At 51.5% G+C, this 115343-nt stretch carries 93 protein-coding genes and 1 tRNA gene (1 of these 94 running past the window's edge); 51 read left to right on the forward strand and 43 right to left on the reverse strand.

Going from position 1 to position 115343, the window contains the following annotated elements; genetic code table 11:
• Together NATSA_RS05205 and NATSA_RS05210 are read right to left on the reverse strand one after the other, a co-directional pair.
• Positions 1-135, reverse strand: partial view of a toxin-antitoxin system HicB family antitoxin gene (locus NATSA_RS05205; RefSeq protein WP_210510947.1) — the 5' portion only. It extends 102 nt beyond the left edge of the window; 135 of the gene's 237 nt are visible here — the first part of the coding sequence; its start codon is at positions 133-135; the stop codon falls past the left edge of the window.
• A complete protein-coding gene (locus tag NATSA_RS05210) occupies positions 132-554 on the reverse strand; it encodes a putative toxin-antitoxin system toxin component, PIN family (RefSeq protein ID WP_210510948.1) in 423 nt (140 codons plus the stop codon). The genes NATSA_RS05205 and NATSA_RS05210 overlap by 4 nt, the downstream gene beginning before the upstream one ends.
• 272 nt (positions 555-826) lie before the next feature.
• On the opposite strand from NATSA_RS05210, the gene NATSA_RS05215 reads away from it, so the two are divergent.
• The 4 genes from NATSA_RS05215 (at position 827) to NATSA_RS05230 (ending at position 5520) form a co-directional block, all read left to right on the forward strand.
• Positions 827-1084, forward strand: coding sequence for a hypothetical protein (locus NATSA_RS05215; protein WP_210510949.1), 258 nt, complete (start codon positions 827-829; stop codon positions 1082-1084).
• A 344-nt stretch (positions 1085-1428) separates the two neighbouring features.
• On the forward strand, positions 1429-1656 hold the full coding sequence (locus NATSA_RS15735) for a Fic family protein (RefSeq protein ID WP_419539845.1): 228 nt from the start codon (positions 1429-1431) through the stop codon (positions 1654-1656).
• Positions 1653-4802, forward strand: coding sequence for a type I restriction endonuclease subunit R (locus NATSA_RS05225; protein ID WP_210510950.1), 3150 nt, complete (start codon positions 1653-1655; stop codon positions 4800-4802). The genes NATSA_RS15735 and NATSA_RS05225 overlap by 4 nt, the downstream gene beginning before the upstream one ends.
• Positions 4792-5520 carry a M48 family metallopeptidase gene (locus NATSA_RS05230; RefSeq protein WP_210510951.1) on the forward strand — a complete coding sequence of 243 codons (729 nt, stop codon included), beginning with the start codon at positions 4792-4794 and terminating at the stop codon, positions 5518-5520. Before NATSA_RS05225 ends, NATSA_RS05230 begins: the two co-directional genes overlap by 11 nt.
• Before the next feature lie 370 nt (positions 5521-5890).
• On the opposite strand, the gene NATSA_RS05235 is transcribed toward NATSA_RS05230, so the two are convergent.
• A complete protein-coding gene (locus NATSA_RS05235; RefSeq protein ID WP_210510952.1) occupies positions 5891-8500 on the reverse strand; it encodes a M14 family zinc carboxypeptidase in 2610 nt (869 codons plus the stop codon).
• Positions 8501-8920: 420 nt separating this feature from the next.
• Between NATSA_RS05235 and NATSA_RS05240 the strand changes: the two genes are divergently transcribed.
• The gene (locus NATSA_RS05240) at positions 8921-12475 is read left to right on the forward strand and encodes a T9SS type A sorting domain-containing protein (protein ID WP_210510953.1); all 3555 of its coding nucleotides are present in this window, start codon (positions 8921-8923) and stop codon (positions 12473-12475) included.
• A gap of 6 nt (positions 12476-12481) precedes the next feature.
• On the opposite strand, the gene NATSA_RS05245 is transcribed toward NATSA_RS05240, so the two are convergent.
• The 7 genes from NATSA_RS05245 to NATSA_RS05275 all read right to left on the reverse strand — a co-directional run bounded on the left by NATSA_RS05245 (position 12482) and on the right by NATSA_RS05275 (position 17673).
• Positions 12482-13183: a DNA alkylation repair protein gene (locus NATSA_RS05245; RefSeq protein ID WP_210510954.1), complete on the reverse strand. Its 702-nt coding sequence runs from the start codon at positions 13181-13183 to the stop codon at positions 12482-12484.
• Positions 13184-13404: 221 nt separating this feature from the next.
• Positions 13405-13581 (reverse strand): hypothetical protein, encoded by a 177-nt coding sequence (locus NATSA_RS05250; RefSeq protein WP_210510955.1) that lies wholly within the window; start codon positions 13579-13581, stop codon positions 13405-13407.
• 6 nt (positions 13582-13587) lie between these two features.
• Entirely contained in the window at positions 13588-13767 is a 180-nt protein-coding gene (locus NATSA_RS05255) for a hypothetical protein (RefSeq protein ID WP_210510956.1), read from the reverse strand.
• 9 nt (positions 13768-13776) lie between these two features.
• Positions 13777-14097 (reverse strand): type II toxin-antitoxin system HicB family antitoxin, encoded by a 321-nt coding sequence (locus NATSA_RS05260; protein ID WP_210510957.1) that lies wholly within the window; start codon positions 14095-14097, stop codon positions 13777-13779.
• Between the two features lie 11 nt (positions 14098-14108).
• Complete coding sequence (locus NATSA_RS05265; RefSeq protein WP_210510958.1) at positions 14109-15623, reverse strand: hypothetical protein; 1515 nt, start codon at positions 15621-15623, stop codon at positions 14109-14111.
• A gap of 595 nt (positions 15624-16218) precedes the next feature.
• A tRNA-Leu gene (locus tag NATSA_RS05270) sits at positions 16219-16302 on the reverse strand.
• Between the two features lie 78 nt (positions 16303-16380).
• Entirely contained in the window at positions 16381-17673 is a 1293-nt protein-coding gene (locus NATSA_RS05275; RefSeq protein ID WP_210510959.1) for a putative sugar nucleotidyl transferase, read from the reverse strand.
• A 188-nt stretch (positions 17674-17861) separates the two neighbouring features.
• On the opposite strand from NATSA_RS05275, the gene glmS reads away from it, so the two are divergent.
• From glmS to NATSA_RS05360, 17 genes are all read left to right on the forward strand, one after another.
• The gene (gene glmS / locus NATSA_RS05280) at positions 17862-19697 is read left to right on the forward strand and encodes a glutamine--fructose-6-phosphate transaminase (isomerizing) (protein ID WP_210510960.1); all 1836 of its coding nucleotides are present in this window, start codon (positions 17862-17864) and stop codon (positions 19695-19697) included.
• 68 nt (positions 19698-19765) lie between these two features.
• Positions 19766-20443 carry a helix-turn-helix domain-containing protein gene (locus NATSA_RS05285; protein ID WP_210510961.1) on the forward strand — a complete coding sequence of 226 codons (678 nt, stop codon included), beginning with the start codon at positions 19766-19768 and terminating at the stop codon, positions 20441-20443.
• Positions 20444-20622: 179 nt separating this feature from the next.
• Entirely contained in the window at positions 20623-23073 is a 2451-nt protein-coding gene (locus NATSA_RS05290) for a heavy metal translocating P-type ATPase (RefSeq protein WP_210510962.1), read from the forward strand.
• A gap of 215 nt (positions 23074-23288) precedes the next feature.
• On the forward strand, positions 23289-23504 hold the full coding sequence (locus NATSA_RS05295; RefSeq protein ID WP_210510963.1) for a heavy-metal-associated domain-containing protein: 216 nt from the start codon (positions 23289-23291) through the stop codon (positions 23502-23504).
• Between the two features lie 80 nt (positions 23505-23584).
• Positions 23585-24040 carry a hypothetical protein gene (locus NATSA_RS05300; protein WP_210510964.1) on the forward strand — a complete coding sequence of 152 codons (456 nt, stop codon included), beginning with the start codon at positions 23585-23587 and terminating at the stop codon, positions 24038-24040.
• A gap of 299 nt (positions 24041-24339) precedes the next feature.
• Positions 24340-28110 (forward strand): efflux RND transporter permease subunit, encoded by a 3771-nt coding sequence (locus tag NATSA_RS05305; protein WP_210510965.1) that lies wholly within the window; start codon positions 24340-24342, stop codon positions 28108-28110.
• Complete coding sequence (locus tag NATSA_RS05310; protein ID WP_210510966.1) at positions 28103-29473, forward strand: TolC family protein; 1371 nt, start codon at positions 28103-28105, stop codon at positions 29471-29473. Before NATSA_RS05305 ends, NATSA_RS05310 begins: the two co-directional genes overlap by 8 nt.
• A gap of 50 nt (positions 29474-29523) precedes the next feature.
• Entirely contained in the window at positions 29524-31359 is a 1836-nt protein-coding gene (locus tag NATSA_RS05315; protein ID WP_210510967.1) for an efflux RND transporter periplasmic adaptor subunit, read from the forward strand.
• 98 nt (positions 31360-31457) lie between these two features.
• Positions 31458-32015, forward strand: a complete 558-nt coding sequence (locus NATSA_RS05320) for a DUF3347 domain-containing protein (protein ID WP_210510968.1) — start codon at positions 31458-31460, stop codon at positions 32013-32015.
• Positions 32016-32035: 20 nt separating this feature from the next.
• A complete protein-coding gene (locus tag NATSA_RS05325) occupies positions 32036-32374 on the forward strand; it encodes a P-II family nitrogen regulator (protein ID WP_210510969.1) in 339 nt (112 codons plus the stop codon).
• Positions 32375-32478: 104 nt separating this feature from the next.
• Positions 32479-33540, forward strand: coding sequence for a DUF2231 domain-containing protein (locus NATSA_RS05330; protein ID WP_210510970.1), 1062 nt, complete (start codon positions 32479-32481; stop codon positions 33538-33540).
• A gap of 62 nt (positions 33541-33602) precedes the next feature.
• Positions 33603-35735, forward strand: a complete 2133-nt coding sequence (locus NATSA_RS05335; protein WP_210510971.1) for a copper-translocating P-type ATPase — start codon at positions 33603-33605, stop codon at positions 35733-35735.
• Between the two features lie 153 nt (positions 35736-35888).
• The gene (locus NATSA_RS05340) at positions 35889-36302 is read left to right on the forward strand and encodes a hypothetical protein (RefSeq protein WP_210510972.1); all 414 of its coding nucleotides are present in this window, start codon (positions 35889-35891) and stop codon (positions 36300-36302) included.
• Between the two features lie 133 nt (positions 36303-36435).
• Positions 36436-36663, forward strand: coding sequence for a hypothetical protein (locus NATSA_RS05345; RefSeq protein ID WP_210510973.1), 228 nt, complete (start codon positions 36436-36438; stop codon positions 36661-36663).
• Between the two features lie 31 nt (positions 36664-36694).
• Entirely contained in the window at positions 36695-36841 is a 147-nt protein-coding gene (locus NATSA_RS05350) for a DUF5676 family membrane protein (protein ID WP_210510974.1), read from the forward strand.
• Entirely contained in the window at positions 36838-37146 is a 309-nt protein-coding gene (locus tag NATSA_RS05355; RefSeq protein ID WP_210510975.1) for a glutaredoxin family protein, read from the forward strand. Before NATSA_RS05350 ends, NATSA_RS05355 begins: the two co-directional genes overlap by 4 nt.
• Before the next feature lie 69 nt (positions 37147-37215).
• The gene (locus NATSA_RS05360) at positions 37216-38358 is read left to right on the forward strand and encodes a saccharopine dehydrogenase family protein (protein WP_210510976.1); all 1143 of its coding nucleotides are present in this window, start codon (positions 37216-37218) and stop codon (positions 38356-38358) included.
• Here the strand turns inward: NATSA_RS05360 and NATSA_RS15740 are convergent.
• Positions 38282-38458, reverse strand: coding sequence for a DUF433 domain-containing protein (locus NATSA_RS15740; RefSeq protein WP_210510977.1), 177 nt, complete (start codon positions 38456-38458; stop codon positions 38282-38284). The genes NATSA_RS05360 and NATSA_RS15740 overlap by 77 nt on opposite strands.
• 76 nt (positions 38459-38534) lie before the next feature.
• Between NATSA_RS15740 and NATSA_RS05370 the strand changes: the two genes are divergently transcribed.
• The 6 genes from NATSA_RS05370 to NATSA_RS05395 all read left to right on the forward strand — a co-directional run bounded on the left by NATSA_RS05370 (position 38535) and on the right by NATSA_RS05395 (position 42098).
• Positions 38535-39092 carry a hypothetical protein gene (locus NATSA_RS05370; RefSeq protein ID WP_210510978.1) on the forward strand — a complete coding sequence of 186 codons (558 nt, stop codon included), beginning with the start codon at positions 38535-38537 and terminating at the stop codon, positions 39090-39092.
• A gap of 104 nt (positions 39093-39196) precedes the next feature.
• Complete coding sequence (locus tag NATSA_RS05375; protein WP_210510979.1) at positions 39197-39427, forward strand: hypothetical protein; 231 nt, start codon at positions 39197-39199, stop codon at positions 39425-39427.
• Positions 39427-39819 carry a type II toxin-antitoxin system VapC family toxin gene (locus tag NATSA_RS05380; RefSeq protein WP_210510980.1) on the forward strand — a complete coding sequence of 131 codons (393 nt, stop codon included), beginning with the start codon at positions 39427-39429 and terminating at the stop codon, positions 39817-39819. Before NATSA_RS05375 ends, NATSA_RS05380 begins: the two co-directional genes overlap by 1 nt.
• A 46-nt stretch (positions 39820-39865) precedes the next feature.
• Complete coding sequence (locus NATSA_RS05385) at positions 39866-40639, forward strand: helix-turn-helix domain-containing protein (RefSeq protein WP_210510981.1); 774 nt, start codon at positions 39866-39868, stop codon at positions 40637-40639.
• Positions 40640-40681: 42 nt separating this feature from the next.
• Entirely contained in the window at positions 40682-41344 is a 663-nt protein-coding gene (locus tag NATSA_RS05390) for a class I SAM-dependent methyltransferase (protein ID WP_210510982.1), read from the forward strand.
• A gap of 34 nt (positions 41345-41378) precedes the next feature.
• A complete protein-coding gene (locus NATSA_RS05395; RefSeq protein WP_272491746.1) occupies positions 41379-42098 on the forward strand; it encodes a DJ-1/PfpI family protein in 720 nt (239 codons plus the stop codon).
• A 436-nt stretch (positions 42099-42534) separates the two neighbouring features.
• Here NATSA_RS05395 and NATSA_RS05400 read toward each other — a convergent pair whose 3' ends face one another.
• From NATSA_RS05400 to NATSA_RS05430, 7 genes are all read right to left on the reverse strand, one after another.
• Entirely contained in the window at positions 42535-43467 is a 933-nt protein-coding gene (locus NATSA_RS05400; protein ID WP_210510984.1) for a serine hydrolase domain-containing protein, read from the reverse strand.
• The gene (locus tag NATSA_RS05405) at positions 43460-44542 is read right to left on the reverse strand and encodes an alpha/beta fold hydrolase (RefSeq protein WP_210510985.1); all 1083 of its coding nucleotides are present in this window, start codon (positions 44540-44542) and stop codon (positions 43460-43462) included. The genes NATSA_RS05400 and NATSA_RS05405 overlap by 8 nt, the downstream gene beginning before the upstream one ends.
• Positions 44542-45738, reverse strand: a complete 1197-nt coding sequence (locus NATSA_RS05410; RefSeq protein WP_210510986.1) for a BamA/TamA family outer membrane protein — start codon at positions 45736-45738, stop codon at positions 44542-44544. The genes NATSA_RS05405 and NATSA_RS05410 overlap by 1 nt, the downstream gene beginning before the upstream one ends.
• Before the next feature lie 30 nt (positions 45739-45768).
• Positions 45769-46962, reverse strand: a complete 1194-nt coding sequence (locus NATSA_RS05415) for a hypothetical protein (protein ID WP_210510987.1) — start codon at positions 46960-46962, stop codon at positions 45769-45771.
• Complete coding sequence (locus NATSA_RS05420; protein ID WP_210510988.1) at positions 46925-47632, reverse strand: ABC transporter ATP-binding protein; 708 nt, start codon at positions 47630-47632, stop codon at positions 46925-46927. Before NATSA_RS05420 ends, NATSA_RS05415 begins: the two co-directional genes overlap by 38 nt.
• Before the next feature lie 310 nt (positions 47633-47942).
• Positions 47943-49169 (reverse strand): ABC transporter permease, encoded by a 1227-nt coding sequence (locus NATSA_RS05425; RefSeq protein WP_210510989.1) that lies wholly within the window; start codon positions 49167-49169, stop codon positions 47943-47945.
• A 49-nt stretch (positions 49170-49218) separates the two neighbouring features.
• On the reverse strand, positions 49219-50439 hold the full coding sequence (locus tag NATSA_RS05430; protein ID WP_210510990.1) for an ABC transporter permease: 1221 nt from the start codon (positions 50437-50439) through the stop codon (positions 49219-49221).
• Between the two features lie 192 nt (positions 50440-50631).
• Here NATSA_RS05430 and NATSA_RS05435 point away from each other — a divergent pair, with 192 nt between their 5' ends.
• Positions 50632-50985, forward strand: coding sequence for a four helix bundle protein (locus tag NATSA_RS05435; protein ID WP_210510991.1), 354 nt, complete (start codon positions 50632-50634; stop codon positions 50983-50985).
• Positions 50986-51087: 102 nt separating this feature from the next.
• Here the strand turns inward: NATSA_RS05435 and NATSA_RS05440 are convergent, their stop codons facing one another.
• Positions 51088-51846 (reverse strand): outer membrane lipoprotein-sorting protein, encoded by a 759-nt coding sequence (locus NATSA_RS05440; protein WP_246481713.1) that lies wholly within the window; start codon positions 51844-51846, stop codon positions 51088-51090.
• A 243-nt stretch (positions 51847-52089) separates the two neighbouring features.
• The gene (locus tag NATSA_RS05445; protein WP_210510992.1) at positions 52090-52767 is read right to left on the reverse strand and encodes a TetR/AcrR family transcriptional regulator; all 678 of its coding nucleotides are present in this window, start codon (positions 52765-52767) and stop codon (positions 52090-52092) included.
• Between the two features lie 487 nt (positions 52768-53254).
• On the opposite strand from NATSA_RS05445, the gene NATSA_RS05450 reads away from it, so the two are divergent.
• Complete coding sequence (locus NATSA_RS05450; protein WP_210510993.1) at positions 53255-53845, forward strand: DUF3347 domain-containing protein; 591 nt, start codon at positions 53255-53257, stop codon at positions 53843-53845.
• Positions 53846-53941: 96 nt separating this feature from the next.
• Here NATSA_RS05450 and NATSA_RS05455 read toward each other — a convergent pair whose 3' ends face one another.
• Together NATSA_RS05455 and NATSA_RS05460 are read right to left on the reverse strand one after the other, a co-directional pair.
• Positions 53942-54754, reverse strand: a complete 813-nt coding sequence (locus NATSA_RS05455; RefSeq protein WP_210510994.1) for a tetratricopeptide repeat protein — start codon at positions 54752-54754, stop codon at positions 53942-53944.
• 269 nt (positions 54755-55023) lie between these two features.
• Entirely contained in the window at positions 55024-55731 is a 708-nt protein-coding gene (locus NATSA_RS05460) for a DUF4412 domain-containing protein (RefSeq protein ID WP_210510995.1), read from the reverse strand.
• 208 nt (positions 55732-55939) lie between these two features.
• Between NATSA_RS05460 and NATSA_RS05465 the strand changes: the two genes are divergently transcribed.
• Together NATSA_RS05465 and NATSA_RS05470 are read left to right on the forward strand one after the other, a co-directional pair.
• On the forward strand, positions 55940-56851 hold the full coding sequence (locus NATSA_RS05465; RefSeq protein WP_210510996.1) for a ketopantoate reductase family protein: 912 nt from the start codon (positions 55940-55942) through the stop codon (positions 56849-56851).
• Between the two features lie 284 nt (positions 56852-57135).
• Positions 57136-57621 (forward strand): metallophosphoesterase, encoded by a 486-nt coding sequence (locus NATSA_RS05470; protein WP_210510997.1) that lies wholly within the window; start codon positions 57136-57138, stop codon positions 57619-57621.
• Here the strand turns inward: NATSA_RS05470 and NATSA_RS05475 are convergent.
• Positions 57605-58627, reverse strand: a complete 1023-nt coding sequence (locus tag NATSA_RS05475; RefSeq protein WP_210510998.1) for an isocitrate/isopropylmalate dehydrogenase family protein — start codon at positions 58625-58627, stop codon at positions 57605-57607. The two genes, NATSA_RS05470 and NATSA_RS05475, sit on opposite strands and share 17 nt — an antisense overlap.
• A gap of 232 nt (positions 58628-58859) precedes the next feature.
• Here NATSA_RS05475 and NATSA_RS05480 point away from each other — a divergent pair, with 232 nt between their 5' ends.
• Positions 58860-59363, forward strand: coding sequence for a fasciclin domain-containing protein (locus NATSA_RS05480; RefSeq protein ID WP_210510999.1), 504 nt, complete (start codon positions 58860-58862; stop codon positions 59361-59363).
• 92 nt (positions 59364-59455) lie between these two features.
• Here NATSA_RS05480 and NATSA_RS05485 read toward each other — a convergent pair whose 3' ends face one another.
• A complete protein-coding gene (locus NATSA_RS05485) occupies positions 59456-61906 on the reverse strand; it encodes a PP2C family protein-serine/threonine phosphatase (protein WP_210511000.1) in 2451 nt (816 codons plus the stop codon).
• A gap of 239 nt (positions 61907-62145) precedes the next feature.
• On the opposite strand from NATSA_RS05485, the gene NATSA_RS05490 reads away from it, so the two are divergent.
• The gene (locus tag NATSA_RS05490; protein WP_210511001.1) at positions 62146-64200 is read left to right on the forward strand and encodes a hybrid sensor histidine kinase/response regulator; all 2055 of its coding nucleotides are present in this window, start codon (positions 62146-62148) and stop codon (positions 64198-64200) included.
• A 45-nt stretch (positions 64201-64245) separates the two neighbouring features.
• Here NATSA_RS05490 and mgtE read toward each other — a convergent pair whose 3' ends face one another.
• The 4 genes from mgtE to NATSA_RS05510 all read right to left on the reverse strand — a co-directional run bounded on the left by mgtE (position 64246) and on the right by NATSA_RS05510 (position 67830).
• The gene (gene mgtE, locus NATSA_RS05495; protein ID WP_210511002.1) at positions 64246-65598 is read right to left on the reverse strand and encodes a magnesium transporter; all 1353 of its coding nucleotides are present in this window, start codon (positions 65596-65598) and stop codon (positions 64246-64248) included.
• A 91-nt stretch (positions 65599-65689) separates the two neighbouring features.
• The gene (locus tag NATSA_RS05500) at positions 65690-66436 is read right to left on the reverse strand and encodes an SDR family NAD(P)-dependent oxidoreductase (RefSeq protein WP_210511003.1); all 747 of its coding nucleotides are present in this window, start codon (positions 66434-66436) and stop codon (positions 65690-65692) included.
• 12 nt (positions 66437-66448) lie between these two features.
• Positions 66449-66979 (reverse strand): DUF6580 family putative transport protein, encoded by a 531-nt coding sequence (locus NATSA_RS05505; RefSeq protein WP_210511004.1) that lies wholly within the window; start codon positions 66977-66979, stop codon positions 66449-66451.
• A 176-nt stretch (positions 66980-67155) separates the two neighbouring features.
• Positions 67156-67830, reverse strand: coding sequence for a hypothetical protein (locus NATSA_RS05510; RefSeq protein ID WP_210511005.1), 675 nt, complete (start codon positions 67828-67830; stop codon positions 67156-67158).
• A 194-nt stretch (positions 67831-68024) separates the two neighbouring features.
• On the opposite strand from NATSA_RS05510, the gene NATSA_RS05515 reads away from it, so the two are divergent.
• Positions 68025-68549, forward strand: a complete 525-nt coding sequence (locus tag NATSA_RS05515; RefSeq protein WP_210511006.1) for a DUF4168 domain-containing protein — start codon at positions 68025-68027, stop codon at positions 68547-68549.
• 222 nt (positions 68550-68771) lie between these two features.
• Here NATSA_RS05515 and NATSA_RS05520 read toward each other — a convergent pair whose 3' ends face one another.
• A complete protein-coding gene (locus tag NATSA_RS05520) occupies positions 68772-69398 on the reverse strand; it encodes a DNA-3-methyladenine glycosylase (protein WP_210511007.1) in 627 nt (208 codons plus the stop codon).
• 150 nt (positions 69399-69548) lie between these two features.
• Between NATSA_RS05520 and mutS the strand changes: the two genes are divergently transcribed.
• The 3 genes from mutS to NATSA_RS05535 all read left to right on the forward strand — a co-directional run bounded on the left by mutS (position 69549) and on the right by NATSA_RS05535 (position 74137).
• Positions 69549-72266: a DNA mismatch repair protein MutS gene (gene mutS / locus NATSA_RS05525; protein ID WP_246481714.1), complete on the forward strand. Its 2718-nt coding sequence runs from the start codon at positions 69549-69551 to the stop codon at positions 72264-72266.
• 76 nt (positions 72267-72342) lie between these two features.
• Entirely contained in the window at positions 72343-73164 is an 822-nt protein-coding gene (locus NATSA_RS05530) for a hypothetical protein (protein WP_210511008.1), read from the forward strand.
• Positions 73165-73174: 10 nt separating this feature from the next.
• Positions 73175-74137 (forward strand): hypothetical protein, encoded by a 963-nt coding sequence (locus tag NATSA_RS05535; RefSeq protein ID WP_210511009.1) that lies wholly within the window; start codon positions 73175-73177, stop codon positions 74135-74137.
• A gap of 42 nt (positions 74138-74179) precedes the next feature.
• Here the strand turns inward: NATSA_RS05535 and NATSA_RS05540 are convergent, their stop codons facing one another.
• A complete protein-coding gene (locus NATSA_RS05540; RefSeq protein WP_210511010.1) occupies positions 74180-77287 on the reverse strand; it encodes a DUF748 domain-containing protein in 3108 nt (1035 codons plus the stop codon).
• Positions 77288-77441: 154 nt separating this feature from the next.
• On the reverse strand, positions 77442-78791 hold the full coding sequence (locus NATSA_RS05545; RefSeq protein ID WP_210511011.1) for a cyclic 2,3-diphosphoglycerate synthase: 1350 nt from the start codon (positions 78789-78791) through the stop codon (positions 77442-77444).
• Between the two features lie 219 nt (positions 78792-79010).
• On the opposite strand from NATSA_RS05545, the gene NATSA_RS05550 reads away from it, so the two are divergent.
• Positions 79011-80399, forward strand: a complete 1389-nt coding sequence (locus tag NATSA_RS05550) for a tyrosine phenol-lyase (protein ID WP_210511012.1) — start codon at positions 79011-79013, stop codon at positions 80397-80399.
• A gap of 288 nt (positions 80400-80687) precedes the next feature.
• Here the strand turns inward: NATSA_RS05550 and NATSA_RS05555 are convergent, their stop codons facing one another.
• Positions 80688-83255, reverse strand: a complete 2568-nt coding sequence (locus tag NATSA_RS05555) for an NACHT domain-containing protein (RefSeq protein WP_210511013.1) — start codon at positions 83253-83255, stop codon at positions 80688-80690.
• A gap of 306 nt (positions 83256-83561) precedes the next feature.
• Here NATSA_RS05555 and NATSA_RS05560 point away from each other — a divergent pair, with 306 nt between their 5' ends.
• The 3 genes from NATSA_RS05560 to wrbA all read left to right on the forward strand — a co-directional run bounded on the left by NATSA_RS05560 (position 83562) and on the right by wrbA (position 85701).
• On the forward strand, positions 83562-84494 hold the full coding sequence (locus NATSA_RS05560) for a carboxylesterase family protein (RefSeq protein ID WP_210511014.1): 933 nt from the start codon (positions 83562-83564) through the stop codon (positions 84492-84494).
• A 40-nt stretch (positions 84495-84534) separates the two neighbouring features.
• Positions 84535-84999 (forward strand): MarR family winged helix-turn-helix transcriptional regulator, encoded by a 465-nt coding sequence (locus tag NATSA_RS05565; RefSeq protein WP_210511015.1) that lies wholly within the window; start codon positions 84535-84537, stop codon positions 84997-84999.
• Positions 85000-85089: 90 nt separating this feature from the next.
• Entirely contained in the window at positions 85090-85701 is a 612-nt protein-coding gene (wrbA, locus tag NATSA_RS05570) for an NAD(P)H:quinone oxidoreductase (protein ID WP_210511016.1), read from the forward strand.
• A 33-nt stretch (positions 85702-85734) separates the two neighbouring features.
• On the opposite strand, the gene NATSA_RS05575 is transcribed toward wrbA, so the two are convergent.
• Positions 85735-86889, reverse strand: coding sequence for a KamA family radical SAM protein (locus NATSA_RS05575; RefSeq protein ID WP_210511017.1), 1155 nt, complete (start codon positions 86887-86889; stop codon positions 85735-85737).
• 143 nt (positions 86890-87032) lie between these two features.
• On the reverse strand, positions 87033-88256 hold the full coding sequence (locus tag NATSA_RS05580; protein WP_210511018.1) for a D-alanine--D-alanine ligase family protein: 1224 nt from the start codon (positions 88254-88256) through the stop codon (positions 87033-87035).
• Positions 88257-88385: 129 nt separating this feature from the next.
• On the opposite strand from NATSA_RS05580, the gene NATSA_RS05585 reads away from it, so the two are divergent.
• Both NATSA_RS05585 and NATSA_RS05590 read left to right on the forward strand, forming a co-directional pair.
• The gene (locus NATSA_RS05585) at positions 88386-89276 is read left to right on the forward strand and encodes a GntR family transcriptional regulator (RefSeq protein ID WP_210511019.1); all 891 of its coding nucleotides are present in this window, start codon (positions 88386-88388) and stop codon (positions 89274-89276) included.
• Between the two features lie 71 nt (positions 89277-89347).
• Positions 89348-91453, forward strand: a complete 2106-nt coding sequence (locus NATSA_RS05590) for a DEAD/DEAH box helicase (protein ID WP_210511020.1) — start codon at positions 89348-89350, stop codon at positions 91451-91453.
• Here the strand turns inward: NATSA_RS05590 and NATSA_RS05595 are convergent.
• From NATSA_RS05595 to NATSA_RS05605, 3 genes are read right to left on the reverse strand one after another with little or no spacing between them, the layout of a single operon-like run.
• Complete coding sequence (locus NATSA_RS05595; RefSeq protein WP_210511021.1) at positions 91432-92448, reverse strand: tRNA (5-methylaminomethyl-2-thiouridine)(34)-methyltransferase MnmD; 1017 nt, start codon at positions 92446-92448, stop codon at positions 91432-91434. The two genes, NATSA_RS05590 and NATSA_RS05595, sit on opposite strands and share 22 nt — an antisense overlap.
• A complete protein-coding gene (locus tag NATSA_RS05600; protein WP_210511022.1) occupies positions 92445-93110 on the reverse strand; it encodes an NUDIX hydrolase in 666 nt (221 codons plus the stop codon). The genes NATSA_RS05595 and NATSA_RS05600 overlap by 4 nt, the downstream gene beginning before the upstream one ends.
• 45 nt (positions 93111-93155) lie before the next feature.
• Positions 93156-93479: a transcriptional regulator gene (locus tag NATSA_RS05605; RefSeq protein WP_210511023.1), complete on the reverse strand. Its 324-nt coding sequence runs from the start codon at positions 93477-93479 to the stop codon at positions 93156-93158.
• 115 nt (positions 93480-93594) lie between these two features.
• Here NATSA_RS05605 and NATSA_RS05610 point away from each other — a divergent pair, with 115 nt between their 5' ends.
• Both NATSA_RS05610 and rdgB read left to right on the forward strand, forming a co-directional pair.
• Positions 93595-94512 carry a PfkB family carbohydrate kinase gene (locus tag NATSA_RS05610; protein ID WP_210511024.1) on the forward strand — a complete coding sequence of 306 codons (918 nt, stop codon included), beginning with the start codon at positions 93595-93597 and terminating at the stop codon, positions 94510-94512.
• Between the two features lie 2 nt (positions 94513-94514).
• Positions 94515-95126 carry an RdgB/HAM1 family non-canonical purine NTP pyrophosphatase gene (gene rdgB, locus NATSA_RS05615; RefSeq protein ID WP_210511025.1) on the forward strand — a complete coding sequence of 204 codons (612 nt, stop codon included), beginning with the start codon at positions 94515-94517 and terminating at the stop codon, positions 95124-95126.
• Here rdgB and nagB read toward each other — a convergent pair.
• On the reverse strand, positions 95110-97047 hold the full coding sequence (gene nagB / locus NATSA_RS05620; RefSeq protein ID WP_210511026.1) for a glucosamine-6-phosphate deaminase: 1938 nt from the start codon (positions 97045-97047) through the stop codon (positions 95110-95112). The two genes, rdgB and nagB, sit on opposite strands and share 17 nt — an antisense overlap.
• Before the next feature lie 197 nt (positions 97048-97244).
• On the opposite strand from nagB, the gene NATSA_RS05625 reads away from it, so the two are divergent.
• The 4 genes from NATSA_RS05625 (at position 97245) to NATSA_RS05640 (ending at position 102268) form a co-directional block, all read left to right on the forward strand.
• A complete protein-coding gene (locus tag NATSA_RS05625; protein WP_210511027.1) occupies positions 97245-97433 on the forward strand; it encodes a hypothetical protein in 189 nt (62 codons plus the stop codon).
• Positions 97430-98344: a DUF4434 domain-containing protein gene (locus NATSA_RS05630; protein WP_210511028.1), complete on the forward strand. Its 915-nt coding sequence runs from the start codon at positions 97430-97432 to the stop codon at positions 98342-98344. Before NATSA_RS05625 ends, NATSA_RS05630 begins: the two co-directional genes overlap by 4 nt.
• An 82-nt stretch (positions 98345-98426) precedes the next feature.
• Entirely contained in the window at positions 98427-99605 is a 1179-nt protein-coding gene (locus NATSA_RS05635; protein ID WP_210511029.1) for an AGE family epimerase/isomerase, read from the forward strand.
• Positions 99606-99748: 143 nt separating this feature from the next.
• Positions 99749-102268 carry a S49 family peptidase gene (locus NATSA_RS05640; RefSeq protein ID WP_210511030.1) on the forward strand — a complete coding sequence of 840 codons (2520 nt, stop codon included), beginning with the start codon at positions 99749-99751 and terminating at the stop codon, positions 102266-102268.
• A gap of 263 nt (positions 102269-102531) precedes the next feature.
• Here the strand turns inward: NATSA_RS05640 and NATSA_RS05645 are convergent, their stop codons facing one another.
• From NATSA_RS05645 to NATSA_RS05665, 5 genes are all read right to left on the reverse strand, one after another.
• On the reverse strand, positions 102532-103884 hold the full coding sequence (locus tag NATSA_RS05645; protein WP_210511031.1) for a T9SS type A sorting domain-containing protein: 1353 nt from the start codon (positions 103882-103884) through the stop codon (positions 102532-102534).
• Between the two features lie 35 nt (positions 103885-103919).
• The gene (locus NATSA_RS05650) at positions 103920-105503 is read right to left on the reverse strand and encodes a SusD/RagB family nutrient-binding outer membrane lipoprotein (RefSeq protein WP_210511032.1); all 1584 of its coding nucleotides are present in this window, start codon (positions 105501-105503) and stop codon (positions 103920-103922) included.
• Between the two features lie 35 nt (positions 105504-105538).
• Positions 105539-108751, reverse strand: coding sequence for a SusC/RagA family TonB-linked outer membrane protein (locus NATSA_RS05655; protein ID WP_210511033.1), 3213 nt, complete (start codon positions 108749-108751; stop codon positions 105539-105541).
• A gap of 497 nt (positions 108752-109248) precedes the next feature.
• A complete protein-coding gene (locus tag NATSA_RS05660; RefSeq protein ID WP_210511034.1) occupies positions 109249-112104 on the reverse strand; it encodes an alpha-mannosidase in 2856 nt (951 codons plus the stop codon).
• A 39-nt stretch (positions 112105-112143) separates the two neighbouring features.
• Positions 112144-113448 carry an HAD family hydrolase gene (locus NATSA_RS05665; protein WP_210511035.1) on the reverse strand — a complete coding sequence of 435 codons (1305 nt, stop codon included), beginning with the start codon at positions 113446-113448 and terminating at the stop codon, positions 112144-112146.
• Between the two features lie 261 nt (positions 113449-113709).
• Between NATSA_RS05665 and NATSA_RS05670 the strand changes: the two genes are divergently transcribed.
• Complete coding sequence (locus tag NATSA_RS05670; protein WP_210511036.1) at positions 113710-115149, forward strand: DUF5009 domain-containing protein; 1440 nt, start codon at positions 113710-113712, stop codon at positions 115147-115149.
• Positions 115150-115343 lie beyond the last annotated feature (194 nt).

The raw sequence follows: 115343 nt of genomic DNA on the forward strand, positions 1-115343 counted from the left end.
AACCGTCAGTAAGACTGATAACTTTTCCGATACCGCCAAACTGATAAATTGATTCATCGAAACTCCTTCTTTTTTGGCCAGTTCCTTTAGTTTTTTGTGGACCGACTCCGGAAGTCTTACACTTAGTGTACTCATGGCAGTTCCTCGATTATTTTTAAATGCTCCCTGGCTGTAACGGGCTGAATTCCAAATTCATTAACGCCTGCAAAATCAGCCTTGTTATAGGTCACGATGTATTTACAACCAGCTCGTACGGCTAATTCCAAAATCAAATCGTCTCCTGGATCTCGCAAAATAGGTCGCCACAAGTAGTAAACGTCATGGCAGTTACCAACCTTACACAAGTAGTCCATAAATTTATCTATTTGCTCATTCGAAATGGACAATGTCGGCTGTTTTCTCTTTAGTACATCCTCATACTCCAGGACCAATGGAACAGAAAGGTTAATTTCAAATTTTCCAGAATGAAGCAAAGAGAACAAGCGAAAAGAAGCTCCTTTTCGGGATCTTAGTGCAGAATAGAGGACATTTGTATCAATGATAATTTGATTCATACTGGTATTATATATAATACCATAATTAAAATCAAGCCAATAGCCTTTCGGCAGGCCAACATACGCATCAACCGGGCGTGTGGGGCGTTAGAGAGCCTCTCACAGCCATAGCCATTATATCCTCCAAATGAATTGTTTTCTTGATCTTTATTACAGAAATTGTTGTTTAATGAACCTTACTATTGCAATTATGGTCAATCGTACCTATGTGGAATTAAGACTATACACAATTACAGGTGTTTGGGCAAGTTTATCCTCTCAATCGTACCTATGTGGAATTAAGACCGCCGGAAGCACATCGGTATGTTAACTTCCCCTATGATGCGTTGGAAGAAGCTCTGGCCAATGCGGTTTATCACAAAAGCTACGAAGAACCCAAACCGATCGAGGTTCAGATCTGGCCGCATCAAATTGAAATCCTGAGCTTTCCCGGTCCGGTGCCGCCGGTAGATGCGCAAATTCTGGCTGAAAACCGGCGAATTGTGGCACGTGACTACCGCAACCGCCGGGTGGGAGATTTTCTGAAATAGCTCCACCTGACCGAAGGACGGGGCACGGGCATCCCCACCATGCGAAAAGCCATGCTGAACAACGGCTCGCCCGAACCGGTGCTGGAAACCGATGAGCAGTGTACGTATTTCCTTACTATTCTCCCTGTTCATCCTGAATGGTTGGATGAAGCATCAGGGAGTGACCAAGCACCGACCAAGTACCGACCAAGTGGTGAACATGTAGTGAACAAGCACCGACCAGGTAGCGACCAGGATTCTGAGGGTAAGCGGACAAGTACCGGGCAAGTGGTGAACAAGTACCGACTAAGTACCGACTAAGTGCCGACCAGGTACCGACTAAGTATAGGTCATATGTCAAAGAAATAGAGACGCTTATATCAGTTATTAAAGGAGAAATGCAGTTTAGTGAAATAATGGAAACATTACAGCTCAGACATAAACCTCACTTTAGGGACAATTACTTGCAGCCTACACTTAAATCAGGCTTCATAGAAATGACCATCCCCGATAAGCCTAAAAGCAGTAAGCAAAAGTACCGGCTCACGGAAAAAGGACGGGAACTGCGGGAACAGCTAAAAAAAGAATTATGACTACCGTCGGCCAAAAGGAAAAAATAACGCAGCAAAAAGTTACCGGCTTTTTTCAACAGGCTCTGGGTTATCGGTATCTTGGGCATTGGAAGGAACGATCTGGCAATGCCAATGTAGAAGAAGCTGTGCTCCGGCAATGGCTGCATGCTCAGGGACATGATGAAAAGATCATCACAAAAGTTCTGCGGGAGATAGATCAGGCCAAAACCATTTCAGGAACGAAGACTCTGTATGACGCAAACCGACGCTTTTACAGCCTCCTGCGCTACGGAGTAAAGGTAAAGCCGGATATCAGCGAACAAACGGTAACCGTCTGGTTGATCGACTGGCAAACACCCGGCAATAACGACTTTGCCATTGCTGAAGAGGTAACCGTTGAAGGGCAACATGCCAAACGCCCGGATGTGGTGCTGTATGTAAACGGTATTGCTTTGGGAATACTTGAGCTCAAACGTTCAAAGGTATCGGTAACCGAGGGCATCCAGCAAAATCTCGGAAGCCAGAAAAAGGAATTTATTGAATCATTCTACAGTACCGTCCAGTATGTCATGGCCGGCAACGAAACCGAAGGACTGCGATATGGGGTTATCGAAACGCCGCAAAAATACTGGCTTCGGTGGAAAGAATCAGAAGCCCTGCCGGAAGCAGGTGATAATCCGCTGCTTCGTGAGTTACGTCAAATCTGCTCCAAAGACCGGTTTTTGGAACTGATCCATGATTTCATCGTCTTCGACTCCGGGGTTAAAAAAGCTTGCCGGCATAATCAGTACTTTGGGGTAAAAGCTGCCCAGGAACATGTCAGAAGCAGAGAAAACGGCATTATCTGGCATACACAGGGCAGCGGCAAGTCCCTCACCATGGTATGGCTGGCCAAATGGATTCGTGAATATGTGAAAGATGCCCGCGTCTTGATGATTACCGACCGCAAGGAGTTGGATGAGCAGATTGAAAGCGTGTTCAAAGGCGTGGATGAAGACATCTACCGAACCCAAAGCGGTATGGATTTGGTCAATGCACTGAATGAGCATCAGGAATGGCTGATGTGCTCGCTCATACACAAGTTTGGATCCGGTGAAGATCTCTCCGAAAAGGATATAGATGCCTTTATTGAGGAAATTCAGAAGAATCTGCGGCACGATTTCAAACCCAAGGGAAATATTTTCGTGTTTGTGGATGAATGCCATCGCACGCAATCGGGTAAGCTTCACCGGGCCATGAAGAAACTGCTTCCGGACGCGGTGTTCTTTGGCTTCACGGGTACACCCCTCCTGAAAAAGGATAAACAGACCAGTATTGAGGTATTCGGACCTTATATCCACACCTATAAATTCGATGAAGGAGTTAGTGATGGCGTAATTCTCGACCTCCGGTATGAAGCGCGGGATATCGATCAGAACCTGACTTCACAGGATAAAATCGACCAATGGTTTGATGCCAAAACCCGGGGACTTTCGGATTTGGGCAGAGCGCAAATCAAGAAGCGCTGGGGAACGCTGCAGAAAGTGCTCAGTTCGCAGGATCGCCTGAATAAAATCGTTTCGGATCTCCTCATGGATATGGAAACCCGGGATCGGTTGCGAAGCGGGATGGGCAATGCTATGCTGGTCACGGAGGATATTTATGCGGCCTGCCGGGTATATGAAATGTTTCAAAAAACCGATTTAGCCGGTAAATGTGCGATTATTACTTCCTACAGTCCGCATCACAGCGATATCAAGGGGGAAGAAACCGGTGAGGGACAAACCGAAAATATCCGCAAGTATGAAATCTACCGGAAGATGCTGGCCGAATTCTTCGATGAGCCGGAAGATACGGCCATTAATAAAACCGATCAGTTTGAGAAGGAGGTAAAGCGGCGTTTCACCGAAGAACCCGGCAGGATGAAACTGTTAATTGTCGTGGATAAGCTGCTCACCGGCTTTGATGCTCCGCCCGCCACCTATCTGTATATTGATAAAAAAATGCGGGATCACGGGCTGTTTCAGGCCATCTGCCGGGTGAACCGTCTGCACTCTCCTGATAAAGAGTACGGTTACATCATCGACTATAAAGATTTATTTAAATCGTTGAAACAGTCGATTGAAGACTATACCGGTGAGGCACTGGATGGCTACGACAAAGAGGATGTAGAGGGACTGCTTAAAGATCGCCTTAAAGATGCCCAAGAAAAGCTGGAACAAGTGCGGGAGTCCATTAAGGCATTGTGTGAGCCGGTAGAGCCCCCGTATGATACGGCAGCGTATGTCGCGTATTTTGTAGGCCCGAGTGACCGGCCGGATATTCAAAAAGACAATGAGCCGAAGCGGTTGGAGCTGTATAAGCTCACTTCTTCTTATCTGAGGGCGTATGCCGAATTGGCCAATGAAATGGCCGATGCCGGGTATTCCGGGGAAGAAGCTAAAACCATCAAAGAAGAAGTAACCCACTATGAAAGTGTCCGGGAAGAAGTGAAGCTGGCCAGCGGCGATTATGTGGATATGAAAATGTACGAACCTGCCATGCGCCACCTTCTGGATACCTATATTCGTGCGGATGAGAGCGAAGTTATTTCCAGCTTCGACGATTTATCTTTGGTTGAGCTTGTTGTGGAACAGGGCGAAAAAGGGCTGGACAATCTTCCGGAAAACATCAAAAATAACCCGGAGGCGATGGCTGAGACCATTGAAAACAACGTCCGCAAACTCATTATCGATGAGATGCCGGTTAATCCTAAATACTACGAAAACATGTCGCAGCTGCTTGATGAGTTAATTGAGCAGCGCAGGCGGGAGGCCATTGAATACCGGGAATATCTGAAAAAAATTGTGGAATTAACCAAAAAGGTAAGCAAGCCGGAATCCGGTGGAACGTACCCGCCAGAGCTAAAAACACCGGCGCTTCGGGCTTTGTATGATAACCTCGATGAGATCCAAAACGATGATGGAAGAAAAGCTGCTGAACCCCCTGTGGGTTATGGAGACAAGGAAGATTTAAAAGTCCGGACCGCCCTGCAATTAGATCAGGCAATTAAAAACGTTAAAAAAGCGGGATGGCGAGGCAATCACTTTAAAGAACGTGAAATCAAGATAGCCATTCGTTCGGTAGTAAAAGACAACGAGGCAGTTGAAAAGCTTTTTGATCTTGTAAAAAATCACCATGAATACTGAGCAGCTTAGCATTAGGGTTCGTGATATTGATGTAGAAGTGATCAGAAAAGACATCAAAAACCTCCACATCGGAGTTTACCCCCCGGATGGCAAAGTGCGGGCTGCTTCCCCGAGACATCTGGATTATGAAGCCATTCGACTTGCGGTCGTTTCAAGGTTGCCCTGGATTCGCAAGCAGCAAAAAGCGTTTGCGCAACAGGAGCGCCAATCCCGCCGCGATATGGTAACCGGAGAAACGCACTTCTATCTGGGCAGCAAATTCAGATTGGATGTTGTTGAAGAAAACGGGAGAAATAAGATCAAGCTGATTAACAATGACAAACTTCAGATGAAGATCCGTCCGGGTACCGGTATTGAAAAGCGGAGAGCATTGCTTCAAAATTGGTATCGCAACCGCCTCAAAGAACAAATCCCCGATTTAAAGAAAAAGTGGGAAAAGCAGCTTGAAGTTGAGGCTTCTGAAGTCAGGATACGAGCTATGAAAACCAGGTGGGGTTCCTGCAACACCGAAGCCCGGCGGATTTGGCTGAATCTGGAGTTGATCAAAAAGCCGGTCGACTGTATTGAATATATACTGGTTCACGAAATGATCCATTTCTTTGAACGCCACCACACTGATCGCTTTCGTAAGCTTATGGATCATTATATACCGGATTGGCGAACACGCAGGGATCGGTTAAATCAGGCACCTTTGGCTCATGAGGACTGGAAGTATTGAAGATTCTTTTTTTTATAAAAAGGGGTACGTCCTCTTTCAGACACTGTGCATTTTTTTCGGTATCTAAAAGTCAATACTTATAGCATAATAGACCTACAAGTTCAAATGGCATGATGGAACAACAAGAGAAACAGCAGTTTGCAGAGAAGTTTATTGAAGTATATCTTGTTCACGGATTTGGCTTGCACAGAAGTTTACACGCTTGCGTCGTGAGGTGTTTAGTGTAGATAATATAATGGCGCTTATCGGTGCAGAGGCCGGAGCACTATAACAATGCACTAGTGTGGATACAAACGAGCAACAGCAATATTTGCGCTGCAAATCACAATCGTTCAAAGCTCAATAAGCTATCCTGAAAACCACCCAGCACTCACTCCGTACTCGCCGCGCTGATGGTGTTTCCGAAGAACAGCGCATTGGCGAAAAGCTTGTTGGTCCCCAGCCAGAATGCCCTGAAGTTCGGATTGTCGGGCATGAGTATCACGCGTCCGGATCCATGTGAACCGACCACCAAGCCGGCGATCCCTTCGAGCAGTTCATGATTTTTATCGGATACGTACCCGCTGAGCTGAGGCGCTGATGAAACATACCGTACCGGACTGGCATACGGGTTTTCGGTTGGCTCTATCATGATGCGGTTGTCCCGGAACACCGGCAGTTTTTCCCGGGTGTATCCGTACAGCAGCGGATGCGTGAGATCGACCCTGGTCTCAAAAATGGTGCCGCCGATTACTTCGGATCCCCGGTCGGCCGTTTCGTCGGTATATTTCGGGAAGTCACCTTTTTCGGCACTGCGCCTGTGGGTTTCCCGGAATGAAACATCGACAAGCTCGTTTTCGACCGGCCACCGAACGCCGCTGCCAATCGCGGTGAGCGTCCCGCCGTCCCGCACCCATTCTTTGAGGTCCGCAACCTCATCGTCGCTCAGGTCGTCATAATTGCCGCTGACCATCACGATGTTGTTGTAGCGGTCCAGATCGGCGCCGGACAGGTTGTTTTTATCCACCAGGGTGTGGTTCATCCGGTAGCGCTGATCCAGCAGATGCCACACCTGACCGGATTCGTACATGCTGGTCCCGCGTCCCGCAATGATCATGGTCGACGGCTTTTCGACGGAATTGAAACTGCCGCTGCCCAGATCAATGCCTTCCGGAGTCAGTCCGGTCTCAACGGTATGCACCTCAATGCCATCCTCCCGGGCGATGGTTTCCATGATCTCGTGGATCTCTTCCGGACTTGCTTCGTCCTGGATGCCCGAATTGACCATCATCGTACCGTAATCGAAATCGACGCTGCCGCTTTCGGTTTCCGCGGTGAATGTCCGCGAGGCCGTTTTAATCCGCACACCTGCATCCAGCAGTCGAAAAGCGGCTCTGGGCGCATAAAATTCGTGCCATTCGAACAGATAGGCATACGGCTCTTTTTCCCCGTGCAGGCGGCCCTCGGGGAACGGCGGCTCACCGACCCTGTCCCCCAGAAAATCCTCGTCAAAGTCCCTGCTGAAACGTCCGCCTTCCCGGAGTTCGGCATAGTCCAGGTTGAAGGTGTGCGGCAGTGTCCAGGTGGACACATCGTAGAACAGGCTGTCGGTAAATTCGTGATGCTCCATGAACAGTCCCTTCAGGTAGGTGTATTGCGGCTGTTCCGTGGGCACGATGTAGGCCCAGGACGGATCATAGGTCACCCCGCCGCGCTCAATCTCTTCGGCAAGCTCATAGACATCGATGTTGTGATGATCGAGGATATCGAGCAGGTGATAGGTCCTGCCCTGATCTTTTTCATTGCCGAAGACATACGCTTTGATGTCATCATCCCGCGCGTTCTCCATCGCATCGAGGTAAAAGTCGCGCATATGCTCCAGAAACTCCGTGCGCATCTCGTGGGTGCCTTCCATGGTGGACAATGACGTGGCAAACTGGTTGCGAATGGCGAACGGGAAGCTCACCTTGCCGTGCCGGCTGTCATGCAGGTGTCCCCGGGCGCTGGCCTGTTCGAACAAAATTCCGATGGTTCCCTGCAGGTCGGGATAGGTGGATCCCTTGCCGATGTAGTAATCATCGAAGCCTTCGCGGGTCCAGTAAAGCTGGTTGAACTCGTCCAGGAAGGCGGCATGATATTCGGCCAGGTCCGCGGTCAGTTCGATGGTGCGGTCGGGGATCAGCGGGTTGTCGCGCGATGGCACTCCGGGCTGGAAAAAGTAGGTGGCCTGCGTGCCCATTTCGTGATGATCGGTGAGCACGTTGGGTTTCCATTTCTGATACATGTCGATGCGGCCGCGGCTTTCGGGATGCACCACGGGCATCCAGTCCCGGTTGAGGTCGAACCAGTAGTGGTTGGTCCGCGAGCCGGGCCACACTTCGTTGTGCTCGCGATGGTCGGAATTGCCGTCCATGACCGCGCTTCTGTGCGAATTCACCCAGCTTGAAAACCGGTTCAGGCCGTCCGGGTTGTAGACCGGATCGATCAGGATCACGCTTTCATCCAGCAGCAGGTCGATTTTTTCCCCTTCGGCGGCCGCGAGGTAATAGACCAGGAGCATCGATACGCTGGCGCCGCTCGGCTCGTTCCCGTGGACGGAATAGCCCAGCCAGGTGACGACCGGCATGTCGTCGATATTCACGCCCTCCGATTGTCCGGGATCACTCAGCCTGAGGTGGTTTTCGCGGATTTCATCGATATTGCCGAGATTTTCGGGCGATGTGGCCGTGAGCAGCAGCAGCGGCCGGTGCTGGTACGTCCTGGCGTACTCCTTGATTTCGAACCGGTCCGACGCCTCGGCAACCTTGTACATGTACTGCACGATGAGGGCGTGGTCGGGATGCTGTTCGCCGATTTCAAATCCGAGCACTTCGGAAGGTTTGGGGATGCCGGGGTTGTAGGAGACGTCATCCGGCAGGTAGTCCTCCAGTTCCTTGGCCCGTAGCGTAAACGAGCCGGCGAAGATGATCAGGGCCAGTACGGCAGCAGCTTTATACTTCATACGAATTGCGGTTCAGATTTTTGGGATGGTTACACCAACAAGGGAAAGGGAGTAATATCACAGATTGAGATGTAAAAATCCTCATGGATTTGAACCGCGAATTCGGGTGTCCGGTCAGCCATGCCGTGATCGCAGGCCCTTCAACAGGTTACAAATATTAAAAAGTTTAAAATTCATGCCCGGTTTTATTATACTATAAAGACAGCTGTGAAGTGGGATACAGGGTACGGCTGAGTTAGCAGCACTGCTTGAAAGAACTCGTTATAGAGCAGATTAAAGAGTATGTCCGCAACGGACAGAAAAAATGTGCGCATTACAAAATTTTTTGCGCAGTGTGACAAGACGCGGCAATGATTGTGCGACGGGTGATATCAAAGAGGCATTCAGATATAATGATCAAAGTAAGAGGGGGGCGAGCTTATGAAAAAGCAATTATTCGGAATTACGATTTTTCTGCTGCTGCCGGTATTCGCAGCCGCACAGAATGACGAATGGCAGTTTGAAAGCCGGGTGCCATCCGACGGCAGTATTTACAATACCCACGGACTGGTCTTTGACGGTGAGGATAAACTCTGGAATGCCGGTTATTATCCTGCCACCGACGAGGACGGCAATCCGGCCCGTGTCCTGCAATGCCTGGAGGTGGATATGGAGACCCCCTGTGCATTTTCGCCGGTCTACAAAATTGAGCACGGGGACTCTACCTTCCGTTTCGGAAAGATGACCGGCGCGGCCAGGGATCAAAACGGTGACATACTGGTGTCCATGAACGGGTTCATCTACAATTCCGGCACCGAAGAAAGTCCCGATTATACATTTAATACCTCCCGTTCTTTCATTGTCCGGGTAGACCATCAGACCGGCGAGGGGATGGATGTCAGGGACATAACGGTTCCGCGCTTCGGCGATAACTCCCACACGTACCAACTGGCGGTTGACGGGAATGGGTACGTCTACTATTCCGCAGTGTTCCCGGGAAAACCCATCCGGGTGCTGGATCCCGAACTGAACGAAATCGGCAAGGTGACGGATTCCCGGGATGGATTTGCCCGCGCCATCGCAGTCAATCACGACGGGACCAGGGTCTATCAGCCCACCGATAACGTGTATATTGAGATCTATGAAAGCAAGGACGGTCCGCATGGCTCGTATGAACTTGTTGATACCACCTCCATCGACGGTATGGATTCGGGCGCGATCACCATTCATCCGAAAACCGGTGTGATATATGCAACGGCATCGGGTAGCGGCTCGTCTGCGTTAACGGACATCACCCGATGGGATGCCATGGGGATCTACGGATTTGATCCGGATGCCGGTTACGATGTAGTGGATGAGCTCAAATGGCACTTCGAAGATGATGAATTTGTGCATCCGTATCGCGGCCTGGCAATCAACTCGGATGGTTCGGCCCTGGTTGCCGGATCCTTTTCCGGATTTGGGCTGCAGCGGTTTGTCCGCGGGGAGCCCGACGTGCCGGCGCCCCCGCCTCCGTCCGGACCACCACCGGTAACAGATTCAAACTGGAACTTTAAGAAGAGCATCGGCTCCGACAAGCCTTTTAACCGTTCACATGGCGTTGCCTTTGATGCGGCAGGCAATGTTTGGTCCGGACTGTACTTCCACTTTTTTGAGGATGGAGAGAACATCAACCCGGTATATTGCCTTACGCCCGAAGGTGAATTTTGTGACGGTATTGGTCCCGTATACAGTGTTGAAACCGGTGACTCCACATTCCGGTTTGGAGCAATAACAGGGGTGGAAAGGGATCACAACGGAGATATTCTTATCAGTGTCCACGGCTACCGCGAAAACGACAGCACCATCCGATGGAACAGATCCCGCGCCTTTCTGGTCCGCCTGGCTCACAGGACCGGCGAAGCAATCGGGGTTGCCGAAGTTACGCGCATGAGGGAGGATGACATAGCACACGCCACGCACCATGCGGTGGATGATGCCGGATACATATACTATTCGACGGTCTGGCCCGGCGAGCCGATTCGCGTGCTGGACAAGAATTTCAATCCGGTCGCGATAGTGAGGGACAACCGGCCGGGATTTGCGCGGGACATAGCGGTGAGCCCGGAAGGCGATCGTGTCTATCAGCCATCCCGGTATGAAAGCAAAATTGCGGAAAACGGCGATACCGTTACTGTAACCGGGCGTCTTGCGGTTTACGAAGGAAGTGTATCCGACGGATTCGAGCCTCTGGATACCCTGTCATTCATCGGTATGGATCCGGGTGCGGTTGCCGTGGATCCGCAAACCGGTGTCATATATGCCGCGGCGTCGGGTACCGCCAATGACCCGAGGGGAGATCCGGACATGTGGGAGACCAGGACCATTTACGGTATAAAGGTTCACGGCCAGGCCGACTATGAGATTGTCGATCAGGTGGCCTGGAAGAGTCAGTCATCCGGGGATCTGTATCACCTTGTCTACCGCGGACTGGATATTTCTCCGGACGGGATGAATCTGGCGATCGGCAATTTTGGCGGTCCGGACCATGCTGTGCAGCTGTTTCGGCATCGCGATGCGCCGGAACCTGTTGCCGACCCCGAACTTGCGATCCGGGCCGAATATCCGGTCATCTACAAGGACAGTCTGTTTGCCATCACTATTGTTATTGGCTCGGATGCCGCGCCGGTCCGGGATCTGCATGGTATCGGATTCCAGGTGCATCAATCCGAACCCAACCTTGAGATTGAGGATGTGATCTGGGGCGATTTTTTCCCGGGTGACGAAGAGGATCTGATTCTGTTCAAGAAGATTTCCGATGACAGCCTTTCGGTTGATTTGTCGCTTACGCGCAAAGCCAATGACGGCATCAGCGGGCATGGCGAGCTGGCCACGGTGATATATCGTGCCACCCGTGAATTCAAAGGGATCCTCACCATCAGCCTGGAAGAGGTCCTGGCACTGGATTCCGGAGGGGATAAGCTGGTCCTTTCAAACGAGCCGCTTTCGGTTGCATACTCATCACTGCTGGTCTGGCCCGGTGACACCAACAACGACGGGATTGTGGATATGCACGACATCCTGCCGGTTGGTCAGTATTATGATATGAGCGGTCCGGCGCGGGATGGATTTGATGTGAGCTGGGAGGCCAGGCCGGCGGCTTCCTGGGAAAATGTGGAGGCCACTTATGCCGATGCCATCGGCGACGGCAGTATCAACCAGAATGATATTCTGCCCGTTGGCCTGAACTTCGGAAAAACCCGTCCGGGCAAAACCGGCAAGAACGTGCTGGCCCGGGATGAGCCCGATTCCGACGGGCAAACACCTTATGTGGATGTCGGAGAAATGGTGCCCGGCGAAGTTTTGCGGGTGGAGATCAGGGCTGATGCCGATGTGATGCCGGAGTCCGGAATACTGGGGATTTCGGGTCTGATGCGGGCTTATTCCGGTGTCTTGCCGGAACCGGTCATCAAGCCCGTTTCCGGATTTGGTGAGAGCGATGAGCTGCTCATGTTCATGCATGAACTTGAAGATCACGCCGGCGTGGCCATGGCCGTATCACGAACCAGCAAGCACGGGACCACCAGTCAGGCTGGCATTGCCGAGATAGATCTGGCTGCCACCGAACATACGGCGCCGTTCCGTCTGTACTTCGAGGACTTCAAAGCCAGCTCACTTGACAGCGTTTTTGCGGCTGATTTTCTGGAAATCAGCGCATCGGTAATTACATCCTCTGAGCCGGATCAGGTTGTCACCGAATACGCTCTGGAGCAAAACTATCCGAATCCGTTCAATCCGGCTACGCAGATCCGATTTGCCCTGCCGGAGCGGGGACATGTGAACCTGATGGTTTACGACCTGCTTGGCCGGAGGGTTGCTACCCTGGTTAACGAAAACCTGTCACCCGGCTGGCACGAGGTGACCTTCGATGCCGCCCGGCTGTCCAGCGGAGTGTACATTTATCGTATTGAGGCTGATAATTATGTGGAGACCCGGCAGATGATGTTCGTGAAGTAGGGCGGATCAGCTGCCGTGCAGATACCATTGCCGGAGATCCTCCGGGAATTTTTCGATTGCATATCGCAGCATGGTTCGCGGCATGCGGAGGCGGTGCTTTTTCAGGAACTCCTCCTCTGCAGGCCGGTCCCGCTTGCCCGTTTCCCGCAGCATCCATCCCACGGCTTTATGGATCAGAACTTCGGTATCGGCAACGAGCATTTCAGCGATCTTCAGCGTATCTCCGAATTCGTTTTTCTTTATGAAATGGAACGTGGCCATTATGGCAATGCGGCGATCCCACAGGCTGTCCGATGCTGCCAGTTCATACAGCGGCTGCCGCGGCCGGTTGTAAAGATGTGCGCCCACTATGTGTTCGGCCGAGGTGTCTACCAGATCCCAGTTGTTGATGTATCGGGTGTGGTTCAGGTACATCGCATAAATCGATTCCCGGATGTGCTCCGGCGCGCCGTTGTACTTGTGAATGAGGATGATCAGTGCCAGCAGCCGCTCCTCGTGGACAGGAGAGGTGAGCAGCTCCTGTACATCGGAAAGGGAAGCGGATTTTTGATACTTCCGGGCAATCTTCCGGACAACCGGTACGCGCACCCCGATGAACCGGTCCCCCTCGCCATATTCTCCGGGACCGGTTTTGAAATAGCAGCTGAGCTGCCGGGTATCGGATTCACTGGCATGTTCCCGCAAGGCCAATTGAAGTGACTTCAGCATGGTTACGCCGCATTTGTTTGCATTTGTTTCGCCAATAATACGGCTTTGAAAACTAAGGTACTTGTAAAACCTCTCTGTTAGAAACCTTAGCTAAAAGGAAAGATCGCAGCAAACGCATAACAGGCTTGTCTGTTAAATCAATAAAGGTAGAAGCATTTCACAATCCCGCTTGATGCGTAACACTAATTGGTGGAAAGAAATGTAGAAGAAGGGGTTAAAAACTATGACTGAGACTGATATAGTTTTTCTACGCGCTTTTTCAAAGCTTTACGTTTTTCGTCAGAGAGCTGTGATTTCTGCTTTTTCATTAAACCACGGAACTCCTTAAGCTCTTTTTCAGACCAAGGCTCCGATTTGACGATGAAATCAATTCCTTTTGGTTCTTTAATCCTTCCCATGAAAAATTATTGCTTAAAATATTTGGTGATCAGCATCACGGCATTAACGGTTTCGATAAACATTCGTTGTCCGCGGAAATGCGATGCACCCAGTTTTTCCTTGTAGTGTTCACTTAATGCAGACTTGGAGTCAAAAGCAACATAACCCTCATATCCTTTTTCAAAAGAAAGCTTGCCGGATCGCAAAGAAGCGTGTTAATTAGTCTGGGATAGTTTTTCAGTTATGTACTCGTTCAGGCTTTTCCCCTCCCTTTTTGCCCGAACATAGACACTGCGATGAACCTCAGTTGGAAGACGAAGCATCAGGCGCCCCGTAAACGGTTTGTCCGGATCCTCACCCCGCTGCTGGCAGAAATCCAGATAGTCATCAACAGAATCGTGAAAAGCCTGTTGCAGTTCGTCAACACTTTTCCCTTGAAACGTAATCACATCGCGTAAATCCACGACTTCTCCATGAAAAAGACCAGCTTCTTCGTCAAACGCTACGTTTCCGTGATATCCTTTATACCTTAACATTATGCCTGTTTTTAGGGTGGTATTACTCCGGCTTCTTTTAAAAATCGTCGAACTGATTTCAGTGCACCTTTATCTGTTTCCTTCTGTGGGCGCGGACTATTTAAATTACGCAGATAAACCGAATAAAGTTGCTTTGTCTGTCCGGGTTGAAGTTTCGTCCAGCGGGCTTCTTCCGGCTGACCCGTCGGGTAGATCACAAAATGGACAGTGCCTTCGTCTTCTATGTCAATAATATAGAAGCGATAACCGGACAGTATCGTCATTTGCCACGGCCAGAGCGGCCCGGACCGGTTATGGCGGGTGTCAAAATCCCCCTCTCCCCCAACTAGCCTTAACGGCGCATTGCCTGCCGCTTCCGGAAGCTCCGGCATTTCTTCATTGTCAAAGATCTGAATAGTAACGGAAACGTCAGGTACCGGCACATGCTGCTTGAAATGGAATGCTCCATCGACACTGTCAGCTGCAACCGTGACAGAGTGGCCGGGCATATCGAGCCGAACCGACTCAAGATCGTTGAACAGTCTGACTGCCCGTCTTGCACAAATACTGGCCCATCGCCAGTCATGGATAATATCCGGTACTATCAATGGATCATGGCGGGTTTCCAGGGGGTTTTCCGGTTTGCCGGTCCACCGCAGAACCAGGGTTGTTCCGTCAAGTGCTGCCTCGAGGTTTTTCGGCCGTGAGATGGCATGAATCACGTCGGGCAGCAAATCCAGATCACCGGGTTCCGGGAGGCTGCTCAGGCCGGTGCCGCTGTAATTGATGCGGAGGCGGTCGGTGGGACGATCTGTTTCCGGATCGGGCGAGGACATAGCAGCCAGTTCCGCTGCATTGCGGCGAATTCGAAGTTTCAGACTGTCGGTATCATGGCGCCGCGTGAGGCGGGATGCCTGACCGGCAATCGCTCTGATGCGCTGCAGGCTGTGAATGTTTGGCTCTGTGAAGGAAGAATCAAAAATCACATCCAGGTGAAGGACGGATTTCTCATGCTTGAAATTGATCCGATGGTTTCCGTCCGGAAGCTGCCGTTCCACATGTACCAGGGCGTCTTCCAAAGGGACCCGGTCGATTCTGTCCCTGAGTATTTCACTGGCTGCCAGCCCAATGAGACCGGCTGCCACCGCTACAAGAAGGCGGATCAGGATGACGCTGCGTTTTCCGGGAATCCAGCTTTCACCTTCCGACCTGTATAGTATTGCGAAAAGAGCGGCGGGGATCCAGAAGAAAAAGGTTTTCAAAATCCTGATTGTAAGCCCCATCTCCATCCCATAACTGCCGGCCGTGATGCGAAACCAGAATATCCCGGTCAGCACTACGCCCGCAATCCCGATAATCCAGCAGCTCAGGGCATGATGAGGATCTGTGGAGGTTTTGTCGGCGACAATCAGGTGCAGGGGAATCAGAATCAGCACAGCAATCAGAATTCCGTCAAGAACAGGCGTACGCATCGTCCCGGGATCCGGCAGCGTGAACAGGAGCAGGAGCGCAAGGAAAAGCAGGCCGGGGCGGAGGTATTTTTTCATGAGAAGGCTTTACTCATATCCAAAAAAACAGATCTCACAGATTATGATTCCGGAAATAGCTATGATGATTTGAAGCCAAAACTAATTTACGATCATTTTCGATCAGGTCAATCGCTTGTTGCTTAAGCTTTTGATAAACATCGTCGGGAATTCCTTTAATAGTGATATTCGTGGGCATAATGAACTGGTTAAACCGTGGTTCCATTATGAGACCAAAAAGGTTCCGGATTTACTGCAAAAAATCTGCACTATAACGGCCTTGCGCTTGATTCCCGGTTTACCTTAATCGTACCGGCAAAATTCACAAGAATTGTGATGGCAGGGTGATTATTTTAGTAACATTACTTTGAAAACTTTTCCCCGGCATTTTAAAAATATCCCATGGAGCTATTTGTCATCCTCTTGATAGTAGTGATTATTATTGGTGCTTTTTTAGGTGGAAGAAACTTAGGTGATACAGTCAGAAAAGGATGCGGGTGTCTGGTACTAATTTTAATTGTTATTGCTTTGTTATTGCTTTCAAACGCATAAATATCATGCGGTGAATTCTTGCAAAAAAAAAGCCTTGCAAGTCAGTAGCTTACAAGGCTTTTTGTGCCGAAGGCGGGACTCGAACCCGCACGGGATTGCTCCCACACGCCCCTGAAACGTGCGCGTCTACCAATTCCGCCACTTCGGCATCGTTTTTCAGTAGATTTTAAATATAAGGAGTCTTTTTGAAATTTCAATAATACAAATGCGGACGGATGCCGAATTTTCAAACGACCGGCGGATGCGTTGCCGCCAGCCCCGGCTGCGCAGTACCGGAATGTCCTTTTGCGTCAACGGTTCCGCTGGTCCCCGTCTGCCTGTGGTCATAAATATGTCTCATCATGCGGATGTAGTTCTCTTCCAGCGGGATACCGCGCCGGGCCATCATGATCTCCGCCGTCACCATCGCTTTCTCGAATTCGTAGGGTTCGGTTGCTTCGGGACTCACCCAGCTGAAGGAGGGGATGTGTTTCGGAGGGAAGCCATAGGTGAAAATATTGCAGAATACCCCGCACAGGGTTCCGGCGGATAACGTCGTGTTGATCGCGGTCTTGCCGTGGTCTCCCATCACCGTGCCGAAAAACTGCAGCGGTGTGGAGTATACGTGTCCGGTCGACCACTCAGGTATCTTCACCGGTTTGTAATTGTTCTTCAGGTTCGATGTCGTCGTGTTCGCCCCAAGATTGCACCACTCACCGATCAGACTGTTTCCGAGATAACCGTCGTGCGCCTTGTTGGAATGGCTGTGCATGATCACATTGTGGATTTCGCCGCTTACTTTGCAGACCGGGCCGATGGTGGTGCCGGGATAGACTTTGCAACCCATCTTCAGCACGGAATCTTCGCACAGGGCGCCCGGACCCTGGATAACCGCACCGTACATTACGTGGCTGTTTCGTCCGAGGTACACCGGTCCGGCAGAGGCATCAATAACCGCACCGGGATCAACCCTGACATCGGGTCCGGCAAAAATGGCATCAGGATGGATCAATGTGGCATGGGGCCAGTCCGGCCTAACAAATGAGCGGACCGATTTCAGCAGTTCGATGTCGTTGCATATCTGCTCTTCATTGACCTGAAACAAATCCCACAAATTGCTGATCAGGGTTCCGTTTTCAGTGTCCCGGACATCGTCCGTATGAGTAAGAAAATGATTCAGCCCGATCCCGTTCTCATAACAATCCCGGCTTTCGTTCACGGGCAGCCGCATGGCAACGATCCGGCCGTCGTGCCTGAGCGCCTGGTACGCATCGAGATTTCGCACTTCATCAGCCGCTGCGGCATCGGGCAGCCAGCGCGCATTGATCCACAGCACATCGCTGCTGTTATCGGGCAGTCCGGTGGTAAACAGGTAGATCAGCGGAGGCCGGCGGGTGCGTGTGATGGAATCCGGACCGAGGTACATCTCCCATTTTTCACGAATGGTAACAATTCCGGCACGCAGGTCGTCCACCGGCCGGGTCAGGGTCAGAGGTGCAAAGCGGCGATGGCCTTCATCCTCAAAGAAACAAATAGTCATAGTGCATCTTCTTTTGAAGAATATTGGGGTTCATATGCAACCCGCAAATGATACATAATTTTTAAAGCAAATAGAATTAATAAATAATAATTTTTCCAGGGTGCTATTATCCATAACTTTGAGAGCGCCTGAAGCAAGAGCGGAAACGGAATCATCATCACGGATCAACCTGAAAAACATTTATCACCATGTGCGGAATTGCAGGATATACAGGCTGGCGGAATGCCTCTGAAGTCATCATCAAAGGGCTGCAGCGCCTGGAGTACCGCGGATACGATTCGGCCGGAATGGCCGTCACGGGAAACGGGCTTGAAATACTGAAATCAGCGGGTAAAGTTGTCGCGCTGACCGAGCGCAATGGCAAGCAGGGCCTTGCCGGCACGGCAGGCATCGGGCACACGCGCTGGGCTACGCACGGTGAACCCAGCGATATCAATGCGCATCCCCACACAGATTCGCATGGGAACTTTGCCATCGTTCACAACGGGATCATCGAAAATTACAATGCGATCAAGCAGGACCTGGAAAGGAAGGGGCATACGTTCAGGAGTGAAACCGATACCGAGGTGCTGGCTCATCTGATTGAGGAAATGCACGCGACCGGCGGATCTGATTTCACCCGGGCCGTCAGACAGGCGCTGTCGCAGGTTGAGGGCACATACGGGATCGCCATCATCCACAAGGATCAGCCTGACCGGATTATTGCCGCAAGGAAAGGCTCGCCGCTTTTGATCGGCATCGGCGAGGATGAATATTTTATCGCATCGGATGCATCCCCGGTTGTTGAATATACCCAGAAAGTGATCTATCTGGAGGATGAGGAAGTGGCCGTTGTTTCAAAAGACGACTGCCATGTCTCGACGCTGAAGGAGCTCGAGCAGTCCAAGGAAGTGTACGAGCTGGCCATGAGCCTGGAGCAGATTGAGAAAGGCGGGTATCCCCATTTTATGCTCAAGGAGATATATGAGCAGAGCGAGACCATCGCCGACTGCATGAGGGGGCGCGTGATTGCCTCGGAGAACCGTATCCAGCTGGGCGGATTGGCCGACGTTCTGGACCGGCTGGTCAATGCCCGCCGGATTGTGATTGCAGGATGCGGAACCAGCTGGCATGCCGGTCTGGTGGGTGAGTACCTGTTTGAATACCTGGCGAAGGTGCCGGTTGAAGTGGAGTATGCCTCGGAGTTCCGATACCGCGAGCAGCTCATCGGTCCGGGGGATGTTTTGATTGTCATATCCCAGAGCGGGGAAACCGCGGATACCCTTGCGGCGCTTCGTGAGGCGAAAAAGAGGGGAGCTCTGGTGCTGGGGATATGCAATGTGGTCGGGTCGACGATCGCGCGCGAGACCGATGCCGGAGTGTATACCCACGCGGGACCGGAAATCGGAGTGGCATCCACAAAGGCCTTTACCGCCCAGGTCACGGTCCTTGCCATGATGGCGCTGCTGCTCGGCCAACAGCGGAACATCATATCAGATGAACTGATGAAGGTGCTGATCAGTGAGCTGTTGTCGCTGCCGGAAAAGGTTTCTGCCGTTCTTGAAAATGCATCCGGGGTAGAACATGTTGCCCGGCTGTTCACCTATTCATCGAACGTGCTGTATCTGGGAAGGTCGTATAATTTTCCGGTAGCACTGGAAGGGGCTTTGAAGCTGAAGGAAATATCGTACATACATGCGGAAGGATATCCGGCCGCAGAGATGAAACATGGTCCCATCGCGCTTATCGATGAGTATATGCCGGTAGTTGTCATCGCAGCTACCCATCATACCAATGACAAGATGATCAGCAACATCGAGGAAATAAAAGCCAGAAAAGGCCGTATTATCACCATTTCGACAAACGGGCAATCCGGGGTGGGACAGCTGGCCGAGTTCAATATTACCGTGCCTCCGGTCCACGATTGTTTCACTCCGTTGATTACAGTAATTCCTTTACAACTTTTATCGTATTATATTGCTGTTAACCGGAACTGCGATGTTGATCAGCCAAGAAATCTGGCCAAAAGCGTAACCGTTGAATAATCGCAGAAATCCGGATAAAGCAAAAAAAAATGCAACTCCGCATAAATCTGTAACTCCGCATAAAACCGATGACAAAAACCAGGGACAAGCAATCTGGTTCCAGTGATTCTATACGGCCCGTATCAGCCGGCGGACAGGATGCGCACAAACTGCGTATCAAAAACATGGTGTGCGACCGGTGCATCATGTCGGTCAGGGACCTGCTGAACACGCTGGGTTTTGAGGTTTCCGGGGTCACACTCGGTGAAGCGGTTGTTTCACCGGTCCCGTATGACGATCAGCTGACGCTGATTGAGCGGGAACTCAACAGTATTGGATTTGAGCTTGCCCGTGACCGGAGAGAGGAGACCGTTACGGTCATCAAGTCGCTGCTGATTGCCTATCTGTCCAAAGTCGAGGCGCAGTCCAGGGCGGACAAAAAAGCGGGCGGCAACGGGGATGTCATTTCTCAGCCGGTATCGGAGTTTATCACCTCCAGACTTCACCGGTCCTACTCCTCGCTTTCGAGATCCTTCTCAGCCAAAGAGGGGATAACCATCGAAAAATATCTCATCAGGCTGCGCATCGAGCGTGTGAAAGAGCTGCTGAGCTATGATGAACTGACACTCAGCGAGATCGCTCACCAGCTTGGCTACAGCAGTGTCCAGCATCTGTCCGCCCAGTTCCGGAAAGTGACAGGCAGTTCCGTCACCGAGTACAAGACGAATAACCCCGGAAAACGCAGCAAGCTCGACGCGCTCAGCTGAGGCCATTGCAAAACGTTAAGAGAGCCGGCCGGGAAGTCAAAATTGTATAACATTTTCCTGACTCGTTGTAACACGATTCCGCTTCTGTTTTTGTTTTTTGGATAAGACATGATCACAGCATCGATGCCGGTGCCGGATTTGATCATACCATTTTGCAATGAAAGCGACAGCAACAGGAAATGACGCGTAAAAATCAGCCATACAATAACAATCCGGTAGCGGAAGGAAACGAAAAGTCCGGCAAGCATAAAAAGAACCTTCAGCAGAAGAGTTCACAGGAAAACGGTCCGCAGGACAACAGTCCGGAATCCGGCGATTACACATTGCAGATCGACGGCATCAGCTGCGCAAATTGTGTAACGAATGTGGAGCGGGCTTTGAAATCCGTGGATGGTGTGGAGCAGGCCGATGTCAACATGGGCACATCCGAGGCCAGGGTAAAGGCGGCCAGCACGGATATCAATACGCTGATCCGGGCTGTGGAAAAGGCCGGCTACGGTGCAGCTGCCATTGATGAGCTTGGGTACCTGCAGGATCAAAGCCCCGGCGCGCCTTCAGAAGCCGGAGATGAAGCAGATCATGGCGGAACAGATAAAGCAGACCGTACCAAAACAGGTGAAGAGCAATCTGCAGGCATGGAAGTTCCGGAGGCAGGTCATAAACGCGACACCCACGCCATCGCACCCCGGACATCCCGGTTCAGGAAAAAATTCTGGATTGCCCTGCCGCTGGCGGCTGTCGTTTTTGTGCTGGACATGGGCCCGATGGCCATTCCCGCGTGGAATGAATGGGTCATGCAGAACCTTACCATGTGGAGTCTGGCCCAGATGGTCATTACGGCCGTAATTCTGTTTTATGCCGGCGCATCATTCTTCACCGGCGCCTGGCGGGCGGCAAAACACGGGGCTGCGGATATGAACAGCCTCGTTGCCATCGGTACGGGTGCCGCCTTTGCCTTCAGCACCTATGCCATGTTTTTCGGTCGCGAAGGCGGCGTGGTCCAGCCCAATGAAATCTATTTTGAAACTGCCGCCATCATTATAGCGCTCATCCTTCTCGGAAAATGGATGGAGGAGCGGGCGCGGCACAGAAGCCGTGATGCCATGGCCGGATTGCTGGAGCTTGCCCCGCAGCGCGCCAACCGTATTGCCGGATCATCCTACGAAACCATCCCTGTCAAGGATGTGGCTGTCGGGGACAAACTGCTGGTCAAGGCCTGGGAGCAGGTTCCCGTCGATGGCGAGGTGCTGTCGGGCCAGGCAAGTGTCGATGAATCGATGATGACCGGCGAGAGTGTGCCTGTTGAAAAAGAGCCCGGAAGCGAGGTCGTTGGAGGTACGCGGAACACATCCACCACGTTCGAGATGACGGCCACCAGGGTGGGCCGCGATACCGCACTGGCGCGCATCATCAAAACGGTGCGTGACGCCCAAAGCTCAAAACCGCCCATCCAGCGTCTGGTCGACAAGGTGGCGTCCATTTTTGTGCCCATTGTTCTGGTGGTTGCCGTGGTGACATTTCTGCTCTGGCTCTGGGCCGGAAGTCCCGCGCAGGCTATGGTCAACATGGTTGCGGTGCTGGTCATTGCCTGTCCCTGCGCACTCGGCCTGGCTACGCCGACCGGACTGATGGTGAGTTCCGGGCGAGCCGCGGAAAAGGGTATCCTGATCAAGGATGCGGTGACGCTTGAAGAAGCCCGTCGGGCCGATGTGGTGATGTTCGACAAAACCGGGACACTGACCACCGGTGTGATGCAGGTCAGCCGGGTGGATGTGACCGGCGATGATACGCTCACCAATAATGACCTGCTGGTGCTGGCGGCTTCCGTGGAGCAGCAGTCGGATCATCCCATCGCCAACTGTATTGTCCGCCAGGCTGGGGAAAAGGAGCTGCCGCTTCTGGATGCCGAAGAGGTGGAGACGTTCATGGGCATGGGAATTACCGGCATGGTATCCGGACGGAAGGTCACGGTGAGTGCGCACACGGTTTATGAGTCGTACGACGAGCAGAAAAAAAAGTACATCGAAGAAGCGCAGGATCGCGGGGAAACCGTGCTGCTGGTCAGGTTGAATGACCGGCCGGCCGGATTCATAACTGTTTCGGATGAGGTGCGTCCGGAAGCAGCGGATGTGATCGCGCGGCTGAACCGGATGAATGTTGAAACGGTCATGGTCACCGGCGACCAGTACCGTAATGCACGCGTAGTAGCCGACCGTCTCGGTATTGATCACCTTGAAGCAAATGTTAAACCTGACGAAAAGGCGAAAATTGTAGAACGTTATCAACAGTTGGGCAAGCGGGTGGCCATGGTGGGTGATGGCATAAATGACGCTGCCGCACTGGTGCAGGCCGATCTCGGCATGGCATTGTCAGGCGGAACGGATCTGGCCATGTCGTCATCAGATATCACCCTCGTGGGAGGGAGCCTTGACAAAGTGGTGGAAGCCCTTGATCTGTCACGAGGTACACTGAGAATAATCCGACAGAATCTGTTCTGGGCCTTTGTCTACAACTCAGTCGGAATTCCACTGGCTGCTATCGGATTGCTCAGCCCGATGTTTGCGGCATTTGCCATGGCCATGAGTTCGGTCAGTGTGGTCACTAACAGTCTTCGCATCCGGCGGCTGTAATTATCCACATGGAAAGTAAAGAAATTTTAATATATTGACGATAACCCGGGTAGATGAGTTTATACAGACATCCCTCACAATATTTACCTAATCGAGGTTTCGATGAAACGTTGGAAGAACCGTATTGCGGCTGTGATGGCCGTTATAGTGGTGGTTTTCGTCATGTTGACCGGCTGAGCCGGAATGATTTTTCGATCACATGATGTTCACGAATTATGGAAAAGAAAGAAGTCTTTAAAGTCGAAGGAATGAGCTGCAGCGGCTGCTCTGGTACTGTCGAAACGGCATTGTCACAAGATGATGGTGTCACCCTCGCCCGTGTCAGCCACGAAGATGGAACAGCTGAAGTGCATCACACGCTCACGGACCGGGAAATCATCGATATCATTACCGGGGCGGGATACACCGTCACAGAAAAAATATCGGGTTGATATTCTGTGTTACATTGCGTTTAAATATTACATCGTAACCGTCAACGAGTTACATTTCCTCCAGTGCCATCCAGAAAAAGATGAACCAGCCGGTCCCAAAATATCTGTCACTGCCTGATGTGAATGCAGCTGCCCCCGGAAAAGGGCGGGTCCACTTCATTGCGGCGTTTTTGCTGATGGGATTGCTGTTTCTGCCGATGGAAAATCTGGCCGGTGCTCACTGCACAATGGAGGAGCAGGGGCAGGCAGAGCAGCCCGTGAGCAACGACGACTGCTGCCCGTTAGAAAATGAGAACCCGGAATCCGACTGTACTTCCTGCGAGATCTGCAATTGCTATTTCGCACCCTTTTCCGGTCATCACGATTCATCCTTCCGTGATGCCACCCTGCAGCATACACTGAAATTTGCCATACCCTCATCCCATGAGGTTCCCGCCCGAAGTATGGCATCGTTTCAAATAAAGCCTGCGGCGAAGGTGGCCGATCTGCCGCCATCCGTACCCGTCTATCTGGCCAACCAGGTATTTCTGAACTGAAAATACCGCCACTGATCACACAAGCCTATCCTGTGATCAGAATCTGCTTTCCGGACACAGCCTGTTTGCCATCACACCTTATTGTGAGCCGGTTGTGCCGCTTTGTGAACTGAGTATGCTGTCCGGCTTCTGATTATTCAATCTGACGCTGACATCCAACCGGATGCAGATTATTCAGCCGGTGCAAAAGCATTCAGCCCGATTCAGGTGCAAGTAACATAAATACCTGCATCCCATGCAACAAGAAGTATCTAACGCACCCTGAAGCATAACACTCAAACCGCTATTTACACGTCACAATGACATCCCGAATTATTCGATTTTTTCTCGAAAACAAACTGATTGCCCTGCTGCTGTTTCTGGCTCTGGCAGGCTGGGGCATCGCCACCGCACCCTTCGACTGGGATATCGACCTGATTCCGCGCGATCCGGTACCGGTGGATGCCATCCCGGATATCGGCGATAATCAGCAGATTATCTTCAGCGAGTGGTCCGGACGCTCGCCGCAGGATATCGAGGATCAGATCACCTATCCGCTCACCACTCAGCTGCTCGGCATCCCGGGTGTCCGCACCATCCGCAGCAACTCCATGTTCGGCTTCTCATCCATAAACATCATTTTTGAGGATGACGTCGAGTTTTACTGGAGCCGTGCGCGTATCCTCGAAAAACTCAACGCACTGCCCGGCGATCTGCTGCCTGATGGGGTCCAGCCGGCACTCGGTCCCGATGCCACCGCTCTCGGACAAATTTTCTGGTACACCCTGGAAGGCCACGATGCCGACGGCAACCCCACCGGCGGATGGGATCCGCAGGAGCTTCGCTCCATTCAGGACTTTCAGGTGCGATATGCGCTCTCGGCGGTCGAGGGTGTCGCCGAAGTGGCAAGCATCGGCGGATTCGTCAAAGAATATCAGGTGGACATCGATCCGGACGCCATGCGCGAGGCCGGTGTCACGGTGTCCGATATTGCCGATGCGGTTCGCAGCAGCAATCTGGATATCGGCGCCCGGACCATCGAAATGAACCGAGCCGAATATGTGGTCCGCGGCCTTGGCTACATCCAGTCACTGGAAGATCTGGAAGAGAGTGTGGTGGCTGTTCAGGACAACACGCCGATCCGCATAAAAGATGTGGCTCACGTCGGGATGGGTCCGGCACAGCGCCGCGGCGCCCTTGACAAGGCGGGCGCGGATGCGGTCGGCGGCGTGGTGGTGGCCCGGTACGGAGAAAACCCGCTTGAAGTTATTCAGAATGTAAAAGAGGAGATCGAAACCATCGCTCCCGGACTTCCGTCCAAAGAGCTGGACGACGGTACCGTTTCCCAGGTGGAAATTGTCCCGTTTTATGACCGCACCGGCCTCATTTACGAAACACTCGGCACGCTGGAGGAGGCCCTTTCGCTGCAGATCCTGATCACCATTATTGTGATCATCATCATGGTCATGCATCTGCGCACGTCGCTTATCATTTCGTTGCTGCTGCCACTGGCGGTGCTGATGAGCTTCATCATGATGAAATACGTCGGGGTGGATGCCAATGTGGTGGCACTGGCCGGTATTGCCATATCCATCGGGACGGTGGTCGATATGGGCATCATCCTCACCGAAAACATGCTCAGGCATATAGAAGAGAAAGATCCCGAAGAGAATATGCTGGAGACCATCTACCGGGCTGTCTCGGAGGTGAGTCCCGCCGTGATCACCGCGCTGATGACCACGATTGTCAGCTTTCTGCCGGTATTCATGCTGGAGGCTCAGGAGGGGCGCCTGTTCGGCCCGCTTGCCTTCACCAAAACCTTTATCCTGATCGCGGCACTGGTTATCGTCATCACGCTGATTCCGGCGTTCTCCCACTGGCTCTTTTCACGTCGCATCGACAGCAGGAAATGGCGCATCATCTGGAACAGCATCATGATTGCCGGTGGTGTGATTGTTGCCTTTGCGTATCTGGCCTGGGCCGGAATTGCCCTGATCGCCCTCGGCGCCAATAATCTGGCGGGAATCTGGCGCGAAGAGTACCGGCCGTGGGCACCGTGGGTCAACAACGGGATCATCTTTCTGGCCGTTGCCTGGCTGCTGGCCGGCAACTGGCTGCCGCTTGGACCCGAAAATCCGGTTTCGGTCAGCCTGCTCTTCATCCTGTTGATGGTTGGCGTCATTTTCGGCCTGTTCTGGCTTTTCATGAGATACTACGAACGTATTCTGGACTGGTCACTGAGGCGCAAAACCGCCTTTCTGACTATTCCCCTGCTGATCTTGCTTTTTGGGGCGATGAGTTGGCAGGGATTTGACACGACGTTCCGGTTTGTTGCAAAGGGCTGGAATGTGATCGGAGTGGAAATAGAAGAGACTCGTGTCTGGTCTGCCGCCGACGAGCGTTTTCCGGGTCTGGGTCAGGAGTTCATGCCGACTCTTGATGAAGGGTCGTTCCTCCTGATGCCTACCACCATGCCGCACGCTGGCATAGAAGAGACTCTTCAGATGATGCGCGAAATGGATATGAGGATCGCTTCCATCCCGGAAGTGGAAACCGTGGTCGGCAAGATCGGTCGTGTGGAATCGGCCCTGGATCCGGCGCCTATTTCCATGTTCGAAAATGTCATCATGTATAAAAGCGAGTACAAGACCGATGAGCGGGGCCGCCGGGTGCGCTATAAAGTGGAAAACGGTGCGTTTGTCCGGGATGATGCCGGCGAACTGATCCCCGATCGTCGAGGGCGTTACTACCGCCAATGGCGGGATCATATCCACGACCAGGACGATATCTGGACAGAGATCCTGCATGCGGGTGATCTGCCGGGGGTCACATCCGCCCCGAAACTGCAGCCGATCGAAACCCGGCTGATTATGCTGCAAACGGGCATGCGGGCCAATATGGGCGTGCGTGTCAGCGGACCGGATCTGGAGACGATCGACGAGTTCGCCACCAGTCTGGAGCCGGTGTTGCGCCAGGTGGAAGGCGTGCGTCCCGCTTCCGTATTCGCCGATCGGGTGGTAGGCAAGCCCTATTTGGAAATTGCCATCGACCGGCAGGAAATCGCCCGTCATGGCCTGACCATCCGCAATGTGCAGGAGGTCATCAGCACCGCTATTGGCGGACAGATGCTCGGGATGACCGTCGAAGGACGTGAGCGGTATCCGCTGCGCGCCAGATATGCCCGCGAGTACCGGGATAATCCGGATGCAATGAAACGGATTCTGATTCCGGCTCCGGACGGCTCCCAGATCCCGCTCGGGCAGCTGGCCGAGATCCGGTTTGAGACCGGCCCGATGAACATCCGCAGCGAGAACACCTTCCTCAACGCCTACGTCACCTTTGACGCTCAGCCCGGCGAGGCGCCTGTGGATGTGGTCAACCGTGCGCAGGACCAGATCGACCGGCAGATCAGCGAAGGCAACCTGAGTGTGCCCGACGGCATCAGCTATGTTTTTGAAGGAGAGTTTCAGAATCAGAAACGGGCGGCTGAACGACTGTCGGTCGTGCTGCCGATTACATTGCTGATCATCTTCCTGATCATCTACTTCCAGTTCCGCTCATCGCCGGTCACCATGATTGTGTTTTCCGGGATCATTCTGGTCTGGGCCGGCGGATTCGTCCTTCTCTGGCTGTACGGACAGGATTGGTTCTTCAACTTCTCTGTCATGGGCACGGAGTTGCGGGAGTTTTTCCAGATGGGAACCATCAATATGAGTGTGGCGGTCTGGGTCGGATTCCTGGCCCTGTTCGGCATTGCCGTGGACAACGGCGTGGTCATGGCCACCTATCTGGAGCAGCTGTTTGAGCGGAAAAAGCCGGGCGACAGGGAGGCGGTGTACGCAACGGCCATCCAGGCCGGCATGCGCAGGGTAAGGCCCTGTCTGATGACCACCGGCACGACTCTGCTTGCGCTGATGCCGATACTCACATCTCCCGGCAAGGGCTCCGAGATTATGATTCCTATGGCGATTCCCATTTTCGGCGGAATGCTCATCCAGGTACTTAGCCTGCTTCTGGTTCCGCTGCTCTACGCCTTATGGAAAGAAACAACGCTGACATTTAACCACGAAAGCAAAACAGACCATGACTGATATTCATAGAAATCCAAATCCTGCAATGTCGTGCGGAACGGCGCGGTGGCTGCCCGTGCTGTCACTGGCCGGTTTGATCATCCTGATGACCGCCTCATCCGTTCCGGCTCAGGCGCCGGACCGTCCGGAAGATCAGACCCGGCAGGAGTCCCCGTATTCCGGACAGGAGAGGCATCCGCAGCTCGAAGAGTATCTCCGCATCGCATCAGAGGAGAACCCGGAGCTGCGCGCCCTCTGGCACCGGTACCTGTCAGAGCAGGAGAAGATTCCCCAGGTGGGAACACTTCCCGATCCAGAAGTAAATATCGGGTTCGATTTCAACCCGATGATGTCGGAGACGGTGCTCGGTCGTTTTTCGATATCCGCAATGCAGATGTTTCCCTGGTTCGGGACCCTGGAATCGCGCCGGGAAATGCAGCGGGCCGCATCGGAGGCTGATCTTCAGAGCCTGAACAGCCGGCAGCTGGAGCTGTTTCGTGATATTCAGTATGCATGGTTCGATTTGACGGAACTGCAGCAGCAGATCGAAATCGCTGAATATACGATCGAACTGGTGCGTGATCTGGAAACGCTTGTGGAAATTCGTTACGAAACGGCGAACACCGCACAGGCCGACCTGCTTCGCATTCAGATGGAAGAGCAGCGTCTGCAGACCAGGATTTCTGATCTGGAAGATAAAAGGAATCCTGTCAAAGCCCGCTTTAACGCGCTGCTGAACCGGGCGCCCGATGCCGAAGTACAAACGGATGATGAGATTGCATCGCGCACGCTTCCCCATACCGAAGAAGCCCTGAAAGACCGGTTGATCGCGCAAAACCCTCAGTTCGACCAGCTCGATGCCCGGGAGCGCATGCTCCGGGAGCAGCAGAATCAGGCCAGGCTGGACGGACGGCCGAGTTTCGGTCTCGGACTGGAAGTAATGGGACGCGATTTCGGACCGATGTCGATGAGCCCCGACATGAACGAGGGTTTTGTCGGAATGGCGACCATACGGGTGCCGATATACAGATCGCGCTACAGCGCACAGTATCGCCAGGCCTCAGAGCAGCTTCGCGGACTGGATTATGAACGGGTGCAGACAGAAAACACCCTGCTGACCGGGCTTGAAGAAGCCCTTGAGCAGTTCCGGGATTCGGAGCGGTCGCTGAAACTGCTTGAGGACGAACTGATTCCCCGGGCCGAACAGGCATATGAGATTCTCGGTGATGAATACGCCGCCGGAAATGTCCGGTTCGATGAAGTGCTGCAGATGCAGCGGGAATTGCTGGATCTTGAGCTTGAACGCATCGAAACGCTGGTCCGGCAGAACAAGGCGGTCGTCTCGGTTGAAAGTATCACCGAAGAGGCTTCCGTGTCTTATTAAAACCTCATTCAACCCACTTTTACTCTTTTTATTTCAACAAACACAACGCTATGAAACCAACAAGAAATCAAATAATTACCGGAGCCGGACTGGTCCTGGCGGGTCTGCTGCTCGGCTGGATACTCTTCGCGGGACCGGCAGATCACGATCATGAAGACAACGGGCATGACCATGATCACGAAATGGCCGAAGGCGAACACGATCACTCAGCAGAGAACGGCGAGGAGGTGTGGACCTGCTCCATGCACCCGTCGGTCCGGGAAGACGGGCCGGGAGCTTGCCCCATCTGCGGGATGGACCTGATTCCGGCTTCTGCCGAAGAACATGAAGACGATTACTCGATGGTAATGACCGAATCGGCTGTGAAACTGGCGGATATTCAGACCACATCTGTTGTTCGCGGCAATCCGGAGCGGGAAATCCGTATGCCGGGCCGCATCAAGGTGGATGAGCGCCGTCTGGTCAATATAACGACACAGTTTCCGGGCAGAGTCATTAAAACCAAAGTGGATTTCACCGGGGCGCCGATTCGCAAAGGCGAGCCGATGGCTTCGGTCTATTCTCCGGAGCTGATTGCTGCCCAGCGGGAATTGCTGGAAGCCGCCCGGAAAAAGGAGAGCAATCCCCGGCTGTACGAGTCGGCCCGTCAAAAATTCCGGTTCTGGGAGTTTACCGACAATCAGATTGATAACATCATCTCGCATGGTGAAGTGCAGCGCGAGCTGGAAATACTCTCTCCGGCAGACGGATTTGTGATGTCACGTAATATTGCGGATGAAGAGCACTTCGCGGAGGGATCGGTGATTTTTGAAGTGGCCAACCTGGATCATCTCTGGGTGGTGCTGGAGGCTTATGAAGAAGATCTTGACTGGATATCGACCGGCGATGAGATCAGGTTTTCAACCCGCGGTAATCCGGGCAACAGCCATACGGCAACGGTAAGTTATATCGATCCGGTAATCGATTCCCGCAAACGAACCGCGGGCGTCCGCGCTGACATTGAAAACAATGATATGCGCCTGAAACCGGAAATGCTGGTCAGCGGTACAGTCAAATCCGTTATGGAAGAGGAAAAACTTATGGTTCCGGCTTCATCGGTTCTCTGGACCGGTCCGCGGTCGCTGGTCTATGTGAAAGACACCGGTGCCGACACACCGCGATTTGAAGCGCGGGAAGTGGACCTCGGATTGCGCAGCGGCGACCATTTTGTGATTGAGGACGGTGTCGAAGAGGGCGAGCAGGTGGTCTTCCATGGCGCCTTCCGTGTGGACAGTGAATTCCAGCTGGCCGACCGCTTCAGTATGATGAACCGGGAGCCGGGTACCGGTGCGGTTCCGGCGCACGATCACGGTGACATGGACATGGACGACCATGATGATCCGGCAATGGATCATGATGACCACGCCGAGCCTGACGACGAGCCGCACGAGCACGGTGAGGCAATTGACGGAGCCACCGATGATTTCCGTGAAGATTTTGCCGCTGTTCTGGAATACTATCTGCAAGGCAAAGAGGCACTGACAACTTCCGATTTCGACGGTGCGCGCCAGGCTTTTGAGCGAACAGCCGAAGAACTTGAGGCCGTCGGACTGCACCGGATGGAAGGGGACGCACACATGCGGTGGATGGATCAGTACGAGGCCATTGACGGGCATCTGGATCACATTCTGGAGGCCGGTGATATCGAAGAACTGCGCCAGGGATTTGCACAGCTTTCCCATGTACTAATCGAGGTGGTCCGCAATTACGAAATCCCCGGTGTGCACTATCATCAATACTGCCCCATGGTGGATGAAGACTGGCTCAGCAGCGAAGAGGAAATCGCGAACCCCTATGATCCGGATATGCTGCGCTGCGGCGAGGTGATTGAACGGATCGAATTTTGAGATGGCCGGATGGAAGCGAAAAACCGTCTGAAAATCCAACGGCAGAAGACAGTAACAGAGTAAATCAGCAATCTATCAACAACAAATAAGAGGCAATTATGAAAAATGTAGTGATAACCTTTTCCATCCTTTTTGCGGGCATGTTGCTGGTCAGCCAGGCCGAAGCCCGGAGCGGGCAATCACATCATGCTCATCTTCTCCATGAAGCGGCATACGCCGGCAATGATGCAGATGAATTCGGGGCCGAATTCGGCGCCTTGATGCAGGACTATTTCGGTTTGAAAGAGGCGCTTGTGGAATCGGATCTGGAACAAGCCGGCAGCAAATCGCATGCAATGGGAGAACGGCTGGATGAAATCGGCCCGCACCGGCTGGAAGGTGATGAGCATATGTTCTGGATGAATCGCTTTGAAGATCTCGCCGGTGAAATAACTGCGATCCATGATGCCGAAAATCTGGATGATGTCCGTGAACATTTCAGTTCATTGTCCGATCAGCTGGTTGAAATCGTGAGCACACTTGGTACCGGCGACAACGTGTACCACCAGTATTGCCCGATGGCGGAAGCCGGATGGCTGAGTGACGAGGAGGAGATCCGCAACCCTTACAAACCGGAGACCATGCTGGGTTGCGGGCGAATTGAGGCAAAAATGTAAACCACTCAGAGGTGCTGACCATGAAAGAAATCAAAGCTTTAATACGACCGGAAAAGTTTGATGAAGTAAACCGGGAGCTGCGCAAAGAAGGTTTTTGCTGTATGACCGTGTTTAAAGGAGAAGGCACCGGCAGGCACAGTGATAGCGAAAAAGCCGCTCCAACCCTGGAGTTTCCTGTGCTGCATTCACATGTGGTGAAAATTGAAATCATGGTGGATGACAAGGAAGCAGACCGTATATGTTCCATCATTCAGGAATCTGGCAGCACAGGCCGTAAAGGTGACGGCATTATTACCATAACCGAATTGAGCCGGATTATCAGCATTCGAACCGGAGAAAAAGGTGCGGGTGCATTGTGACGGATGGAAAACGGTCTGTATAACAGCATGCAGCATAATGCATCGGAGTCCGGCATGTAAATAAAAACAGGCCGGTATCAAAATGAACACATAACAGACAAATCATGACTCCCGACTGGATTCCCAATATTCATCCCTTTATTGTCCACTTTCCTATCGCCCTGCTGGTTGTGGCGGTTTTATGTGATGTGATCCGGGTCTTTTTGAAAGATCAGTCCTGGCTTCACAAAATGGTGCTTGCACTCTATGCAGCCGGTACCGTCGGATTGATCGCTTCGTTTTTATCCGGCCGGCAGGCTGTTGAGACAGTCACTGTAACAGGAGATGCGATCCCGGTCGTCACAGCTCACGAAGACTGGGCGCTATACACCCTGTTTTTTTACTTCGCCTTTACGCTTCTGCGGGGCTGGACCTGGTGGAAAAATCTTGAAGTAAAAAAGCCTGCATTAATCGGCCTGGTACTATTGGCTTTTGCCGGTACGGGGATGCTGTGGTATACTGGCGAACTGGGAGCCAAGCTCGTATATAAACACGGTGTGGCGGTCGGCGAAATTGACCGGCTGGAACAGCAAATTGAAAAACTCCGGCAAGATCTGGCAAGATTTCGTGAAGATGCGGCTCCTGAGCAGCATGATGACGGATCGTGGACCTGGAGAATCGGACCGGGAGCCGATCACGCGCTGACGGAATACTTCACTGTGGAAGGATCAGAACCTGAAAGAGCAGAACTGTCTCAGACTGACGGACAATATCACCTGCAACTGGAAGCCGGGGATGAATCTTCATTTCTCCTGTTCGGCGATGCAATCCGGAATGTCGACGGCCGCATCGAACTGAACACAGAGGAGTTCAACGGTGAGTTTGCACTGATCCATCATTTCCAGGATACGGAGAATTATCAGTATCTGAGGCTTGTGGATTCGGAACTTATCCAGGGACAGATCCTGAACGGGTCCGATAATTCACTGGGTTCCGGCGATGTGGACACAACGGACTGGTTTACACTCCGGGTAACGGCAAGCGGACGCCATTTTTACGGATACCATAACGGTCAGACCGTTGTCCATACCCATGCCGATGAGATGGAGCCGGGTAAGACGGGAATTCTGATTCGTGGTGAAGGAACCGTGGGCATGAGGTTGCTTGAGTTCAATTCGGTAGAGTGACCAACCATTCGCAGGTATTATTGACAAAACGGTGGAAAACCTTATAACAGTCCGGAGGTACTATGTCACATAATCATAAAAAACATGGTGGGCATGAAAATCATGACCATCACGGCCATGATCACCACAACCATCACAAAGATCATGATCACCACAAAGGCCATGATCATCACGGAGGCCACGGTCATCACGGCCATCATGAAGGCCACGACCATCACGGTGGACACGGTCATCACGACCACCATGAGCATCATGCCGCTATGGTTGAGGATTTCAAGTTCCGGTTCTGGTGGGTGCTGGCACTGACGATCCCGATCCTCGCCCTGTCACCCATGATCCAGGAGTTTATGGGTGTGGATTGGAGCTTCACCGGAGACATCTGGATCCTGTTTGCGCTCTCCTCCGTCGTCTTTTTCTTCGGCGGATGGCCGTTTTTGTACGGTCTTGTGGATGAACTTCGCCAGAAGCAGCCGGGTATGATGACACTCATCGGCCTGGCCATTTCGGTGGCCTATATCTACAGCACTTTTGTGGTATTCGGCCTGGAGGGCAATCTGCTGTTCTGGGAGCTCTCCACCCTGGTAGGCATCATGCTTTTGGGGCACTGGATTGAGATGCGCTCGGTAATGAGCGCCTCGGCTGCCCTGGAAAAGCTGGCCGAGCTGCTGCCGGGTAAAGCGCACAAAGTGCAGGACGACGGCAGCGTGGTGGATGTACCACTGGAAGAGCTGCAGGTAGGTGATAAGGTTTTGATCAAACCGGGAGAAAAGATTCCGGCTGATGGAGTTGTCATCGAAGGCAGCACCAATGTCAACGAGTCGATGCTGACAGGTGAGTCCAAGCCGGTAAGCAAAGATAAGGATGACCAGGTTATCGGCGGGGCGGTCAACGAGGAAGGATCGATTACCATCTCCATCAACAAAACCGGTGACGACTCATTTCTGTCGCAGGTGATCGACCTGGTGAAACAGGCCCAGGCCAGCAAGTCCCGAACGCAGGATCTGGCAAATCGCGCCGCATTCTGGTTGACGTTGATTGCCATTACCGGTGGAATCCTGACCTTTTTTGCCTGGATCGCTTTCACCACGCAGGATCTTAGCTTTGCCATCAACCGGACGGTTACGGTGATGGTCATTGCCTGCCCGCACGCCCTTGGTCTGGCGATTCCACTGGTGGTTTCGGTTTCAACGACCCTGGCGGCAACCAACGGATTTCTGGTCCGGAACCGGGTGGCTTTTGAGGCAGCCCGCAATCTGAAAGCTGTCATTTTTGACAAAACCGGAACGCTTACGGAAGGAAAGTTCGGCGTTACAGACATTCTCGCCTTTGATTCGATCTCAGAAGAGGAGCTGCTTCGGACAACCGCTGCCGTTGAGGTCAATTCCGAGCACCCGATTGCCCGCGGAATTGTCGAAAAAGCGGGTGATAATAATGTGCCCAGGGTAAATGACTTCCAGTCCATTACCGGCAAAGGCGTACAGGGCAATGTGGAAGGAAAAAATGTGAAAGTGGTAAGTCCGGGATATTTGCGGGAGCAGAAAATGGATTATCCCCGTGAACAGATCGAAGAGCTCTCACGGCAGGGCAAAACGGTGGTGTTTACCATCATCGACGACAAACTTGCCGGAGCCGTAGCGCTGGGCGATCAAATCCGGGATGCTTCCAAAAACGCCATCTCAAAACTTCACGACATGGGTATTCAGTGCGTGATGCTCACCGGCGACAACCAGCAGACGGCTGATTATGTGGCCGGTCAGCTCGGAATCGATCAGGTCTTTGCCGAAGTGCTTCCGGATGAAAAGGCGGCCAAAGTGAAGGAAGTTCAGGATCAGGGTATGACGGTAGCCATGACCGGCGACGGTGTGAATGACGCGCCCGCCCTGGCTCAGGCCGATGTCGGCATCGCGATCGGGGCCGGATCGGATGTAGCCGTCGAAACCGGCGATATCATACTGGTTCAGAACAACCCGGAAGACGTGGCCGATGTGATCCGGCTTTCAAAAGCGACTTACGGCAAGATGGTGCAGAACCTGTTCTGGGCGACCGGCTACAACGTCGTAGCCATCCCGTTGGCAGCCGGTGTGCTGTTCACCTGGGGCGTCATTTTGACCCCGGCGGCCGGCGCGGTATTGATGTCGCTGAGCACGGTAATCGTGGCGATTAACGCCCGGTTTTTAAGTATGAAAGACGACTAGAAAAAAAGACCAACACCTGCCAGATTCAGAAATCCGGCAGGTACAAATAAAGCAATTAAAGAAGCATACAGATACCTGCCAGTCCGCCGGCCGGCGGATGGCAGGCGAGATTGAATTTTGAAATCAACCAAAACAACAACGCGAGGTTTTATTATGAAGACCGCAATAATGTCAATTCTGACCGCTATAATATTAGGATTTGTGATCCATCCTGCCGAGGCGCAGCATCATAACCATGACAATGGCGACAGGCATCAGCATATGATGGAAAAGATGGGAGAATGCCCCATGATGGGTGATCACGATCATGACATGGATCACTCTGAAATGATGCAGAAGATGGGCGAACATCCCATGTTCGAGGGTAAAGATTTGAGTCATTCAGAAATGATGGAAAAAATTCGGGAATTCGGTCACTCCGAAAAAATGGAATTCATTGAAAAGCATCCTATGATGGAAGATAAAGATATGGATCACTCCGGAATGATGGAGATGGCCGAAAAATGCCCGATGATGGGCGGTGATGATGAGGAGGAAGAGTCTGACGGACACGACGGTCATCATTGAACCTGACAGATAAGCAAAACCATCCCGGGTAGCTGTATTCGGCTGTCCGGGGTGATTTCTGTATAAAGACTCATTTTAAGCCGGAATTATTTATGAACCGGAGGCATCTTATAACCGCATTTACCCTGATGCTATGGAACATCTGACCGAACTGCTAAACAGCTGGTACCCGCTGATGTTTATCCTGAGTGTGGGCGTCGCACTGATAATCTGGATTTGGGCAATCAAAAAGAAAACCCGGCACGACTTCCGGCAGGCGGCGGAACTTGTGCTGAATCGTCAGTACCGGAATGGATATCTGTCAAAAGATGAGCTGCAAAGCCGGCTTCAATCGCTGAAAAAACGAAATTTCAACGAATAGAAAGGAGCAACGCCATGGATAAGCATTTGCTTTGGACACCTCCGAAATTATTCGTATGGATATTTCCTGGTGGCAGGGAGTATTAGGACTCATCCAGATCTTTATTATTGGCTGGCTTGCAGGAGCATTAATAGCTGCAATTTACAACTTCGGAATAACTGACAAAGAATCGACATGAACCAACCTCAATTAGCTCCTGATAAACCAGACCTGATTATTTATTGCCAAAAATGGTGTGACTATATGCATCACTTGGTCAATATGTTACAGGAACTCGGCTGGTCATTCATGTTTATTGACCTGAGGTTTAACCACAAAGCAGGTCAAGAGCTGATTTCTGTTTTAGGCAAACCGGTGCCGTTACCTGTACTTGAATTCGGCGGGCAATATTATGTAAAACCTGAACTTGCGGAGTTGCCGGATTTACTCAAAGAAGGTCGGGGATTCCGTTTTTTCCGAGGCATTGATGGTTCAAAAACTTAGATATGAGTCAGGATGATTATTCATAGTTATGGGCCAGGATAGAATTGTTAGATGTTAAAGGAGGCAGCAATGAAACAGAAAACAGATGGCAATGGTATCCTTATAGTCGGAGGTTATGGCCATGTGGGGCGCTTGATTGCGTTGGACATGGCGCCGCGATTTCCGGAACGAGTGGTTGTGGCCGGCCGTAATGGTGAGCGGGCGCAGGCATTCGCTGAAGAGCTGGGAAATGGGGCGCGCGGTATAGCACTCGATGCTGCCGATTCAGCAGCGGTGGAGAAAGCTCTTGAAGGCATGACCCTGGTAATCTCCTGCATCGACCAGGAAGTGCCGCATCTGCTCCGCTCTGCTGTTACGGGCGGCCTTGCTTACATAGACATCTCGGCTGAACTTGATTTATGGGAGCGTGCCCGGGAGCTCGAAGACGATGCGAAGAAAAACGGAGCACGTGTTCTGATAGGATCTGGACTCGTACCCGGCACTGCGGGAGTAATGGCCAGGGAGGCAGTAGCTCAGACCGGCCCCGGAGGTACATTGGATGTCGGTATCCTCTTGAGTATAGGCGACAATTTTGGAGCCGCTGCGCTCAACTGGATGATCGGTGCATCCGGCCGTGAGTTTACCATAAGCGAAAATGGACGGAATCGGCAGGTACGGGCAATGGCAGAGAAAAGGCGTATGGTTTTCCCCGATCCGTTTGGTCAACGTACCGTCATGCGTTTTGCAATTCCCGATCAGGTTTACTATCCGGAGACGCTGGGGGTTCGCCGTGCGGGCAGTTGGGTCGCACTGGAACCCGGCTGGATCGCGACGTTTTTTTCACTCTGTGTGCAATCGGGACTTCTCCGTGTAATGCAACGGCTGCAGTTACAACGTGGATTAACAAGTATGTTCGAATGGCTGCAACGACGATATGAAGGGCGGAACACCTATGCTCTGACGGTCAAGGCAGAAGGTCCCAATGGGACAGCGAATCTATATGTAATCGGCCGGGACGAGTCTCAGGGAACGGCAGTCAGTGCGGTTACTATGGCCGATACATTTTTGGAAGACGGTAATATCGCACCCGGGGTATGGCTGCCGGAACAAATTTTTGAGCCTGCTTCTTACTTTGCCACATTGGAAAACCGGGGAATTAAATTGAAAAAAAACAATGCGCAGCCCGGAGAACACGAATCTCATCACAAAAGTAAAGTAAACCGGGGCAGGTGATAGATGCAGATGTGTGGACAAAATGGTCAACATCCATTCCCATTTGGCAGTAACCGGTAATAGTCCGAACAGTAGTTCTGGTACCATCAACAATGGGCACGCCACCGGGTCTTACAGCAATATTGGAAATGTGACAGATTTATTACCTTAGCCAATAGCAGATTAAAAGTATTGCTATGCATAAAACCACTGTCTTCGCAGTTATTGCAGTCATAGCACTATGGCCCGATATTGCTCAAGCCGGCGATGATACGGGCTCGTCCCCGAATCGGGGGATTTTCTTCGGAGGCAGCTTCTCTGGCAGCATGGCCTGGATTGACTATCCGGACGAGGATCAGTCGGGCAAAGCCGGTGCTGTGTTTGACTTCAATTTCGGTTGGTGGCTCTCACCAAGACTGATGCTGGGTGGCCATTACGGTACGTGGGGGACCTCGATCATTGGCACACCGCTCCATCTGCATCTGGTTGGCCCGCGGATTGACTATCGCTTAAAAGAAAGCCCCGGTTTTGACGGCGTTTTTGTTACGTTTGCACCCGGTCTTGCGCTTATCGAGCCGGTTGATGAGGCTCACAGCGGCATCGGGGGGATCATAAAAGGCGGTTATCGCTATCAATGGGAGGATTTTACCACCGTGGGGGCTCATGTTGGACTGAAGAGCCACTTATTTGCTGATGGTTTTACTGTTATCCCGTTTGCAGGCGTGAATGTGCAGTTTTACGGTCTTACAAGGTGAACTTTTTCGTGAACGAAAAAACCGTATATCACATATACTTGCAATTATACTTGTTTTTGTGCGTTCTCAACAAGGAAGTTTTATATAAACTCAAAAAATATATTATGCCACAAATTTCTCTCTATATTGATGAAGAAAAACTGAAAAAAGTAAAGCAAGCCGCCGGGACCGAAAATACGTCCGTTTCCAAATGGGTTGCCCGGCAAATAGACCATGCTTTGGAATCGCGGTATCCGGAAAACTTTGAAAAATTATTCGGCTCCATTGATGATGAAACCTTCACACCCGTAGATCGAGACTCTGAAGCCGAAGATGCAGAGCGGGAGTCGCTCTGATGTATTTTCTTGATACCAATATTTGCATTCATTTTCTGAAAGGAGAGTATGATTCGATCAGGCAAAACATACTTGCGACTCAACCACACCGAATAAAAATTCCCGTAATTGTTGAGTCCGAACTGATGTATGGTGTCAGCAAAAGCAGCAAGAAAAAAGAGAACAGAAAAAAACTCGAGGCTTTTCTATCCGCTTTTGAAGTGGTCGACTACCGTCAGGAGATGTCACCGGTTTATGCTGAGTTACGAAGTGATTGCGAACGTCGCGGAGACCCGGTTGGGCCTTTAGACCTATTAATAGCAACCATTGTGAAAGCGCACAATGGAACTTTAGTGACTCGAAATACCCGGGAGTTTAGGAGGGTTGCCGGATTGTCTTTAACCGAGTGGTAGTTTGAAATAATACGCCATACAATATTCTGCTAAAATATCCGACAACATGCATCCGACACTCTATCTTTGGAAAGGGGTTGCATTAATCAATGCCGATTTTACGGAAACTTCATTGCACAGTCATCATGCAATACAACTGACCTGCGGTTATTCCGGAAACTTTTCAATTACCATACCGCAACAGACAGAGTTACAGTCGAACGCTGTTGTATTGGATGCTGATACACCCCATTTGTTTCGAAATAAAGATCATGGGTTTACGCTGTTTATTTACATAGAGCCGGAAAGTCTTTTGGCTGATGCAGTTCGGAATCATCTACTGAAAGGCAATAACTATCGGCAGCTTGACAGGGAGCTGTTCATGCCGTTGTGGCAGCTTCTGACATACCGGGATGCGGCTTGCAGAGATATGATTAACTCAATATCTGAATTGGCCGGGCTCCTTCAAGTTGAGGAAAGTGACAGGCAACGGTATGATGAAAGAGTTTTAAGGGCATTGAGCTATATCCGGGAAAGTCTGGATCAACCCCTATCCATCAAGGATCTCGCTTCTTCATTATATCTTTCCGAGAGTCGTTTGATGCATCTTATAGCAGAGCAGACCGGTATGCCGTTTCGCAAACATGTACACTGGGCTCGATTGTTTGCCTGTGTCAAGGTTGTGGTTGGTGGAGCCAATCTCTCTGAAGCTTCTTTAAAAGCCGGATTTTCTGATCAAGCTCATTTCACAAGAACTTTTGTGCGAATGTTCGGTATTCCACCCGGTGATTTTTTAAAAGATAGCAGAAACGTTCAAGCCTTCTTTTGTGAAAGCGGGTAAGTTGCATGTTACAACCATCTGAACCTTAAACATAATAGTGTAATGGGAAATCAACTTACCTCCAACTATGTACCGGCTGCCGGTTTTTCGTTTCTCACCCGTTTTTATGACCCGCTGGTGCGAATAACCTGCCGGGAGACTTATTTCAAACAACGTATGATTGAGCTTGCACATCCGGCTCAGGGTGAGAAGATCCTGGATGTCGGCTGTGGTACAGGAACCCTGTTACTGCAAATGCAGGCATATCAAGATAACCTGGAATTACACGGATTGGATGGCGATGCCAGGGTTTTAAAAATCGCACAACAAAAAGCAGGCCGTAGCTCTTCAGAAATTTCTTTCAAGCAGGCGTATTCCACAAATATACCTTACCCGGATAATCATTTCGATCTGATTACGAACAGTTTAATGATCCATCACCTCAATCCTGAAGATAAGATTCGTACTTTCCGGGAAATGCACCGGGTACTGAAGCCGGATGGCCGGTTGATTCTTGCCGATTGGGGAGAACCTCAAAACGATCTCATGCGCCTGGGCTCTCTTGGAATACGTTTGATCGACGGGTTTGATAATCTGAAAGCGCATATACAAGGTGATATTCCGGAAATGGTGTATGAGGTCGGATTTCTTCCGGTTAATGTGATGGAATATGTTCCAACAGTATTCGGCACGCTTTCTCTTATAAGAGCTAATAAAGCATTATAAGTTTGTAGAAACACTTAAAACTCAGGAGCCCGTTATGCAGGTTGCCATTGTAGTATACCCGGGAATGACCGCACTCGACGCTATCGGTCCTTATGAAGTTTTCCGTTTTATACCTAACTGTGATCTGCGTTTTGTTTATCATCAAACCGGCCCGGTAGTTACTGATAGCAGGGTACTGATTTTAGGCGCAACACATTCATTTGAAGAAACTCCAGAACCGGATATTATTCTGGTTCCAGGCTCAGAAGCTAATACAGTGACTGCCATGGCGGATTCAGATTTGATAAAATGGTTGCGACGGGTACATCAAACAACCCGGTTAACTCTCTCTGTTTGTACCGGATCAATGATACTTGCAGCAGCCGGAATACTGCAAGGCCATCCGGCTACTACACATTGGATTGCCCAAAAAAGACTTGCTGCATTTGGCGTTCAACCTCAACCAGATAAGAGAGTCGTCTCTTCGGGAAAAATAAAGACGGCCGCCGGAGTATCGGCAGGGATTGATCTTTCACTGCAAGTAGTATCTGAACTTTACGGGAGGCAAATGGCAGAAAAGATTCAGTTGATTATAGAGTATGATCCAAAGCCTCCGTTTCAAAGTGGTCATCCGAATAAAGCTTCAAAAGAAGTGCTGACTAATGCCGAAACAGAAATGAAAAAACGTTCTTATAATTCGCGAAATTTTATATCCGTTCCAAAAATCTATTGGAACAGCATTATTAACAAAGTGAGAATGGGAAAAGAAGATTAAATTCAGAACTCCTGATCCGCAAATCTCGAAATAAGTATTTTGACGGCGGTTTTGTTACGTTCGCACACGGTCTTGCACTTATCGAGCCGGTTGATGAGGCTCACAGCGGCATCGGGGGGATCATAAAAGAAAAGATAATACCAGCAATTCTACTTGCAGTTATAGTTGTCCTTTATCGTTTTAATTTATCGTCCCTGAAAATTGAAGCACATCAGTTTTCATTCCCGTCAGGCTGTAAACATACCCAATCAAAATCAGGATCAGGAGCATAGCAATAAGCCAATTTGAAATGACAGGAAACATCCCCATCAGTAAATAGACATTCCTGAGCTGCAGTACCAGTAAAATCAACAAAACGGCTATTGCTGATTTTATGAAACCGTAGGGCAGGGATATTGATGCATGTAAACTGATTCGCCGTTTTTTGGAAATGAGATCACGGAAAAGTTTTATACTCAAGGCTGATATCATGAAACCGAAAAGTACAACTGCCGACCATAGTATTGTGGCAAACCTGGAAAAGGATCTGCTGATGGCTCAGAATCTCCTTGCCAATGTCGGAGACCATTGTACCTGCCGCCACAAATTGTGAGAAATCCCGAACTGTAGTTAAAAGCGCTCCGTGCGCATGAATTGGTTCGGACTTCAAGTGTACCGGATTCCCATTATACTGATAACCGGTTATGGCATTTTCTTTGATTTCAGGGGTGAGTTCAAATCCGGAATGATGCATTTGAAGCGGCTGAAGAAGTTTCTTCGCAATGAAATCAGGATAAGATTCTCCGGATACTTCCTCGATAAGCAGTTCCAGAACTATATATCCCGGATTTGAATATTTGAAGCTCTTGCCGGGTTGCTGCACGATCATGTTCTGATATTCAGCTAATTCCTCCAATACACGCTCCTGCGATTCGTGCTTATCCATATCGACATTGTCAAAAATACTAAAGGGTAACCCGGCGCTATGATTTAGTAACTTGCGTATGGTTATCTCTGAAGAATCATATTCGGATTCCGGAAACTCCCATCGTGTGAGATGTTTTTCCACCGGATCATCGAGATGAATAGCCCCTTGCTCCACCAATACCATGACTGACCAGGCAGTGAGTGATTTCGTCATCGACTCGGCTCGAAAATAAGTGTCGGAGGTAATCGGGCTGGATTGATCGCGATCCGTAAAACCGAATCCTTTATTCCAAACCGGCTCACCATCTTTGATTAAACCAACTGCGATACCGGGAACATTATAATTATTTAATAATTCCGGGATAAGCACTTCGAGATGCCCGGCAAACTTCTGATGATCCTTATCAGTCCGATCTTCAACTCCGAATAAACCGAAAAGTAAAATTATCCAAAGCTTAATCATGATCTTCTATATCATATTGGATACGGATGATCTCCCGGCTGAATTTTTGCGGTTCTGCGAGAAACGGGGTGTGGGCTGAGGAGTCAAAAATTACCAGTTCCTTTCGGGGCACTTCGATGATTTCGTAGTATTTTTCGACCAGCTGCCGGGGTGTGTTTTTATCTTTATCGCCAATCAGAAACCAGACCGGCACCTCAAGGGAAGGTATCTCCGGCATGTAATCAATATGATGCGCAAACAGCTCATCCCACATCGGTCCGCTGCCGCGATTGGCACCGTTTAGCCACCGGTAGTAATCCCGAAGATTGTATTCCGGCGCCCGGAAGGCAATCCGTGCCATCCGGGTCATGCTGATGTCGAAATTCCCGCCATAATCCCCGACCAGACCCGCAAGTTTTACATGATCACCGTGATCGGTGTAAGGCGGCTCACCCAATTCCTGAAGCCTGTTTTTGTCACTCTGGCTGCTTGTTGTTTCAATTTCGGATTTCAACCAGTTGTAGCTGATTTCGTACGCCCGGTGATTGTCCACAACCTGGCTTATGCTGATGTAGGCGTGCAGGTTATCCGGATGCTTACGGGCATATTCAAGCCCCAGCATGGTGCCCCATGAATGACCAAGCAGATAAATTTTTTCCTGATTAAACCGGTTTTTGAGATACTCGATCAGCTCATGAGTATCACTGAAAAACTGATCGAAAGTCATCGTCTCTTCATCAAACCCGTTGTGGTTGGATTTGCCGGCTCCCCGCTGATCCCAGTGAACTAAAACAAACTCCTCTTCGAGCTGACGGTCCAGATGATGAGCCAGCGGCATCTGAGCTGCCCCCGGCCCGCCGTGCAGCCAGAGCAGCACCGGGTTGGACCGGTCATGCCCCCGCAAAAGAACCGACTGTTTAAGTCCTCCCAGTTCAATCTGTTTCAGCTCCGCAATGCTTTCGGGGACCGTTTCTCCCCCGGCATCCCGGATCGGATCGGTTGAGGAGGAAAATTGTCCCGTAATGCCGGACAACAATAGCAGCAGGAGCAGTAGTGCTGTGAAAACAGTCAGTATATATAGCAGTATGGACTTCATCAGAATGCTTCACCGATGGTTATGTACAACCCGCCTCCATGCGGACTTATTCCGTAGTCAATCCGCAAGTTCGTTGTGTCATCCGGATTGAGGTCGAAACGCAAGCCTGCTCCTGCGGAAAATTTCGGGTTGTTCAGGTGAAAATCCTCAAACCGGTTCCAGACTTCACCGGCGGCGGCAAAGACAGCAAAACCGATGCGCCACCAGGCGTGCCGGCGAAATTCAGCCTGGATTTGAGCGCTGTTGGAATCCCGGAATCTTCCCTCGTAGTATCCGCGCATAATCTCCCGTCCACCCAGAAGCGCATACTCACGAAACGGAAGCTGTCCGGTCGTCAGCTGACTGCGGAAGTGAATAGCAAGAACCTGACTTTGATCCCCGGACAAATCCAGGTAGCGCCTGGCATCCATACGCCAGCTGCTGTGCGGATGCGTGGCGCCGGATATATCGGGATAAAACATGGCAGTAAGCTCCAGATACCGGCCTTGAGCAGGTGTGGCTATGCTGTTGCGACGGTCCTGCCGGACCGAAAATCCGATGCCGGCCAGTGTAGTCTGCTCAACCGCATTATTTCCGGCATCCGATGCAGTATTATTCTCCGGTTCTTCCACTGAAATATCATACACCCGGTTCCATCGGAGTTTGGGTCCTGCAAATAAATCCGGACCCAATTTACGCAATACGGATTGTCTGAAATCAAAAGAACTGTACTCGATTTCCAGCTCGTCATCATCTGCGGTCTCACTGCCCACTCCCCAATAGCTTTCCGGGAAAATCGAGAATTCGTAGCGGCCATCCAGTATCCATCGCTCCTGCGGAAAAATTACATTTGGAGTAAACTCGATCATAAGCTGACGGTTCAGCGTATACATTGCTGAAAAAATGAAGCTGGATGAACGTGTTTCCGGTCCTGCATCACCCGGTTTGAACTGATGCAGGGACAATCCGCCAAACATCAGGCTGGTTTCAGGAGTATAGCTGACGAACGGCAGAACAGAGTAGCTGCTTTGATAGACGGTATCCTTATTTGCAGCAGCCGTGCTTTCCTCCGCAAAAGTATTAGTCGGAAAAGCATTTTCCGAAAAAAAAATTGCTGCAAAAGCATCAGCAGGAAAAGCATTTGCAGGTAAATCATCTGCTGCAAATGCTTTTGAAAATAGAGGCAATGCGACAAGCGTCAGAAGTATCAGCTTCATGGGTTTTGTGAACAAAATAGAGCTGATGATTTAAAAATTATACTTTAGCTGCGCGGTAATCAGATTTCCGGCATTCGCAAAGGCCGAATCGTCACTGCCGGTGAAAAACTGACCCAGAACATGGAAGTCGAGATCGGTAATCACCGACCAGCTTACCGAAGGAGAGACAAAAAACGCCTCTTCATCCGGGTAGTAGATCACGGCTAAAGTTCCGTCCACAAGAGGATGAATGGGATAGGTGACCTGAGAGGTGATCTGATATTTGGAAAAAGAAGGATTGTCCGGGGTCAGCTCTTCGGCCATGAGCTGAAAATCTTCGCGGCCGCCTTCGGCATTGTACAGCAATTCGGCTACCAGGAACATCCGGTTGTCAAACATGTAATCGACGGATGCCGAGGCGATGAAGTTGGTTTCATCTGCATCCGCATAAAACATCGTTTCTCCTTTGATGCCGGCACCGCGATAATCTCCGGCCCATCCGGCTCCCATCGCAAACCGTTCACGGTAATATCCGCTGATGAGCTGAATATCATAGCCCCGGGTGTGGAAGGAGTAGAGCGCGGCGGCAATACTTCGCTCAAAATCTCGCGCCGGGCTGACGGCCAGTTCCAGACGGGAATCAAAACCCAGATAGCGCTGCAGGCGAACCGCATCCGAACCCGGGCGTTCCGGATAGTCAAAATCATAAAAGGAGTAGATGTTAAAAATGTCATTGGGATTGGTAATCATGTTCACACCCCAGTTGACTCGCTGGCGGCCGACGCGAATGTTCCAGTCGGCAGTATCCCATTCGGCATACAAACGGTCGGGGATGTAATGCAGCAGCCAGTCATTCTGATCAAAAATCAGCCAGGAGAGACTCATCAGCCCGTCGTCATGGTCAATGCCATCTGCATATCCGGGAATGTCGCGGACCAGATCTCCGGCAAACATCCGGGTGCGCATCTGCCAGTAGAATGTCAGGTCGGAGGCGGCATCCCACCGCACGTTGAGTCTGTTCTGAAATCGGTATTCCATCCAGGTTTCATCTCCGAGAGGCTCGGGCAATTCGGCGGCAATCCGTACCGGATTTCCCTGCACGTACCCGGAGATTCGCAGATTATCCCGATTTTGTGCGTTGCTTGCCGATGGCAGACCAGCCAGGACGAGCAATGCCGCTAAGAGGGGAATCAGATTATACCTTGCATCAGACGTCATCATATTCTTTCGCTTTTTGATACTCATCGCTGTAAATCGCGCCGTCCACCATGGTGATCACACGCCGTGCCCGGTCGATCACGCGCTGATCGTGAGTCGAAAACACGAAAGTGACATTCTGTACATCATTCATTTTCTGCATGATGTCGAGCAGATTCATTGCGGCAGAAGAGTCGAGGTTTGCCGTAGGCTCATCGGCAAGGATGAACTTCGGCTCTGACGCCAGTGCACGGGCAACGGCAACGCGCTGCTGCTGTCCGCCGGACATCTGCCCGGGCCGGGCATCTTTCCTGTCCGCCAGTCCGACTTTATCCAGAAGCTCATCAGCCCGCTTTTGCATCGCTTTTTTGTCCTGCTTCTGCAAAAGCATGATGAAGGAGACGTTTTCACGGGCGGTGAATACGGGAATCAGGTTATAGTGCTGAAAGACGAAGCCGATATTCTTCAGACGAAAATCAATCATTTTGCTGTCTTTCATTTTGGTGATATTGGTCCCGTTGATTTCCACATGTCCGGAGGTTGGCTTATCCAGCCCGCCGAGCATGTTGAGCATGGTGGTCTTGCCGGATCCCGACGGGCCGACAATACTGGTAAATTCGCCCTTTTCTATTTCGAGCGATGCGTCCCGGAGTGCGTGAACCGGTACGGTATCCGGGTTATAAACTTTGGTCAGATTTACTGCTTTGACTATTGCCATGATTATTCCTCATTTACATTTCTGTTTTTTCTGAAAATCGTTGGTCAGCAACGATTTGCAATGCCAGGTCGATACTATTTAATTATTTTTTGTGATGTCAAGACGATGTACTTCATTGATTTTTGTGATGCAGAGCCGATGCATTTCAATGATATTTGCGATGCAGGTCCGATGGTTTTCAATGATATTTGCGATGCAGGTCCGATGGTTTTCAAAGATTTTGTGATGTTAAGCTGATATTTTTTCAAAGATTTTATAATTTTGATCCGATGCATTTTAAACATTTTTGATGTCAGGCCGATGCACTTGATTAGTGATCTTTGGCCGCTTCCAGCGGGTTGATCCGGATTGCTTTAAGTGCCGGATAAAGCGAGGCAAGAAGGGTTATAAAAATCACCACGAGTAAAATTCCGGTGTACTCGCCGGGTGTGATAATCGGGTAGATGATGTGGTCGAATCCGATTTCAGCAAAGCCCCGGGCATCGGCAAAAATTTCAAGATTGATGCCGGTATCCCTGAAGTAATACAGGCTTGCCCGCGCCAGAAGCATCCCCGCGACAGCTCCCGTTATGCTCAGCATGACCGATTCCAGCATGATCATGGTAAATACCCGCAGCCTGCTCATTCCAATGGATATCAGCATCCCGAGTTCGCGCATCCGCTCAAACAGGGCCATCAGCATGGTGTTGAGAATTCCGAAGGCGAGCGCAATCATGATGATCATCGTAATGATATAGGTCATGCTGCCTCCCATCTGAACCATCATGTTGAGTTCCGGAGAAAGCTGACTCCAGGTCTGGGCGTGAATATCCGGGAATTCGTTATTCAGGTCGGATGCCACCGAAGAAGCGCAGGCATCATTTTCGAGCATCATCGCAATTTCGTGATACACCGGCTGATCCGACAACAGTGCCAGAAAGTCACCGGAACGGATGAGCACGTTCCGTTTGTCGTAATCAGCCGAAGCCGACTCGAAAAAACCGGCGATGTTGAACGAGCCGGAGGTGAGCTCGTTATTCACATCCTCAAACGTGAGCACGATGCGGTGTCCGAGGTCCAGATTGTGCTCATCGGCCAGTCGCCGGCCGATGATGACGGGGTTTCGCATATCGGTATCCAGATAATCCCCTTCCACCATGTTTTCGTGAAACGTGGTGGTGCGGTTTTCGGACTCCATGTCGATTCCGCGAATCCTGATACCCGTGGTTTTAACGGGGGACTGCAGCATGCCGTCGGTCAGTACCCGGGATGTATGTGAGGCGACCCGTTCGTCATCATCCAGCCAGGATGTGATTTTTTCGTGATCAGGAATATACATCCACGAATAGCCTTCGCTCAGAAATTCGGGATGATGAACCTGAACGTGGGTAAGTTCGCTGTCAATGACGTGGTCTGTGCGTTGCTGGATCATGCCGTTCATTGTGCCAACGGCCATGACACCGGCCCACAAGCCGATAATTATGGCGGCCAGTAGCACCGAGCTCCGTGCCGGGTGGCGCCAGATGTTTCTCCAGGATATGGTTAATAATGTTTTCATAAGTTTGTATTGTTAGAAGGCATAAAATGCCGGGCATGTTACACTCTGATTACTTTCTTGCTGCTTCAAGGACATTTAATCTCATTACCTTTATCAGTGGAAACAGGAACACTACTATTGCGATCAGGAAGACGAAGAATCCCTGTGTGTAGAACTGATCGGCGGCAAAGGACATCGGCAGGACGGGTTCAAAACCGAAATCTATTACGGCCTGGGCGGCATCGCCGCTGAGTGCAATGGGATCCATCCACTTGAGAATCAGCCAGGCGGCAGCAACGCCGGCAAGCGAGCCCAGGATGCTGATGAACAGGGTTTCCAGAAACAGAACCGCTGCCAGTCTGCCTCGCTTCATCCCGACGGAGATCAGTACACCGAATTCGCGGAGGCGCTCCATGGTCATGGTGAGGATGGTGCCGAGGAATCCGAACCCGATCACGATATACAGTACGAGCGTAAAAAAGCGGGGACCAGCCAGGTCCATTTCCATCAGATCAAGCAGTTCGGGCATCAGCTCCGGCCAGGTGAATACGACCAGTTCGCTGTCTTTGCCTTCAAATTCGCTCTTGAGCGACGAGGCCACCCGGTTGGTTTGCCGTTCCTGCTCCGGGTTGATCATCAGTTTGCTGATGTATCCTTCGGCGGAGAGCAGTTCCTGCGAGGCCGGCAATGACAGGTACACTACCTGGTTATTCAGCTCCCGCATCGGGTGTTCGACGATGCCGCTGATCTCAAACAGCGCGCTTGCCGACATGCCGAACCGGCCCTGACCAATCAGTGCCAGAGTATCGCCGACTTCAAGCTGAAGACGTCTTGCCAGACCCTCGCCTAACACCGTTTTTCGTTCGTCAATACCGAAAAACCGTCCATCCTTCAGGTAGTTCTTGATTTCATTGACTTCGTGCTCGTTCTCCGGTTCAATACCGAACACAGCCGCACCCCGTGTGGATTCGTCATTGGCGGCCAGCATGAATGTTTCAATTCGCGGCAGGATGCTGACGATGCGGTCATCTGCGGCTGCCACACGCTCCCGCATTTCCTCGTCAAAATAAAAGGTGTTGTCGAGCGAGGCCTCATCGTCGTAACGATAATCCTGAATCTGAAGATAGCCGGTGTTGAAATTCACCATCCGGTCGATCATCAGTTCATAGCTGCCGCGGTTAACCGATTGCATCACAACCGCTGCCATCACCGCAAACACAATAGCAGAGACCGTAATCAGTGTGCGGCGTTTGTTTCTCCAGATATTTCTCCAGGCAAGTTTAAGATACATAGCCAGTTATCAGTTATCAGTATACAGTGATCAGTTATCAGTTGACAGTAAGCAGTTTTCAGATGCGAAAGTGTGAAGTAATTACTTTTTATCTGTGTTGGTGTAAGGTTGAACAGGTAGAAAACTCTTATGGGTATCAGCATTTAACGGATTATACCTGGACATAACAGTTCACACTCAGACTTGGTGAAAATGGATAATAATTTGTATGAGAAAGCATATTCGTTTTCTATTCGCATTGTCAGGTTGTATCATTATTTAAGCAAAGAGAAACGTGAGTTTGTTATATCCAGACAGGTTTTGCGTTCGGGAACATCGATTGGTGCAAATGTAGCTGAGGCCAACGGGGCCATATCCGTTTCAGATTTTTCAGCTAAAATCTCTATTGCATACAAGGAGTGCCTCGAAACGAAGTATTGGCTGTGTTTGCTTAAGGATACCGGAATCATCACTAAACCCTCATATAATTCGATTTACAATAATGCTGACGAACTTGGCAAAATCCTTTTTTCCATTCTCAGAACTACCAGAATCAGTTGCCAGTGATCATTACAGTTGTCAGTTATCAGTGATCAGTGAGATAATTTGAAGTAGTCAGATGATGGTTAGTGTTTGCTGGTTACTGTTAACTGATAACTGTTCACTGTTTCACTGAACTCTTTGCATATTTCTCTGGGTGAAGAATCCCTCGTCAATGTCGACATCGAACTCCAGGTGCTGATAGGTCAGAATGGTGCGTTCGTTGTCTTTGCCGGCGGGGATTACGGTAATGCGGGCAGGGATTTCGCGATCACCGAACCGGGTGACCTGATCCAGTTTCATGGTGTTTACCAGCTCATTGCGCTGATCGTAATTTTCCAGGCGGAGCTGTATGTAACTCTGTGTGCAGACCCACATTTTGACTTTTCCCCAGACAATCGGGGTGTCCGGTTTGGGGATCATTTCGATTACATACGCTTCGCGGCCTTCATATTCTTCGGTTCGCAAAAGCTCGTGCTCGTAATCCTCTATGATATCACTGTCCCGGACAAGGTCATCATTGGTGAAATCCGAACCCATCCACGATTGTGCCATCATGGAAGAGGGCATGCGCGTGGTGCGGTCGATGCGTGGGTCGTAATTCCATATATCACTGCCGCGCATTAAATAAGCAGTGCCCTCATCGCGTGACGGAGCGGTAATGACGATCATCGAGTGGTCACGGCCATACTGCCATGAGCGCATGGATACTTCACGCTCATATCGGGGACGCTCGATTTTCATGGTCATTTCGGCCTCGTTGGAATTTCCGCGCATCACCTGCTCCATGCGGTCGAGAATTTCAGCCGGATCCGGGTCTGAAGCCTGCAGTGTTGTCGCCATCAGCAGACCTGCAAACAGGGATAAGATGGATATTTTCAGTTTCATAATGATATTGCTGTTATTGAGTTTTTGTTTTTAAATATACGGTTTGACCAACCACTTGGTTGACTGCGGGTTTGACTGCGCTTAATAATCTTGCAGCCGCCAATCCTGTCCATCATGTCAAATATCAGTCAGCAAATCCGGTGCATTATGTTATTTAAGAGTCAGTCAATCCGGTCCATTATGTTATTTATCAGTCAGCTAATCCTGTCCATTATGTTATTTAAAAGTTAGCCAATAGTCGTTTTATTTATCAGTCATACGTTGTTCGTAGTATTCCGGTTTCATCAGGATGCGGAAAGCGTGATCCACCACTTCTTTTTTGCGCTCTTCCACAAACTTCCGGTACTCTTCCTCATTCAGCCGGAAGGCCTGCATTAAGGTATTCCTGGCAATGATGGGGTATACACACATCCCGATCAGGGAAACAGAAAAATGTTCGGGATTTACAGGGTTGTACCTGCCCTCTTTTTGCCCTTCTTCAATCTGCCGAATCATCGTCATGGCGCGCATATCGTCATGATCGGCGTCATCTGATTCGGATAACGGGGCGTATTTCCGGGTGATGGCAAGCAACCGGTCCGGATTTCTGGCAATTTCGTACATCAGAAACAGCGGAAGCTGCGGGTTGGCGGCCATGACATCAATATACCTTTGCACAAACAATTTGATCATATCTTCCACATGAATGGAAGGGTCACGCGTAATTTGTATGATCGGTGCAAGTTGAGTGATGAAATCTTCTTCAAATACCTCCTGGAACAACCTCTCCTTGCTCCGGTAATAATAATGCAGCATCGCTTTGTTGATATTGGCTTCATCAGCGATGGCCTGCATGCGGGCACCTTCCAGCCCTTCACGGTGAAACACCCTGCGGGCGGCTTCTTTTATTTGCTGTTCGGTATTGTTGTCTTTTTGAGCCATTTATAATTTCGTGGTAATAAAGTAGTTAACTAAAGGGATAATCTGAATGATATAACTAAATGGTTAAAACAAATATATTGCCCTGCTGCGCGTTTGTCAAGAGGTTTAACCAAATAATTTTACCATATGGTTAAATTTGTGCCGGGTTATATTGCGAGATGTTATATTGCGGACAAAATATCACACGCAATCAGCAGTTAATTACTTTTGTCAATTAAAAATCAGCAACTACTGGCACCTGCCGAACAAAATACATCCAACAAATCAAAAGGCATCCGGTATATCAATAGACACCCGATAAACAAATTACATCCGGTATATCAATAGGCACCCGATAAACAAATTACATCCGGTATATCAATAGGCACCCGATAAACAAAATACACCCGGTGTATCAATAGGCACCCGGTAGGTAAAAAGACATCCAACATATCAACACACACCAAACCAAATACAGAAATTCATGTTACTCAGGTTACCTTGCGCAATGAAATTTGTTTCCCTTATGCTGCTGGTCTTCATCTTCCATGGCTGCAAAGATGACGGCAATGAACACCCTCCGGGAGAAATGCCGGAAGAGTCAGCTCATGAGGAAGCCGGCCCGGATATGCAGGAAGAATCAGCGGAAACTGCTCTTGAAGACACTGCTGCTGAACGTTTTGACTCGGTGCTGGAGGAATATCTGGCTCTGACCGACGCCCTGGTAGCATCCGATACTGAAAGGGCGGCTTCAAACTCTGAACTGTTCTATGACGCCGTGCAATCGTTTCAGCAAACCGATATCGATGCTTCACTGCGGGCTGATGTGGGAATCCTGAACATGACGCTGCTTGAAATGAGTGACATCATCACCGGCAGCACAGATATTGAGGAACAGCGGGGTGCCTATGAAACGCTGTCGGAAACCATGATAGCCATGGTTCAACGGCTGGGCCATCAGCGCGATACCCTCTATCATCAGCGCTGTCCGATGGTCAATGACGGCGATGGCGACTGGCTCAGCACAAAGGAGGAGATCCGAAACCCCTACCACGGTGACCGGATGATGAACTGCGGGTCGACGGTGCAGCAGCTTTAGGTCCGGACATGCACTTCATGCGTTATGCCGGGGCACACATAATCGTAAACCCCGGTCCACAGTGTCACAAATCGTCCAGCAACCCGGTTCATCCTGTCACAAATCGTCCAGCATCTCGCGCATATTATCTTTCCAGCGCTCATCGTCACTGGTAAGAATTTCCTGTTGGAGTCCCTTTTCCAGTGACTGACGGGCCTTGTCTTCTTCTCCGATGGTCAGATAGAATTCTGCCTGGTCATGATAGTATAGAACGTACTGCGGGTCCAGCTCAATGGCTTTTTTGAAGGCTTCGCGGGCGCTGTCGTTACTGGCACCTTCCGGGGCTCCTCCAAATAACGCATTGGCAGCCAGGCGCTCCATGCGCGACAGGTTTGCCGCACGATGGTGCCATACGCCCAGTACATTCCATGCGCGGGAGTATTCAGGGTCCAGTTCTACCGCTTTTTCGGCGTGTTCGCGGATTTCCGTGGATAATCTCAGTCGCTCTCTAGCCCCTGCACTCTGGGCTTTCCTGCCGACAGCGGCGGAATAGGCGAAGTGCGATGCGGCACTGTCAGGGTAGGCCTCGAGCATTTTTTTGGCAAGCTCGTGGGCCTGCTCATAATGTGCTTCCTCATCCCTGCTTCGGCTCTGGCGGTTTCCGATTGAGGTGTGCAGTATAACGGCATTCCACAGTGCTTCAAAGTGCTGCTCGTCCTCTTCAAGAACTTCTTCAAATGCCTTCAGGGCCTCTTCGTCCTTGAAGTCATTTTTCAGCTCCATGGCATGTTTAAGCTTTTCTTCAGAACCGGACTTTGCAGCAAGTGAAGTTTGCGGAAAAAATGCGGAAACTCCGGCCACCAGCAAGGTCAGCATCAGATACGTGAATAATTTGAGTGAAAGTGTTTTCATTGAAAGTATCAGGCTCATATTTATACAAGGTTACATTTCCGGCTGCCTCTTTTAGCAGGACTGCCTTTTATAAGGTTACATATTCTAAGGGTATATATTTTAAAGTTACAAGCTTCTATGAAACTGCATTTTCCACACGGTTACTTTTTGGAACGTTACAATTTTTCTGCCTGGTTACGTAATTCAGATGTTTATTCCGGTGGATATTTAATCCGGCTAACGACGTGACTGTATTTTAAGCCATTCGCCATAGCAGTAACGGTACCTGAAAAAATGCGGCAGGCGCATCAGTAATCCGGTATAGTGACATTTATATCACGATAGCTGGCAGGCACTTCGAACAGTTCCGGAGCAAGGGTCTCTTCAACGATGTCATACAACCTGATGTTGATTTTCGTCTCTTTTCCCTCATAGAAAACAAGAAACGGGAAAAAGCCGGCAGGGACATCATGTTTAAGCAGTCGCGAGAGCGCCGGATTGCCGAAATCAGGAAACTGAAAATACCCGTAACGGCTCGCGTCAACCGGAGACCACAGGACAAAGTCTTCATCCCTGTCGGTATGAATGATATATTCGTTGCTCAAAACTCCGGAAATCATCTGCTCGTTTCCGGTAAACGCAAATCTGTCCACCCGGTCAATCAGTGCTTCACCGCGGTCAGCAAGTTCCTTGAAGGCAACTTCGGAATACCCGCCCACCTCATGCATGAGTATCACCACCTGATCATGATCCTGCGCCATCAGCAAGGTCATGGATCCGCCCATCAGAGGATCATCGATTTCCAGACGGATCAGGTTTCCTTTTATCCGGTAGCGGAACTCCTGCTCCATCCCGTTGATATCCAGATCGTAGTACAAGGTACCCTGAAAATAGTCGGGATCCGTATCCGGTGCGCCTGACGGGTTGGCATAACCACTGGCTGACACACTGCCAGAACCATATCCCGAAAGCGAAAAAAGTGAAACAAGCAGAATCGCACAAAGAAATCGTTTCATTTGCGTACCCGAAACCGGGAGTTTATGGCGCATAATTGATGGTGCCGCACGGATTACCATGCCGCATTGGTATTGAACTGGCAGCCTGCTATTTTTGAGTTCGGGCAGAAAAATATCACCCCATTAAATATTGCCACATAGGATATCACCGCATATCTCTGTATAAGGTAATAAATATCAGTAAAAAAAAGGAGCGGCATATAAAATTATGCAAAAAGTAATGATAATGGGAAGCGGTGCCGTTGGCGGATACTACGGCGCGCATCTGGCATCAACGGAGGGAGTTGACGTCAGCTTTGTTGCCAGGGGCAGACATCTTGAAGCGATCAGGAAGAACGGCTTGAAGATTACCGGCAATAAGGAGCTGCATGTTAAAAGTGTCCGGACTCTGGAGCATCCCGAAGAACTGGGGCACCCTCCCGACCTGATCATTGTTGCAGTGAAGTCGTTTGACACCCCCGATGCCATAAACATGATCCGCCCGGTGGTGCGGTCCGGCACCATGATACTGACACTGCAAAACGGACTGGAGAATTATGATCTGCTGGCGGCTGAGTTCGGAAAAGAGAGGGTTATCCGCGGATTCTGTCAAATTGGTGTGGAGGTGACCGAACCCGGGGTAATTGATTACAGAGGCATGTCCCGTGTGGTTTTTGGAGAGGAGAGCGGGGCATCATCTAACCGGGTGATGCAGCTGCAGAAAATGTTCGAACTTGCAGGCGTTCCCGCCAGGGTGAGTGACAATATCCGCAAAGACAGCTGGCTGAAATTTATCTGGAACGGCATATTCAACATGATTACCGGCATCTCCGGTGTTACAACCGACAGAATTTTCGAGGATGATGACACTCTCGCAACAGCCCGGGAGTTGTTTTTTGAAATGAAGGCGCTGGCCGGTGCTTCAGGTGTATCCATAACGGATGAGGACGTAAGCAAGATCATTGATGATACCCGGAAGCTGGGTGCTTTCCGCACATCCACATATCAGGACCGCCTCAAGGGAAAACCGCTTGAATATGACACTTTCTGCGGATATGTCGTCAGAAAGGCGGATGAATACGAGCTGGAAGTTCCGGTTAACCGGACCCTTTACAGTTTGTACAAGCTCCGGGAGAGATGATGCAGATTATCAGCTTGATGAGGATTCGGATTGTCAATTTGCCCCGGATTACTTTTCAGGAAATCTGCACCAGGTTATATATTACCTGCCGATACATATTTTCCGGGGTCGCGTTACCAGGCGCTGATGTTATCTAAAAATGGCAGGTCGACGCTTTAAAGACGGATAATTACATTAAGCACAGAGCCATATATTCAAACGCGGAAGTTGCATTTTCAGATAACAGAATTACTTTCACCAACACGCACCAACACGCACCAACACGCACCAACACGGGAGACATTATGAAAATCGGCATATTATCAGACACTCACGATCATGTTCCCCACATAACCAGGGCAATGTCCCTCTTCAGAAAAGAGGACATCCGGCATCTGCTGCATGCCGGTGATTTTTGCAGTCCGTTTACTATACCGCTGTTCAAAGGATATGAAATGGACGCCGTTTTCGGCAATAATGACGGGGATCATTTCAGACTGATAGGAAAGTTCCGTGAAAACGGGCTCTCCATCCACAACGAGTTTTTCCAGACCGAACGTGATGGATGCCGGATTGCCCTGTACCACGGCACGCGTCCGGAAATTACCGACGCGCTGGGCCGGTGCGGAACGTATGACCTGGTCATCAGCGGGCATACCCACACGGTAGTAAATGAGCGGATCGGCAGCACACTCATGCTGAACCCGGGCTCGGCCCACGGTTTTGACAGCCAGGCCACAGTCGCGGTTTTTGACACCGAAACGCGGGAAGCGGTTATTCACTCCCTGTGATCTTTTTCAGCTGACTCACCACAGCATTGGTGAATTTTGAGGTGCTGCCCTCGCCCCCAAGGTCGGCAGTGATTACCTCCTTGTCCGGCAGCGTGCGGTAAAGGGCTTTGCGTATCTGCTGTGCACTGTCAAGTTCGCCGATGTGCTCGAGCATCATCAGAGCAGAAAGCAGGAGGGCTGTGGGATTGGCCATGCCTTTTCCGGCAATATCGGGTGCTGACCCGTGGACGGCCTCAAAAATTGCGTGTTTGTCACCGGTATTGGCCGACCCGGTGACACCGAGTCCTCCTACCAGGCCGGAGGCCAGATCGGACAGAATATCCCCGAACAAATTGGTTGTCACGATGATATCAAATGTTTCGGGACGCATTACCATCTGCATCGCGGTGTTATCCACGATCATGTCATTAAAGGTGATATCCGGGTAGTCTTTTGCAATATCCTGGCCCACCTGCAGGAAGAGCCCGGTAGTGTATTTCAGGATATTGGCCTTGTGCACCAGTGTTACTTTCCGGCGCCGGTATTTCCGGGCGTACTCGAATGCCGAGCGTATGATGCGTTCGCTGGCTTCTCTTGTGATTACGGCAATGGACTCGGCACGGTTCTGGTCGCCTTCGACATATCGTTCCTGGCCGATGTACATCCCCTGGGTATTTTCACGAAACGTGATGAGGTCCACATTGCCGAACCGGCTGGGTACTCCCGGAAGCGTTCTGGCCGGACGCATATTGCAAAAAAGGTGGAAACGCTGACGAAGGGCGACATTTACGGAACGAAACCCGCTGCCCACCGGTGTTGTCAGCGGTCCTTTTAGGGCAATTTTGTGCTTGTCAATCAGGGCTACGGTTTCATCGGGAAGGGGGTTTCCGGAAGATTCATAAGCCTCCATACCTGCTGATGCGGGAATCCAGTTTATCTCAATCTTTGCGGCTTCCAGTATTTTCAGAACCGATTCCGTGATTTCCGGTCCGATACCGTCTCCTTTGATAAGAACAATATTATGCATGTTGAAAAAGTATGATAAGGGGAAAGTGCCAGGTTTGTGAACAAGCGCAAGGTAATAATTGATTTTGGAATTATCATTATTTCAGCATTGTAATTTCAGCGCTGAATATGCGATATTATCCCGTACAACGTTATACTGTATTGTAAAAAGACGTTAACTGTAATGGCAGCTCGAACTAAAATCCGTATAATTTGTTGTAGGAGATAGAGCAACAAACCAAATAAGGAGAAATATGAAAAGCATGAAATCTAAGATATTCGCAAGCGGTCTCGCACTTTTGATTACGGGATTACTGCTATTTCAGCCCGAGGCAAAGGCACAGGTTGAGACCGGTGAAAATATTATGACATCTGCTGCTCAGTTCGGGCAGATTCAGTATTTCCGCACACTCATCGAAGAAGTCGGTCTGGATGACAAACTCAATGAGGACGGCCCGTTTACGGTTTTCGCACCAACCGATGAAGCTTTTAATGAAATACCGGAAGCAGAATTGCAGGAACTGCTTGAGAGTCCTGATGATCTCCGTGAGGTACTACTGGCCCACATTGCCGAAGGTGCCTATCAGGCTGAAGACATGGCTGACAGGGATGATCTGACCATGGTTAACGGAGTTGAACTGAATGTGGATCAGCACGAAGGCGGTATCTCTGTAGGCGATGCCCTTATGGTAGCCGCTGATATTGTTGCAACCAACGGAGTTATTCATGCCGTTGACAAAGTGATACTTCCGGAATAACAGCGCAGCTGAAGGTTTGCGTGATTTTTTTAAAATTTGACCCCTCCGATGGAAAAGGGATTGTTATTACAGCAATCCCTTTTTCCTTTCAATCAAGAGCCATTGTAACGCATGATAAGCAGTGTCATGTCATCATCGGGAGACTGGCTGCCGGTAAACCTGGTTACCGAGGCATCAATTGTCTTCAGCAGTGCGCCAGGAGGCTGTTCCAGGTTCTTTTTTATGGAAGCTAAAAGCCGGTCGTCACCATACATTTCTTTGCCCGCATTGACTGCTTCGGTTACGCCGTCGGTATAGAAAATCAGACCGTCCCCCGGTTTCATGGTGATCTTTTCCTCGGTCACTTCCTGCTCAAAAGCTGAGTTGCGTGTCAGGCCAATTGCAATGCCCCGAGACCGGATCAGTGACACGCTCTTCTGGTCCGGACGTATGAGAATTCCGGGATTGTGCCCCGCTCTGGCATACCGGACAGTCCCGTCACGAACATCGGCAAGTGCATAGCAGACGGAGATAAAACTGCCGCGCCGGGCATTGTCATAAAACAGCCGGTTCATACGGGTCAGCAGCGGGATGGGTTCCGGTATTTCTTTTACCAGACTTTGCACAATGCCCTTGACCATGGTCATAAAAAAGGCAGCCTGAATACCCTTGCCGCTGACATCGCCAATGACAAAAGCAAGCCGGTGATCGTCAACTTTGATGACATCATAATAATCGCCGCCGACATCAAACGCAGCCTTGCAGTGGGCTGCAACTTCAATTCCGGAAACAGTCGGAAGATGAACGGGCAGAAAGGACTGGTGCACCTGACGGGCAATTTCAAGTTCACGCTCAACCCGCTGCTCACGGGCAATTTCTTCAATATAAGCCGGAGTAAGTCCGGCAATCTGTTCGTTATTATTGCCGTATTCGGCAACATACCATCCGGTGGCAAGAATCAGGATCATCAGTCCGGGAACGGACCAGGCAAGCCAAATATCCGGTGAACCCGATACCATCAGCCCATCCGTAACAGCCCACAAGGCAATAAAAAAGAAAACCGATGTCATGAGTGCAAGCAGGTCATACTTGAGGAAGACGTACGTGAATGCCAGGCCGGGAATGAGCCAGAAAAGCAGTACCATCGGCGAACCCGGAGTCGATACGTAAAAAGAGGTCATAAGGGCCAGACCAATACTGCCGGCGATCAGCAGAAATATACGGGACGGGAAGTTGAGTGCCAGCCAGGAAACCAAACAGGCGTACAGCCCTGCAGAAATGATAAACATCCAGAAAAGCCCTGATGCGGCCACATGCCAGACTGAAAAGAGGTAGCTCTCAGTGTAAAAGAACTGTTCGTTCATGGGATTCAGGAAGCTGCGGTCAACGAGTGTGTACATCACGGCAGCAAGGCCAAGAATGATCATGGCTGCAGAAATGCCGGTATAAACGGAAAGTCCGGCACGCCTGCTCTTGAAATAACCCAGCCTCAGCAGGGACAGGCTGGTGATTTTTTCGGGCCAGACTTCGCGGCTGACGGATTCACCAAGTCCAGAAAGCAGGAAGGCCATGCCTCCGGTCAGCGCGGCAAGAAACAGCAGGATCACCAAAAAGGATATTACAGACAACAAGGGCTGATCTATCTGAAACAGGGCCGGATCCTGCAGAAGAAGAAAAACTATGTGGAACAGTGCAAGTCCTGCCACCATGGAAGCATATGTCGTGGAAGCCTTTAAATCAATCAGACGATGAAACAGGCGGCGGAAAAAAACGGAAAGCAGAAGCAGCAGTCCGGCAATGTAAAACAGAACCCTGATGAAGTCCGCATACTCGGCCTGATTTATCCCGTCAAAGCCGCTGAGGCTGACATTCTGATCGATACCCAGCAATTGTCCGTCTTGCGAGTATGTGACCGTTATGGTGGGTGTGTGTGAAAAAATTTCCGATTTCAGAGACATGCGCACCCTGTGTACCTGCTCTCCGTGCGCTTCGTGGAGGTACATGGAGTCCGGTGCTATCAGACCGGTATCCCACACGGTATTTCGTATAAGGGACTTCAGAAAATCTGCTCCGGGCTGTTCGGAAAGCGAGGCTCCCGGTATGATTGCATCCGGGTCAATTTCCTGAAAGCCAGGGACATGCCGTCCGGATTCTGCCGGCACCCCGGTAATATGTTCCCCGGCTTTTTTGTCCGATATTTCCAGTTGCTGAACAGCCCCGTCCGGCGCATGTACTGTTCGCAGAAGAGGCGGACCGCCCGGATGCCGAAATCCTGTCATGGTCAGTTCCGTATCTTCAGCAGGATCATCGGTAATCCAGAATACCTCATAGTACCAGGTCGGAATAAATCTCAGGAATCCGTTTTTGATAAAATCATTGAGGGAGCGTTTTCCGAAATGGGATATCTGCTCATCAAGAAGTGTTTCGTTGGTTTTAAAAACTGCAAACGGTTCGAGCGGACCGGTATCGAATCCGGAATCCTCAAGAAATGACCGTGATGAGTCAATAACCTCCCGGTTTTCAGCAATGTGGGGGATGTGCGAAGCCGGGTGCGAATGTTTCATCAGAAGCAAAAATAGCATCATGCCGGCAAATGCTGGCAGCACGATCCACTGGTTATATTCCCCTGAAGCAAACACTGAATAATGTTGGTTTCGGATGCAGTTTGAGATACGATTTGAAATATAGCTCGAATAATGTACGTATGCTTCAAATAGTTGTTACACGCATTTGCCGGTGAGGTAAAAATGAGCTTATATTAATCGGAATTACAGTAAAATCAAGATCCAGGTCAACCTGCCTGATGAATATCCAAAAAAACGCACAGAATCGGATGGACCAGGCCAGCAATGAGATTCGGAACCGTCTGGTCCGGGAGAAAAGTCCGGACATGAATGCCATACTGCACCTGCTTGGCAAATCCGTGTCCGCCGACAGGATTTGCGTATGCCTCTTTCCGCTTGAAAGTGACCATAATAACAGCACCAGAGAGCTTTACCATTGGGAGTCCGGTTCCTGGAAAAGCAAAAACAGCAGTAATAAACCTGAGGACTTTGAGTGGTGGAATGATTCGGTTTTTGACGGAGAGCACGTATTGTGCGAGGACACGGCGAAACTGCAGCCCGGTGAAGGGCCGGACGTGACCATGGTCAGGGCCGCTGGTGTGCGGTCACTTGCAGCATATCCTTTTCGTTCGGAGGAAACCGGATACACGGGTATTATTGAACTGAACTGGGTGGAACCGGATTTTGGCGGCACGGATCCGGATCTGAATGCACTGGCCATGATCGTTGAAATGGTCTCGTCGCACATCATCCGGTCCCAGGCGGAGGAGAAGCTTCGGAGGAGTGAAAGCCGTTTTCGAAGCCTGATTCAGAAAAGCTCGGATATCGTAGCAGTTCTGGGACTTGACCGGAAATTCATGTACGTCAGCCCGTCGGTGAAGAAAGTCCTGGGCTACGAAGAAGATGAGCTGCTTCAGTCCGATGCGTTTTCCTTCATTCATGAACAGGATCTGCCGGATGTTGAAAAAGCTTTTGATCAGGTCAGGCAGAAACCTGAAAGCGATATTATTGCTGAATACCGTTTTCAGCACAAAAAAGGGCACTGGGTCTATCTGGAATCGGTGGGATATGATATGACGGATGATCCCGATCTGGGAGGGATCGTTATAAACTCAAGGGACATCAGTGATCGCAAAAAAGCCCAGCAGCAATTGATCAAGGCCAGGGATCTTGCCGAAGATATTAACCGGGTCAAAACGGCCCTTCTGGCCAACATGAGCCATGAGATGCGCACACCACTTACCGGAATTCTGGGCTTCGCCAGCATTCTGGAGTCAGACATTGAAGACCCGGAGCATCGGAAAATGGCGGGAAGAATTCAAAGCAGCGGCCGGCGGCTGCTTGAAACCATTGAATCGATCCTGGACCTTGCCCGGCTGGAAGCCGAACAGGTGGATATCCATCCCGAGGAGGTCAATATCATTGATGAGGTCTCCCGTGCGATGGACATGCACATACGAACTGCGGAACACAAAGGACTTTCTTTTGAAGTGAAAAGCGAATTTGATCGGTTGCCGGTGCATGTCGACCGTCAGCTGTTCAACAGGGTGCTTTACAATCTGCTCTCCAATGCATTCAAATACACCGATCGGGGCAAAGTTTCGGTCATCGTTTCCGTTGCTGATGATCAATACGGCAAATGGCTTCAGGTGGATGTCAAGGATACCGGAGTGGGGATAGAAAAAGAGTTTCTGCCCAAAGCGTTTGAGGAGTTTCAGCAGGAAAGCACCGGGTTTTCCCGCAAATTTGAAGGTACCGGCCTGGGTCTCACCATTTCAAGACGTCTGGTGGAGATCATGGGCGGCACCATTACCGCAGAAAGTGAGAAGAACAAGGGCTCCACGTTCACAATTCGCCTTCCTTACAAAGACAGTATCCAGATCCAGAGGGATATTGCGGAAAAGGTTCCCGCAGAGCCGCAGGAAGATCCTGCACGGCCCCGTATTTTGCTGGTTGAGGATGATTTTGACAGCTCCGACATCACCAGTCTTTACCTTGGAAGCAAGTATGATGTTTCGGCGGTGGATACGGGTGAGCGTGCACTTGAAATACTCCGGCAGCATACCTTTGATCTTGTGATCATGGATATCAGTCTGGGTACGGGCATGGACGGAGTGGATACACTCAAAGCTATGAAGAACAACCCCGTCCTTGCGAAAATCCCGGCCATTGCACTGACCGCCCACGCGCTTAGCGGAGATGAAGAATATTATCTCTCACAGGGATTTACGGGATACCTTGCAAAGCCGTTCAAGAAGAACGAGCTGATGAAGCTGGTGGGGCAGTACGTCTGAGACGATTGTCAGAGACGATTGTCAGAGACGATTGTGCCCCTTTCCCTACATAGTGACACCAATGACCAGGCTGGCGATGCTGAAGTATATCAGCAGACCCGCCGCATCAACAATAGTGGTAATCAGCGGACTGCTTGCCACGGCCGGGTCAATATTAAGCCGTGTGAGCAGGAAGGGCAGCAGAGTCCCGATAATATTGGCGACCAGTACAATAAGGACCATGGACAAGCCGACGACAATACCGATTTCCGCTCCGCCACGATACAATCCCAGCGCCCAGCTTGCCGCACCCATGGCAACTCCAAGGGCAATACCAACCAGTACCTCTTTTCCGACAGTCTGGAGCCATTGCCGGAGTTTTATGTCCCCGATGGCGATAGCCCGGACCATAAGCGTAGCCGACTGAGCTCCTGCATTTCCGCCGCTGTCAATAAGCAGCGGAATAAAAAAGGCCAGCGCGATGGCCGAAGCGAGAACCTCTTCAAAAGCTTCAATCACACCGGAGGACACAAGGTTGACAAATACAAGAATAATCAGCCAGGAGATACGCTTGCTGAACAGGTCCCATATGGTGGCTTCACGGTAGCTGGTCCGCAGCGGAGCCACCGCAGCACCTTTCTGGAAATCCTCGGTCGCCTCTTCTTCGGCTACGTCCAGAAGGTCATCAATGGTAACGATTCCAAGCAGCATTCCTTCGGAATCGACAACCGGAAGCACCGTTTTGTCATATTTCTGAACGGTCTGCACGGCTTCTTCACGGTCTGCAAACGCTGGTATGGAGATGAAGGTATCATCCATTATCTCCTCGACCTTCTTGTCCGGGTTGGACAGGATGAACAGCTGCAGGTCAAGAGCATCAAGCAGTTTACCTCCCGGATCGGTAACATAAATGACGTTGATGGTCTCGCTTTGCCGACCCATTTTTCTGATGTGATCCAGCGCCTGTCCGATAGTCCAGTGCGGGCGGACGGAGAGGTAGTCCGGTGTCATCAGACGTCCGGCACTCTCTTCGGGATAGCCAAGCAGCGAACGCGCCTCTTTCAGATCCTGGGGACTCAGAAGGCTGAGCAGCTGCTGAGTCACCTGTGCCGGAAGTTCATCCAGCAGAGCCGTCCGGTCATCGGGTGCCAGGTTGGAGAGCAGCTGGCGGGTTTCATCGTCCGTAAGTTCCACCAGCAGCGAATTCTGCTGTTCGGGCTCAAAATGGGAAAAAACCGCGGCACTCATGTGCCGGGGGAGGATGCGGAAAAATACTACCCGGTCCTGTTTTTCCAGCGTCTGCATCAGATCAGCAATTTCGGGAATCGGCCAATCCTCTACGGATTCACGAAGTTCAGACCATTTTTTCTTTTTTATGAGCTCGGAAATCTCCGGCATTATCAATTGCTTGTTGATCATGACGACACTCTTTTTTTCTGTGAATCCCCTCTGCAACTAACGGGAAAAAATAGTAAAACAAGGACTAAAGCACAGAAAAAACGGAAAAAAACTAAAAAATCCGGTACAGCAGCGGCCTGGGCATGAGCGAGAGAAGGTAGGCAATAAGCCGCCAGCGGCGGGAAACGTAGCTGATCGGTTTCTTTTTGATGATATCCCGGGCGATCTGCCGGGCAGCTTTTTCAGCGCTTGCCACCCAGAACATGCGCTTGTTTTCCTCGGTCATGGGGGTGAGGATGTAACCGGGCATTACATCGGTTATGGTCACGTTTTCGCCCCTTCTTTTGATCCGCAGACGCATGCTGTCGAGATAATTGGATACAAATGCCTTTGAGGCATTATAAGCCGAACCGTTCGGATGGGGCAGCAGTGAAGCGATGGACGAGATTCCGGCGATGTGTCCGTGTCCCTGTTTCTGAAAAATACGGTATGCCTCGTGGAGCATGGCGGCAAAACCCAGGACATTGATCCGGATGAGTTGTTCGGCCGCCTCCCGTTCCATGTTGGACGAACTTCCGGAGACCCCGGCATTGATGACCATCAGGTCAATACCACCCATCTTTTTAATTAAATCATGAAGAGCAGAAATGGATGATTCGATGTCCGAGACATCCATGTAGCTTAAATAGGACGGGGAGACAAGTTCGGGCTGGATTTCCTTTTCCATAACCCCCATTCTGCGTGCCGTCAGTCCCAGGATATACCCTTTTTTGGATAACTCTATAGCAAGCGCGGCACCAATCCCCGAACTTGCACCAATTATTACTGCTTTTTTCGCCTGATTGTTTTTCTTTTCCAAGGTGCTTCGTTTTCAAACTTTGATATGCCCGTGCTCCTCCCGTATGACAGGGAAATATTTTTCAGCCCAGATAAAGACTCCAAACAGGATCGCACTGTACATCAGTGTACTGATGACCATATAGTGCAGAAATGGTATGGCCGCGATATATGCCGCGGCAAGCCCCTCGATTGTTTTCGGATACATGGATCCTGCAAGCCATACTCCGAAATTGGTAATGATAAAAAAGAGCATGGCACCGGTTATTCCGCCGCCTGCTACGTATCCGACAGATACTTTTGGACGTATGGCCCGCCCGATCAGCACCATCAGTATGAATGAGAGATATACGAAGGGGATGGTGTTGTGCCACCCGAGAAAAAGGTCGGATATCATCATTACGGCAAGCGGTGCAAGCATGGCGGCAAACCGGTCACGGAAGAAGACACCGGAAAAAAGTGCCAGCGCTGCAACGGGTGTGAAATTGGGAGGCTGAGGCATGAAACGAATAGCCAAAGCTGCGATAATGAGTACAAGTAGGACGGTTATCCGGTATTTGTTCATGATATTCCTGATACTACAGTCTTTTGTCTGTTTGTGTCTTGAAAGTCTGAACCTTTTGAGACGTTGAAAATAAGCAATTAAGCAACCAGATTAAAAAAGAAAACGGACACCCTTGACGCACCGGACGTTTGTCAGTACAGGAAACACTGCGCAGACAGGCAGTGACTGCAGGCAGCTCAGGGAGCGCCAAAAGTGTTGGTCGCCTTGAATACCGATTCGGATGTATCCCAGTAAATTACAATATCATCACTGGCATCACGCCCTTCATCATCCATCATCACAATTTCGATGAGGGTCACGGCATCATCGTAAAGTGCGTCATTCTCAAAGGGTTCCAGAAGCAGGGCATAGCCGTTTGCGGCCGGAACCTGGTCGATCATCCGGTTGCCGTGCTCATCCGTGATGGACTCATCGTCTATGGCAAGAACGGGAAAAAGCTCGCGCTCACGGACTTCATATACAACAAGATTCCGGAAATTATGGGTAAATCCGACATCGGAGAGCAGGGGGCTCAGTTCGGGGAGCTCAGATTCACCCCGGGAGATGATCAGATAGTTGGGAGCTTCGTTTGCGTTGATATCCTCATCCAGAATCAGTAATTCAAAGCCATCGGGCAGCTGATTGTTGATGGCGTCGCGGTCAAGGTTCTCATCTTTTGACCAGCGTACGATGCTTTCAATCAGTGGTTCACCGTCGATAATAAAATGATCCGGAACCGGAACATCACGGGAGTGGGTCAGAGGATCGGTCCGGTCGATTACAAGTATCACGGCAAAGTAAATGCCGATCAGAATGATCACCATGGCACCGAGCCGGATCAGCATGGTGTTTGGTTTTTTTTTGTTGTTCATCGGGTGATTCGGGTATTTTTTTAACGTTCACTTATCACATTCCCAGACAACACAATATACAAAACTGTAACGCATGTCATTAAGTTGATCCAGCCGTTATTTTGATTAAATTCGGGATTTTCAAAAAATAATTTTATGTTTACCATGTTATAGTAACCTTAAACCACATGTATTAATTAATGATTGAGGCTAATATGAGTTATCAATGGATTGCCGGAAGTATGGCAGCATTGCTTTTGATTTTTGCAGCAGGAACGGTTCAGGCGCAGTTTGAGCAGGCTCCCCAGCAGCCTGAAGCTGCAACCGATGTTTCAGATGAAGAGTTGCAGGTCTTTGTAGATGCTTCCATGAAGGCACAGCAGATTCAAACCGAGTCACAGATGGAAATGATCGCCATTGTCGAAGAGGAAGGACTCGAAGTGGAAACCTACAACGAGATTCTCCAGGGCATGCAGATGGGTCAGGAACCCGAAGAGCTGGAAGTCTCCTCCTCCGATGTCGCCAAGTTTGAGAAAGCTTCGGAACAAATCGGTGAAATCGAGCAGGAAATGGAGCAGGAGCTCATTACTGCCATCGAGGATGAAGGCATGGATCTTGACCGGTATCAGGAAATCTTCACCGCCATCCAGGCTGATCCCGAGTTGCAGCAAAAAATGCAGCAAATGATTCAGGAAGCCCAGATGCAGCAGGGCGGACAGCAGCAGCCCGGCGGATTCTGATAGTATCCTTTACAAACGAGTTATAAAAAAAGCCTGCTGCTCCCGGAGCGACAGGCTTTTTTTATATATACGGAAGCAGGCGCACAGCAGTGGACATACAGAAACGGGCAGCCTGCAGTGGCTGGTCAGAAGGGTCCGTAAGTAGCAGACAGTCAGAATCTTTCAGACATCAGACGGCCAGTCACCTACAATCAGTCAGCGCAGGTACACGGACTTTAGTCGCTATTTGGCCGGACTGGTCCAGCCGGAGTTTGCAATCCGGAACCGCCACGGAAGACGGGCGTCATCACCGGCATAATCGATACCGACACGGGGAGTGGCCAGGATGCCTCTTTTATCCGGAAGATCTTCGCTCTTTGCCGGTGTCAGCCAGATTCTGTCTCCGTCAAGCGGCACCCCGTAATCCTCACGCGTGATGCCGAGTGCCTGACTGACCAGACCCGGACCACCCGCAGTGTTGCGCTTGAGGGAAGTCTGGTTCCGCCTTTCAAGGATGGTTTTTATACCGTACACCGGCTTCAGTGCTCTGATAAGGATAGCCTGCGGAACCTCTTCCGGACCTGTGATAATATTAAACAGGGTGTGGATGCCATAGCACAGATAGGTATACGCACAGCCTCCGGAATGATAGAAAATTTCCGTACGCGGGGTACGCCGCCCGCCGAACGCATGTGTTGCGCGGTCGGTCAGCCCGTCATAAGCCTCTGTTTCGACAATGATGCCGGCCGTTACATTGTCTTCATGCCGCGACCACAACCGGCATCCCAGCAGATTCCTGGCCAGGGCAACGACATCATCCGACAGATAAAATGATCTTGGCAGTTTGCTGTTGGTGTCGATTTGTGACATACCGATTTACCTTGTCCCGGAGTTCTGCTATTTTACAAAATTAATCAAAAAAACCAGCTTTTGATCAGCATACCGTTCATAACGTCATGCAATGACAATATGTGATTCCGGCTGATTGATTGTGAACGGACAACGGGAATATCGGAAAGTATGGGCAAAACCAACACCGCTGAACCACGAAAGGAGGCGACGCCGCTGATGCGTCAGTATCAGCAGATCAAGGAGGAGCATCCCGGTACCATACTGTTGTTTCGGGTGGGTGATTTCTACGAAACGTTTTCCGATGACGCCGTGACCATCAGCCGTGAGTTGGGCATTACGCTGACCCGCCGCAATAATGCCGGCGACCAGACCCCGCTTGCCGGATTCCCCTATCATGCCCTGGAAAGCTATTTGCCCAGGCTGGTGAAGAAAGGCTACCGGGTGGCCGTGTGTGACCAGTCAGAGGATCCGGCACAGGCTAAAGCCGCAGGCCGCAAACTGGTCAATCGCGAAATTACCGAAGTGGTAACCCCGGGAGCCACACTTTCCGACAAAGTCCTGGACCGCAACAGGAACAACTACATCGCTTCCGTACATCCGTCCGGCAAGGTCTACGGATTGGCATACGCGGATATATCAACAGGGGAGTTTGCTGTTGCCGAACTGCCGCAAAAGGAGCTGCAGAATGTGCTGGAATCGCTCGCCCCATCCGAAATCCTCATCGGTAAAAAGCACAAACAGACTATACCGCAATGGCTTAACGAGTACGTTGTTACCTGGCAGGAGGACTGGATTTACGAGGGTAACTACGGCTATGATGTTCTCCTGGAGCACTTTAAAACCCATTCGCTGAAGGGGTTTGGTGTGGAAGAGCTTGCCGAAGCCCATGTTTCCGCCGGCGCGCTGCTTCACTATGTCCGGGAAAACCAGCGAGCCTCACTGGGTCACCTTCGCACCATGCATGCTTTCGAAAATTCGGCATATATGATGCTGGATGCTTCTACCAAACGCAATCTGGAGCTGATCACAAGTCTTCAGCAGGGAGGGTCGGAAGGTACACTGATTTCAATACTTGACGAAACCGGCACTCCCATGGGCGGGAGGATGCTGCGCAAGTGGCTTATGCGCCCGCTCACGAAGCTGCCGGATATCCGTAACCGGTTGCAGGCCGTTGAAGTGCTTTACATCCGTCATGATATGCGGCAGCAGTTCCGCGAAATATTGAAAGATATCGGTGATCTGGAGCGGCTGGTTTCCCGGGTTTGTGTCAAACGGGCCAATGCCCGGGAGCTGAAGCAGCTGAATGAATCGCTTGGCCGCATCCCGGATCTGAAAAAACTGCTGTCGGATTTCGAAGAACCCCTGCTTTCTGAGATCAACAGCCAGCTTTCGGTTCCGGACGATCTGCAGGAGCGGCTGGAGGCGGCCCTGGTGGATGATCCGCCGGCCGGTCTGCGCGACGGCGGTTTTATTCGCGACGGTTACTCAAAAGAGCTTGATGAGCTGCGCGAAATTGCGAGCAGCGGGAAAGAGTTCATTGCCCGCATACAGAAAGAAATGGTCGAACGAACTCAGATCCCGTCACTCAAGCTGGGTTACAACAAGGTTTTCGGCTATTATATTGAAGTCACTAACGCCCACAAGGACAAGGTCCCCGATGACTTCATCCGCAAACAGACCCTGGTCAACGCCGAACGGTACATCACCCCCGAGCTGAAAGAGATCGAAGAGAAGATCCTTTCATCGGAAGAGCGGAGTCAGACGCTGGAGCAGGAGCTTTTTCAGGAACTTCTGGATTACGTTGCCGGATTCGCCGAACCCGTTCAGAACAATGCCGATGCCCTGGCCCGCCTGGATTGCCTTCAGAGTCTGGCGGAGGTTGCCTATCGCTATAATTATGTAAAACCCTCCGTCACCGACGGGACGGAAATTGATATCAGCGGCGGACGCCATCCCGTGGTTGAGCGGTTCCTTCCCCAGGGCGAACCCTTTATCCCGAATGATGTGCGGGTTGACAGTGAATCCGATCAGATTCTCGTGATAACAGGCCCCAATATGGCCGGTAAAAGCATCATCCTGCGGCAAACCGGGCTGATCGTGCTTCTCGCCCAGACCGGATCCTTTGTCCCTGCAAAAAAAGCCCGGATCAGCATTGTCGACAAGATTTTCACCAGAGTGGGCGCATCGGACAATCTGGCGGCCGGAGAGAGCACATTTCTGGTCGAAATGAACGAGGCTGCCAACATTCTCAACAATGCCAGTCCGAAGTCGCTGATTCTGCTTGACGAGATCGGCAGGGGAACCAGCACATTTGACGGACTCAGCATTGCCTGGTCACTTGCTGAGTATCTGCATAACCAGCCTGCTGTGGCTGCCAAAACCCTTTTCGCGACGCACTATCACGAGCTCAACGAACTCGAAAATCTGTACGAGCGCATTGTGAACTACAATGTGCAGGTTAAAGAGCACAAAGGGAAAATCATTTTTCTGAGGAAGCTCATAAAGGGGGGAGCGGACCACAGTTACGGGATTCAGGTTGCTGCGATGGCCGGGCTCCCGGAGCTGGTGATACATCGTGCACGGGAGATTCTGGGGAACCTGGAGTCGCACAGTCTGGATGTCACCCGGTCATCAGGTACACTTGAAAAAGGAACCTCAGCTGAAAAAGAAGCGGGAGCAAAGAAAAAAGCAGCGCGTGAAGCGGTCAGAAAAACCGAAAAACAATCTGCGGTGCCGCAGATGTCACTTTTCCAGGCAGAACTGGATCCGAACCTGGAGACGGTCAAGCACAAACTGGAAGGAACGGACCCCAACCGCATGACTCCGGTGGAAGCGCTGATGCTATTATCCGAGCTGAAACGCATTCTTGAAAACAGTGAATCGTAGCTTGGCTGCGCCCGCCTGTTCCACCAAATTCGCCCGATTAACCAAAATAACCCGGCCCCTGAGCCGTTTGCAGATCATGCGTTATTCCGTACCCGAGTTTTTTCCACAAATTGCGCCGGTTTCACCTGTTATGACCGGCCTTCTCCTTTCTGTGCTGCTGTTTGCATACGGATGCAACGAGCAGGGCGATCCCTTCATTTCCGGAACTGTTACAAATGCCGCAGGGGAACCTGTAAGCGATGCGGAGGTGATGATAGCCTACTATCTGGATCTTCTTAATCCTGAAGAAGAAGATCATTCTTCGGGCAATGAGGCCGTTACCGCAGACAGAGTATATCTGCCATGGCCGAATCCGGTATGCAGGGGAGAATCGCAAACCCTTGCTTTCGACCTTGCCGATACAGCCACTGTTACATTCTATGCCCGCTCATTCCGTGATCTGAATGAATACGATCACCTTTTTATGGATTTTTACGAGGCCGGGCGCCATGACACCTCCTATCAGATGGTTCCCGACATGTATGAAATGAATGTGACATTTGTTGAGGATACGCTCGTTTCCGTTGTCGTCCCCGAGGTTTTGCCTGTATCCTGGGACCGCGGTGAAATGCTGACACATTGTGAGGGGAACGACGGATATCCGGCCGAAGTTCTGGATGTAACCGACGACCGTGGCCGATTCTCGGCAGACCGCCGTGATATTTTGTGGCAGTTCCGGGCGTTCTGGAAAACATCACCCGACTCAAGCCTTAAATCGCGAAATGAAGCCCCCGTCTACCGGCTGGGAACGACGGCGGCTGTCTTTGTCCGCGATGATCTCGCCGAAGACGGGACGGTACGCCTGGAAGAGACCGACCTTATGGAAGAGAGCAGTTTTATTGAGATAAAAACCGAATAAAAAAAAGACTATGTACCACACACATCGTATTCTTACACTTCTGATTGCCTTTTCACTGCCGTTGCTGATGATATCCTGCGACGACTCCACCAGTTCGAATGACGATCTGTCGGATGTGCCTGAACTGCCGCCGTTCCAGGATATGGCGCTGGCAACGGGTATTTTCACCCAGGGTGGATTCGGAGGCGAGCAGGAGGCGCTTCAAAAACAGCTTGCGGATCCTGATCATCCGGAAGCATCACTTTCGGGCAGCTCACAGCTTCGCGATTCGTTTGACGAGCAGCCTGCGATAGCTGATGAGCCCGGGACGCCGGCATTCATTCTGGCATCAACACTGGTGAACAACTATCAGACGGCTTTCTTTACCCATCTCCAGTATGCCAATACCTTCACATCCCAGGTTAATCCGGGAAATGCGGAGATGTCGGATGATGAGTATGTCTGGGAACTGGAAATTGAGGACCAGGAACTTGACGAAACGGTTAGTATCACTGTGACGGCCAATACATCCAACGATGCCGTGGAGTGGGTCGCGATCGCTTCATCGGATGCGTCCGAAGGCGGCATTGCCGAACAGCAGGTCATTGACGCCACCACGTCGGCGGACGGTCGGTCGGGTGAATGGACAGTTTCTCTGTATCAGGAAGAGTTTGAGTTTGACTATGAAAGCACCATCACCTGGGAGTTTGGTGACGATGCTCTGGAAATGCTTGATCTGACATTCGACATGTCAGAGGGTGGCGAAGAGTTCTATTTCCTTGTCGACGGATTTTATAACCTGGAGCAGCCGGTTGCCAGTATCACCGACGGCCAGTTCCGGAGCTCGGAGCTGACCGACGAAGGCCTCCAGACCGATGTCGATATCACCGAGATCTTTGACCTGACCTGGGATGTTGAACAGGGCGACGGATCGCTCGAAATGGACGGTGTGACTATGTGCTGGGATGAGACGCAGGCTGACACCGATTGCTAAACAGCGATTGATTGCATCACTGCCTGATTATCACATCGCTGCCTAGTTTCTGCGAAACCGGTCCAGAACGCCGTCGATGATGTCCCGGCCCTCGTCCTCTGCACGCCGGCGAAGATAATCCTCGACGGCTTCACGGACCTTACTGTCATCAACACCCGGACGCGGACTTTCCGAAGTTCCGCGAATGGTCAGAGGCAGCACCAGCATGCCGTCATCACGCTTGAGGGCTTCCCTGCCTTCGCGCGGGATGGTTCCGGCAAGACGCTCGACCCACTCGCCCGGCATTACAATTTCGGCCCGGTAGTCCAGCTCATCACTGATCAGATCCTGAGTGCCGGACAGATTCAGACCCAGATCCCGGCTCGTCAGGTTGAAATTGTCCAGCCGCATAATCCCGTCTTCTATGTGATAATCGGCGGTCCAGGTATCAAGTGACAGATCACGAAGATCATCCGAGTTCAGTAAACCGGCGAGCCCTTCCTGTACCGGATGATCTGAGATACGCGCCTCATCCATGCCGAAGTCACCATCCGCAAAAAGCTCCATCATATCCATTTCAAAATATTCATCGAACTCAGCATAGAATTCAGTGGTGGCGCTGAAGTCGGCCCGCACATGCTCGGCGAGATTGGCCTGTCCGCCCAGATCAAAATGCGAGAAGAGCTCCTCCACACGCATGTTTTGCAGATCGCCATTGAACGTGAAACCCGTATGATCTGCCGCAAAAACATCCCACCGGAAACTTCCGTCCATTGAGCCGCCGTAGATGGCAAGCCGGGCATTATCGGAACCAATGTGATCGGGCGACATTTCAACCGTACCGGTAATATCGGTAGCCTCCATTGCGAAGAACTGCAGCACGTCGATTTCGACCTCCATTTCACCTTCCAGGTTGGGCAGCCAGGCTTCAAACGGCTCCGGGTCTTCCGGGACATCTTCAAAGTCGAGGAATTCATCCGCATCGAAAAATTCGGACCGGAACCTGCCGGTGAAGCGTGTCGGTGACGCCTCGCCGGGCTCGTACATCAGCGCCTTGAAATTCATGATGTCACCGGTAATGTGATAGTCGGACTCACCAAACAGGAAGGTGATGCCGCCGGTGGTCAGGTCCTCCCCGCGAAACGTGATGGCGCCGTTAAGATCAGCAAGCGGAAGCAGCAGATCGGGAGAATCCATGCTGATGTCGTTTGCCTCTACGGTTCCGTCGAGCCGGATTCCCTCCAGGTCATCAATGGATCCGCGGAGCCTGACATCGGAATCCACGCTGCCGCTCATGACCAGTCCGAACTCATCTTCCAGCGGATAATAGGTGTCCATTTCGTTCAGCGCCAGAAAGCCGTTGATTGTGAGATCGAAAACGGCATTTTCCTCCATGTAATTTCTGACACTGCCGTTCATGGAAAACCGGTTGGATCCCGAGCGCACGGCGGCGTCGGACACAGAGACATTTCGTTCGGTAACATTGACCCGGGTGGTGAGCTCCTCAATCGGCTGACCCAGTTCGTGATAGCTGATGAAACCGTCAGCCAGCTCAAGATCAAGATCAAAGCTTGCGTTTTCCGGATCATCCAGGCGTCCGCCTGCAGAACCGCTGAAGCTGATCATGCCACGTATCTCAAGCGTATCTTCATCGATGGGATAGTACTCTTTGACCGTTGCCAGATCCCAGGTTACATCTCCGGTCGCTTCAAAAGTAGCGGCATCAAGGTCCAGCGGCGATGTGAGCGTTCCGGTTGCCGAAAAGTAGTTGTCGGATGAGCGCGCCGTTGCCCTGGTGATGCTTACTTCCTGATGTGTCGCCTGAAGTTCTACAATGATGTCTTCCACGGCACGCGGAATTTCGGCATGAGCAATCCGGCCGTCGGAAAACGAAACCGAGACGTCGAATTGTACGTTTTCAGGATCCCAAACCAGTCCGCTGGCCTCGGCAGAGATGTCAATCAAACCGGCAAGATCGGTGATGTCAAACTCTTCCAGGGGAACGTAGCGGTCCATGGTGGACAAATCGGCGCTCATTGATCCGCTGATATCAAAAACAGCCGACTCTTCGAGGGGATCGCGTATCTCTCCGCTGGCCGATATGCGCGTTTCACCGGCAGTTGCTTCGAAGGCCTCAATAACTACAAGATCATTTACCGCATTGGCGGACAATGTGATGCCGGAAATCCGGTCGGGCACATCGGTGTGCTGGATGAATCCGTCGGTAATACCCGCCCTGGCTTCGAAAGAAGGAACCTCATCCTCACTGATGCGTCCCTGCAGGCTGAGCATAACCTCCAGCTCGCCGCCGGTATCCAGGTCGGCAATAAACTCCTCGAATTCAGGCGGGACCAGATCAAGCAGCGCCCCGAAGTCATCCGATTCCGATTCCATATTCAGATCGACCAGCGGTTCACCTCCGCCCCAGTCGGAAATATTTCCCTCCAGCGTGAGTCCGAGTCCGGCCAGGTTCAGCGTGCCGTCCTGCAGCTGCAGCTGCTCGCCTTCGATGTCCAGAACGGAGGTCTGGGTAAGCGTGAGTCCGAGTCCGGAGACCATCCGCTGCCCCTCAAATATCACATCAAGACTGCCCAGACTCACATCCATCGTACTTTCAAGTACGTCGGTAAACCTGAGGGCGCTGCGGATGTCAAGTTCCGAAAGCATCACGGATGTTTCGGTTTGATGATCCGTCATGCCGAAAGCGGCATCTGTGACAATGATTTCAGACAGATCCAGTTCCATGAGTTCTGCCGGTTCAGGCTCCTCATCGGGTTCCTCTTCCGGCAAGAAATCGTCCAGGTTGGTTGAGCCGTCTTCGTAAATCACATATGTGAACTCGGGACGGTTAACCTCCAGGCGATGGACGCTGACTTCCCCGCCGATGAGCGGAATAAGGTTCACCGAGACCAGCAGCCGTTCCACTCCGGCCAGTTTGTCTTCACGCGGATCCGGCACTTCCAGGTTCTCAATGACAAGCCCGAATCTCGGAAAGGTCCGGAACAGGGTGTAGGATATGCGCTCAATCTGAACGTCCCTGCCGGTAGCTTCCTGAATTTCCGGGAGAACCCACGACCGCAGGCGCTCATCGGTCAGATACAGCGAAAGACCTCCGATCAGAATGACGATGACCAGCAAAAAAATACCGAGAACCAGGGCAACCTTTTTCATGTGTTTATAATTTATGATTCTGACGTCACATGTAGTACCCATGTTGGCTATAATCATGCTCCTGTGTGACGGTAAGCCGCCATGGGTATTTCATCTGTTTTAAATTTTCGATTTATAATGACGTGCACATTTCATGAAAGATAGCGAATAAATGCTATCCGACCGATACCGGTTTATCTGCCTTGCTGATAAATTCTTCGAGCAGTTCTGAAAGGGTCGGGCGGCCGATTTCCTGAAGGTCATAGCCGACCCTGGCAACGGGCTGTTCAATGGAAACCACACGAGTCAGGTCGATGGGTGTTCCGATGATGACCGTATCGCAGTCGGTGGCTCTGATGGTTGCCTCAAGGTCGCTTATTTGCTGTTTTCCGTATCCCATCGCAGGAAGGAGGGGGCCGATATTCGGATAATTTTCAAACGTTCGGGTCAGTTTTCCCACAGCATAAGGGCGCGGGTCGACAAATTCGGATGCACCGAATTTCTGGCCTGCCACGGTACCGGCACCGATGGCCATCTCGCCGTGTGTCAGAGTGGGCCCGTCCTCAACCACGAGAACGCGTTTGCCGCGGATATGCTCCGGGTTGTCAACCGTCAGCGGCGAGGCGGCATCAACCACCCGTGCGGCCGGATTAACTTTCAGGATATTTTTCCGGAGCAGCGCTATGTCTTCGGGAGCTGAGGTGTCAATTTTGTTGATGACTACGATATCGGCCATCCTGAGGGTTGTTTCTCCGGGATAATAGGAGAGTTCGTGTCCGGCACGGTGCGGATCGGTAACGGTTACCATGAGATCCGGTTTGTAGAACGGGAAATCGTTATTGCCGCCGTCCCAGATGATGATATCCGCCTCCTTTTCGGCTTCCCGCAGGATCGCTTCGTAGTCAACCCCGGCATAAATCACATTGCCGCGCATAATGTGAGGCTCGTACTCCTCCATCTCCTCAATTGTGCACTCATGTTTTTCAAGGTCTTCAAGTGTTGCAAACCGTTGTACTTTCTGCTTTGACAGATCACCGTACGGCATGGGATGCCTGACTGCGGCAACCTTGTAGCCCTGTGACATCAGAGACTCAATGATATGCCGTGATGTCTGGCTTTTTCCGCATCCGGTGCGCACTGCACCCACCGCTATGACCGGCCTGGAGCTTTCCAGCATAGACTGCCGGGGACCAATAAGCAGAAAATCCGCTCCCGCGGCATTCACTATGGATCCGACATTCATGACCTGCTGATAGGAAATATCGCTGTAGGAGAATGCGCAGATGTCCACGTCAAGATCACGGATCAGGTCGGGGAGTTCTGACTGGTTGTGAATGGGAATTCCGTCAGGATAGAGCGCACCTGCCAGTTCAGGGGGATACCGCCTTCCGTCAATATCCGGGATCTGAGCTGCTGTAAAAGCGACCACATTGTAATTTTTATTGTCCCGGTAGCAGGTGTTGAAGTTGTGAAAATCGCGTCCTGCAGCACCTATAATGATGATGTTTTTTCTTTTGGAATTCATGCGGCCTCCTTTTGCAATAATAGAATTGGTGTGGCGGTGCATCTTGACTACTACAGGGCAATTTACGTCCTGCAATAACATCAGGCAATAACCACAAGCAACAACCGCAGGCACCTTCTTGCATCTGATTTTCTTTCTTGGGATTATAGGACTAAGGGAAAGGATAAGGGTATGTGATACGCTTTTGTGCTGCCAATCTGAAATAATTCAATTTAAGCTATGAATACACCAAAAAGACGCTCCTGGGCCGAGCCCTACAAGATCAAGATGGTGGAACCCGTCAAAATGACCACCAGAAAAGACCGGGAAAAAGCCATCTCCGAAGCCGGTTACAATACATTCCTTCTGCGGTCTGGTGATGTCTACATTGATTTGCTGACCGACAGCGGCACCTCTGCCATGAGCGACCGGCAGTGGGCGGGCATGATGCTCGGCGACGAAGCCTACGCCGGCAGCCGTAACTACTATAACCTCGAAGATGCGGTAAGGCAATTTTACGGATACAAGTACCTTGTGCCCACACACCAGGGGCGCGCCGCCGAACACCTGATATCCAAAATCATGATCAGCGATGGTGATGTGATACCCGGAAACATGTACTTCACCACCACGCGGCTGCATCAGGAACTGGCCGGTGGCACGTTTGCCGATGTGATCATCGACGAGGCTCACGATCCCGAAAATGAACATCCTTTCAAGGGGAATGTGGACCTTCAGAAGCTCGAGGACCTGATCAAAAAACATGGTCCGGACCGAATGCCCTATGTCAGCATTGCTACTGCGGTGAATATGGCAGGCGGACAGCCCATATCCCTTGAAAACCTGCAGCAGGTTCGTGAGCTGACCGCAGAGTATGATATCCCTATTATTCACGATATGACCAGAGTCGCCGAAAACGCTTATTTCATCAAAAAGAAAGAACCGGGTTACGCCGATAAATCGGTTGCCGCGATCGTCCGGCAGATTTGCGATCTGACAGACGGGGCCACGATGAGTGCCAAAAAGGATGCCCTGGTGAATATCGGAGGTTTTCTGGCAGTCAACGACCGGGAGGTGTTTGAAGAGGCACGAAATCTCGTTGTCGTCTATGAGGGACTTCATACCTATGGCGGACTGGCCGGAAGGGATATGGAAGCAATGGCCCTGGGAATTGAGGAGTCCGTCCAGGAGGATCATATCCGTGCAAGAATAGGCCAGGTGCAGTATCTTGGGGACAAACTGATCGGATGGGGGATTCCGGTAGTTCGTCCGATCGGCAGCCATGGCGTATTCCTGGATGCCCGTAAGATCTTGCCGCACCTTTCCCAGGATCAGTTTCCGGCTCAGACACTCGCGGCAGAGCTGTACCTCGATGCCGGTGTACGTGCCATGGAGCGCGGTGTGGTGTCGGCTGGACGAAATACCGAAACCGGTGAGCATAATTACCCCGATCTGGAACTGGTCCGGCTGACAATCCCGCGTCGTGTCTACACCCAGGCTCACATGGATGTGGTTGCAGAGTCGGTTGCCGAAGTATTTGCCAACCGGGAAAAGATCAGCGGCCTGAACATGATCTATGAACCGAAATACCTCAGATTTTTCCAGGCACGATTTGAGCGGGCCGATTGAATCAACCGGCCGGCTGTACCACTGCTGGTGTTTCAGAATGCAGGTTCACGTTTTGAACTTTTTGAACAGGGTATTTTAAATCTCCTTTTGAGATTTTAAAGCCAACTATTCTGGTAGGGTTTATCTCTACACGAAACAGCAATACCGGGTTTCCAAAAAAGGGACAGCCATCATGACCGGCTGTCCCTTTTTTGTTCAGCTGAATTGAAATGATAATGCGCTTAATACGGCTTCTTTTTTCCCGAAACCGGTTCTGTTGTCAGCTCAACCCCTTTCTGTACTGCTGTTTCAGGAATGAATTGCAGCACTGTTTAACCCTATGATCCGGCCGAAACCGGACGCTGCCCACTCTTTCTCATATATTCTCTGCTTGCGGGCGTCTTCTTGAGTTAATGCTATTTTGTATTCGGCAAGCTTGTGAAAAATTACAAAATGGTGATTTTTTGCAATGGCGGCGACTTCGCTCAGATACCTGCAGGCGGTATCCGGCTGCTTTTTTGAAAGGTGCCAGTCTGCCATGATCAGCAGCCGCAGGCATTGGTTGATGTTTGCTTCCGGCAGGTTCCCGTTTGTGATAAAAAGTCTGTGTCCTTCACTGGTTTTAAGTGATGGCTCCGGTATGACACCGCTGTAGAAAAGAAAATAAAGCAGGGTAAACATACGGATATCCCTTTTAGACTGCTGAAGCAGGTCTTCCTTTTCTGATTCCTGAAAATCGTGATAGTGCATTGCAATATCCTCTTTCCTGTCCATCAGCCATAGTGCCGGGTTGTGAAGATAGAGCGGTATGCGCCGGTCACGCTTCTCTGAAGTGCGTGAATGATTAGTGTTGAAGCGCGATTCATCCCGGCTGGCACCCATAAGCTCATCGACTTTGGATAAGGAATAACCGGGATCATCACCCATCAGCCAGTGCAGCAAACTTCGGTACGACCAGTATCGGATGAGCGGATACAGATGGATGTCCTCATTCTTTGGCAGGGTGTCCATATACGCAATATGCGCTTGAAATGTCTTGAAATCCATGGCCAGGAATGCCCTGACAGCAAGCAGGCTGTTTGCATACAGCAAATCCTGAACGGATTCCGAATGCCGTTCATATGCTTCCAGAGCCCGGCCGAAAAATCCCGGGAGGTCATCCGTAACGGTCAGGTTTTCAAAATAATACCAGCGGATGGACTGATTGGCGGCCAACTCGTCAATATACTGTTCCAGCCACTCTTCTTCTGACTGCCAAAGGTCAAACATGGATCTGCTGAGCATAACCTTGTCGGCTGTGGTCAGACTGCTTTCAAACAGGCCGGTCAGCAGGTCCATGCGGTGGTTGCGCATAATAGCCCAGGCAACCTGTTCCATGACCCCGATTCCTGCCGTTTTATCCCTCAGCTTGTCAACGAGTTCATGAAGATCCCGGACGCTGCGGATGCCTTCGCCGTACCATTCCACAGCAACAGCGGTCTCAAACAGTTTCTGATGGCTGAAAAGGACTTCGCGCCTGCGGTACATGCCGTTGCCTGAATACTCCTCTATAAGAAAAATTTCGCGGCCCAGAAGCTCCTCCCAGGCGCCGGGGTGCCGGCTGATAACGTCCTGAAGTGATGAAAGATCAACCCTTGCAGAAGACGCACCGTAATTACATGCCTTTATGAATTCACGGAACAGCGATCTGATACCGATACTATGGGGAGTATCGTACATAAGATGCTGAATATAGGTGCCAAATACGTCCTGGGACGTAACAGCATCAATGTTGGTCCGGCATGTAATGCGATGCAGCAAGCTGAGCTGGTATGGAATTCCGGTCAGGCTCAGCACATCTTCGCTTATCTCAGACCGGGCCGATGCCGACAGTTTCCGGTTGAGTTTGTTCCAAAGCTTTCGGGATTCATCAACACTCAGCGGAGGCACCGTGTTGCTGTCTTCATCAGATCCGAATGTGCCCGGCCGCAGATACCAGTAATCGTCAGGTCTGAAGCCCGGCATATAACCGGTGCAGTTCAGCCATGATTCCGTCCTTTTCGAAAAAATGATACTGACTTCAGGATACCGGCAGCTTTCCTGCATAAGCTGCACGGCACCCTTGAAAAAAGCAAACACATCTGACTGGTCGCTGCCCGCTTCATCCAGTCCGTCAATCATCAGCACTATTTTATAATCAGGCGTGACAAGCAGGTGATCAAGAGCCTCCGGCCGGTACTGCAGTGACGGGACAAAATGTTTTAGGACTTCGCGCAGGCCGGTTCGTGAAGTCACAATTTCAAAAATAGCCGATGCGGAAGTGAAGATGACAAGGGTATTATCCGGCTTCCGGTTTTTGAAGTCACAATAGAAAAGCTGCATAAGTACGGTTTTTCCGTACCCTCCCGGCGCAATAAGCGGATAAATGCGCTTGCCGCTGTTCCGTAAAAAGCGATACATATCATTGATGATAAACTCCCGGTGCAGCAGCAACTCCTGCTTATCATTGCAAATGCAGCTGTAATCCAGTTCGCAACGAATCTCTTCCTGCAAGCGGTCAATAAATTCCGGAGATGTCACGTCTTTCGGAACGGTTTCGGCGGATTCGCCACCGGATTTATTATGCTTTCCCGGTTTGCCGGCCTGGCTGCAAAAATGATCAAAATGGTCAAAACCGGCAAACTGTGAAAGGACATCAAGGGTAAAGGACGAAGGTTTGCTGGAGGAGGATACGAGCCGGAAAAATCGCTTTAACGTACTGCTGCTTATAGTGTTTCCGGTAGTCCTTTGAATCTCCTCAGAAAGTACTTCGCACTCTTTATGATATACTGAAGACAGAGAGCTTTTTTTCCGAACATACTCTCTAAGCAGCTCCAGATAGGGTTCCGGCGTCGGCATCGTTTTTTTGTTTGATGATTAAGCACAATCGCTCCTCTCATATGTATATGCAACTTATTACATCTTTTTTAAAAAATCAGTATCAATTCATCACTGCTGAAAGTCCTGCTTGCGGCGGCTGTGTTTGATCTGTTTTAATCTGTTCAGAGTCATTGGGTGAGAGTGAATTCACATGAGAGAATTTAAACTTGTTCCTGTCTGTCCGGGACCCGGCCCGGTCATGGACATTGCATACTTATTTATGTTATATTTTTCCAAACAGGCAATCTGCAGAGCAGATATTTTCAATCTTCTTACACATCCGCAATGAACCGTTATTTCCCTCTGGCGCTGGTGATCACCTTAACAACTGCAGCACTATTTCCACTTATGACTTATGCAGAGACGGATGACGAACTGAAACGCATCTCCTATCAGAGCCGCGCCACAGGGGAAGTCAGGGAGTTTTTTCTCTACCTGCCGGAAGGTTACCGGGAAAACGCGGATGTTGACGCCGGTTCAGACAAATGGCCGGTGATGCTTTTTCTGCATGGAAACGGTGAGCGCGGAGACGGAAAGGATGAGCTTGACTTTGTGATGATGCACGGACCGCTGTATGAAGCCTGGGTGCAGAAACGTGACCTGCCGTTTATTATAATATCCCCCCAGCTTCCCATGTACGGCATGGATGAGCTGGATTATATTGCAAACCGGGATGCTTCAGATATCCCCCGCAGACAGGCCGACGGCGTACCCGACCGTCAGCAGCCGTCGGTACCGGATTACCCCATGAACGGCGTTGGCTCGCCCGATGAGATGTCATACCCGACGCAGGGCCCGCCGGACGGCTGGTACCGGCTGGAAGATGATTTGCTTGATATCCTTGACATGGTTCTGGAAACGTATCAGGCCGATCCCGGCCGTGTTTATATCACAGGAATCAGTTACGGTGGTTTCGGGACCTGGTACATGGCCGAAAATCATCCCGGCCGCTTTGCTGCCATGGCACCGGTTGTCGGTTACGGACACCCCGATGCGGTATCGGATATCGCAGAGTACCGTATCCCGGTTTGGTGCTTTTCGGGAGGACGGGATGCTGTTGTGGAGCCGCACTATTTTTATCCTGCCATGAACAAGCTTCAGGAGCTGGGGCATGACAGCATCCGGCTCACCAATCACGAAGATATGGGGCATGATGTATGGCGGCGGGTCTATGCCGGCCGGGATATCTACGATTGGCTGCTATCCCACAGCCGTTAACTGCAATGTACCATTCAAACCACACCATATCACCGGAAACATGCAATCACTGAAAGAGGAAATCCGCCAGAACCAGGAGTTTGAGTCGGTCCAGCAGGAAGCCATCATCTCTCTGCTGCTCACTACAGACAGGCTGAAAAGGCGGTTGAGTGATCTTACCGGGCAGTATGATATCACACCACAGCAGTATAATGTCCTGAGAATACTGTATGGTGCCGGAAGCCGGGGGCTGCCGACGCTTGAAATAATGAACCGGATGATCGAACGCAGCCCCGGGATTACCCGGCTTCTTGATCGTATAGACCGCAAAGGACTTATGACAAAACAGCGTTCAACCAGTGACAGAAGGACACAGATCTGTACCATAACACCAGAGGGAATCCGCCTTATTGATGAAATGTCCGGGCCGATGAAAGAGCTGACAAGGGATGTAATGTCCCATCTTGATGACAAAAAACTGCGTGATTTGCTGGAGTTACTTTTTTTGGTCAGAAAGGGAATGTAATTTTTTCGTTGATTGTTGACTAGTCAACTAATGATCGATATACGTATCAGAAATCGATGAACTACCGACTGACAAACAAACGGAGATATTATGAGTAACAAAGATCTTTCAGGCGTGAAACTTGCCATTATCTATTACAGTTCGACCGGGACCAACTACGAAACGGCAAAAGTTGCTGCCAGTGCTGCAGAGGAGTCCGGTGCGGAGGTCCGCATCAGAAAAGTTGCTGAGCTGGCACCCGAAGAGGCCATAGCACAAAACGAACAGTGGAAGGCGCATGTGGAAGCCACAGCAGATGTTCCTGTCGCCTCCAATGACGATCTGGAATGGGCGGATGCCGTTTTGTTCGGCACCCCCACACGATATGGCAATGTAGCGGCACAGCTCAAGCAGTTCATTGACGGAACCGGTCCGCTTTGGGCGGAAGGAAAGCTGGTTGACAAAGTGGTTGCCGGATTCACCAGCGCCCAGAACCCGCATGGCGGACAGGAATCAACGCTTCTCGCGCTGTACAATTCCATGTATCATTGGGGCAGCATTATCGTGCCTGTCGGATATGCCGACCCGGCAAACTTCCAGGCAGGCGGCAATCCCTACGGCTTCAGCATAACTGCTGCCGATCCGGAGATAGACGATAATAAAGCCAGCGTCATTAAAACACTCACGCAGCGTGTGCTGAACGTGGCAGCGTCATTGAAATAAAGAAAGGCGCTCAGATAATTTGAGAAGAGGCGCTCAGAGATCGGCGGGATTGTATTCCCGCCAGATCTCGCCTTCATATGATTGCACGGAAACATAACTCCCGTCGCGGCCCCGGAATCCGTTTGGAGTAAGCGGGATCTTGCCGTGCGGAGTATCAAGCACATAAAGGGGAATGGCAAACCCGGAGAGACGTCCGCGAAGCTGCTCCATCAGCTCCATGCCCCGTTCAATGGTGGTCCTGAAATGGCGCGTTCCGCCAATCAACTGAGCATGATACAGGTAGTAGGGCCGCACCCTGCATGTGACGAGCTCGTGGAACAGTGACTTCAGTGTTTCGGCATCGTCGTTAATCCCCTTCAGCAGCACGGTCTGGTTTCCGACGGGAACACCGGCCCGGGTCAGTTTGTCTATAGCATGTCTGGCGTCACCGGTAATTTCCGCGGCATGATTGAAGTGGGTGTTGATCCAGACCGGATGATTTTCGGATATAATCCGGCACAGTTCATCAGTAATTCTGAACGGATTCAGGACAGGATACCGTGTCCCGATCCGTATGATATCGATATGCGGAATGGCACGGAGCCTGCTGATAATCCATTCGAGGTTTTCATCGTTCAGAGACAGCGGGTCGCCGCCTGTCAGCAGGACATCCCTGATCTCCCCGTGATCGGCGAGATAGTCAATGGCAAGCTGCAATTCCTCCCTGTTCAGTGCCTGGGTTCCGTCGCCCACCATTCTCTTCCTGAGGCAATACCGGCAGTAAACAGCACATTCGGTAGTCACACAAAAAGCAACCCGGTCTTTGTAATTGTGGATGAGATTTTTGACCGGACTGTGCGCCTGCTCTTCAAGCGGATCAAGGGCATCGATATCGACATCGTCATCCATCTCGTCAGCATGCGGCACAACCTGCCGCCTTACCGGACACTGCGGATTATCCGGATCCATCAGTGACGCATAATAAGGGGTTATCCGCCAGCGGAAGTACGATGTTGTGCGTTCCAGCCCCTCCAGTTCCTCCCGTGACAGCGAAACCCATTTCTGCAGCTCATCCAGAGAACGGATACGGTTCTTCATCTGCCATTTCCAGTCCGTCCAGCCGGATGTCTCAGCCTTGGCCGCCCGGCCGTTTCGGGATGGTTGATCAGATGAAGGGGAGGTATGATTTGTTTCTCGGATCGGTTTCACAGATTGGATCAGTTAGAGTTCGGAATGTATTATGTGATTGCTTATGATAGGTCTGACCGGGGCTGTCATTGATGAATATCACCTGTGGTAATCGCAGATTGTTATCGTCAATGATGACTCTGACCGGCCGGTTCTGATGCATCTCAGGACTCCTGTTTCAAACGACCGATCGCACCCCGGAGTATTTCACTGAGAAATTCAGGATAGGACCGCCCTTCAATTTCAGCAAGAATGGCAAACGTACTGTCGGTGGCAAAGGTCGGAAGGGGATTGATCTCAAGAAGCAGGGGAGTGCCGTTTTGTGCTATCTTGAAATCAAGCCGGACGAAATCACGAATGCGCAGCCAGTTGCAGAGGGTCAGCGACCAGGAGGAAATATGCTCTTCCAGTTCCGGTGTGATGATGCCGGAGACTTCCGAATTCCGGTCATCCGGGGAATGGTCGCGATCAGTGCTCCCGGATTCCGGCTGATCATCAGACTTTTTTCGTCCGCGCCGTCCCTCAGTCTTTTCAGCATCCGGATCATTGGTTTCCAGAGCATGGGATCCGATTCCGGAGGTATCGAGTCCGCGTTCCATGACGGGATGGGCGCGCAGCGGGTGTCCGGAGAGGGCGCAGGTAATTTCCGGCCCGTCTATGAACGGTTCAGCCATGACATCCTGGTGGTATGTTTCCAGCAGAAACCGGCACTGATGCCGGAACTCCTCCGGTGACCGCACCATGCTTTTTTCAGAAATCCCCTTAGAGGTTCCTTCATAACGCGGCTTGAGGAACTGCGGAAAGGGCAGTTCAGGCTCAGGAATCGGGGAAGAGTCATCACCCGGGGAGGGCGCATCGCTGTCGCTGCCGCTGCCACTGTCGCTGCCGGATGCCCCCGCGCTGCACCGGCTGTTCCATCCGATAATCTGCCAGTCCGAGGTCGGGACTCCCAGAGAGCGGGCAATCATTTTCGTCAGTACCTTGTCCAGGGTCACCGTAAGGGCATAAGCATCGCTTCCCAGACAGGGAATACCCTTCATTTCGCAGATGACAGGTGCCCAGGCTTCCCTGTTGCGCGATCCGTACCCTTCCCCGATATTCCAGACGAGGTCCGGCGTGCTGCTATGGCCGGCCCCGGCGCTGCCCCCGGATGGGTCCGGACAGTGCGCCACATTCAGCAGCTGATGCGGAGATCCGATGCGCAAGGGCCGGTGTCCTGCATGAGTAACCGCCTGCTCCATGGCCGCAATGGTTGATTCCGGCTCAAATTCGGCAAACTTGTCATCCGGCCCCCCGGCAAGTTGATAATCCTGTGTGCGGTCATACACCAGTCCAATCATAAGGGGTTCACCGCTGGTGATTTTTTGATTCTTTCCGGATGTATGCAAACCAGGTAATAATCGGGTTTTAAAATGAAGCTGTGATCCGTTGCTTCCATAAGCAGTATGGCGGACGGATAAATGAAAACAGTAAAAAAATACGAAAAATAGGTGTCAGGATGGTATCTTGTCTGAATTATGAAAACGGCCAAACACATAGCTGACAGAATCAGGCTTTTTATTGCCACCAAGCAGTTTCAGGTGGGCGATGTTATGCCGTCGACGCGAGAACTTGGCCGCCAGCTCGGCGCCAGTTTTCATACCGTACGGAAGGCGTATCATCAGCTTGCCGGTGAGGGGTTGCTGCGCAGCGAGGCAGGCCGCGGATTTGTGGTCAACCGCCAGAATATGCCTCTTGACAAGTCGCAGCGGCTGGAGATGGGTGCTGAGCGCATCCGGACTGTTCTGGAGGAGCTGATCGGCAACGGGCTGGATGAAGATGAAATCGAAACACTGTTCCAGGAGCAGCTGGGTTTTATCGAATGGCCCGAGCGGCTTGAAAGCTGCGCATCGGCCGGTTTTACCCATGAGCATGCAGCGATGATTTCCCGTGCCATTGCGTCCGAAGTCGGCATAAAAAGCGATACGATTACCACCGGCGAGACTCAGAAAATGGTCAATTTTGATGCCCTGTTTGTGCCGGTCCAGCTCATGCGCAACTTCAGAGAGGAGTCGGACAGTACCCTGCTGCTGCCGGTGGTTTATCATCTGAAACCCGAACTGCTCATTTCGCTGAGCGAACGTACATCGGTTTCCACCATCGGACTGGTTTCCGGTGAAGAGAAAACGCTCAACATACTAATTGATGAGCTGAAGCTGAGCCTGAAGTTTCAGGGCTCAATCATGGCCGGAGGTGCTTACGGCAAGTCACTGCCGCTATTTGTCAGGGAGGTCGACATCGTGCTTTATCCGCACACCCTCGCATCGCTCGTGGAAAAACAACTGCCGGAACGAAGGCGCATGAAACTGGAATACACTATCGATGCGCGTTCTGCCGAGATCATACGTTCCGAGTTATGGGATCAGTAACATTTGTTGTAAGTTTTGAGCGCCATGCTGGTCATAGTGAAAATGGAATTTGAAAATAAACGTGTGCAGAAATGAAGCAGTTAACGCCGGAAAAGCTGGTCGATTCGGCGGAAATGGCCATTGAATCGGAAATCGAGGCTGTCAGGGAACGTCCGTCACACGATGTGCTGACCGGCGGGAAAAAAATCAAAAGTCCGGCCGAAGGGGAGGTGCACTACCGGTTTGAGACCGGAAATCCATCGCTGCGCTTTGCCGAATCGTGTCAGGCCACGCTGTCCGGCAAGACAATTACCGTGGTTCCTGTTGAAACGGGCGAAGAGCATATGGTTTTCCGTTTTCCTGATGATTACGGGGACCAGATTGCCGAAGTGGAGATGGAGTGGGAGAACGATTTTGTGCTGAAACGCATCCGTGACGCACTGATGAACATACTCGACCATTCTGACCGCAGGGATCGCATCAACCGCATGCTCCATCCCGAAGACGCCAAAACGGAGGCACATGATGATATTCGCGATGACGGCATGCGCAACACGGCACAGCGGGAAGCCATAGCCATCGCCATGCATCAGCCGGTAAGTTTTATCTGGGGGCCGCCGGGAACCGGAAAAACGGCCACCCTGGCATATATCATGGCCAATTATGCGCTGCACAGAAAAAAGGTGCTGTTTGTATCCAATACAAACCGGGCTGTGGATCACGGCATGCTGGGAGTGCTGCAGGCCATGGAAACGCTCGGGATCAAAGCCATCCCGAAGCGGATCACCCGGTTCGGGGAGCGTGTTCTTGAAAGTAACCGGCTGGATGACATCCATTTCGAACAGCAGCTTGAAAAGGAGATGTCGTCCCAGATGCAGGAGGCCGCCGACCTTCAGCACTGGCTGGATGCCCGGAACCTGCCCGATCTGACGGATGAGCAGCAGAAACATATTGAACAGAAAATTGAGCGTATGGGCGGTGAGGAAGCCGTTGAGGACCAGATCCGTGAGCTTACGCAGAAAGAATCCAGGGCCTACTCCCGGCTGCGGCAATTTCAGGTCACCGGAACCACACTGGCCAGGGTCTGCACATCCGATATGCTGGAATCCATGGAGTTCGATGCTGTTGTCATTGATGAGGCATCGATGGCAAACCTGCCCTACATGCTGGTGATGGCATCCAAAGCCAAAGAGCACCTGGTCATTGTCGGCGATCCGATGCAGCTTCCCCCGATTGCGATAACAAATGATCAGGAGTCACGATCCGTGCTGGAACAGGATATTTTTGCCGCTGTCTCCGGAGCGGCCAGTGCCGGGGATCTGTTTCGCTGGCACGATGCCCATCCGGAGTTCACCTCCTTTTTTGATATTCAGTACCGGATGCAGTCGGATCTGGCCAGGGTTATCAGCGAGGTGTTTTATGAAGGCAGGCTCAGGTCGGCCGGTGATATCGAAGCAGAAGATCATCAATATGGTCCTGAAAAGCACCAATCGGGTTCCGGAAAGCCGCATCACGGTTCTGATGAGCTGCAGCCAAGGTCTGATAAGCGGCATTCCCGCTCAACCGACTGGCATATTGAGTTCGAAGATGACAGAGGCACCCGGGCGGGTTCAGCCAGACAGGGAGGCAAGGATATGGCGCAGGATGTGCAGCTGGTTTCAGACAGCGCGGCATCGGTGGCACTGATCGACTCCTCATCACTGCGTCCCTCATTGCGCCAGGATAAAAACAGAAAAGGATTTCAGCCGGTCAATGATATCCATGCAACGCTGCTGAACGATGTGGTTCGCAGGATACTTGTAGAAAACCGGGCACGCCTTCATGAAATCGGCATTATCGTTCCCTTTCGCTCGACGGTGTGGCAGCTGCGCAAGGAGCTCCGGGGAAAAAACCGCTGGTATGACCTGGAAATCGGCACTATCCACACCTTCCAGGGACGGGAGAAGAAAATAATCATACTGGATACGGTGATGAGCGGCGAGCCGCGCGGCAGGTCCGTCCATCATTATTCGGTCCGGCCTTTTGACGAGGCAAAAAACGGCCTTTCTGTGCCCAGGCTGCTTAACGTGGCATTTTCTCGAAGCCGTGAGAAGCTCGTGGTGCTGGCGGATATGCAGCATATAAAGCGGGTTTACGGTCAGAAATTCCTCGGGAAACTGCTTGGCAGGCTCCCGGTTCAGGAGGTCAGCTCCTTCTGAAAGCGATCCCGCAGCCGCTGCTCGTTTACACGTTTGAATCCGGAAAGGGCTTCTTCGGATGGCGAGGCGAGTGTCATTTCCCGTTTGCCCGGCGGACCGGCAGCGCGTGCAACATGCCATCCTGCCAGAACCATCGCCGCCCGTGCCTTTGTTGCTGAACAATACGTTCCGAGCATCGCCCGGTCTGATGCCGAATCCAGCAGCTTTGAAAAAACCTCCGTGGTCCAGAGATCCGGGTTGGCCGCCGGAGAGAAGGCGTCGTGCAGAAAAAAATCAAAACGATTGACGCTAATCATGGAACTGAGCGATTTCAGATCCGAAAAATCTCCGCGATAAACGGTTGCTGTGGTTGACCCGGTGTGAATCCGGTCTGTTCCGGCTTGCTCCGGAGGCGGAGTTCCGGACCGAGCTGAATCAGGGGGATCGCCGGATAATGTCACCGAAATCACGGACCCGGTCTCCGCCCGGCACTGTCTGTCATTGAAACCGGCGATGGCGTCCGCAAGTTCTTCATTTGCAAGGTCTGCATTTTCATCAGCCACGGAAGGGCTGGTCCCGGCGCTTTCATACAAGTCGGCTGCAATCTTCCCGGGTTGCATCGAGCGGAACATGTCACCGGACACAGGATATTTCTCAACACCGGCATAATATATGTTTGAACGCGATTTCGCTGAACGCCGGAACAGTTCCAGGAGAAGCAAATGGAATCCGGATCCGTACCCGGTTTCGAAAACAGTAACGTTGCGGTGACCGGCAATCGCCCGCAGCAGTCCGGTTTGTTCAAAAAAAACATGCCGGCTTTCGGTCCATGCCCCTGCCAGGTTGTGATAGTGCTGGCCGTAATGATGCGAGTACAAGGTCATCGAGCCGTCACGGGTCCGGACTTGTTCCGGTCCGGACGTGTTGTCCGGCGAGCTGGATGAACGGTCGTCAGGCTTGCCTGCACTGTCAGTCCTGCCCGTGGTTTCAGGCTTGTTTTTATCCCCGGTCATCATGTACTGCGGTCCCGGTTTGTTGCTTCTCTGAACTCTTTGTAGATGGCGATGATCTCGGAAGTAATCATGGCTGTAGCACCCCACAGCGGGACGGTATGCACATCCCAGTACGGGAAAGTCAGCTTCCGGCCCCGGAAAGTATCCGCTTGTTTTTTGATTTTGGCAGGATCTGCGAGATCGTCAATGGGAACCCAGAAAGCTTCACTGACCTCCGACCTCTGAAGTGTGATGTGCGGACGGTCGGGACAGAATGCCAGCCACGGATGAATGATGAAATCAGAGGGAGGAACATACAGCGGACTCAGGCAGCCGCTCAGTGAGTACTGACGGGCATAAATTCCCACTTCCTCAGCCGCTTCGCGGATGGCCGCCTGGTCGGTTGATTCCCCGGGCTCAAGCCGTCCGCCCGGAAAACTGATCTGGCCGCCGTGGTTATTCAGCGATTCGTTTCTCAGGGTGTACAGAATTGCCGGCGGCGACTGCATCGAAAGCAGCGCAAGAACCGCGCTGCGGGTTGGTTCGGCATCACCCGGGTCCGATACGGCCGGACGGTTGTCCGGTACCGGAGCCATCCTTCTTTGTGCTTTTTCACCCGGAAGGCGGCGGCTGATGACGCGCCTGCAAAAATCCTGAAAAGTGTCCGGCTGTTTCGATGATTCCATTGCTGAGTAGTGCCCCGGCTGCCTGAGTCAGCGTGACGCGGCCGTTTATTCCGAATCCTGAAATTGCAGCAGGGTCATGACATGTTTCTTGTAACGCACCAGGGCATTTCGTCCTTTGTTGGTCAGGGCTATCATTTTTTGCGGCCGTTTGCCGCTGTGCAGTGTTCGTGTGATAATATAACCCGATTCTTCCAGAACCTGAATTTGTTTGCCGATATTTCCGTCCGTGGCTTTTACGGTGTTTTTCAGCGTTGAAAAGTCAATTTCTTCCGAATAGGCAATCGATGAGAGCATGGCAAGACGGAGCCGGTTGTGGATGACTTTGTCAATTTTGTTGTAGTCAAATATGATGTATTTCGGACGTCGCATGAGAAGGTCCATTGAGTACGCAACAGGCATTCACTGATATGGACTAAAATTTGTATCTTGTCGCGGTCAGAATCAATCAGAATCAGAAAAGAATCAGAATTAAAATTTAATTTGAATGAGTGTACTTGTAGTAGGATCCGTGGCATACGACGGCATTGAAGCACCCACCGGCAAAGTTGACCGGACCCTCGGCGGTTCGGCAACGTATATTTCCCTGGCATCACGTTATTTTGCCAATCCGGTACGGCTGGTCGGCACGGTAGGGTATGACTTTGAAGAAAGCGATAAAAAGCTGTTCAGGGACAAGGGGATTGACCTGGAGGGGTTCAAAGTTGATGAAGACGGCAAAACGTTTTTCTGGCAGGGCCGCTACCATGAGAATATGAACAGCCGGGACACACTCGATACCCAGCTGAATGTATTTGAACATTTCGATCCCGTCATTCCGGAAGTATACCGCGGAAGCCGCATCGTCTGTCTTGGCAACATCGACCCGTCACTGCAGCTGAAAGTGCTTGACCAGGTGCGCCAGCCCAAGCTGACCATCTGTGATACCATGAACTTCTGGATTTCCGGTGCCCGTGAGGCTCTGGAAGAGACGATTTCGCGTGTGGATGTACTCATCATCAACGATGAAGAAGCCAGGGAGATCACCGGTGAATCGAACCTCGTCAAGTGTGCCAAGATGATCAGAAAAAAAGGGGTGAAATACCTGATCATCAAAAAAGGAGAACACGGCGCCCATCTCTACTCCGATCAGGAGGTTTTTGCCGCACCGGCCTATCCGATGTCGCAGATCACTGATCCCACCGGCGCCGGAGATACATTCATGGGCGGCTTTGCCGGATGGCTTTCGTTCAGCGATCGCATCAATGAGGAAAATCTGCGCCGAGCGGTCGTCTACGGTTCGGTCATGGCCAGCTTCTGTGTCGAAAAATTCGGGGCAGACCGGCTGCGCGAACTGACACGGTTCGACATCGACCGCCGTTATGATGCGTTTCGCAAACTAAGTGTCATTCCGCCGAGGATCTGATCATGACATTCGCTGTACGCAAAAATACGCTGGTGCTGGCAACCGGCAATCCCGACAAAGTCGCTGAAATTGATGCTCTGCTCAGGGACAAAGGCTGGATCGTCCGCCCGTTGAAAGACCTCGCGGGAAGTGTGGATATCGACGAAACCGGAACCACACTTCAGGAAAATGCAGCGATTAAGGCGCGCTTTGTGCACAAACTGACGGGCAAACCCGCACTGGCTGATGACACCGGCCTGGAGGTAGATGCCCTTGACGGGCATCCCGGAGTTTACTCCGCACGCTATGCGGGTCCGGAAGCCACTGCATCAGACAACAGGAAAAAATTGCTGGATGAGCTTGGCGATGTTACCGATCCGCAGTCACGCAAGGCCCGGTTCCGCACGGTGATTGCCTTTGTCGATGATTCGGGCGAGGAGTTTTTCGAAGGCGTATGCGAGGGGCATATTACCACCGGAGAGCGGGGCGACGGAGGATTCGGCTATGACCCTGTTTTTCAGCCCGATCATCCGGCCGGCGGCAATTTGACCTTCGCCGAAATGGATGCAGACACGAAAAACAGGATCAGTCACCGGGGAAAGGCGCTTCAGAATTTTCTTAAACGATTTCCTTGATGCCCGGAATCCACCGGACAAACGCTTCAATGGCTTCATACTCCGCCATGCCCAGCTTGTCGTAAAGCTCGGCAGTTCCGCGGTTGCGGTCTTCGGCCCGCTGCCAGAACTCACGCTTGTCACTTCCCGGGAACGCCACATTATCCTTTTGTGACTGGTGCTTGAAAATGGCCCGGCGCTTTCTGGCCAGCTCATCCGGACTAATCGGTACAGCCATTTCAATCTGGTCGATGTCCCACTCATGCCATGCTCCGCGGTACAGCCACACAAAGCAATCTTTGTACCATGACTTGTCCGATGAGCGGCGGATGGATTCCATGACCGCATCCAGGCAGACCTTGTGGGTTCCGTGCGGATCTGCCAGATCACCTGCGGCATAGACCTGATGCGGCTTGACCTTGTCAAGCAGCGCCTTGGTCAGTGCAATATCATCTTCGCCCAGCGGGCTCTTCTGAACCTGGCCGGTTTCATAAAACGGCAGGTTCTGGAAATGGATCTGCTCATCCGGCAATCCGCAGAAGTGGGCTGCGGCACGGGCTTCTGCCTGCCTGACCAGCCCCTTGATCTGACGCAGTTCCGGAATATCCACATCCCCCGGCCTCTTGGTCTTCAGAAAATCCTGGATTTTCCGGAATATCTTTTCGGCTTCCTCACCTTTCAGGTCAAACTCTTTGGCATACACGCGCACAAAATCAGCGAAACGGACGGCATCTTCGTCCAGCACGGCAATGTTGCCGGAAGTCTGGTAGGCAACATGCACCTCATGGCCCTGATCGATCAGCCGCAGGAATGTACCGCCCATGGAGATCACGTCATCATCAGGGTGCGGGCTGAAAACAAGCACCCGCTTCGGGAACGGTGCGGCACGCTCGGGACGGTTGGAGTCATCGGCGTTAGGTTTGCCGCCCGGCCATCCGGTAATGGTATGCTGCACCTCGTTGAAAATCTTGATATTGATGTTGTAGGCCGGTCCGTGTTCGGTCACCAGTTCGCCAAGTCCGTTTTCCGTGTAATCTTCATCGGTCAGCTTCAGAATCGGCTTGTCGAGTTTCTGGCACAGCCAGACCACACCGGAGCGGATCATCCGGTCATCCCAGTCGACCGATCCCACCAGCCACGGATTCTTGAACCGGGTCAGTTCGCTGCTTGCGGATTTGTCCAGAAAAATGGTTGTATTGGGATGGTCCTGGAGGAATGTTGCCGGCACGGATTCGGAAACATCACCCTCAACCGTCCGCTGAATGATTGATGCTTTACCGGCACCGTATGCCATCAGAATGATTCTGCGGGCGTCAAGGATGGTGGCGACGCCCATGGTGATGGCGTTGCGGGGCACAAAGCGCTCTTCAAAAAAGTCACTTGCAGCATCAATCCGGGTAGCCTTGTCCAGAGTAACCAGGCGTGTGTGGGACTCACGGGATGATCCCGGCTCATTGAATCCGATGTGTCCGGTACGCCCGATGCCCAGCAGCTGAATGTCGATCCCGCCGGCTTCCCGGATTTTTTTCTCGTACTCCTGGCAGTAATCGAAGACATCCTCCCGGTCAATCGTGCCGTCAGGTATGTGCACATTGTTTTTATCGATGTCGATATGGTCAAAAAGCTTCTCGTCCATAAAACGCACATAACTCTGCGCCTGTCCGGGATCCATCGGGTAATACTCATCGAGATTGAACGTGATGACGTTTGAAAAGCTCAGGCCCTCTTCCTTGTGCAGCTTGATCAGTTCGGCATACACTTCTTTCGGGGTTGATCCCGTGGCCAGTCCCAGCACAATATGGCGGTCTTCCTGCTGCCTTTTTTTGATCATATCCGCAATTTCGCGGGCGATCAGTTCGGATGATTCTTCGGGTTTGTTGAAAACCCTCGTTGCAATCTTTTCGTATTGCTGAAGTTCTCTGTTGGCTAATAACTCGGACATAAATAATAATTGTTAGAAGTTGTTGTGATCGGGGGTGCTTCCATCAATGGCAATCTTGCTTATTTTAAAAAACACAACTGTTTGAAAGCCCTCATCGTCCCTGTATAATTAATCTGCAAAATTACGATGTGCGCCTCTCAATAGCAAGTTGAGGCCGCCTGCCGGAGAAGCCGGAAGCTCCTGAAACGGAATCCTTTTTGAAAGAAAAACCGGAAGTGCGATATTGCCTGAAACAGTTATCCGTATCAGCAGGATCAGGGAAATATACCGGCAGTGTGGTTGTGGTGCCGAGCGTCACGACCGGCTGCGGCTTGCCTGCCGTGGCTTCAGACCGCTGCTGTGATTCAGAATCAGGACAAATATTTGACAGAGGAGCAAACGTATGAAAAAAGTCATTACAGGGACCTTCCTGGATGAAATAACCCACGACATTCCGTCACAGAACTGGGGACCCGAAGAATGGGCCCGTGACTTTGACAACATGAAATCGGTCGGTATTGACACCGTGATCCTGATCCGCGCCGGCTATGGCCAGCAGGCAACTTTTGAATCCGGTGTTCTGAAAAAAGAGATGAACACCCTTCCGGTCTATACCGATCTTGTGGATCTGTTTCTGGGTGAAGCCGAACGATGCGGCATGGATTTTTTCTTCGGTACCTACGACTCCGGGACCTACTGGATTAATGGCAAATATCAGAAAGAGACCGACATCAACCGGGCATTCTGCGATGAGGTTATCGAAAAGTACGGGCACCGGAATGCATTCAAAGGATGGTATATCTCCCATGAAATCAACACCTTTGACGAGGGGATGATGAACGTCTATGAGCAGCTCTCCGGCCATCTGAAAGGCCTCAAGGACCTGCCCATTTTTATCTCTCCCTACGTCAAGGGCGTCAAGCAGTTCGGTGAAGAGGCCATCAGTCTGGATCAGCATGTCAGGGAATGGAGTGAGGTATTCGCCCGCCTCGAAGGGATCGTCGATATCGTTGCCTTTCAGGACGGGCAGGTGGGGCTGCATGAGCTGGAGGACTATCTTCGTGTCAACGGAGAGCTGGCAGCCAGACACGGTCTGCAAAGCTGGAGCAATGTAGAGTCATTCGACCGCGACATGCCCATAAAGTTTCCTCCCATCGCATGGCCGAAAATGCAGTACAAAATGGAGTCGGCCCTCCGGTCAAATGTGGACAAGCTCATTACATTTGAATTCTCCCATTTCATGAGTCCGAACTCGATGTATCCTTCGGCCCATACATTGTTCAGGCGGTATCTGGAATGGCTGGACAAACAACGATAATCTTGCCTGACATTGCAATTGCATCCATGAACAATGCCGGCTGACGGAAAAGGTCCGGTAACCTCCATAAAAAACCGAAATTATGACAAAGGATAATATCGCAGCGTACCGCAGACAGTTTGAAAACGAACTCTTCACTCATGTCGTCCCGTTCTGGGAAAAACACTCGCCGGACCGTGAAAATGGAGGATATTTCAACTGTCTTGACCGGGACGGCACGGTCTACGATACCAGAAAACATATCTGGCTGCAGGGGCGGCAGGCCTGGATGTTCAGCACGCTCTACCGTACCGTGGACCGGAAGCAGGAATGGCTGGATCTTGCGGAGTCGGGTGTCCGTTTCCTGCGGGATCACGCCAGGCGCTACGACGGCAGAGTTTACTTTTCGATGACGGCTGATGGCAAGCCGGTCTACATGCAGCGTAAAATTTTCTCAGAGTGCTTTTATACCATGGCCATGGCCGGTTACGGACATGCCACAGGAGAGTCCCCCTATCTCAATGAGGCCCGCAGGCAGCTGGAAAAAGTCTGGGACTGGTCGAAGGATCTCAGCAAGGTCGGGCGGCCGCTTTATGACGGCGAAACTCCGGCACAGGCGCTTGCCATTCCGATGATACTGCTGAACCTGATCGAGGAGGTGACGCTCGGCGAAAGCGGTGAATACGATGAGGAGATCAGAGAGTGCATCCGGCGTATGCTGCTGCATGTTCATAAAGAGCGGCAGCTGGTTTTTGAAACGGTTGCTCCCGACGGAAGCTTTATCGACAATCCTGACGGCCGTTTCCTGAATCCGGGGCATGCCATTGAGGCAGGCTGGTTCCTTCAGCACTGGGCGCGGCGGCTCGGTGATGACGAGCTGTCACAAACGGCAGCCGACATGGTCCGCTGGTCGTTCCGTAACGGATGGGACCAGGAGCATGGAGGTATCTATTATTTTCTGGATTCTGAGGGGTATTCGCCGGTGCCTCTGGAGTGGTCTATGAAACTGTGGTGGCCCCATTGTGAAGCAATGTATGCCCATCTGCTGAACTTCAGGCTTTTCAGCGACAAGGCGGACTGGCAGGCATTCAGTCAGGTCACCGATTATACCTTTTCCCACTTCCCGGATCACAAGTTAGGGGAATGGTACGGCTATCTGGACCGTTACGGGCATGTTACACACAGATTCAAAGGAGGACCCTACAAAGGCTGTTTTCATGTTCCGCGCGCATTGCTGCTGTGCTGGCAAACGCTGAAAGAGATGGAAACGGCGTCCGGGTAGGATATCCGCAGAAAATGCGATGAATGTAATGGCAGGCTGCAACCCGCGGCCTTTTAATTCCGTATTATCCGGGATGTTTTTGATGTTTACCGGGTCTGCCGGCAACGACAGACACTATTCCTGCAATAACTAACCCATTGATCATGAGACCACTGTTTGCTGCTGTTTTTTTTATAACTGTATTTGCACTGAGCGCCGGTTTCAGTGCTGCGACGGCACAGAATAATTCAGGCAACTCAGAATCTGAACCGATTCAGGAAGTTACCGTTCCCGAAATCGGATTCGAACGATATCACGAGCGAAATGAGTTTCTGATGGCCTCCCCGGGCGCCATTCGCTTTGGCCTCTACGGATACGACAATCCCGCCATGCTGCAGCATATTCACGACCCCGATTTTGCTCTGCACTGGACTTCTGATGACTTTGTCGGTGAATCCAGCCGGTTCGGGGCTTTTCTGGGAACACCGGGCTCCTCATTTTCCTTCGTCCGGAATGACCTTTTCGGCCAGGAATATCGTGACTACCGGGTCGCGCTGGGCGGCGGTACCGATGCGGCTTCAGCAGGATTTGCAATAAACTGGTACCGGGGTGATACCGATATGCTCGACCTGAGCACCAATGTCACATTTGGCACGCTTTTCCGTCCCGCTTCCCGACTTTCGGTCGGATTGACGGGTACAACCACTTTTGATACCGAGTATTCTGAAGCCGTTGCCGATGTGGCTATCCGTCCGCTCGGAACCCCGCTGCTGACGGTTTTCGGCGATTTTGCCATTGATCAGGATTTCAGAAGCATATCCGACGGCCGATGGTCTGCCGGTGCCGCATTTGAGCTCATGCCCGGCCTTCGCTTCACCGGCCGCTACATCGACGATCTGGGAATTACCGCCGGAATCCAGTTCAGCCTGGGCCGCACAGGGGTAAGCTACCAGTCCCATATGGATACCGACGGCAACCACAGATACAACTCCTACAGCATCCGCGCCGGCGCGCTGGACCGCAACATCTTCGACAGCTATTTCCGCAAGAATCGCAACTATGTGGATATCGATGCCCGCGGATCACTGCCGTATCAGACCTTCCGGTTTTTTGATGAACGGAAAACCTATCTCAAAACACTCGACCAGATTCATGAGGCAGCCAAAGATCCGTCGGTTTCCGGCGTAGTGATCAATACCAAGCGCCTGTCCCTTGACCATGCCAAGTCCTGGGAAATGCGCAAGGCGCTGCAGGATCTCCGGGATTCCGGGAAGAAAGTAGTGGTTTATATTGAGCGCGGCGGAATGAATACCCTGCATTTGGCCTCGGTCGCTGATCATGTGGTTATGGATCCGATGGGCGGCTTGACAATCCCGGGTTTTGTCATGGGCACCACCTACATTGCCGACCTGCTTGAATCCGTTGGCATCGGAGTGGATGAATTCCGTGAGATGGATTATAAATCCGCCTTTGAAGCGCTATCCCGCACGGAAATGTCCGAGGCTGACCGCGAGCAGCGGGAACGCATTCTGGACGGCATGTACGATCTGGTCAGAACCGATGTCACAAGCGGCCGGGATATTACCGATGAGGATTTTGACGCCCTGATTGACGGAGGCATTGCACTCTCTCCGCGCGATCTTCTGGATGCCGGTATCGTGGATGTACTGGCACGTGATACGGATATCGACGATATCATCAATGAGCTGGAGGGCCGAAGGCAGGATCGTATCAAGCCGGGTCAGCTCTACGCCTACAATAAACCCCGCGATGACCAGTGGGGGCCGACCAATAAAATTGCAGTGCTCTATGCCGAAGGGCCAACCATGAACGAAACCGGCATCCGGGCCCGCAAGCTTTCCGAAGCTATACGCGATGCCCGCCGCGACCGTTCGGTCAAGGCCGTAGTGCTGCGTGCCGACTCACCGGGCGGTGATGCGCTGGCCTCGGATCTGGTTGCCGAAGAAATCAGGAAGACATCCGAAGAAAAACCGGTTATAGTCTCAATGGGCGCTGTGGCGGCATCCGGCGGTTACTGGATATCCATGTATGCCGACACCATTGTGGCCGCACCCAATACCATTACCGGCAGCATCGGCGTGATCGGCGGCTGGCTGTGGGATGACGGCATGAGTGATCACCTGAGGCTGCATACCGATCATGTACAGCGCGGAAAGTCAGCCGATCTCGGATTCGGGCCCACACTGCCTCTCGTCGGGCTCAGCCTTCCGAACCGGCCGCTGGCTGATGATGAGCGCGAGGCGCTGGTCGGACGCATGACCGGGCTGTATGATCAGTTCATTCAGAAAGTAGCTGATGGCAGGAATGCGGAATTTGACGAAATTAAGGACGTTTCCGCCGGAAGGGTATGGACGGGTGCCGATGCCATGGAGCGGAAACTGGTCGATGAAATGGGCAGCCTCTACACGGCAATAGAAATTGCCATGGAAAAGGCCGGCCTGACTGCAGACGACAAGATCGAATTTGTTGAAGGTCCGGATGCCTTGCCGTTCTCGCTGGGATTGCTGTTCAGGGGTGTTTTTGGCTCGGAAGCCCCGGAAGTCGAAAGAAAAGATCCGGCCAGGGAGTACCTTGAGCTGATGATCGAAAACAATGCAACCCCGCTTGTCATCATGCCGTTTGAATACTTCAGCTGGATGTACTATCTGAATCCGCCGCAGTGATTTTTTTACATGGTTTCAGAGAAAACGGCAGATTAGAGAAATCAGGCAGCTGGAAGATAATACAGGCACTTAAAACAGACATCTGCCAGATAAAACTGCCAGATAAAAACTGACATAAAAAAAGGCCGGCTTCCACTTCGGAGACCGGCCTTTCTGTTTATAAGCCAGTTGATACAAACGCTCTGGAGCGTATCTGTTTCTGGGTGCTGAATTCGTAACGGAACGGGTGTCTTCCAACACCACGGTCCGTCAGAATACAAACCTTATTTGACAAGCATCATGGTACGCGTCAGCACCTGTTCGCCTGCCTGAAGCTGGTAGATATAGCTTCCGCTGGAAAGCTGTCCGGCATCAAATTCGATCTGATGGGATCCGGCATCCTGCATTCCCTGCTGAAGCGTTGTGATATGTTCCCCCGTTACGCTATACACATCCAGACTCACATCGGCAGGTGCCTCAAGAGTGTAGGTAATGGTAGTGGTCGGGTTGAACGGGTTGGGGTAGTTCTGATCGAGGGAAATGCTTTTCGCAAAGTCCCGTTCCGGTTGTTCGCCGGATGTCTCCACACCCCCGATACCCAGCTCAAAATGCATGACCGGGTTGTTTGAGGACATGACCACGGCATTGCCATCGTTAGTGAAATTGACAAATCCGGTCAGCTGAATATTTTCCACCGCCTGATCTGCCTCAAAAATGACCATATGGCGCAGGAAGGGGTCATCCGGATCGGTGACATCAACAACGGAGAACGGAGTGTCCGGATAACGCGGTCCGGTCAGGATGAAATTACCCTCTTCGGTCTCAATGTAGTCGAGGTCGTAGTGGTCCAGGTTGATGATGGCTTCATCCACCGTTGCCTCTACTTCATTGTTTTCCAGGTTGAACAGGGCAGCCTGCGTGTTGGGACCGTTGGTCCAGACACGGTCATCATCACCGGGGATGGTTCCAAATCCACCGCCAAGACCCTGATCGCCGGTTTCAAGCTTGTCGGCCATCGTAAACGCACCGTCATCCCATTCCAGAACGAGAATTCCGGAGTTCTGGAAACCGGATACCAGGGCGCGGAGTCCGTTATCGGTCATGTGGACGTCCAGACCCTGTCCCCATTGAGCCCATTCACCGGATTCATCCGGCATGTCATGAGCTTCATTGTATACCACTTCGGGGTCAGCCGACTCATCTTCCCAGTGGTAGATGCGGATTTCGGCTTCCATGACCTGGTTGATGCCAAAAATCTGACCATCTTCGGTAGCGGCCATTTCAATCAGCTCCAATGTCACATCACCGCCGGCAACATCTTCGGTCATCGGCAGATAGTCGATGAACTCCCCGTTGTCACCATCCAGAACGGCTACCTGGGGATCGCCGTCCATGACTGTCGGAATAAGTACATTTCCGGTGCCCGGGTTGTACGTTCCGCCCTGATTGACATAAGCCGGCTCACCGTCTTCATCAAGGTCGTACAGGAACTCCTCATCGGCCGGGGCAGTGCTCCATTCCGGGTCGATCAGTTCAAAATCATCGGTTACATTTTGTGCCTGCACCGACAGCGAAAAACTGAAAATGACAGCAAGGCACAGAGTGAAAAGTTTAGAGGGTGTAAGATTTCGTATCATACGTTCTCCTTTTGGTTTTCGGTTAATGGTTTGATCTACATTTCGTCTACGTGAATGTCGGGATTGGCGTCCCACCACATCCTGCGGGTTGGATGCATCCGGAAATCACCCGGGTCACCATCCTGACGCTCAATGGCTTCTCTGAGATTATCGGGATTGAGGCCTTCTTCTTCCGAGGGGTAGCGCACACGGCGAGGCAGCTGTCCGTCAGTTTCGCCGCCGCCGGGAGCCGCTATCTCATAGGGCTCCGGAAATCCTGTGCGGCGCATCTCTGCCCAGGCTTCCAGGCCTTGTCCGTATATGGCAAGCCATTTCTGAGTCATGATTTGCTCAAGCTGCTCTTCAAAAGAGGCGCCGGACTCATACGCAACACCGGATTGACCGACATAATCGTCGATTTCGTCCTGAGCGATTTTGTCATCTTCGAGATCCCGCTCGACATAATCGATCAGCCAGTTCAGGTGCTCCATGTTTGCCCTGATCCCTTCTTCATAGTGATCGGCGGCATTCCCGGGTCCCCAACCCCGCAAGGCAGCCTCCGCTTCAAGAAACTTGACCTCGGCATAGGTGATGAAGGGTATGGGAGTGTCCTGCTGGACAAAAAGGGCGCCCTGGGTTGAATAATTCCGGTCGGGATGATCTCCCAGCTGGCTGTCGGAAAGGCCGTTGGGCAATCCCGCAAACTGCCTGCGCACATTGGGCCGTGCGTAAATTTCCAGTCTCGGATCATCATACCCGGTCAGCCGGTCGATCATTTTTTCACTGACACGGTACTCGTCAAAACTGTAAACCCAGTACATCGGGTTTTCATGAACCAGGTCACCGGTGCCGCCTCCCGGATCGGTTTCAAGGTATGCATTCTGATCGTTGCCGGATATGATCAGCCCGGTGTTCAGGACATCGCTTACATGCTCCTGTGCCAGATCCTGATCGGCATAGGCAACTCTCATGGCAAGCCTGAGACGCAGTGAGTTGCCGAAACGCCTCCATTGATCCAGATCATCGTGGAAAAGAACATCAGCATCCCCAGTACGGTACTCAAGCCCTTCATCAAGCTGGTCCACGGCATCCCTGAGGTCCTCCAGCATATGATTATAGATATCTTCCTGGGAATCATATGCCGGGCGAAGGTCCTCCTGGAAGGCCTCGGAGTAAGGAATATCACCGAAAAAGTCGGTAACTCTGTGCATGGTGAAGGCATGCCAGATGCGCGCCTGGGCATTCAGGTTGGCAAGGTCAGGATCATCATCGGTTTTCTGGATGGCCTCGGCGATATTTATTCCAAAATCTGAATACGAAGACGTCCATAGTCTGGTGAGCCAGTCCTGGTTGGTTTCATACCGGTCCGTTCCCCAGCCGGTCTGTGAATTGGCGAAATACTGGGAGTAACGGTTGCCGTACAGATCCTTGGCGCGTTGATAAACATCGTAGCGCAACGCACCGTAAACAAGGCCGCGGGTAAACAGCATTTCCGGCGGCACATCGGTAACACTGGTCGGATCCGTGTTTATCTCCTCAAAATTGTCCGTGCATGCAATGACAACAAAAAGCATCAACAGGATTCCGGTAATTGTCAGGGTTCTCATCGTGGTTATTCTGCTTGATTTAAAATTTTTCATGGAAACGGTAATCGGATGACGGTTTTCCGGGTTTGTTATATGCGTACGTTGATGTTAAATCCGACGCTGCGTGTTTCGGGAAACCCGAATGCCTCTATTCCCTGGGCATTTCCAATGTTGAAACTGCCCTGTGCCGGACTGAAGCCGGGGGTGTTTTTGTGGAAATAGAACAGGTTCCGGCCAATCACCGATACTTCAAGTGCGATAATGGGCAGTTGTTCAAGTAAATGAGGAGGCATGAAGTAGGAAAAGGATATTTCACGCATCCGTACATAAGTAGCATCGTAAACAAACTCCTCGGTAATTGGGGAGTATCCGCCGACATTGCTCCAGTAGGATTGCGGGTCAACCGGCTTGTCATTCTCGACCCACTCTGTATTTCCGTCCGCATCGGTAGTTTCTACAACGCCTTCAGCGACAAACCCGCGGGGTTCGGCATCTGCAACGCCCTCCTCCAGTTCCGCCTGATAGGCATACCACTCCCGGCGCCCTTCAAGCGTGACTTTTGAATTGCCCCGCTGGGCCATGAATGCGTTCATGAGCGAGTATACCTCACCTCCGTAGGAAATGTCGATCAGTGTGCTCAGCCCGAAGTTGCGGTACCTGATGTCATTGGAAATGCCACCGGTCCAGTCCGGATTGAAGTTTCCAAGCACATGATCGCCGTCATCTTCCACCGGCATACCATCACTGTCAATAATTCTTCGCCCGTCATCATTGCGCTTGTACCGCGTTCCGACAATATCGCCGAAAGGTTCCCCTACGGACGCACGTACGACGGCTCCGTCTATGCTGCCGAGGAAATAGTTTTCTACATCCTCATGCAGTTCGATGATCTGGTTGCGGTTGAGTCCGAAGGTAAAGCGGGAGTCCCAGCGCCATCCGGTCCTGGACTCCAGAGGCGTTATGCCTGCGACAGCTTCAAATCCGCGGTTGCGGATCTCACCGGCATTCACCGTCGCGGACGTGTGTCCGGATGCTTTTGAAACCGGGATGTTCAGAATCTGATTCCGCGTGGTTTCCGTATAGGCCGTCATATCCAGCGTCAGGCGGTTGTTGAAGAAGCGCAAGTCAAGTCCGGCTTCATAGGACCGGGCGATTTCCGGCTTCAGGTCTACCGCAGGCAGTGTGCCGGGCCCGTCGGCAAACGGCTGATCGAAATGTCCCGGATTGACGTTGTATACGAAATTGGTCATATACGGATTACCTCCGGCTCCGACATCAGCAAACGAGAGTCTGATGCGGCCGAAGTTGAACGTTTCCGACTCCAGCCCGAAAGCCTCACTCCAGACAAGCGTTCCGGAAATGGAAGGATACATGAACGGCAGGTTTTCTGTCGGGAGGGTGGATACCCAGTCAATGCGGTTGGTGACTTCCAGAAAGGCATAGTTCCGAAAACCCAGCTGTGCCGATCCGAAAATGGAGTTCTCACGCTCACGGCCGACAGCGTGGATGTTTGTAACCCGTTCGGCATTGCTGACATCATAAAAGCCGGGTATGGCAAGTCCGGCCGCACTGTGCCCGAACTCTCTCATGTCATAATTCCGGTAGTTGGCTCCGAAATTCATGTCCAGATGCCACTCTTCGGCCAGCGGCCTGTCAATGGTAAGTATACCGGTCATATTGAACTCCTCGACGGTCCGGGAGCGCTGGGTAAAGTTCGGCCGGTCTTCGTACGGCGTGTTGGTGGCCCGGCGGTGCTCCCTGGTTTCTTCAAAGTAGTCAAGTCCTGCCCGGCCCATGACACTGATCCAGTCATTGATGTCATAATCAATCTGGGCAAATCCGTAAGCACGGTCTCTTTCATCTTCGTTGATATTGAGGTTGTAAGCCCAGTAGGGGTTCATGTTGCGGGTTGAGCGCTGATCCTCGTCGCGCAGCCAGGCGCCGTCCCAGGTCCGGGTAAACCCGTCAGCTGTCTGGAAATTTTCCATGTCGGAGAGCAGCTCGCTCCGCGGCATGCGGACCAGTGCCTTTACAGGGTTGTCGGGATCACGTGCCTGCGGGGGCCGGTTGAAGCCGTCCTGTTTGACGTAGTTGAATCGTCCCTCGGCCCGCAGCCTGTCCGAGAATTGCTTGTGAGCACGCAGCGAAACGCTGTGGCGGGTTACGTCACTGTCAGGATAAATACCCTGGTTGGACATGTTGGTGTAAGAAAGGCGGTATGCGTGGTCGGTTCCGCCGCCGGTGAGTGTCAGGGACTGATTGCTGGTGACCCCGGTCCGGAAAAAGTCAGTGACCGGATCATCCTGGCCGGTGTAGGGCCGCACCTCATCCGTCCAGTCCCGGATCATAATATCGGATGACATGCGCGGACCCCAGCTGTTTTCCTCGCTGTTGTCGATGATATAATAATCTTCATCGGGATTGTAATCGCTGAAAGTGCCTCCGGAACCGCGGCCGTATTCGTTCTGGAATTCGGGTGTAATTGCCGGCTGTTCAATGGTAACATTGGATGTGTATTCCACGCCGATCCCGTCGACACCTGAACCGTCCTTGGTGGTGATGATGACGGCACCGTTGGCGGCTCTGGACCCGTAAAGCGCGGCTGCGTTGGGTCCCTGGAGAATATTGATTGATTTGATATCGTGAGGGTTGATCTGGTTCAGACCGGTTCCGTAGTCGAATCCGCCCCACTCACCGGCGCTCATGCCGCCGGAGTTGTCGATGGGCATGCCGTCTACAATGAAAAGCGGCTGATTGGCATCACCGGGCCGCAGTGAGCGGTGTCCGCGAATGATAACTCTTGCAGAGCCATCAGCGCCGGTTCCCAGCCCGGAAATATCGACATTGGCAACACGGCCCTGAAGAGATGTCATGGCATTCATGTCATGGCTTCGGATGAAGTCGTCTGCATCAATTTCCTGTATGGTATGACCGATGGATTTTTCATCGCGTGTCATTCCCATCGCAGTGACAACGACATCATCACCTTCGAAGACGACAGGACTCAGCCGGACATCGATGGAGGTTCGGTCATCAATTGCAACACTTCGCTCTTCGTAACCGACAAAAGAGAATACCAGATATTCCCCGTCTTCCGGGACTTCAATCTGGTAGTTACCGTCTTCGTCAGAGGTGGTGCCAATGGTAGTTTCATCAACAACGATGTTGACTCCGGGAAGCCGGGACTCATCATCGGCGTCATAAACGGTCCCTGTAATTGTGGTTGTCTGGGCTTTGATGCTGACTGAGAATGTAACCAGCAGACAGCACATGACGCCGGCTTTCAGTATGCGTGAACTCATATTTTAAACGGGGAGTTAATGTTAATTACGGTCCTGTTTTTTAATAAATGATATCAGGGATATCACGGTTTACATTCAACCGTTTTCCGGTACAGGTCCCTGATACTGCGCGGTTTATTATTAGTATCTTGTCATCTGAAATGGCAATTGGCAATGGCAATTGTCAAATATTATCATGACTGGTATGTACTATCAGCAACTAATATGAAACCGCTTTTTTGTTGTTGTTAAATAAACAGAAAATCAACAAAAATGAAACGTCCGCGTATGTTAAATACGTTGTTTAATATTATTTTTTGTTTGTAAAATAATAGTTGGTGCTATACACGTATGCGTCGTATAAAAATTATTACATATTAACATAAGTTAAATTATGTTATTCGTGTGGTTTGGATGCAGTCCGCTCCCCGGTATCATGTGCCTGAAGCCGCAGCACTGCTGAACAGCTGATGCATATGATAAGGCAAACCCGGTTTTACCCGTATACCGCGGCAGTGTCAGTATTCCAGCAGGATCGTTACAATCTGGCGGGAAGCCGCATCAATACTGATTTTACGGCCTTCACGAACGGATAACTCTCCGGCCGGTTTTTCTTCCAGGGTAAGCTGTGTCGCTTTTTTGACAGGGAACCACGAGGTAATCTCTCCGGAAACAGGACGGTCTGACGGGTTATACAAACGAAGCACAAATTGTCCCTCCGGTCCTTTCGTTCCGTTTTCACCGGCATACGAGCCCTGGGCTTTCTTGATGGAACTGAAAGTGAGTACGGACGGACTGATATTGAGGAATGAGGTTCCGGGCGCAATGTCCCCCCCGGCCGGACCGGTTTCGAACATCCGCAGGGCATAATTGAACCGGAATGCCTGCTCAAATACACCGCCGCTCTCCCAGTTTCCATCATGAGGGTAAAAGGCCAGCCGGTATTGCTGCTTTCCGAAGCACTGGGTTCCCTTCATCCCGGAATAGTCAACTTCGGATGCCACAGGTATGCGGTATTCAAATGAACGCATCAGTGTAACGGCCAGCGTCTGATCCTCATCATCACGTACTTCGTACTCCTTGAGTCCGTCAACCAGGACGGCGGTGCCTTCCGAATCATTGGCGACATCAACAAAATGGTGCATGGGATAGTCATACATCGGCTGTTCCACCCAGTCATGGCTGTCAATGCGCCGGGTTTCACGCTTCACAACATCAAACTGACCTTCACCCCATGAGTATCCGGCGTTCAGCCCCAGCGGAAACATGATCCGCAGCCGGTGACTTTCGGCAGTATTGTCAACTTCGACGGAAAGCTCCGGCCACTTTTGGCCGTGGCTGAGTGAAACTTCGAGTGTTACCGGCATATCGACCCGCTCACTGCTTCCGGATTTTCTTGCCTGAAGATCCGCCGGCAGTGACATGACATGACGGATCAGCACACTTGCCTTCAGCGGACCGTTTTCGGTCAGTGAGATCTCCGGCGTCGTTCCTTTCGTGTCGGTAAAAGGACCGATGGCTTCATGAACCCACGCATGTCCGGCCTCGCCCTCATCATAGAACCAGGCCTGGTTGCGATACGTCTTGTTCCGGCTCTTGTCGGTCACATCAAGGGTTCCGTCACGGTTGATTTTCACGCTGAGATGATCATTTTCAAGCTTCCACTCAGAGCCTTTTCCGGATGCTATCGCAGCACCGGCGGTTGTATCCTCTCCGGCAGCACCGGCAGCACTGTTTTCACTTTCGTGAAGGTCATTTTGTTTGTTTTCTGATACGTTATTGCTGACCGGAAGCACCTTGACGGAATCAAATCCCATAGCCGGGATATCCGGTGTCAGCATGTGCACCCGATAGCGAACCATGCTGAAGTACATCGGACGGTTGACAGGCTGTTCCAGGATCGGCTGCACCTCGCTTCGTTCAATAAGCTGAAAAGGAAGCGTGTTGCCGGACCTGTCCTGAAGCTTGATTCCGCCCTTATCAAACTCCTGCGGTACATCAATTACAGCTTCAACTACCTCGGATCGTCCGTATTGGGTGGTGTTTACGGCAACAATATGAATACTGTCAGGATCTTCGTCCGAAAGGTCAATGCTGCCGGCAAGATGTTTTGCCGCCCGGTCATACATGCCACGCGAGATCTCTTCGGAATGGCGGAACCGGTACATCATATCCTCATGGATGGGATCAAGACTGCATCCGCCAATGGAATCATGCGCAGAATTCTGGATCAGCAAATCCCAGGCCATTTCCGGATAGCGGTCGTTGATATCGAGTCCGGCCATGCCCATGAAACAGTTCAGCGGTTCGGCATAGTGTTGAATCCAGCGCTCGGCATTGAAGTTGGCCTGCTTCAGGTACATTCTGGCTGAAAGGGCATACCCGTACAGATTGGCACTCCGGTGATCGTACTGGGCGCTGCGCCGCTCGCCTTTTACCAGCGACAGGTTGTCGTGATCGATCTCTTCCGCGAGATGCTTTGCGTACTCTTCCAGTGTGCTGTGGCGGATATCAAGGTCCGGAAACTCCTTGCGGATGTCGCGCAGCAGCTGCACGGTTTTGGCGTTCGGACCGCTTGAATCATGTCCCTCCATCCAGATGACATGGCGTGTGGTAAAATCATCCGCCTGATCCCGGATAATCTTTTCGACCGATTCCCGGATATTTTCAGGGGTGTATCCATCTTTGTAGCGGGTCATGAAGTAGTCTTCGCCGGACTGCTCTTTGTCGGCAAAGTGGAACGGACGTCCGCCGTTGCTCCACCGGTACTCAATATCGGCCGGCTGTTCACCGTGAACGACAGGCCGGTAAATGTAGAAGTAAAAATTGTATCGGGGCCAGGTGGAAAAGCGGGAAGAGAGTGCGCGGGTTCCGTCGGCGCCTTCCCAAATGAATTCGGCCTTAGGGCTGTCGATTGAATTGATCCCGCGATAGAACATAATCAAGTCAATGCCGAACTCACGGTACAGTTGAGGAAGCTGGGAAATTTGTCCCCATGAAAACGGGGAGTAGCCGATTTTTGAGACGCCGCCGAACTGTTCACATACCTCATGCCCGCGCAGCAGGTTGCGCACCAGGTTTTCACCTCCGACCATGTACTCATCGGGCAGGGTGTACCAGGGTCCGATCAGCAGCCGCTTGCTGCGCACCATTTCTGTCAGGAGTTCCTTTTTGTGCGGACGGGCTTCCAGATAGTCCGTGACCATAATGGACTGGCTGTCCAGATGATAAGCACGGTAATCGGGTTCTGATTCCAGGATGTCGAGCACTTCATCGAGCATCTCGACAAGCATCTGGCGGTTGCGCTGGTAGGGAAACCGCCATTCGCGGTCCCAGTGCGTATTGGAAATGACGTGAAATACGCGGTCTGACATAGAAAAATGGATTTTATGGTGTGTGATTGCCTGAATTGTCTAAATATGGTTGCGCATCAGGCCGGAAACAAAAAATGAATGTGCAAGCAGAACCTCCGGAAGGCCGCCTTCAGCAACAAAACTGGCGGCATCGAAGGAGTGTCCGCTTGTTTCGCTGAAGGGAACGGCAATGCAGCGCCCGATTCCGGCAGCCCGAATGGCAACGGTGCCGCTCTGACTGTCTTCAAAACCTATGACACTGTCAAAATCTTCTGGCTGCACGCCGGTCTGCTGCAGGGCGATGGAGTACAGGTCCCTGAACGGTTTCAGGCGGATTTCGCTCGAATCACTTGCCGTTACGAATGCATCATAGCATAAAGCAGGTTCATCAAAACGTTTTCGCAACCGGGCCTTAACTGCTTCAGAGACAGGCCATGTTTCGATTTCATCGCGGATTACATGAAACACTTCTTTCATGACGACTTCAGCTTCGTAGCGGATGGAAGAGGTCACCAGGGCAAGCTTTACGGGATGTTCTGCAAAAAAACGGCCCAGTCCGGCAAGGATTTGAGCGCTCTTTCCGGGTTCTCCGAATTTGTTATCAGGGTCCGCTACTCCGGCTAGCTTGCCGGCATCTTCACCAAGGTCGCCCTTCAGCAGCGACAGCGTAACGGCAACGCCCGGCATTGGTTCAATAAGCGGGCGATCAGGATCAACGCCCGGAATTTCATCCAGAAATGTCCTGTCATTACGTTCGATTGCAGCCAGAATTTCGTGATACCGCTGATAATATATGTCAATGCATGCCTGAACCTGGTGCTCCCGGCCGGTTATGGAAAAGGGTCGGTTGGTTTTCCCGCCGGCGTCCCCGTGGTCTGCAACAATATCAGAAGCTCCGAATTGCTGTGCGTTAACCCGGACCTGCTGCCTGCGCTGCTCATCGCGGCTGTTGCCGAGGGTCCAGCGGGCCGCATCCAGGAAAGCGCTGCCGATGGCCTCAGGCTCAAAGGCACTTCCGTACGTGTCAGCCAGATATTCCACATGTTTCGTAGTGCTGTTGCCGATGACGTGAGGATAGTCACGGTCCGGATCCAGTCCCTGCCAGTCCGGTCCGCCGGATCCCATCGCTTTTCTCACAGCATGTTCAAGCGCATGGATACACAGTGTCTCTGTGGTGGTCGTGGTACCGTCCATATCCATCACGGCAGCCAGCGGAGTCGTGTTAAACTCCTTCAGTGCGGGTGCTATAGGACAAATTTCGTAGGGGGGATACACGTAGGACGGGTTCGGAATACGCACGAACTGATCGCCGCGGCTGACCATCATATCAGCCGCCTGATTGCGGGAAATAATTTTAATTGGCATAGTACTGGTCTGACCCTGAAATAATCGATATTGACCCTATAAATAATCCGGTTCCGGTTGTCCGGTTTTGGGAGAGGCAAAGTTACAAAATTAACCCAAAGGATTCACCTCGCGTGCTGAAATCGAACATAATGCGTCCCTGCCGTAAGAATCGGAGAATACCAGCAAAAAACGGTCACTACGGTTTTGGAAAAAAGCCGGCTAAGATGTAACATGTTCCGGAAGTATCAGGAAAGTGACCGGGACAGTGAAGGGATATATATGACACAAAAAACCGGACAGGCTTCGGGCGGACGCGCACTCGGCCTTGATGCGCTGAGGGGACTTGCCATCCTTACGATGGTGCTGTCCGGCATTATTCCTTTCGGCGAGCTGCCCGCCTGGATGTACCATGCCCAGCTTCCGCCGCCTGATCACGGGTTTGACCCCGAAGTGCGCGGAATCACCTGGGTGGATCTGGTTTTCCCCTTTTTTCTTTTCAGTATGGGTGTTGCGATTCCGCTTGCTTTCACAAAGCGGATGGAGGCAGGCGGACAGTATCTGAACATGCTGAAAAAAGTAGCGGAGCGCGGGTTTTTGCTCGGTTTTTTTGCCATTTATCTTCATCACGTCCGGCCTTTTGTGCTGGAACCGTCTGATCCGGATCCATGGGTTTGGTGGGCTGCGCTCGCAGGGGGTGCGCTGCTGTTTCCCATCTATACCCGGCTGCCCAAAACCTGGTCGCCGAAGGTGCAATGGGGAATCCGCCTGGCCGGTTTTGCAGGGGCTATAGCCCTGCTTGCTGTCCTGAGATATCCCGACGGATCGGGTTTTTCCCTGCACCGCAGCGATATCATTCTGATCGTTCTGACTAACATGGCGGTATTCACCTCCCTCATCTGGCTTGCCACGCCCAAACGACAGGACCTGCGTCTCGGGGTGCTTGTGCTGCTGGCAGCCTGCATGCTGTCCGCAGAAGAATCGGGATGGATTGCCGCTTTGTGGGATTCATCGCCGGTGCCATGGTTGTTTCAGTTTGACTACCTGAAATATCTCTTCATACTCATTCCGGGTACCATGGTGGGCGACCGGCTGGTATATTCGATGAAACACGGCCTGCCGGAACCTTCGCAAACCGATGGCTTACGGAACAATTTCCGGTACTGGATACTGTCAGTGAGCGGAATTGTACTGATGGTAGTTCTGCTTGCCGGCTTGCTCGGCCGTTACGTGTTCCCGACGGTGGTTGTATCCGCACTTATCCTGGCCGGCGGTCTGATGCTCGTATGGAAACAGCAAAATGAAAATGATTCTCTGTTTCGCAGCCTGCTTGTCTGGGGCGCATTCTGGCTGATGCTTGGCTTGTTGCTGGAATCCTTTGAAGGGGGGATCCGCAAAGACCATGCGACCTTCAGCTATTTTTTCGTAACAACAGGTATAGCGATCTGGGTTATGGTCTCTCTGATGATCTGGATTGATGTGTTTCGCGGCACCCGCCTGTTTTCGCTGCTTGTTCAGAACGGTCAGAATCCGATGATTGCCTATGCCGGAATGCAGAACTTTGTCCTGCCGGTACTTACTCTGACCGGCATTCACGAATTCCTGGTTTCGGCCACCGAACATGACCCCTGGCTGGGCGTGCTTCGTGCGGTTGCCTATACCGTTCTGCTGGCGGTTATCGTGAGCTGGCTGACCCGAAAACGGGTGTTCTGGAGGTCATAAAGCGCTTTTTTCATTCCAAAAACTTTGAAAACAAGCTCCGGTTAACGTATTTTAAAATTTATTCATGCATTCCGGTATCACAACCTCAGGGACAGGTTTCATTCACACAGAATGTTGGCAAGGTTCTTGATATGTAATACAGCACTCTGTTTACTGCGTACCAAATGATGATATGGAAGTGATCAGGAACCGTC

It is taken from the genome of Natronogracilivirga saccharolytica (assembly GCF_017921895.1).
GTDB classification, from domain to species: domain Bacteria; phylum Bacteroidota; class Rhodothermia; order Balneolales; family Natronogracilivirgulaceae; genus Natronogracilivirga; species Natronogracilivirga saccharolytica.

Bases quoted from the DNA above. Each gene is read 5' to 3' on its own strand.
- NATSA_RS05345 (WP_210510973.1), top strand. From the start codon at position 36,436: ATGGAACATCTGACCGAACTGCTAAACAGCTGGTACCCGCTGATGTTT.
- NATSA_RS05300 (WP_210510964.1), top strand. From the start codon at position 23,585: ATGAACCAGCCGGTCCCAAAATATCTGTCACTGCCTGATGTGAATGCA.
- NATSA_RS05445 (WP_210510992.1), bottom strand. From the start codon at position 52,767: ATGGCTCAAAAAGACAACAATACCGAACAGCAAATAAAAGAAGCCGCC.
- NATSA_RS05410 (WP_210510986.1), bottom strand. From the start codon at position 45,738: ATGAAGCTGATACTTCTGACGCTTGTCGCATTGCCTCTATTTTCAAAA.
- NATSA_RS05440 (WP_246481713.1), bottom strand. From the start codon at position 51,846: ATGAAACTGAAAATATCCATCTTATCCCTGTTTGCAGGTCTGCTGATG.
- NATSA_RS05375 (WP_210510979.1), top strand. From the start codon at position 39,197: ATGCCACAAATTTCTCTCTATATTGATGAAGAAAAACTGAAAAAAGTA.
- NATSA_RS05285 (WP_210510961.1), top strand. From the start codon at position 19,766: ATGACAAAAACCAGGGACAAGCAATCTGGTTCCAGTGATTCTATACGG.
- NATSA_RS05595 (WP_210511021.1), bottom strand. From the start codon at position 92,448: ATGATGACCGGGGATAAAAACAAGCCTGAAACCACGGGCAGGACTGAC.
- NATSA_RS05400 (WP_210510984.1), bottom strand. From the start codon at position 43,467: ATGATTAAGCTTTGGATAATTTTACTTTTCGGTTTATTCGGAGTTGAA.
- NATSA_RS05550 (WP_210511012.1), top strand. From the start codon at position 79,011: ATGAATACACCAAAAAGACGCTCCTGGGCCGAGCCCTACAAGATCAAG.
- NATSA_RS05225 (WP_210510950.1), top strand. From the start codon at position 1,653: ATGACTACCGTCGGCCAAAAGGAAAAAATAACGCAGCAAAAAGTTACC.
- NATSA_RS05250 (WP_210510955.1), bottom strand. From the start codon at position 13,581: ATGGGAAGGATTAAAGAACCAAAAGGAATTGATTTCATCGTCAAATCG.
- NATSA_RS05460 (WP_210510995.1), bottom strand. From the start codon at position 55,731: ATGAAACGATTTCTTTGTGCGATTCTGCTTGTTTCACTTTTTTCGCTT.
- NATSA_RS05530 (WP_210511008.1), top strand. From the start codon at position 72,343: ATGCGTTATTCCGTACCCGAGTTTTTTCCACAAATTGCGCCGGTTTCA.
- NATSA_RS05545 (WP_210511011.1), bottom strand. From the start codon at position 78,791: ATGAATTCCAAAAGAAAAAACATCATCATTATAGGTGCTGCAGGACGC.
- NATSA_RS05450 (WP_210510993.1), top strand. From the start codon at position 53,255: ATGAAATTTGTTTCCCTTATGCTGCTGGTCTTCATCTTCCATGGCTGC.
- NATSA_RS05385 (WP_210510981.1), top strand. From the start codon at position 39,866: ATGCATCCGACACTCTATCTTTGGAAAGGGGTTGCATTAATCAATGCC.
- NATSA_RS05295 (WP_210510963.1), top strand. From the start codon at position 23,289: ATGGAAAAGAAAGAAGTCTTTAAAGTCGAAGGAATGAGCTGCAGCGGC.
- NATSA_RS05360 (WP_210510976.1), top strand. From the start codon at position 37,216: ATGAAACAGAAAACAGATGGCAATGGTATCCTTATAGTCGGAGGTTAT.
- NATSA_RS05645 (WP_210511031.1), bottom strand. From the start codon at position 103,884: ATGATACGAAATCTTACACCCTCTAAACTTTTCACTCTGTGCCTTGCT.
- NATSA_RS05470 (WP_210510997.1), top strand. From the start codon at position 57,136: ATGAAAATCGGCATATTATCAGACACTCACGATCATGTTCCCCACATA.
- NATSA_RS05505 (WP_210511004.1), bottom strand. From the start codon at position 66,979: ATGAACAAATACCGGATAACCGTCCTACTTGTACTCATTATCGCAGCT.
- NATSA_RS05340 (WP_210510972.1), top strand. From the start codon at position 35,889: ATGAAGACCGCAATAATGTCAATTCTGACCGCTATAATATTAGGATTT.
- NATSA_RS05590 (WP_210511020.1), top strand. From the start codon at position 89,348: ATGAAGCAGTTAACGCCGGAAAAGCTGGTCGATTCGGCGGAAATGGCC.
- NATSA_RS05405 (WP_210510985.1), bottom strand. From the start codon at position 44,542: ATGAAGTCCATACTGCTATATATACTGACTGTTTTCACAGCACTACTG.
- NATSA_RS05475 (WP_210510998.1), bottom strand. From the start codon at position 58,627: ATGCATAATATTGTTCTTATCAAAGGAGACGGTATCGGACCGGAAATC.
- NATSA_RS05435 (WP_210510991.1), top strand. From the start codon at position 50,632: ATGGATAATAATTTGTATGAGAAAGCATATTCGTTTTCTATTCGCATT.
- NATSA_RS05415 (WP_210510987.1), bottom strand. From the start codon at position 46,962: ATGAGTATCAAAAAGCGAAAGAATATGATGACGTCTGATGCAAGGTAT.
- NATSA_RS05370 (WP_210510978.1), top strand. From the start codon at position 38,535: ATGCATAAAACCACTGTCTTCGCAGTTATTGCAGTCATAGCACTATGG.
- NATSA_RS05320 (WP_210510968.1), top strand. From the start codon at position 31,458: ATGAAAAATGTAGTGATAACCTTTTCCATCCTTTTTGCGGGCATGTTG.
- NATSA_RS05655 (WP_210511033.1), bottom strand. From the start codon at position 108,751: ATGAGTTCACGCATACTGAAAGCCGGCGTCATGTGCTGTCTGCTGGTT.
- NATSA_RS05325 (WP_210510969.1), top strand. From the start codon at position 32,036: ATGAAAGAAATCAAAGCTTTAATACGACCGGAAAAGTTTGATGAAGTA.
- wrbA (WP_210511016.1), top strand. From the start codon at position 85,090: ATGAGTAACAAAGATCTTTCAGGCGTGAAACTTGCCATTATCTATTAC.
- NATSA_RS05535 (WP_210511009.1), top strand. From the start codon at position 73,175: ATGTACCACACACATCGTATTCTTACACTTCTGATTGCCTTTTCACTG.
- NATSA_RS05240 (WP_210510953.1), top strand. From the start codon at position 8,921: ATGAAAAAGCAATTATTCGGAATTACGATTTTTCTGCTGCTGCCGGTA.
- NATSA_RS05380 (WP_210510980.1), top strand. From the start codon at position 39,427: ATGTATTTTCTTGATACCAATATTTGCATTCATTTTCTGAAAGGAGAG.
- mgtE (WP_210511002.1), bottom strand. From the start codon at position 65,598: ATGATCAACAAGCAATTGATAATGCCGGAGATTTCCGAGCTCATAAAA.
- NATSA_RS05390 (WP_210510982.1), top strand. From the start codon at position 40,682: ATGGGAAATCAACTTACCTCCAACTATGTACCGGCTGCCGGTTTTTCG.
- NATSA_RS05605 (WP_210511023.1), bottom strand. From the start codon at position 93,479: ATGCGACGTCCGAAATACATCATATTTGACTACAACAAAATTGACAAA.
- NATSA_RS05540 (WP_210511010.1), bottom strand. From the start codon at position 77,287: ATGAAAAAGGTTGCCCTGGTTCTCGGTATTTTTTTGCTGGTCATCGTC.
- NATSA_RS05555 (WP_210511013.1), bottom strand. From the start codon at position 83,255: ATGCCGACGCCGGAACCCTATCTGGAGCTGCTTAGAGAGTATGTTCGG.
- NATSA_RS05560 (WP_210511014.1), top strand. From the start codon at position 83,562: ATGAACCGTTATTTCCCTCTGGCGCTGGTGATCACCTTAACAACTGCA.
- NATSA_RS05395 (WP_272491746.1), top strand. From the start codon at position 41,379: ATGCAGGTTGCCATTGTAGTATACCCGGGAATGACCGCACTCGACGCT.
- NATSA_RS05610 (WP_210511024.1), top strand. From the start codon at position 93,595: ATGAGTGTACTTGTAGTAGGATCCGTGGCATACGACGGCATTGAAGCA.
- NATSA_RS05515 (WP_210511006.1), top strand. From the start codon at position 68,025: ATGAGTTATCAATGGATTGCCGGAAGTATGGCAGCATTGCTTTTGATT.
- NATSA_RS05425 (WP_210510989.1), bottom strand. From the start codon at position 49,169: ATGAAAACATTATTAACCATATCCTGGAGAAACATCTGGCGCCACCCG.
- NATSA_RS05275 (WP_210510959.1), bottom strand. From the start codon at position 17,673: ATGACTATTTGTTTCTTTGAGGATGAAGGCCATCGCCGCTTTGCACCT.
- NATSA_RS05660 (WP_210511034.1), bottom strand. From the start codon at position 112,104: ATGTCAGACCGCGTATTTCACGTCATTTCCAATACGCACTGGGACCGC.
- NATSA_RS05265 (WP_210510958.1), bottom strand. From the start codon at position 15,623: ATGAAAAAATACCTCCGCCCCGGCCTGCTTTTCCTTGCGCTCCTGCTC.
- NATSA_RS05290 (WP_210510962.1), top strand. From the start codon at position 20,623: ATGACGCGTAAAAATCAGCCATACAATAACAATCCGGTAGCGGAAGGA.
- NATSA_RS05245 (WP_210510954.1), bottom strand. From the start codon at position 13,183: ATGCTGAAGTCACTTCAATTGGCCTTGCGGGAACATGCCAGTGAATCC.
- NATSA_RS05455 (WP_210510994.1), bottom strand. From the start codon at position 54,754: ATGAGCCTGATACTTTCAATGAAAACACTTTCACTCAAATTATTCACG.
- NATSA_RS05565 (WP_210511015.1), top strand. From the start codon at position 84,535: ATGCAATCACTGAAAGAGGAAATCCGCCAGAACCAGGAGTTTGAGTCG.
- NATSA_RS05355 (WP_210510975.1), top strand. From the start codon at position 36,838: ATGAACCAACCTCAATTAGCTCCTGATAAACCAGACCTGATTATTTAT.
- NATSA_RS05305 (WP_210510965.1), top strand. From the start codon at position 24,340: ATGACATCCCGAATTATTCGATTTTTTCTCGAAAACAAACTGATTGCC.
- NATSA_RS05330 (WP_210510970.1), top strand. From the start codon at position 32,479: ATGACTCCCGACTGGATTCCCAATATTCATCCCTTTATTGTCCACTTT.
- NATSA_RS05260 (WP_210510957.1), bottom strand. From the start codon at position 14,097: ATGTTAAGGTATAAAGGATATCACGGAAACGTAGCGTTTGACGAAGAA.
- NATSA_RS05230 (WP_210510951.1), top strand. From the start codon at position 4,792: ATGAATACTGAGCAGCTTAGCATTAGGGTTCGTGATATTGATGTAGAA.
- mutS (WP_246481714.1), top strand. From the start codon at position 69,549: ATGGGCAAAACCAACACCGCTGAACCACGAAAGGAGGCGACGCCGCTG.
- NATSA_RS05465 (WP_210510996.1), top strand. From the start codon at position 55,940: ATGCAAAAAGTAATGATAATGGGAAGCGGTGCCGTTGGCGGATACTAC.
- NATSA_RS05420 (WP_210510988.1), bottom strand. From the start codon at position 47,632: ATGGCAATAGTCAAAGCAGTAAATCTGACCAAAGTTTATAACCCGGAT.
- NATSA_RS05310 (WP_210510966.1), top strand. From the start codon at position 28,103: ATGACTGATATTCATAGAAATCCAAATCCTGCAATGTCGTGCGGAACG.
- NATSA_RS05585 (WP_210511019.1), top strand. From the start codon at position 88,386: ATGAAAACGGCCAAACACATAGCTGACAGAATCAGGCTTTTTATTGCC.
- NATSA_RS05510 (WP_210511005.1), bottom strand. From the start codon at position 67,830: ATGAACAACAAAAAAAAACCAAACACCATGCTGATCCGGCTCGGTGCC.
- NATSA_RS05640 (WP_210511030.1), top strand. From the start codon at position 99,749: ATGAGACCACTGTTTGCTGCTGTTTTTTTTATAACTGTATTTGCACTG.
- NATSA_RS05485 (WP_210511000.1), bottom strand. From the start codon at position 61,906: ATGAAACATTCGCACCCGGCTTCGCACATCCCCCACATTGCTGAAAAC.
- NATSA_RS05665 (WP_210511035.1), bottom strand. From the start codon at position 113,448: ATGCCAATTAAAATTATTTCCCGCAATCAGGCGGCTGATATGATGGTC.
- NATSA_RS05635 (WP_210511029.1), top strand. From the start codon at position 98,427: ATGACAAAGGATAATATCGCAGCGTACCGCAGACAGTTTGAAAACGAA.
- NATSA_RS05650 (WP_210511032.1), bottom strand. From the start codon at position 105,503: ATGAAAAATTTTAAATCAAGCAGAATAACCACGATGAGAACCCTGACA.
- NATSA_RS05490 (WP_210511001.1), top strand. From the start codon at position 62,146: ATGAATATCCAAAAAAACGCACAGAATCGGATGGACCAGGCCAGCAAT.
- NATSA_RS05480 (WP_210510999.1), top strand. From the start codon at position 58,860: ATGAAAAGCATGAAATCTAAGATATTCGCAAGCGGTCTCGCACTTTTG.
- NATSA_RS05315 (WP_210510967.1), top strand. From the start codon at position 29,524: ATGAAACCAACAAGAAATCAAATAATTACCGGAGCCGGACTGGTCCTG.
- nagB (WP_210511026.1), bottom strand. From the start codon at position 97,047: ATGTCCGAGTTATTAGCCAACAGAGAACTTCAGCAATACGAAAAGATT.
- NATSA_RS05670 (WP_210511036.1), top strand. From the start codon at position 113,710: ATGACACAAAAAACCGGACAGGCTTCGGGCGGACGCGCACTCGGCCTT.
- NATSA_RS05335 (WP_210510971.1), top strand. From the start codon at position 33,603: ATGTCACATAATCATAAAAAACATGGTGGGCATGAAAATCATGACCAT.
- NATSA_RS05210 (WP_210510948.1), bottom strand. From the start codon at position 554: ATGAATCAAATTATCATTGATACAAATGTCCTCTATTCTGCACTAAGA.
- NATSA_RS05430 (WP_210510990.1), bottom strand. From the start codon at position 50,439: ATGTATCTTAAACTTGCCTGGAGAAATATCTGGAGAAACAAACGCCGC.
- NATSA_RS05235 (WP_210510952.1), bottom strand. From the start codon at position 8,500: ATGAAGTATAAAGCTGCTGCCGTACTGGCCCTGATCATCTTCGCCGGC.
- rdgB (WP_210511025.1), top strand. From the start codon at position 94,515: ATGACATTCGCTGTACGCAAAAATACGCTGGTGCTGGCAACCGGCAAT.
- NATSA_RS05630 (WP_210511028.1), top strand. From the start codon at position 97,430: ATGAAAAAAGTCATTACAGGGACCTTCCTGGATGAAATAACCCACGAC.
- NATSA_RS05520 (WP_210511007.1), bottom strand. From the start codon at position 69,398: ATGTCACAAATCGACACCAACAGCAAACTGCCAAGATCATTTTATCTG.
- NATSA_RS05600 (WP_210511022.1), bottom strand. From the start codon at position 93,110: ATGGAATCATCGAAACAGCCGGACACTTTTCAGGATTTTTGCAGGCGC.
- glmS (WP_210510960.1), top strand. From the start codon at position 17,862: ATGTGCGGAATTGCAGGATATACAGGCTGGCGGAATGCCTCTGAAGTC.